The organism is Thioalkalivibrio sp. AKL19, from assembly GCF_000420165.1.
Taxonomy (GTDB): domain Bacteria; phylum Pseudomonadota; class Gammaproteobacteria; order Ectothiorhodospirales; family Ectothiorhodospiraceae; genus Thioalkalivibrio.
Genome location: NZ_ATUK01000012.1, coordinates 114197 through 226716 on the forward strand (window position 1 = coordinate 114197; position 112520 = coordinate 226716).

The 112520-nt window shown below is 66.0% G+C and carries 111 protein-coding genes and 8 tRNA genes (1 of these 119 cut by a window edge); 34 read left to right on the forward strand and 85 right to left on the reverse strand.

All coding sequences use genetic code 11. The features are described from left to right. The first annotated feature begins 174 nt into the window (after window positions 1–174). The 3 genes from F817_RS0107160 to rpmG all read left to right on the forward strand — a co-directional run bounded on the left by F817_RS0107160 (window position 175) and on the right by rpmG (window position 2465). The gene (locus F817_RS0107160; RefSeq protein ID WP_024327008.1) at window positions 175–1902 is read left to right on the forward strand and encodes a bifunctional diguanylate cyclase/phosphodiesterase; all 1728 of its coding nucleotides are present in this window, start codon (window positions 175–177) and stop codon (window positions 1900–1902) included. A gap of 143 nt (window positions 1903–2045) precedes the next feature. Next, a complete protein-coding gene (gene rpmB, locus F817_RS0107165; protein ID WP_017941409.1) occupies window positions 2046–2282 on the forward strand; it encodes a 50S ribosomal protein L28 in 237 nt (78 codons plus the stop codon). A gap of 12 nt (window positions 2283–2294) precedes the next feature. Continuing rightward, window positions 2295–2465, forward strand: coding sequence for a 50S ribosomal protein L33 (gene rpmG, locus F817_RS0107170; protein WP_017941410.1), 171 nt, complete (start codon window positions 2295–2297; stop codon window positions 2463–2465). 140 nt (window positions 2466–2605) lie between these two features. Here the strand turns inward: rpmG and F817_RS0107175 are convergent, their stop codons facing one another. Then, window positions 2606–2836, reverse strand: a complete 231-nt coding sequence (locus F817_RS0107175) for a hypothetical protein (protein ID WP_024327009.1) — start codon at window positions 2834–2836, stop codon at window positions 2606–2608. Window positions 2837–3155: 319 nt separating this feature from the next. On the opposite strand from F817_RS0107175, the gene F817_RS0107180 reads away from it, so the two are divergent. The 3 genes from F817_RS0107180 to mutM are packed head-to-tail and all read left to right on the forward strand — an operon-like array spanning window position 3156 to window position 6129. Continuing rightward, window positions 3156–4370 carry an EAL and HDOD domain-containing protein gene (locus tag F817_RS0107180; protein WP_024327010.1) on the forward strand — a complete coding sequence of 405 codons (1215 nt, stop codon included), beginning with the start codon at window positions 3156–3158 and terminating at the stop codon, window positions 4368–4370. Between the two features lie 3 nt (window positions 4371–4373). Further along, a complete protein-coding gene (locus F817_RS0107185; protein WP_024327011.1) occupies window positions 4374–5321 on the forward strand; it encodes a hypothetical protein in 948 nt (315 codons plus the stop codon). Then, window positions 5314–6129: a bifunctional DNA-formamidopyrimidine glycosylase/DNA-(apurinic or apyrimidinic site) lyase gene (gene mutM, locus F817_RS0107190; RefSeq protein WP_024327012.1), complete on the forward strand. Its 816-nt coding sequence runs from the start codon at window positions 5314–5316 to the stop codon at window positions 6127–6129. The genes F817_RS0107185 and mutM overlap by 8 nt, the downstream gene beginning before the upstream one ends. A gap of 223 nt (window positions 6130–6352) precedes the next feature. Here mutM and F817_RS0107195 read toward each other — a convergent pair whose 3' ends face one another. Genes F817_RS0107195 through F817_RS0107210 form a run of 4 tightly spaced genes read right to left on the reverse strand, consistent with a single transcriptional unit; the run spans window position 6353 to window position 12519 of the window. After that, complete coding sequence (locus F817_RS0107195; RefSeq protein ID WP_024327013.1) at window positions 6353–7969, reverse strand: ABC transporter ATP-binding protein; 1617 nt, start codon at window positions 7967–7969, stop codon at window positions 6353–6355. Between the two features lie 2 nt (window positions 7970–7971). Next, window positions 7972–9240, reverse strand: coding sequence for an ABC transporter permease (locus tag F817_RS0107200; protein ID WP_024327014.1), 1269 nt, complete (start codon window positions 9238–9240; stop codon window positions 7972–7974). Further along, complete coding sequence (locus F817_RS0107205) at window positions 9233–10612, reverse strand: ABC transporter permease (protein ID WP_024327015.1); 1380 nt, start codon at window positions 10610–10612, stop codon at window positions 9233–9235. Before F817_RS0107205 ends, F817_RS0107200 begins: the two co-directional genes overlap by 8 nt. A gap of 47 nt (window positions 10613–10659) precedes the next feature. Next, window positions 10660–12519, reverse strand: coding sequence for a peptide-binding protein (locus tag F817_RS0107210; protein ID WP_024327016.1), 1860 nt, complete (start codon window positions 12517–12519; stop codon window positions 10660–10662). 263 nt (window positions 12520–12782) lie between these two features. Between F817_RS0107210 and F817_RS0107215 the strand changes: the two genes are divergently transcribed. Further along, entirely contained in the window at window positions 12783–13583 is an 801-nt protein-coding gene (locus F817_RS0107215) for an enoyl-ACP reductase (protein ID WP_024327017.1), read from the forward strand. A gap of 343 nt (window positions 13584–13926) precedes the next feature. Here the strand turns inward: F817_RS0107215 and F817_RS0107220 are convergent, their stop codons facing one another. The 22 genes from F817_RS0107220 to prmB all read right to left on the reverse strand — a co-directional run bounded on the left by F817_RS0107220 (window position 13927) and on the right by prmB (window position 33498). Further along, the gene (locus F817_RS0107220; protein WP_024327018.1) at window positions 13927–15816 is read right to left on the reverse strand and encodes a SurA N-terminal domain-containing protein; all 1890 of its coding nucleotides are present in this window, start codon (window positions 15814–15816) and stop codon (window positions 13927–13929) included. Window positions 15817–16153: 337 nt separating this feature from the next. Further along, window positions 16154–16230: transfer RNA gene (locus F817_RS0107225), tRNA-Asp, on the reverse strand. Window positions 16231–16266: 36 nt separating this feature from the next. Beyond that, window positions 16267–16342 (reverse strand) — tRNA-Val (locus tag F817_RS0107230). Window positions 16343–16353: 11 nt separating this feature from the next. Continuing rightward, entirely contained in the window at window positions 16354–16626 is a 273-nt protein-coding gene (locus F817_RS0107235) for an HU family DNA-binding protein (protein ID WP_017940837.1), read from the reverse strand. Between the two features lie 260 nt (window positions 16627–16886). Beyond that, window positions 16887–19352: an endopeptidase La gene (lon, locus tag F817_RS0107240; protein ID WP_024327019.1), complete on the reverse strand. Its 2466-nt coding sequence runs from the start codon at window positions 19350–19352 to the stop codon at window positions 16887–16889. Window positions 19353–19434: 82 nt separating this feature from the next. Beyond that, window positions 19435–20715 carry an ATP-dependent Clp protease ATP-binding subunit ClpX gene (gene clpX / locus F817_RS0107245; protein ID WP_024327020.1) on the reverse strand — a complete coding sequence of 427 codons (1281 nt, stop codon included), beginning with the start codon at window positions 20713–20715 and terminating at the stop codon, window positions 19435–19437. A gap of 141 nt (window positions 20716–20856) precedes the next feature. Then, window positions 20857–21498: an ATP-dependent Clp endopeptidase proteolytic subunit ClpP gene (gene clpP / locus F817_RS0107250; protein ID WP_024327021.1), complete on the reverse strand. Its 642-nt coding sequence runs from the start codon at window positions 21496–21498 to the stop codon at window positions 20857–20859. Beyond that, window positions 21495–22802 carry a trigger factor gene (gene tig, locus F817_RS0107255; protein WP_024327022.1) on the reverse strand — a complete coding sequence of 436 codons (1308 nt, stop codon included), beginning with the start codon at window positions 22800–22802 and terminating at the stop codon, window positions 21495–21497. The genes clpP and tig overlap by 4 nt, the downstream gene beginning before the upstream one ends. Before the next feature lie 82 nt (window positions 22803–22884). After that, a tRNA-Leu gene (locus F817_RS0107260) sits at window positions 22885–22971 on the reverse strand. Between the two features lie 114 nt (window positions 22972–23085). Then, a tRNA-Lys gene (locus tag F817_RS0107265) sits at window positions 23086–23161 on the reverse strand. Between the two features lie 140 nt (window positions 23162–23301). Then, the gene (locus tag F817_RS0107270; RefSeq protein WP_042799110.1) at window positions 23302–24570 is read right to left on the reverse strand and encodes a YeeE/YedE family protein; all 1269 of its coding nucleotides are present in this window, start codon (window positions 24568–24570) and stop codon (window positions 23302–23304) included. Between the two features lie 149 nt (window positions 24571–24719). Beyond that, window positions 24720–25406, reverse strand: a complete 687-nt coding sequence (queC, locus tag F817_RS0107275) for a 7-cyano-7-deazaguanine synthase QueC (RefSeq protein ID WP_024327024.1) — start codon at window positions 25404–25406, stop codon at window positions 24720–24722. Between the two features lies 1 nt (window position 25407). Further along, window positions 25408–26103 (reverse strand): 7-carboxy-7-deazaguanine synthase QueE, encoded by a 696-nt coding sequence (gene queE / locus F817_RS0107280; protein ID WP_024327025.1) that lies wholly within the window; start codon window positions 26101–26103, stop codon window positions 25408–25410. After that, window positions 26100–26945, reverse strand: coding sequence for a tol-pal system protein YbgF (gene ybgF, locus F817_RS0107285; protein WP_042799111.1), 846 nt, complete (start codon window positions 26943–26945; stop codon window positions 26100–26102). The genes queE and ybgF overlap by 4 nt, the downstream gene beginning before the upstream one ends. 15 nt (window positions 26946–26960) lie before the next feature. Further along, the gene (pal, locus tag F817_RS0107290; RefSeq protein WP_024327027.1) at window positions 26961–27515 is read right to left on the reverse strand and encodes a peptidoglycan-associated lipoprotein Pal; all 555 of its coding nucleotides are present in this window, start codon (window positions 27513–27515) and stop codon (window positions 26961–26963) included. 45 nt (window positions 27516–27560) lie between these two features. After that, window positions 27561–28847 (reverse strand): Tol-Pal system beta propeller repeat protein TolB, encoded by a 1287-nt coding sequence (tolB, locus tag F817_RS0107295; RefSeq protein ID WP_029681058.1) that lies wholly within the window; start codon window positions 28845–28847, stop codon window positions 27561–27563. Between the two features lie 34 nt (window positions 28848–28881). Further along, window positions 28882–29895 (reverse strand): cell envelope integrity protein TolA, encoded by a 1014-nt coding sequence (gene tolA, locus F817_RS0107300; RefSeq protein WP_024327029.1) that lies wholly within the window; start codon window positions 29893–29895, stop codon window positions 28882–28884. A gap of 11 nt (window positions 29896–29906) precedes the next feature. Beyond that, window positions 29907–30359, reverse strand: coding sequence for a protein TolR (gene tolR, locus F817_RS0107305; RefSeq protein WP_024327030.1), 453 nt, complete (start codon window positions 30357–30359; stop codon window positions 29907–29909). A gap of 3 nt (window positions 30360–30362) precedes the next feature. Next, on the reverse strand, window positions 30363–31037 hold the full coding sequence (gene tolQ, locus F817_RS0107310) for a protein TolQ (protein WP_017940850.1): 675 nt from the start codon (window positions 31035–31037) through the stop codon (window positions 30363–30365). 32 nt (window positions 31038–31069) lie between these two features. Next, entirely contained in the window at window positions 31070–31489 is a 420-nt protein-coding gene (gene ybgC, locus F817_RS0107315; RefSeq protein WP_024327031.1) for a tol-pal system-associated acyl-CoA thioesterase, read from the reverse strand. Then, window positions 31486–32529, reverse strand: a complete 1044-nt coding sequence (ruvB, locus tag F817_RS0107320) for a Holliday junction branch migration DNA helicase RuvB (RefSeq protein WP_024327032.1) — start codon at window positions 32527–32529, stop codon at window positions 31486–31488. Before ruvB ends, ybgC begins: the two co-directional genes overlap by 4 nt. 75 nt (window positions 32530–32604) lie before the next feature. After that, window positions 32605–33498: a 50S ribosomal protein L3 N(5)-glutamine methyltransferase gene (gene prmB / locus F817_RS0107325; RefSeq protein WP_024327033.1), complete on the reverse strand. Its 894-nt coding sequence runs from the start codon at window positions 33496–33498 to the stop codon at window positions 32605–32607. Between the two features lie 78 nt (window positions 33499–33576). On the opposite strand from prmB, the gene asd reads away from it, so the two are divergent. Beyond that, the gene (asd, locus tag F817_RS0107330; protein ID WP_024327034.1) at window positions 33577–34431 is read left to right on the forward strand and encodes an archaetidylserine decarboxylase; all 855 of its coding nucleotides are present in this window, start codon (window positions 33577–33579) and stop codon (window positions 34429–34431) included. 213 nt (window positions 34432–34644) lie between these two features. Here asd and F817_RS0107335 read toward each other — a convergent pair whose 3' ends face one another. Together F817_RS0107335 and recQ are read right to left on the reverse strand one after the other, a co-directional pair. After that, window positions 34645–35400 carry a DUF3581 family protein gene (locus F817_RS0107335; protein WP_024327035.1) on the reverse strand — a complete coding sequence of 252 codons (756 nt, stop codon included), beginning with the start codon at window positions 35398–35400 and terminating at the stop codon, window positions 34645–34647. A 43-nt stretch (window positions 35401–35443) separates the two neighbouring features. Beyond that, a complete protein-coding gene (gene recQ / locus F817_RS0107340) occupies window positions 35444–37333 on the reverse strand; it encodes a DNA helicase RecQ (RefSeq protein ID WP_024327036.1) in 1890 nt (629 codons plus the stop codon). A 168-nt stretch (window positions 37334–37501) separates the two neighbouring features. On the opposite strand from recQ, the gene F817_RS0107345 reads away from it, so the two are divergent. The 3 genes from F817_RS0107345 (at window position 37502) to F817_RS0107355 (ending at window position 40966) form a co-directional block, all read left to right on the forward strand. Next, the gene (locus F817_RS0107345; protein WP_024327037.1) at window positions 37502–37963 is read left to right on the forward strand and encodes a c-type cytochrome; all 462 of its coding nucleotides are present in this window, start codon (window positions 37502–37504) and stop codon (window positions 37961–37963) included. 5 nt (window positions 37964–37968) lie between these two features. Beyond that, window positions 37969–38967, forward strand: coding sequence for an SgcJ/EcaC family oxidoreductase (locus F817_RS0107350; RefSeq protein WP_024327038.1), 999 nt, complete (start codon window positions 37969–37971; stop codon window positions 38965–38967). 172 nt (window positions 38968–39139) lie between these two features. Continuing rightward, on the forward strand, window positions 39140–40966 hold the full coding sequence (locus F817_RS0107355; protein ID WP_024327039.1) for an ABC transporter ATP-binding protein/permease: 1827 nt from the start codon (window positions 39140–39142) through the stop codon (window positions 40964–40966). Window positions 40967–41168: 202 nt separating this feature from the next. Here the strand turns inward: F817_RS0107355 and arfB are convergent, their stop codons facing one another. From arfB to F817_RS0107440, 17 genes are all read right to left on the reverse strand, one after another. Continuing rightward, on the reverse strand, window positions 41169–41585 hold the full coding sequence (gene arfB, locus F817_RS0107360) for an alternative ribosome rescue aminoacyl-tRNA hydrolase ArfB (protein WP_024327040.1): 417 nt from the start codon (window positions 41583–41585) through the stop codon (window positions 41169–41171). Window positions 41586–41592: 7 nt separating this feature from the next. Next, window positions 41593–41907, reverse strand: a complete 315-nt coding sequence (locus F817_RS0107365) for a hypothetical protein (protein WP_024327041.1) — start codon at window positions 41905–41907, stop codon at window positions 41593–41595. A 392-nt stretch (window positions 41908–42299) separates the two neighbouring features. Further along, window positions 42300–43892: a peptide chain release factor 3 gene (locus F817_RS0107370; protein ID WP_024327042.1), complete on the reverse strand. Its 1593-nt coding sequence runs from the start codon at window positions 43890–43892 to the stop codon at window positions 42300–42302. 151 nt (window positions 43893–44043) lie between these two features. Further along, the gene (locus tag F817_RS0107375; protein WP_042799112.1) at window positions 44044–44850 is read right to left on the reverse strand and encodes a tetratricopeptide repeat protein; all 807 of its coding nucleotides are present in this window, start codon (window positions 44848–44850) and stop codon (window positions 44044–44046) included. A 174-nt stretch (window positions 44851–45024) separates the two neighbouring features. Then, window positions 45025–45504 carry a ribosomal protein S18-alanine N-acetyltransferase gene (gene rimI, locus F817_RS0107380; RefSeq protein WP_024327044.1) on the reverse strand — a complete coding sequence of 160 codons (480 nt, stop codon included), beginning with the start codon at window positions 45502–45504 and terminating at the stop codon, window positions 45025–45027. A gap of 107 nt (window positions 45505–45611) precedes the next feature. Further along, window positions 45612–46337, reverse strand: coding sequence for a uracil-DNA glycosylase family protein (locus tag F817_RS0107385; protein WP_024327045.1), 726 nt, complete (start codon window positions 46335–46337; stop codon window positions 45612–45614). A gap of 4 nt (window positions 46338–46341) precedes the next feature. Continuing rightward, window positions 46342–47166 carry a CDP-diacylglycerol--serine O-phosphatidyltransferase gene (gene pssA / locus F817_RS0107390; RefSeq protein WP_024327046.1) on the reverse strand — a complete coding sequence of 275 codons (825 nt, stop codon included), beginning with the start codon at window positions 47164–47166 and terminating at the stop codon, window positions 46342–46344. After that, window positions 47163–47837 (reverse strand): phosphatidylserine decarboxylase, encoded by a 675-nt coding sequence (locus F817_RS0107395; RefSeq protein ID WP_024327047.1) that lies wholly within the window; start codon window positions 47835–47837, stop codon window positions 47163–47165. The genes pssA and F817_RS0107395 overlap by 4 nt, the downstream gene beginning before the upstream one ends. 61 nt (window positions 47838–47898) lie before the next feature. After that, window positions 47899–48915, reverse strand: a complete 1017-nt coding sequence (ilvC, locus tag F817_RS0107400; protein WP_024327048.1) for a ketol-acid reductoisomerase — start codon at window positions 48913–48915, stop codon at window positions 47899–47901. Window positions 48916–48982: 67 nt separating this feature from the next. Then, window positions 48983–49477: an acetolactate synthase small subunit gene (gene ilvN, locus F817_RS0107405; RefSeq protein WP_024327049.1), complete on the reverse strand. Its 495-nt coding sequence runs from the start codon at window positions 49475–49477 to the stop codon at window positions 48983–48985. Window positions 49478–49499: 22 nt separating this feature from the next. Beyond that, complete coding sequence (gene ilvB, locus F817_RS0107410; protein WP_024327050.1) at window positions 49500–51218, reverse strand: biosynthetic-type acetolactate synthase large subunit; 1719 nt, start codon at window positions 51216–51218, stop codon at window positions 49500–49502. A gap of 164 nt (window positions 51219–51382) precedes the next feature. Next, window positions 51383–52972, reverse strand: a complete 1590-nt coding sequence (locus F817_RS0107415) for a DNA mismatch repair protein MutS (RefSeq protein ID WP_024327051.1) — start codon at window positions 52970–52972, stop codon at window positions 51383–51385. A 135-nt stretch (window positions 52973–53107) separates the two neighbouring features. Next, window positions 53108–54277 carry an aldo/keto reductase gene (locus F817_RS0107420; protein ID WP_024327052.1) on the reverse strand — a complete coding sequence of 390 codons (1170 nt, stop codon included), beginning with the start codon at window positions 54275–54277 and terminating at the stop codon, window positions 53108–53110. Window positions 54278–54540: 263 nt separating this feature from the next. Continuing rightward, window positions 54541–55434 carry a PEP-CTERM sorting domain-containing protein gene (locus tag F817_RS0107425; protein WP_024327053.1) on the reverse strand — a complete coding sequence of 298 codons (894 nt, stop codon included), beginning with the start codon at window positions 55432–55434 and terminating at the stop codon, window positions 54541–54543. A gap of 267 nt (window positions 55435–55701) precedes the next feature. Then, window positions 55702–56919 (reverse strand): acetoin utilization protein AcuC, encoded by a 1218-nt coding sequence (locus tag F817_RS0107430; protein ID WP_024327054.1) that lies wholly within the window; start codon window positions 56917–56919, stop codon window positions 55702–55704. Then, a complete protein-coding gene (locus F817_RS0107435; RefSeq protein WP_024327055.1) occupies window positions 56916–59471 on the reverse strand; it encodes a nitric oxide reductase activation protein NorD in 2556 nt (851 codons plus the stop codon). The genes F817_RS0107430 and F817_RS0107435 overlap by 4 nt, the downstream gene beginning before the upstream one ends. Next, window positions 59468–60328, reverse strand: a complete 861-nt coding sequence (locus tag F817_RS0107440; RefSeq protein ID WP_024327056.1) for a CbbQ/NirQ/NorQ/GpvN family protein — start codon at window positions 60326–60328, stop codon at window positions 59468–59470. Before F817_RS0107440 ends, F817_RS0107435 begins: the two co-directional genes overlap by 4 nt. A 220-nt stretch (window positions 60329–60548) precedes the next feature. Between F817_RS0107440 and F817_RS0107445 the strand changes: the two genes are divergently transcribed. The 3 genes from F817_RS0107445 (at window position 60549) to F817_RS0107455 (ending at window position 63467) form a co-directional block, all read left to right on the forward strand. Continuing rightward, entirely contained in the window at window positions 60549–60866 is a 318-nt protein-coding gene (locus F817_RS0107445) for a hypothetical protein (protein WP_024327057.1), read from the forward strand. 286 nt (window positions 60867–61152) lie between these two features. Further along, window positions 61153–62790: a GAF domain-containing protein gene (locus F817_RS0107450; protein ID WP_024327058.1), complete on the forward strand. Its 1638-nt coding sequence runs from the start codon at window positions 61153–61155 to the stop codon at window positions 62788–62790. After that, window positions 62787–63467 (forward strand): response regulator, encoded by a 681-nt coding sequence (locus tag F817_RS0107455; protein ID WP_024327059.1) that lies wholly within the window; start codon window positions 62787–62789, stop codon window positions 63465–63467. Before F817_RS0107450 ends, F817_RS0107455 begins: the two co-directional genes overlap by 4 nt. A gap of 7 nt (window positions 63468–63474) precedes the next feature. Here F817_RS0107455 and F817_RS0107460 read toward each other — a convergent pair whose 3' ends face one another. The 4 genes from F817_RS0107460 to F817_RS0107475 are packed head-to-tail and all read right to left on the reverse strand — an operon-like array spanning window position 63475 to window position 66147. After that, on the reverse strand, window positions 63475–63819 hold the full coding sequence (locus tag F817_RS0107460; RefSeq protein ID WP_051132332.1) for a S24 family peptidase: 345 nt from the start codon (window positions 63817–63819) through the stop codon (window positions 63475–63477). A 56-nt stretch (window positions 63820–63875) separates the two neighbouring features. Beyond that, a complete protein-coding gene (cysG, locus tag F817_RS0107465) occupies window positions 63876–65348 on the reverse strand; it encodes a siroheme synthase CysG (protein ID WP_024327061.1) in 1473 nt (490 codons plus the stop codon). Window positions 65349–65369: 21 nt separating this feature from the next. Then, window positions 65370–65642, reverse strand: a complete 273-nt coding sequence (locus F817_RS0107470; protein WP_024327062.1) for a glutaredoxin domain-containing protein — start codon at window positions 65640–65642, stop codon at window positions 65370–65372. Window positions 65643–65682: 40 nt separating this feature from the next. Continuing rightward, the gene (locus F817_RS0107475; protein WP_024327063.1) at window positions 65683–66147 is read right to left on the reverse strand and encodes a tetratricopeptide repeat protein; all 465 of its coding nucleotides are present in this window, start codon (window positions 66145–66147) and stop codon (window positions 65683–65685) included. A 289-nt stretch (window positions 66148–66436) separates the two neighbouring features. Between F817_RS0107475 and F817_RS0107480 the strand changes: the two genes are divergently transcribed. Beyond that, on the forward strand, window positions 66437–67558 hold the full coding sequence (locus F817_RS0107480; protein WP_024327064.1) for an anthranilate phosphoribosyltransferase: 1122 nt from the start codon (window positions 66437–66439) through the stop codon (window positions 67556–67558). 60 nt (window positions 67559–67618) lie between these two features. After that, window positions 67619–67819 carry a hypothetical protein gene (locus F817_RS0107485; RefSeq protein ID WP_024327065.1) on the forward strand — a complete coding sequence of 67 codons (201 nt, stop codon included), beginning with the start codon at window positions 67619–67621 and terminating at the stop codon, window positions 67817–67819. A 340-nt stretch (window positions 67820–68159) separates the two neighbouring features. On the opposite strand, the gene F817_RS0107490 is transcribed toward F817_RS0107485, so the two are convergent. The 6 genes from F817_RS0107490 to F817_RS0107515 form a co-directional block, all read right to left on the reverse strand. Beyond that, entirely contained in the window at window positions 68160–68768 is a 609-nt protein-coding gene (locus F817_RS0107490; RefSeq protein WP_024327066.1) for a hypothetical protein, read from the reverse strand. Continuing rightward, window positions 68765–69559 (reverse strand): DUF3050 domain-containing protein, encoded by a 795-nt coding sequence (locus F817_RS0107495; RefSeq protein WP_024327067.1) that lies wholly within the window; start codon window positions 69557–69559, stop codon window positions 68765–68767. The genes F817_RS0107490 and F817_RS0107495 overlap by 4 nt, the downstream gene beginning before the upstream one ends. Before the next feature lie 61 nt (window positions 69560–69620). Continuing rightward, entirely contained in the window at window positions 69621–69824 is a 204-nt protein-coding gene (locus F817_RS0107500; RefSeq protein WP_024327068.1) for a hypothetical protein, read from the reverse strand. A gap of 106 nt (window positions 69825–69930) precedes the next feature. After that, window positions 69931–70620: a type I-MYXAN CRISPR-associated protein Cas6/Cmx6 gene (gene cas6 / locus F817_RS0107505; RefSeq protein WP_024327069.1), complete on the reverse strand. Its 690-nt coding sequence runs from the start codon at window positions 70618–70620 to the stop codon at window positions 69931–69933. Between the two features lie 4 nt (window positions 70621–70624). Further along, window positions 70625–70819 carry a hypothetical protein gene (locus F817_RS0107510; protein WP_024327070.1) on the reverse strand — a complete coding sequence of 65 codons (195 nt, stop codon included), beginning with the start codon at window positions 70817–70819 and terminating at the stop codon, window positions 70625–70627. A 23-nt stretch (window positions 70820–70842) separates the two neighbouring features. Beyond that, a complete protein-coding gene (locus F817_RS0107515) occupies window positions 70843–71760 on the reverse strand; it encodes a TauD/TfdA family dioxygenase (RefSeq protein WP_024327071.1) in 918 nt (305 codons plus the stop codon). A gap of 415 nt (window positions 71761–72175) precedes the next feature. Here F817_RS0107515 and dsrA point away from each other — a divergent pair, with 415 nt between their 5' ends. The 14 genes from dsrA (at window position 72176) to F817_RS0107585 (ending at window position 85014) form a co-directional block, all read left to right on the forward strand. After that, a complete protein-coding gene (gene dsrA, locus F817_RS0107520; protein WP_024327072.1) occupies window positions 72176–73453 on the forward strand; it encodes a dissimilatory-type sulfite reductase subunit alpha in 1278 nt (425 codons plus the stop codon). Between the two features lie 56 nt (window positions 73454–73509). After that, window positions 73510–74589: a dissimilatory-type sulfite reductase subunit beta gene (gene dsrB / locus F817_RS0107525; RefSeq protein WP_024327073.1), complete on the forward strand. Its 1080-nt coding sequence runs from the start codon at window positions 73510–73512 to the stop codon at window positions 74587–74589. Between the two features lie 70 nt (window positions 74590–74659). Next, window positions 74660–75052, forward strand: coding sequence for a sulfurtransferase complex subunit TusD (tusD, locus tag F817_RS0107530; protein ID WP_024327074.1), 393 nt, complete (start codon window positions 74660–74662; stop codon window positions 75050–75052). An 83-nt stretch (window positions 75053–75135) separates the two neighbouring features. Continuing rightward, the gene (tusC, locus tag F817_RS0107535; protein ID WP_024327075.1) at window positions 75136–75528 is read left to right on the forward strand and encodes a sulfurtransferase complex subunit TusC; all 393 of its coding nucleotides are present in this window, start codon (window positions 75136–75138) and stop codon (window positions 75526–75528) included. Window positions 75529–75556: 28 nt separating this feature from the next. Continuing rightward, entirely contained in the window at window positions 75557–75859 is a 303-nt protein-coding gene (gene tusB, locus F817_RS0107540; protein ID WP_024327076.1) for a sulfurtransferase complex subunit TusB, read from the forward strand. 47 nt (window positions 75860–75906) lie between these two features. Further along, window positions 75907–76239, forward strand: coding sequence for a TusE/DsrC/DsvC family sulfur relay protein (locus F817_RS0107545; RefSeq protein ID WP_024327077.1), 333 nt, complete (start codon window positions 75907–75909; stop codon window positions 76237–76239). Window positions 76240–76439: 200 nt separating this feature from the next. Continuing rightward, on the forward strand, window positions 76440–77228 hold the full coding sequence (locus F817_RS0107550; protein WP_024327078.1) for a respiratory nitrate reductase subunit gamma: 789 nt from the start codon (window positions 76440–76442) through the stop codon (window positions 77226–77228). Between the two features lie 4 nt (window positions 77229–77232). Then, a complete protein-coding gene (gene dsrK, locus F817_RS0107555; RefSeq protein ID WP_024327079.1) occupies window positions 77233–78732 on the forward strand; it encodes a sulfate reduction electron transfer complex DsrMKJOP subunit DsrK in 1500 nt (499 codons plus the stop codon). Between the two features lie 40 nt (window positions 78733–78772). Continuing rightward, window positions 78773–80719: an NAD(P)-binding protein gene (locus tag F817_RS0107560; protein WP_024327080.1), complete on the forward strand. Its 1947-nt coding sequence runs from the start codon at window positions 78773–78775 to the stop codon at window positions 80717–80719. A 2-nt stretch (window positions 80720–80721) separates the two neighbouring features. Then, window positions 80722–81222, forward strand: coding sequence for a hypothetical protein (locus tag F817_RS0107565; RefSeq protein WP_024327081.1), 501 nt, complete (start codon window positions 80722–80724; stop codon window positions 81220–81222). After that, window positions 81219–81950 (forward strand): sulfate reduction electron transfer complex DsrMKJOP subunit DsrO, encoded by a 732-nt coding sequence (gene dsrO, locus F817_RS0107570; protein WP_024327082.1) that lies wholly within the window; start codon window positions 81219–81221, stop codon window positions 81948–81950. The genes F817_RS0107565 and dsrO overlap by 4 nt, the downstream gene beginning before the upstream one ends. A gap of 10 nt (window positions 81951–81960) precedes the next feature. Beyond that, window positions 81961–83214: an NrfD/PsrC family molybdoenzyme membrane anchor subunit gene (gene nrfD, locus F817_RS0107575; RefSeq protein WP_042799113.1), complete on the forward strand. Its 1254-nt coding sequence runs from the start codon at window positions 81961–81963 to the stop codon at window positions 83212–83214. A 19-nt stretch (window positions 83215–83233) separates the two neighbouring features. Further along, window positions 83234–84646, forward strand: a complete 1413-nt coding sequence (locus F817_RS0107580; RefSeq protein ID WP_024327084.1) for a cobyrinate a,c-diamide synthase — start codon at window positions 83234–83236, stop codon at window positions 84644–84646. A 14-nt stretch (window positions 84647–84660) separates the two neighbouring features. Next, on the forward strand, window positions 84661–85014 hold the full coding sequence (locus F817_RS0107585) for an iron-sulfur cluster assembly accessory protein (protein ID WP_024327085.1): 354 nt from the start codon (window positions 84661–84663) through the stop codon (window positions 85012–85014). 30 nt (window positions 85015–85044) lie between these two features. Here the strand turns inward: F817_RS0107585 and F817_RS0107590 are convergent, their stop codons facing one another. The 24 genes from F817_RS0107590 to F817_RS0107705 all read right to left on the reverse strand — a co-directional run bounded on the left by F817_RS0107590 (window position 85045) and on the right by F817_RS0107705 (window position 107030). Further along, on the reverse strand, window positions 85045–86124 hold the full coding sequence (locus F817_RS0107590) for an Sfum_1244 family protein (protein ID WP_024327086.1): 1080 nt from the start codon (window positions 86122–86124) through the stop codon (window positions 85045–85047). Window positions 86125–86531: 407 nt separating this feature from the next. After that, the gene (locus F817_RS0107595) at window positions 86532–87401 is read right to left on the reverse strand and encodes a glycine betaine ABC transporter substrate-binding protein (RefSeq protein WP_024327087.1); all 870 of its coding nucleotides are present in this window, start codon (window positions 87399–87401) and stop codon (window positions 86532–86534) included. 50 nt (window positions 87402–87451) lie between these two features. Then, the gene (locus F817_RS0107600) at window positions 87452–88294 is read right to left on the reverse strand and encodes a proline/glycine betaine ABC transporter permease (RefSeq protein WP_024327088.1); all 843 of its coding nucleotides are present in this window, start codon (window positions 88292–88294) and stop codon (window positions 87452–87454) included. A 1-nt stretch (window position 88295) separates the two neighbouring features. Then, a complete protein-coding gene (proV, locus tag F817_RS0107605) occupies window positions 88296–89501 on the reverse strand; it encodes a glycine betaine/L-proline ABC transporter ATP-binding protein ProV (protein WP_024327089.1) in 1206 nt (401 codons plus the stop codon). 52 nt (window positions 89502–89553) lie between these two features. Beyond that, on the reverse strand, window positions 89554–89937 hold the full coding sequence (locus F817_RS0107610) for a hypothetical protein (RefSeq protein ID WP_024327090.1): 384 nt from the start codon (window positions 89935–89937) through the stop codon (window positions 89554–89556). A gap of 45 nt (window positions 89938–89982) precedes the next feature. Continuing rightward, on the reverse strand, window positions 89983–91026 hold the full coding sequence (locus F817_RS0107615) for a lipoate--protein ligase family protein (RefSeq protein ID WP_024327091.1): 1044 nt from the start codon (window positions 91024–91026) through the stop codon (window positions 89983–89985). 3 nt (window positions 91027–91029) lie between these two features. Beyond that, entirely contained in the window at window positions 91030–91458 is a 429-nt protein-coding gene (locus F817_RS0107620; RefSeq protein ID WP_024327092.1) for a hypothetical protein, read from the reverse strand. Window positions 91459–91612: 154 nt separating this feature from the next. Then, window positions 91613–92569, reverse strand: coding sequence for a hypothetical protein (locus F817_RS0107625; protein ID WP_024327093.1), 957 nt, complete (start codon window positions 92567–92569; stop codon window positions 91613–91615). Between the two features lie 205 nt (window positions 92570–92774). Next, window positions 92775–94049 (reverse strand): OmpP1/FadL family transporter, encoded by a 1275-nt coding sequence (locus F817_RS0107630; RefSeq protein WP_024327094.1) that lies wholly within the window; start codon window positions 94047–94049, stop codon window positions 92775–92777. Window positions 94050–94333: 284 nt separating this feature from the next. Continuing rightward, window positions 94334–95506 carry a radical SAM protein gene (locus F817_RS0107635; RefSeq protein WP_019571180.1) on the reverse strand — a complete coding sequence of 391 codons (1173 nt, stop codon included), beginning with the start codon at window positions 95504–95506 and terminating at the stop codon, window positions 94334–94336. A gap of 54 nt (window positions 95507–95560) precedes the next feature. Then, a complete protein-coding gene (locus F817_RS0107640; RefSeq protein ID WP_024327095.1) occupies window positions 95561–96643 on the reverse strand; it encodes an NAD(P)/FAD-dependent oxidoreductase in 1083 nt (360 codons plus the stop codon). Window positions 96644–96665: 22 nt separating this feature from the next. Continuing rightward, window positions 96666–97760, reverse strand: a complete 1095-nt coding sequence (locus F817_RS0107645; RefSeq protein ID WP_024327096.1) for a biotin/lipoate A/B protein ligase family protein — start codon at window positions 97758–97760, stop codon at window positions 96666–96668. Then, window positions 97753–98934: a radical SAM protein gene (locus F817_RS0107650; protein WP_024327097.1), complete on the reverse strand. Its 1182-nt coding sequence runs from the start codon at window positions 98932–98934 to the stop codon at window positions 97753–97755. The genes F817_RS0107645 and F817_RS0107650 overlap by 8 nt, the downstream gene beginning before the upstream one ends. A 105-nt stretch (window positions 98935–99039) precedes the next feature. Beyond that, window positions 99040–99477: a glycine cleavage system protein H gene (locus F817_RS0107655; protein WP_081644468.1), complete on the reverse strand. Its 438-nt coding sequence runs from the start codon at window positions 99475–99477 to the stop codon at window positions 99040–99042. 36 nt (window positions 99478–99513) lie between these two features. Beyond that, window positions 99514–99921: a DsrE family protein gene (locus F817_RS0107660; RefSeq protein WP_024327099.1), complete on the reverse strand. Its 408-nt coding sequence runs from the start codon at window positions 99919–99921 to the stop codon at window positions 99514–99516. Between the two features lie 8 nt (window positions 99922–99929). After that, a complete protein-coding gene (locus tag F817_RS0107665) occupies window positions 99930–100376 on the reverse strand; it encodes a glycine cleavage system protein H (protein ID WP_018867548.1) in 447 nt (148 codons plus the stop codon). A gap of 110 nt (window positions 100377–100486) precedes the next feature. Beyond that, window positions 100487–101398 carry a CoB--CoM heterodisulfide reductase iron-sulfur subunit B family protein gene (locus F817_RS0107670; RefSeq protein ID WP_024327100.1) on the reverse strand — a complete coding sequence of 304 codons (912 nt, stop codon included), beginning with the start codon at window positions 101396–101398 and terminating at the stop codon, window positions 100487–100489. After that, on the reverse strand, window positions 101391–102107 hold the full coding sequence (locus tag F817_RS0107675; protein WP_024327101.1) for a 4Fe-4S dicluster domain-containing protein: 717 nt from the start codon (window positions 102105–102107) through the stop codon (window positions 101391–101393). The genes F817_RS0107670 and F817_RS0107675 overlap by 8 nt, the downstream gene beginning before the upstream one ends. A 49-nt stretch (window positions 102108–102156) precedes the next feature. After that, window positions 102157–102993, reverse strand: coding sequence for a hypothetical protein (locus F817_RS0107680; protein WP_024327102.1), 837 nt, complete (start codon window positions 102991–102993; stop codon window positions 102157–102159). Then, window positions 102968–103996 carry an FAD-dependent oxidoreductase gene (locus F817_RS0107685; RefSeq protein WP_024327103.1) on the reverse strand — a complete coding sequence of 343 codons (1029 nt, stop codon included), beginning with the start codon at window positions 103994–103996 and terminating at the stop codon, window positions 102968–102970. The genes F817_RS0107680 and F817_RS0107685 overlap by 26 nt, the downstream gene beginning before the upstream one ends. Window positions 103997–104019: 23 nt before the next feature. Continuing rightward, window positions 104020–105426: a heterodisulfide reductase-related iron-sulfur binding cluster gene (locus F817_RS0107690; protein WP_024327104.1), complete on the reverse strand. Its 1407-nt coding sequence runs from the start codon at window positions 105424–105426 to the stop codon at window positions 104020–104022. 43 nt (window positions 105427–105469) lie between these two features. Further along, a complete protein-coding gene (locus tag F817_RS0107695) occupies window positions 105470–106144 on the reverse strand; it encodes a 4Fe-4S dicluster domain-containing protein (RefSeq protein ID WP_017941141.1) in 675 nt (224 codons plus the stop codon). 188 nt (window positions 106145–106332) lie between these two features. Then, window positions 106333–106563, reverse strand: coding sequence for a sulfurtransferase TusA family protein (locus tag F817_RS0107700; protein ID WP_017941140.1), 231 nt, complete (start codon window positions 106561–106563; stop codon window positions 106333–106335). Window positions 106564–106700: 137 nt separating this feature from the next. After that, complete coding sequence (locus F817_RS0107705) at window positions 106701–107030, reverse strand: rhodanese-like domain-containing protein (RefSeq protein ID WP_024327105.1); 330 nt, start codon at window positions 107028–107030, stop codon at window positions 106701–106703. A gap of 194 nt (window positions 107031–107224) precedes the next feature. Between F817_RS0107705 and F817_RS0107710 the strand changes: the two genes are divergently transcribed. The 3 genes from F817_RS0107710 (at window position 107225) to soxB (ending at window position 110996) form a co-directional block, all read left to right on the forward strand. Next, window positions 107225–107578: a hypothetical protein gene (locus tag F817_RS0107710; RefSeq protein WP_051132334.1), complete on the forward strand. Its 354-nt coding sequence runs from the start codon at window positions 107225–107227 to the stop codon at window positions 107576–107578. 55 nt (window positions 107579–107633) lie between these two features. After that, the gene (locus F817_RS0107715) at window positions 107634–109076 is read left to right on the forward strand and encodes a M48 family metalloprotease (protein WP_024327107.1); all 1443 of its coding nucleotides are present in this window, start codon (window positions 107634–107636) and stop codon (window positions 109074–109076) included. Window positions 109077–109187: 111 nt separating this feature from the next. Beyond that, the gene (gene soxB, locus F817_RS0107720) at window positions 109188–110996 is read left to right on the forward strand and encodes a thiosulfohydrolase SoxB (RefSeq protein WP_024327108.1); all 1809 of its coding nucleotides are present in this window, start codon (window positions 109188–109190) and stop codon (window positions 110994–110996) included. A gap of 128 nt (window positions 110997–111124) precedes the next feature. Here the strand turns inward: soxB and F817_RS0107725 are convergent, their stop codons facing one another. The 5 genes from F817_RS0107725 to F817_RS0107745 all read right to left on the reverse strand — a co-directional run bounded on the left by F817_RS0107725 (window position 111125) and on the right by F817_RS0107745 (window position 112199). Continuing rightward, on the reverse strand, window positions 111125–111580 hold the full coding sequence (locus F817_RS0107725; protein WP_231369397.1) for an RT0821/Lpp0805 family surface protein: 456 nt from the start codon (window positions 111578–111580) through the stop codon (window positions 111125–111127). Between the two features lie 188 nt (window positions 111581–111768). Beyond that, window positions 111769–111844 (reverse strand) — tRNA-Lys (locus F817_RS0107730). Window positions 111845–111862: 18 nt separating this feature from the next. Further along, window positions 111863–111938 (reverse strand) — tRNA-His (locus F817_RS0107735). A 40-nt stretch (window positions 111939–111978) separates the two neighbouring features. Next, window positions 111979–112055: transfer RNA gene (locus F817_RS0107740), tRNA-Arg, on the reverse strand. A 67-nt stretch (window positions 112056–112122) separates the two neighbouring features. Continuing rightward, window positions 112123–112199, reverse strand: a tRNA-Pro gene (locus F817_RS0107745). A gap of 172 nt (window positions 112200–112371) precedes the next feature. Between F817_RS0107745 and F817_RS0107750 the strand changes: the two genes are divergently transcribed. Then, window positions 112372–112520, forward strand: the beginning of a protein-coding gene (locus F817_RS0107750) for a GGDEF domain-containing protein (RefSeq protein WP_024327110.1). The gene runs 727 nt beyond the window's last position; only the first 149 of its 876 coding nucleotides appear in the window; it begins with the start codon at window positions 112372–112374; its stop codon lies off the right edge, out of view.

A 112520-nucleotide genomic window follows, 5' to 3' on the forward strand; every position in this document is an offset into this window, starting at 1 on the left:
CCGATAAAGTGGAAATCCGTTCGAACGGGGATGCTACCAAGCCCCCGCGACCGGCAACAGCAACCCCGCACCGCCGCGCGAACCATCCGGCACCCTTGCAAGGACCATTCGAGCACGGACGCCGCAAGGTCCGTAAGCGTCCTCAAGGCAACGGCACAAACCAAGGAAACCGGTATGCCGCAGTCCCCGTACGATGCCTGGTCGCATGCACGCTCACGGGGAATCCCCCGACACTGGCGCCTCGCCGGGGGTGCCAGTGCCGTGGTATTGATGGCCCTGGTCGCCCTGCTGGTCTACCAGACCGGCGGCACGTCCACCGCCTATCTCAACTTCATCCTGATCCCGGTGCTGTTCGGGGCCGCCCTCTTCGGCCTGTGGGGCGGCCTGGCCTTCGGGCTCCTGGCAGGTCTGGTCCTGGGCCCCCTGATGCCCCTGGACACCGCCGCCGGGCTTGCCCAACCCACCCTGAGCTGGCTCACGCGCGCGGGCATCTATGTGGTCCTCGGCGGGTTCTCCGGCTGGCTGTTCGACACCCTGCGCCGGCACTCCAGCCGCCTCCTGGAGCAGGCCTACCACAGCCCGGCAACCGGCCTGCCGAACCGCGAATCGCTGGAACAGTACGTTCGCCAGCTGATGCAGCGTGCGGACCACCCGGAGGCCAGCGCGACCCGCGTGTTCGTGATCAGCCTGCAGATGGACAACTACCCGGACACCATCGGCGCGCTGGGCTTCGCCGCCGAACGCCCCCTGCTGCGCGCCATCACCGAGCGTCTGCAGGCGGTGGCCGCACCCGCCGGTGCCACGCTGTTCCACGTCCATGACGACCACTTCGCACTGATCCTGCCGCACCGCAGCCGCAAGGCCGCCCTGGCGGTCACGCGCAGCGCGATCGACAGCCTGCAGGACCCGTTCGAGGTCCTGGACATCCCGGTCTATCTCGGCGCCCACGCGGGCGTGTCGTCCTTTCCCTTCCATGAACAGGACGAACCGACCCGCCTGCTCACCAAGGCCTGGATGGCGATGCACGAGGCCAGCCACTCCGGCCGCCGTTATCGTAGCTACAACCGGCACAGCGACGACCACGGCCTGGACACGGTGGAACTGCTGGGCCAGCTACAGAGCGCGCTCTACGACGGCCAGCTGCACCTGCACTACCAGCCCAAGGTCGAGCTCGAAAACGGGCGCGTGATGGGTCTCGAGGCCCTGCTGCGCTGGGAGCATCCCAGCCGCGGGCGCGTCGCACCCGGCCAGTTCATCCCGCCCGCCGAACGCACCGGGCTGATCCACGCCCTCACCGACCGGGTCCTCGACCTGGCCCTGGCCGACATCACCCGGCTTCGCGCGCAGGGCCTGGAAATGCCGGTCAGCGTGAACATATCGGCCCGCAACTTCCTGGATCCGCTCTTTGCCGAGCACGTACTGGAAAAGGTCCATGCCTCCGGCCTGCCGCCCTGCGCGGTGGAACTCGAATTCACCGAGACCGCCGTGATGGCCGACCCCGACGAGGTGATCCGCGCACTGAGGCGCCTTACCGGGGCAGGCCTGGAACTCGCCATCGACGACTTTGGCACCGGCTACTCGTCGCTCGCCTATCTCAAGCGCATGCCCGTCACCACCCTCAAGATCGACCAGGCCTTCGTGCGTCAGATGCTGGAGCACCCGATCGACGCCCAGATCACCCGCGCCAGCATCAGCCTGGCACGGGATCTGGGCCTGAACGTCGTCGCGGAAGGCGCGGAGGACACGGCCACCCTGGAGCGCCTCCGCGAATACGGGTGCGACGCGGCCCAGGGTTACGGCATCGCCCACCCAATGCCGCTCGAGGCCATGCTGGACTGGGCGCATGCTCGGGGGACCGTATCGGGCCGCTGCCGGGACCTTCACCGCGGGACCCACGACTGATAGCGACAGGCCCGGAAGAGCGCATGCCCCGCTTTCTCCGGCCGCCGCCCCCGGGGTTTTCCACCCGGCGTCCCTTGCGCCGCCCCCGGTGCTGCGCTATAGTCCGCCGTCTTTCTGGTAGACCCAAATTCCGGAGTCCCCCGATGGCCCGAGTATGTCAGGTGACCGGCAAGCGCCCGGCGACCGGTAACAACGTTTCGCACGCCCACCGCAAGACGCGGCGGCGCTTCCTGCCCAATCTGCACTCCCACCGTTTCTGGGTGGAGAGCGAGAACCGTTTCGTACGCCTGCGCGTCAGCAGCAAGGGCATGCGCATTATCGACAAGCGCGGCATCGACGCGGTCCTGGCGGACTGCCGTGCCCGCGGTGAAAAGGTCTAAGGAGGCTTCACGATGGCTGCCAAGTCCGCACGCGACAAGATCCGCCTGGTGTCCTCCGCCGGCACCGGCCACTTCTACACCACATCAAAGAACAAGCGGAACATGCCCGAGAAGATGGAGATCAAGAAGTTTGATCCCGTCGTCCGCAAGCACGTGATGTACAAGGAAGCCAAGATCAAGTAATCGCGCCCGTCGGCACGATTGCCTGACGACAGGCAAAGAAAGGCCCGGCCCGCTGACGCGGTGCCGGGCCTTTTTTGTGTCGTTTCCGCGAACGGGCACGGGTGCATCCAGAGAGACACCCGCGCCCGCTATGCCCGTGCTCAAACCGGATCCGGCTGACCGCCCTCCCCGGGGTTCGCGTTGCCCGCGGCCGCCGTTTCCGCCCAGCGCGTCATCACGCGCCCCCAACGATGGGCCGTCGCCGGGTCCAGTTCAATCTTGGTATAACGCCCGCCATCGCGGATAATAATCCGCAGTAGCGGAACCCCCGAGTCGTGCAGGATCTGGCGCAACTCCACGACCTCGCCAAATGGCGCATCAATCGAATCCATGGTGCGTTTGTTCCTCCCGAGCCGGCCTGCCGCACGCAGTCGTGGCCGCCCATCCGTTTTGACCAAGGGAAACACTGAATAATGGACACGCTCGCGTTGGTACCCCAGGTTTTCCGAGACCAGGCGCGGCGTGCAGCGGGTGGTGGTTTCACCCGCCCGCTCGTAGTTGATGCGGGGCGCAACGCCGAATCCGCGACCCCGGGGCACCAACCCCTCAACCCGCTTTACGCAGGCTATGCACGGACCCGACCGCCCGTTGTTGATGGAAACGGGCGTGCGCGCGAGCGTGTACATTAATCAGTATTTCCCTGGCGCAAGCATGCAACCAATTTTTGTCGGCCGGCAACCCATCTTCGACGATCAGGACAACCTGGTCGGCTTCGAACTCCTCTTTCGTGCCGGCCACCTGGAGACCGCCTCGGTCACCGACGGCGACCGGGCCACCTCCGACCTGCTGCGCAGCGCCTTCATCGACATCGGACTGGACCACCTGGTCGGCGAACACCTGGCCTTCGTCAACCTGACCCGCGGGTTTCTCGAGCACGAGGTCATTACCAGCCTCCCACCGGAACGGGTGGTGCTGGAGATTCTCGAGGATGTCGAGATCGATGCCGAGGTCATCGCCGCGGTCCGCCGCCTGAAGCACCGGGGCTTTCGCATTGCACTGGATGACTACCAGTTCCAGGAGAGCCACGCCGAACTGGTCGAGCTTGCGGACCTGGTCAAGCTGGACGTGCTCACCCTGGGCCGCGAGCGCCTGGAACAGGAGGTCCACACGCTGCGCGACTTCGGCGTGGAGCTGCTGGCCGAGAAGGTCGAGTCCCCGGAGGACTACGCCCATTGCCAGCACCTCGGCTTCAGCCTGTTCCAGGGGTTCCATCTGTCCTTCCCCCACGTGATCGAAGGCCAGCGCCTGGAGAGCCTCGAGCTCGCCCTGTTGCGGCTGCTGAAGGCCCTGCAGGCGCCCGACCCCGAACCGGCAGAACTGGAGGAACTGATCGCCGCCGAACCGGGGCTGTCGATCCAGCTGCTACGCATCGCCAACAGTCCGGCCTACCGTGGCCGGGGCGCGACCGACTCCCTGTACGACGCGATCCTGCACCTGGGACAGGGACGCATCAAGCGCCTCGCGATGCTGATGGTATTGCACGGCTCCAGCGGACCGACCCAGGGGCTCGAGCAGGTCATGATCCGTGCCCGCATGGGCATGCTGATGGCCCGCGCCCTGGGCCTGCCACCGGAGGAATGCGAACGCTATTTCACCCTTGGCATGCTCTCCGGGATGGATCGCGTGCTGGGGGTGCCACTCCGGAGGATCCTGGGCGAGCTGCACCTCTCCAGCGATATGGAGCGGGCCCTGCTGGAGGGTGCCGGCCCACTGGCACCGCTGCTGGCGACCATCGACGCCTTCGAGGGCCCGGTCACTCCGCCGGACCCCGCCCATACCCCCGTGCCCGCGCCGGTCTCCAGCCGCCTCTATCTGGAGGCCGTGCGCTGGACCGAGGATCTGCTCGCGTCACTGGAAGAGGAATAGGCGATGACCCTCACCCTGCGCAGCCAGCTCATGCCGGAAGCCGCCACGGGCCCCGACTCGGGGTTGCGCATACGCTTGCGCGATCCGGCGGGGGTCGAAGCCGGCCGCGGAGCCCTGGAGGTACATCCCGGCCTGCGGGCCCTGCCCCCGGACGCCTATGCCGAGTACTGGACGGCCCGCGGAACGCCGCAGGCGAGCCAAGAGGGGCCCCTGCGCCTGCTGGAATACGACGAGGTCCTGTTCGCGAGCTGGGTCGGGCCGGACCACGATCTTCGGACACAGACGGAAGCGGCCTACCGCGCCCTGCTTGCCGCCTGCCGCACACGCGGCTTCCAGCACCCGGCCCGCATCTGGAACTTCTTCGGCAACATCCACGCGGAGGAGAACGGCATTGAACGCTACCAGGCATTCTGCATGGGCCGGGCCGACGCCCTGGAGGCCCTGGAGATCCCGCAGGCAGGCATGCCCGCGGCAACCGCGATCGGCAGCGACCAACGTGCACTGGTCATCTACCTGATCGCCACGCGGACCCCGGCCGAGCCCATCGAAAACCCCCGGCAGGTCAGCGCCTATCACTACCCGGAACGCTACAGCCCGAAGAGCCCGACCTTCGCCCGAGCCACCCGCCTGGCGACGAACGACGGCCCGCTGATCCTGCTCTCCGGAACCGCCAGCATTGTCGGCCACGAGAGCCGGCATCCCGACGATGTCGTCGCCCAGGCGCGCGAGACCCTCGCCAACCTCCAGGCGCTGCATGACACCGCCGGGCGCGAGCTGCCCCGACCATCGTGGCTGCGGGTCTACCTGCGCCACCCGGAGCATCGACCCCGGGTCGCCGCCGTGCTGGCCGAACACTACAACGCGGCTCACCCGGGCCCCACGGTGCAATGGGTGCGCGGCGACATCTGTCGCCAGGAGCTGCTGCTGGAGATCGAGGGCGTGCATGCCTGAACTGCCAGAGGTCGAGACCACCCGGCGCGGCCTCGCACCCCTTCTGGCGGGACGCCGCATCACGGCCTTCGAGATCCGCGACCCGCGCCTGCGTTGGCCGGTGCCGGGCGAGCTGGCCCGGCAACTGGCCGGCGCCCGCGTGCGTGGCCTCGTCCGGCGCGCGAAATACCTGCTGCTGGAGACCGACCGCGCGGGCCTGCTACTGCACCTGGGGATGTCCGGCAGCCTGCGCCACTGCACGCCGGAGATCCCGCTGCGCCGGCACGACCATCTGATCCTGCACCTCGACAACGGCTACCAGATCCGGCTGCATGATCCGCGCCGCTTCGGCTGCTGCCTGCCACTCCCACCCGACGGCACCCCCCATCCGTTGCTCGCGGGACTGGGGCCGGAACCGCTGGACTCCGCGTTCGACGGCGACTACCTGTTCCGGCGCAGCCGGGGCCGGCGCAGCCCGGTCAAGGCCTTCGTCATGGACCAGGCCATCGTGGTTGGGGTCGGCAATATCTACGCCACCGAGGCCCTGTTCCTCGCCGGGATCCGCCCGGGGCGCGCGGCCGGCCGGGTCACCCGCGCCGAGTACCAGCGCCTGGCGCTGCACATCAAGGCGGTGCTGGCCGAGGCCATCGAACAGGGCGGGACCACCCTGCGTGACTTTCTGCGCGAGGACGGCACCCACGGCTATTTCCGCCAGTCCCTGCGGGTGTACGGCCGCGCCGGAGAGCCCTGCCCTGTATGCGGCGGTGTCCTGCGCACCCGCCGCATCGGCCAGCGCGCCAGCAGTTACTGCCCCACCTGCCAGAAATAGCTCCCGCTCGGGGTGCCGCAAGGCTTTTTGTTCACCACAGAGGGCACGGAGGACACAGAGAAATTCGATAGCGGGACGGAAGGCTGGCGCGGCTCCGGGCCTACGCAAGTGGCTCACGCCCGCCCCCCGAAAGGGGACGCTGACCAGGATTCATTCCGGATCCGTGACTGATTTTCTCTGTGCACTCTGTGCCCTCTGTGGTTCATCCAGAAGGCGGCCTGGTTCAGAGATAGCGCGACACGCGCGGCACGGCGTCCAGCAGATGGCGAGTGTAGTCGGCCTGCGGACTGGCCAGCACCTCGGCGGTGGCGCCGATCTCCTCCATGCGCCCGTCGTGCATCACCAGCATGCGGTCGGAGAAGTACTCGACCACGCCCATGTCGTGGGTGATGAAGATCATCGCCAGACGCCGCTCCGCGCGCAGCCGAGCGAGGATCTGCAGCACCTCGGCCTGGACGGACACGTCGAGCGCGCTGGTGACCTCGTCGCAGATGATCACGTCCGGGTCCAGCACCAGGGCCCGCGCGATGGCGATGCGCTGGCGCTGGCCGCCGGAGAACTCGTGCGGATAACGCCACAGGGTATCTTCCGGCAACGCCACCTGGTCCAGCACCCGGCCGGCCAGGGCGATGCGCTCGTCCTGACTCGCGCCGATCCCGTGCACCGCCATCGGCTCGGTCAGAAGGGTGAGCACGTTCAGGCGCGGGTTCAGCGACGAGGCCGGATCCTGGAACACCACCTGCAGGTGGCGTCGCAGCCGGCGTAGCGGCTTGCGCGGCATGCGGGTCAGCGACTCGCCGCGGTAGCGGATCTCGCCACCGGTGGGCTCGACCAGACGCAGGAGGGCCCGACCCAGCGTGGTCTTGCCGCAGCCGGACTCGCCTACCACCGCCAGCACTTCGCCGTTCTCCAGTTCGAAACTGACGTCGTCCACCGCCCGTACCACATCCACCTGACGGCGCATCAGTCCCTTCAACACCGGGAAGTGCACCTGCAGGGCGGACACCTGCAGCAGCGCTTCGCGCCCCGCGCCCGGCACCGGCGGCAGCGGCGGCAGGTTCTCCGGCAGGGCCTGGATCAGCTTGCGGGTATAGGCATCCTGCGGGTCGCGCAGCAGCGGCAGGCATTCCCCCTGCTCCACCAGGCGCCCCTTGCGCATCACCGCCACGCGGTCGGCCACCGAGGCGACCACCCCGAAGTCGTGGGTGATCAGCAGCACGGCCATGCCGTTCTTCTCGCGCAGGTGGTCGATCAGCTTCAGGATCTCGGCCTGGATGGTCACGTCCAGCGCGGTCGTCGGCTCGTCCGCGATCAGCAGATCCGGCTCGGCGACCAGGGCCATCGCGATCATCACCCGCTGGCGCTGGCCGCCGGAGAGCTTGTGCGGATACTCGTCGCGGCGCTGCTCGGGGTTCGGCAGCTGCACCTCGCTCAGGACCTCGAGGGTGCGCGCGGCGCGCTGTTCCGGGCTCATCTGCGGGCGGTGCAGGCGCAGCACCTCCTCGATCTGGTCGCCCACGGTGAGCACCGGGTTCAGCGAGGTCATCGGCTCCTGAAAGATCATGCCGACACGGTCGCCGCGCACGTGCTGCATCGCCGTGGACGGCAGCCCGAGCAATTCCTGTCGGCCTTGGCGCCCGGCCAGCCAGACCTCTCCAGTGGGGCGCTCGAAGCCGGCATCCAGCAGGCGCATGATAGCCAGCGCGGTGATCGACTTGCCGGAACCCGACTCCCCGACCAGGGCGAACAGCTCGCCCGCGCGGATGGCAAAGCTCGCATCCTCCACCAGTGGCTCGTCGCTGTCGCGGTGGCGGATCTGCAGGTTGCGCACCTCCAGCATGCTCAGCGCACCCCGCCACTGGTGGCACCGGCGGCGCCGGCGGCCGGACGGGCCCCGGCATCGCGATTGGCGGTGCGCGCCGCCGAGCGGGCGTGCGGGTCCACCGCGTCGCGCAGGGCCTCTCCGATCAGGTTGTAGGCGAACACGGTGAGGAAGATCGCCCCGCCGGGGAAGGCCGCCATCCACCAGTTGAAGGTGGAGCTTTGCACGGCCTGGTTCAGCATCTGGCCCCAGGAGGGGTCATCGACCAGGCCGAGGCCGAGGAACGAGAGCGTGGCCTCGGCGAGGATCGCGGAGGCCACCCCGAAACTGGCGGCGACCAGGATCGGCGCAATCCCGTTCGGCAGCATATGCCGGAACAGGATCGACGGCAGCGACAGGCCCGATGCGATCGCCCCCTGCACGAAGTCCTGCTGGCGCAGGCGCAGGAACTCCGCGCGCACGTAGCGCGCATAGCCCGACCATGATGTCAGACCGATGATCAGCATCATCAGATACAGCGAGCGGCCGAAGAAAGCGACGAAGGTCAGCAACAGGAACAGCGTCGGGATGGCCTCGAAGATCTCCACCAGGCGCATCCCGATGATGTCCACGATGCCCGAGAAATAGCCCATCAACCCGCCCAGGATCACCCCGATCCCCAGCGCGATTCCGGTCGCGATGAAGCCGATGGACAGCGCAATCCGCGAGGCATGGATCATGCGCGAGAGCACGTCGGCACCGGTATCGTCGGTACCGAACCAGTGCACCCGTTCGAGGGACTCGCGCGGGGCCTCCAGGCCCGTATCGGCGTAGTCGCGCAGGTAGTCGCGCGGTGAGTACGGGATCGGCGCGCGGATCACCGTCTGGTACTCGCCCATCCGCTCGGCCTCGCGGTACTGCTCGTGGACCACCAGTGATGGCGGCGAGACCGTCTGCCAGGCCACCACCGCCAGTACCGCGCCGAGCACCGCCCACAGGCCGAAGCGTCGCCATGGCCGGCCGGGTAGCCACCAGAAGACCAGCGCGAGCACCAGCATGCCGAACAGGGTCACGTCGGCCGCCGTCAGGTAGCGCAGAAACGGCATGGACCACGCGCCGTCGGCGGTCTGCAGCAGCAGCGGGTGGGACGTCGCGAGTACCGGCGCGAGGATCGCCACCAGCGTCAGCAGCGCGATCCACCCGATCCCCAGGCGCGCGCCCCAGCGCAGCAGGACCTCGCCCACCACGCGCCGTACCCAGGAACGACTGCGGCGCTCCCCGGTTTCCGGATTGGATCGGGCCTCAGTCATAGTTCACCCGCGGGTCGACGATGGCATAGGCAAGATCGGCCAGCAGGTAGCCAACCAGGGTCAGCATGCCGGAGATCAGGGTGATCGACAGCACCAGCTCGCGGTCGCGCGTCTGCACGGCCTCCACCGCCAGCTTGCCCATGCCGTCGATGGAAAAGATCGCCTCCACGATGACCGAGCCCGCCAGCAGCGAGGGCAGCAAGGTGGCCGACACGGTGATCAGCGGCAGCAGGGAATTGCGGAACACGTGGCGCCACAGCACGTCGTGCTCGGCCACCCCCTTGGCGCGCGCCGTGCGCGCGTAATCCGAGGTCAGGTTCTCCAGCACCGCCGAGCGCGACAGCTTGGCCAGGAATGCCAGCCCGCCGTAGGACAGGCACAGCACCGGCAGCACCAGGTGCCAGGCCCGGTCCAGCAGGAAGCCCGGCACCATGCTGCCCGGTGCCAGGCCCAGCGCCAGCGCCAGCCCGGCACCCAGCCCCAGCGTGCCTAGGTAGAAGCCGCGCAGGACACCCCAGTCGCTGTGCGCCATCAGCCAGCCGACCGCGGCCCCGACGATCACGGCCACCGCCGTACTGACCGTCCCGGCCACCGCCAGGTCGCGGAACATCAGCCAGCCACAGAGCGCCCCGAGCACGGCGCCCAGCCCGCCGCGAATCCGGGCCGGCAGGGTACGGGCGAGGTAGATCCCCAGGGCCACCCCCAGAAACGGCAGGATCAGCAGCAACGGCAGCGCCCAGACCACCTCCACCGTGGGCAGGAAGGTCATGTCCAGCGCCGCGCGCTGGCTGAGCCCCCCGGTGGGGAACCACTGCCAGAACTGGTCGGAGGCAAAAAAGCCGATCAGCAGCACCCCCGCCAGCATGGTCGGCACCGACCACAGGGCCAGCAGCACGACGCCCGATTGTGAATCGAAGGCCTGGCCATGCTGGGTGGCCGCGCGCACCCCCACGGCGACGGCCACGATATAGATCAGGGGGATGGACAGCACGTTCAGCAACAGCGTGATCGGGAGGCGCTCCGCGATCAGGTCGATCACCGGTCGGCCGTAGCGGAAACTGGTCCCCAGGTTGGGGGCCTTGAGGTGCGGCCAGCCGGTCAGCGAGCCATCCTCGTCCTGGGCAAAGCCGACCGGCGAGATGTTGTTCAGCCAGCGCCCGAACTGCACCGGTGCCGGCTGATCCAGGCCATAGAGGCGGTTGTAGTACTCCTCCATCGCCTTCTGCGCCTGTGGCTCCAGGCCCTGCCCCTCCACCAGCGTGAGGGCGCTGATACCGCCGGGTGCGGCGGCCATCACTGCGAACACCACCACGGTGATGCCGAACAGGGTCGGGACCATCAGGATCATCCGGCGCAGGATGTAGGTCAGCATCGCGCGCGCCGGGTTCCTGTCGCTTCAGCTGCCATGCGCATCGCCGGCTACTGCCCGTAGCGCTGCAGTTCGAACGGGACGAAGATCTCCAGCGGCACCGCGCCAAGATTGAGCCCCAGCGCCGTCTGCTCCAGGTTCTGGATACGCCGGTCGATGAAGGCCAGGGTCTGGCGGCGCATCAGGAACGTGTACGGCTGATCCTCGTGCAGGATGCGCTCGGCCTCGCGCCACAACTCCATGCGCGCGGGCTCGTCGACCTCGCCGCGTGCCGCCTCGATCACGGAGTCCATTTCTGGGTTCTCGTAATGGATAAAGTTGTCACCACCGGAGACGGTCTGGCTGGAGTGGAACATCTGGTAGATGTCCACCTCCACGCCGCTGGTCCAGCCCAGCGTGATGGCATCGAAGTCCTGGCGACTGAGCTGCTCCAGCATCACCGACCACTCGGTCGGCTGCGGCTTCATCTCGACCCCGGCACGGGCGTAGAGGTCGCGCAGGAACAGCGCGATGCGACGGGTGTCCTCGTTGTCCTGGAAGTAGGTCAGTTCGAAGGAAAACGGCTCGCCGTCCTCGTTGACCAGCACGCCATCGCGGTTGCGCTCGCGGTAACCGGCCTCGGCCAGAAGCTCCAGGGCACGCTCGACGTCGTACGGGATCGGATCGAGATCCGGATTGTGCTGCTCGCTGCGCGGGGAGAACGGGGAGATCGCGCGCTCGGCATACCCCAGCATGACCTCCTCGATCAGCCGGTCGACGTCGGTCAGGTAGCTCATCGCCTTGCGCACACGCGGGTCGGCGAAGCGCGTCGGTTCCCCATCGCGGCGCTGGTTCCACGCGATGTAGGAATAACCAGCGGTGGGGCTCATGTACTCGTGGGTGTCCGCGCGCTCGCGCAGGGCCTCGTCGTCGCGCAGCCGGGCATATTCGCGCGGGCGCGCCCCGTAGACGTCGATATCGCGGTTGCGGAAGGTGGTCAGACGCGCACTGTCGTTCTGGATCACGCGCCACACCAGGCGGTCCAGCGGCGGCTCCACCGGCCCCCAGTAGCGCGGGTTGCGCTCCAGCTCGATGCGGCCGGCGTCCGGGGTCCACCCGGTCGGGTCCTCGAGGCGGTACGGCCCGGAGCCGAGCAGGATGCCGCGCGACTCGTTGAAGGTCTCGGGCTCCTGCAGGTAGCGCTCGTAGAAGTGCTTCGGCAGCACGTCGAGGCCACCGGCCACTCGCATGGCGTCGAAGTACGGCTCCTCGAAGGTGAACCGGACCGTGCGCTCGTCCAGCGCCTCGACCGCCTCGACCTTTTCCAGGAAGGCACGCGCCCGTGGGACCGCGATGGCGTCGGTCATCAGGAAATCAAAGGTGAACTCGATGTCCGCGGCCGTCAGCGGCTCCCCGTCGGAGAACTGCGGGCCAGAACGCAGGCGAAAGGTCAGCTCCGTGCCGGTGTCGTCGAACTCCCAGGACTCGGCCAGCAAGCCCTGCCACTCCAGCGTCTCCGGGTCGCGCACCACCAGCGACTCGAGCACGTAATTCTGCACCTCGGACGCGTAGGCATCGGAGGAGACATACGGTGTAATGGTCGCCAGCCCGGTACCAAAGGCCTGCACCAGCCAGTCGCCCTCGGCATAGTCCTCCCGCTCGGCGGCCCGGGCCGCGCGGCGGAAGGCCGACGGCACCTCGTCCACCCGCGGGGCCCGATCCGCCTCCATCCCGGCAAAGCGCCCGGAGGCGAGATCCGATTCCAGCCCCTGCAGGCTGCGCCGCAGCGCCCGCAGGTCCCGGGCCTGCTCGCTCATGGTGTTCTGCATGGAGGCCATGCGCTGCCACTGGCGGTCGATCTGGACCATCACCAGCAACAGCAGGATGCCCAGCACGATCAGGGTCACGATCCAACCGAAATGACGACTCACAGGGCCTCCGGATTGTTGCGGTGGCGGTCCGGCCGTCCCGTTTCCGGAACCCCGGCCGGGCGGTCACGGGGACCGCGGGTATCAGGCAGACACCGGCACTATAGCAAGCCAATTGCTCCGGCTCATCGGGTGCTGGCCGCACTTGCGGCACATCGGTATGATCCGAAGACAGTCGCGTCCGCCGCCGGTTCCGCCCGCGGTCGGACGCCGTCGAGACGACCCGCCCGGGTGCGTCGGCACGGATCTGAGCCAAGGAGTTTCAAATGGGTTTTCTGAAAGGCAAGCGCGCACTCATCGTCGGCGTTGCCAGCAACCGTTCCATCGCCTACGGCATTGCCGCGGCCATGCATCGCGAGGGCGCCGAACTCGCCTTCACCTATCAGAACGAGCGCCTGCGCGATCGCGTCGAAAAGCTGGTCGCGGATTTCGATTCCGACATCCTCGTGCCCTGTAACGTCGAGGACGATCGCGAGATCGAACAGGTCTTCGAACACCTGGACAACTACTGGGACGGGATCGACATCCTGGTCCACTCGGTGGCCTTCGCACCCAAGGAACAGCTGGAGGGCGACTTTCTCGACAACATGACCCGCGACGGCTTCCGCGTCGCGCATGACGTCAGCTCCTACAGCCTCGCGGCCCTGGCCAAGGCCGGACGCGGCATGATGAAGGATCGCGACGCCTCCATCCTCACCCTCAGCTACCTGGGCGCCGAGCGCTCCATGCCCAACTACAATGTGATGGGCCTGGCCAAGGCGAGCCTGGAGGCCAACGTGCGCTACCTGGCCTACACCCTGGGGCCGGAGAGCACCCGCGTGAACGCAATCTCCGCCGGCCCGATCCGCACCCTCGCGGCCTCCGGCATCGGCGACTTCAAGCGCATCCTGGACCACGTCGAGGCCAACGCCCCGCTGCGGCGCAACGTGACCACCGAGCAGGTCGGCAACGCCGGCGCCTTCCTCTGCTCCGATCTCGCGGCCGGGATCACCGGCGAGGTGATGTACGTCGACTCCGGGTACAACACGGTCGGCCTGGGCGCGGCCGAGATCGGGCTCGACAAGTAGCGCGCCTGCTTCCAGCCGTTTGGTCGCCGCTTCAGGCGGCAGACATGAAAAAGCCCGGCCCGCGTGAGCGGCGCCGGGCTTTTTCATGTCTGCGGGCTTCAAGCCTGTCTCGCCCAAACAATTCCGCTCGGCATTAGCGGCCGCAAGGCAAGGGCGTTGAACCACAGAGTGCACAGGGGACACGGAGAATTCGCAAGGACTGCATAGCGCGAAAGGATTCCGCGAAACAGGACAAACGTATCGTACCCCGCGCCCCGTCCGGTCAATCACGACCGTCTTTCTCCGTGGACTCCGTGTCCTCCATGGTGCTACATCCCTTGGCCTTTAAAAACACCGATTCAGGCTAGTCGAGCGCCTCCGGGAAGCGCTTGATGTCCGCCTGTTCTTCCAGCCAGGCCAGATAGGCCCGGAACTCCGCACTCCCGTAGGCATTGCCAATCTGGTCACGCGCCTGCTGGCGCGCCGCGGCATCGACCGTGTCCTCGCCCATGCGCACCTCTTCCAGCACGGTTACGGCGAAGTCGCCATCCCCGATCCGGGCGCCCGCGATCTCGACCGCGTCCTCGCCCGGTGCCGGCAGGCGGAACAGGTGATCCTGCAACCCGGTCGGCAGCTCGGTTGCGCGTTCGCGCGTGACTTCGACCGAGCGGCTCCATTCGCCGTTTTCCTGCACTTCCGCAGTCCAGTCATCGGCCGCGCGCAGACGCTCGATCAAGGCCTCGCCCGCCTCCCGGGCCGCGTCGGCCGCCGCCTGGCGCTGCAGGCGTTCGCGAATCTCGTCCTCTACCTCGGCCAGCGGGCGCACCTCCGACGGCTCGTGTTCGTCGATACGCAGGATCACGGTCGATCCGTCCTGCAGGTCGATCGCTTCGCTGTTATTGCCATCCTCCAGCACCCGCGGATCAAAGGCCGCATTGCGGATCGCGCGATGCCGGGCGATGCCATCCCCGGACCCGCGGGAGAACCAGTCACTGGCCTGGATCTCCAGGCCGGTGGCGTCGGCCGCGGGTTCCAGACTGTCCGGGAACTCGATTGCCAGCGCCATCAGGTCGTCGAGGGCATCGATCTGCATCTGTTCGGCGGTGCGATCGCGCAAATCCTGCTCGACCTCGTCGCGGACCTCCTCGAACGGCTGTGGCTGCGCCTCCTGGATGGAGGTGACCTCGAGGATGAACCACCCGCGATCGGTCCGCACCGGCTGGCTGATCAAGTCCTGCGGCAGGGTAAAGATCACCGTTTCAAGGGTGGAGTCCAGATCCCCGCGGGCGATCTCGCCCAGGCGCCCGCCGCGGTCGGCCGTCAGGCTGTCCTCGGAATATTCCTCGGCCAGGTCGGCGAAGTCCTCGCCGGCCTCGAGGCGTTCGCGCAGTTCCCGGATGCGCGCCTCGCCGTCTTCGTCCGTGTCCTGGATGCGGATCTGGCGAACCTCGCGCAGCTCCGGCTCCTCGTAGCGGCTGCGATTCACCCGATAGTGCTCCCGCACCTGGTCTTCAGTGACCTCGACCCCCGCCTCCAGGCCCTCCGGATCCAGACGCAGATACCGCACGCGCACGCGCTCGGTGGTGGTGAACTCGTCCGGATTGGCGTCGTAGTACTCCCGGATGGCGTCATCGTCGACCACATCCGGCCGATCGAAGTCATCCGCGGAGACGATCGTCCAGCTGGCGACCCGGGTCTGGTTGCGCAGGCGACTGTAGTCCTCCACCAGGGCTTCCGGCACCACGCCGGTCGCCTGGATCCCGCGCTGGATCTGCGACATGACGATGCTGCGTGCAATGTCCTGCTCGAAGTCCGCCGGACTGATGCGCTGGGCACTCAGCAGCTGGCTGTAGCGTTCGCGGCTGAAACGCCCCTCCTCCTGGAACACCGGCATCCCGCGGATCTCGCGCAGCACGCTGTCTCCCGCGGCCTTGAACCCGGCGGAATCGGCGGCCTGGCGCAGGAGCTCCTGGCGGATCAGGGTCTCCATGGCCTGCAGCCGGATCCCCTGCTCGTCCAGCACGTCATCCGGAATCTCGCCGCCGAACATGCGCGCCATCTCGTCACGCTGGGCACGCGCCTCCTGGTGCACGTCGCGTACCGCGATATCGGTGCCGTTTACCTCGGCGGCCACCAACGGCCCGGCGCCGCCGAAGTACTCGCCCAGGCCCCACAGGGCGAAGGGGATGGTGATCAGGCCAATGATCACATAGGCGAGCCAGCCGCTCGCCCGGTCACGAATCGCTTGCAACATGATGGTCTCTGCTCACTCCGCCGTGGAGAGGGAATCGGGAATCAACCGCCGATGGTAGCAGGCACGCCCGCGCGCGTCTGCGCTTGCGGGTTCACCACCAAGCACACGACGCCCCGACGAAGGCCAAAGGCGATTCACAAGAAGACGGGAAGACAGGAAGGGTGCTGACGGGGGGTGCGAATGACTCTGCGCGGCGGGTCAGACCAGGAGTTCTCCGCGAATCCCTCTCCCAACAGCAAGAAACTTCCCGTCTTCCTATCTTCCTGTGAATCGCCCTTGCCCTGCTTCGTGGTAGCCAAAAAAGAAAAAGGCGCCACAAGGGCGCCTTTTTCGGAGATGGCGGAGCGGACGGGACTCGAACCCGCGACCCCCGGCGTGACAGGCCGGTATTCTAACCAGCTGAACTACCGCTCCGTGTTGGTGCAGCGCAACCAGGGTCAGGGTTGCACTTGGTGGGTGCTGACGGGTTCGAACCGCCGACATTCGCCTTGTAAGGGCGACGCTCTACCAACTGAGCTAAGCACCCGATAAAGCGCGCTAGTTTACTCGATCCTTGAGCGCTTTACCAGCCTTGAACGAAGGCGTTTTCGAGGCGGCGATCTGGATGGTCTGACCGGTACGCGGGTTACGGCCGGTGCGGGCTTCACGCTCGCGCACCAGGAAGGTACCGAAGCCCACGAGGGAGACCTGGTCACCCTTCGCGAGCGTATCGCCGACAACACTTACCATGGCATCCACGATCCGGCCGGCCTGGGCCTTGGGGACATCGGCTTCCGCCGCGATCGCGTCGATCAGTTCGGATTTATTCATGAAGCGCTTCCTTATCTCAGTGGTGACTCAGGCTTTCTGCCGGACGGGGCCTAGCTTACACCAGCCGGGGGCCTTTTCTCCATGGCCCCGCGACTGCCCTCGGCACGAAATCAGATGATGCGCATGGGGTTATAGCAAGCCCCCCGAAAACGAGTCAAACAGCTCCCCGGCCCGAGCTCCGGACGAATGTGAACCGGCACACAAAAAAATGCGGACGCCGATGAATCCGGCGTCCGCGGTTTGGTCCCGATTACAGGGGCTTAGTGATGCCGGACCCGCCGGCGACCGGATTCCTTGGCCGGCTTGACCACTTCCTCGACCTTCTCCGGGGTCTCGCCCGCCTTGCCCTCCGGCATGTGGGTCAGCGCCACCTCCAGCACCTCGTCGATCCAGCGTACCGGGCGAATATCGAGCTTCTGCTTGATGTTCTTCGGGATGTCGACCAGGTCCTTCTCGTTTTCCTCGGGGATGAGGACCGTGCGAATCCCGCCGCGATGGGCCGCCAGCAGCTTTTCCTTCAATCCGCCGATCGGCAGGACCTGGCCGCGCAGGGTGATCTCGCCGGTCATGGCGACATCCGCACGGACCGGGATCCCCGTAAGCGCCGAGACGATCGCCGTGCACATGCCGATGCCCGCGGACGGCCCGTCCTTGGGCGTGGCGCCCTCCGGCACGTGGATGTGCAGGTCCTTTTTCTCGTGGAAGTTTTCTTCCAGGCCCAGGGCCTCGGCACGCGAACGCACCACGGTCAGGGCGGCATGGATGGACTCCTGCATCACGTCCCCGAGCTTGCCGGTCTGTTGGGTCTTGCCCTTGCCCGGAACCACGCTGGCCTCGATGGTCAGAAGTTCGCCGCCCACCTCGGTCCAGGCCAGGCCAGTGACCTGCCCGATCTGGTCGTTCTCCTCGGCCAGGCCGAAACGGAAGCGGCGCACGCCCAGGTACTTCTCCAGCGTCTTCGGCGTGACCGACGTAGTCCGCGCCCGCTCCTTCTCGCTGGCCAGCAGGCGTTGCTTGGCCACCTTGCGGCAGACCTTGGCGATCTCGCGTTCCAGCGAACGCACACCGGCCTCGCGGGTGTAGTAGCGCACCATATCGCGCACCGCGGCATCGGAGATCTGGATCTCCGCCGCCTTCAGGCCGTTCGCCTTGATCTGCTTTTCGAGCAGGTAGTTGTGCGCGATGTTGACCTTCTCGTCCTCGGTGTAGCCGGACAAGCGGATGACTTCCATGCGGTCAAGCAGCGGCCCGGGGATGTGCATGCTGTTGGCCGTGGCCACGAACATCACGTCGGACAGGTCGAAGTCGACCTCCAGGTAGTGGTCGCTGAAGGTATGATTCTGTTCCGGATCCAGCACTTCGAGCATGGCCGAGGCCGGGTCGCCGCGGAAGTCCATCGCCATCTTGTCGATCTCGTCCAGCAGGAACAGGGGGTTGCGCACACCCACCTTGGCCAGGTTCTGGATGATCTTGCCCGGCAGCGACCCGATGTAGGTGCGGCGATGGCCGCGGATCTCGGCCTCGTCACGCACCCCGCCCAGTGCCATGCGCATGAACTTGCGATTGGTCGCGCGCGCGATGGACTGCCCCAGCGAGGTCTTGCCCACCCCGGGCGGACCCACCAGGCAGAGGATCGGGCCCTTCAGCTTGCGCACGCGGGACTGCACCGCGAGGTACTCGAGGATGCGTTCCTTGACCTCTTCCAGGCCGTAGTGGTCCTCGTTGAGGATCTTCTCGGCGCGCGCCAGATCCTTGCTGACCCGGGTCTTCTTCTTCCACGGGACGTTGACCAGCCAGTCGATGTAGCTGCGCACGACGGTGGCCTCGGCCGACATCGGCGACATCATCTTCAGCTTGTTCAGCTCTGCGGTGGCCTTCTTCTTGGCCTCCTCCGGCATCCCGGCCTTCTCGATCTTCTCGGCCAGGTCTTCCTGCTCGTTCGGCGCGTCCTCGAGATCCCCCAGCTCCTTCTGAATGGCCTTCATCTGCTCATTCAGGTAGTACTCGCGCTGGGACTTCTCCATCTGCTGCTTGACGCGGCCGCGGATCTTCTTCTCGATCTGCAGCACGTCCATCTCGCCCTCGATCCGGGCGACCAGATGCTCCAGGCGTTCGCGCACGTTGGCGATCTCGAGGACCTGTTGCTTCTCCTCGAGCTTCAGCGACATGTGCGCGGCGATGGTGTCGGCCAGGCGCGAGGTGTCGTCGATCCCGGCCAGCGAGGTCAGGATCTCCGGAGGGACCTTCTTGTTCAGCTTGATGTACTGCTCGAACTGGTTCAGCGCGGAACGTCCGAGGACCTCGAGTTCCTTGTCCTCGGTATCGTATTCCTCGTCGATCAGCCGGATATCGGAGACAAAGTAGTCCTCCTCCTTCTCGGCGTCACCGGTGGTGGAGACATCCATCACGCGGGCGCGCTGGGCCCCCTCGACCAACACCTTGATGGTGCCGTCGGGAAGGCGCAGCAACTGAAGGATATTGCCAAGGGTGCCGATCTCGTGCAGGTCGCCGGCCTCGGGCTCGTCGACCTCCGCGCTCTTCTGCGCGACCAGCAGGACCTGCTTGTTCTCGGCCATGGCCGAATCCAGCGCGCGGATCGACTTCTCGCGACCCACGAACAGCGGGATAACCATGTGCGGATAGACCACGACATCGCGCAGCGGCAGCACCGCAACGCGCTTGACGGGGGAGTCCACCTCGTTCTGGGAGGAGTGGGTATCGGTCATGTTGCCCCCTCAGGGCTGGACGAATGTACAGGAGGAAGTGGGGGCGGCGGCGCCCATTTCAAGGGCGCCGCAGCACTTCCGCTCAGGAATCCGCGGCAGCCTGCTTCTTGGCAAACGAGTCGTTCTCGTAGACCAGGTACGGCTCGGCATCGCCGCGGATCACCGCCTCGTCGATCACCACCTTGCTGACCCCTTCCATGGACGGCAGTTCGTACATGGTGTCGAGGAGGATATTCTCCATGATGGTGCGCAGGCCGCGGGCCCCGGTCTTGCGCTCCATCGCCTTGTGCGCAATCGCGGACAGGGCGTCGTCGCGGAACTCCAGCTCCACGCCTTCCATCTCGAACAGGCGGGCATACTGCTTGACCAGGGCATTCTTCGGCTGGGTCAGGATGGTAATCAGGGCGTCCTCGTCCAGCTCGTCCAGCGTCGCTTGTACCGGCAGGCGTCCGACAAACTCGGGGATCAGGCCGTAACGCACCAGGTCATCCGCCTCCAGCTGCTTGAGCCACTGGCCGCCGGATTTGGCCGCCTCGGTGGTGCGCAGTTCGGCGCCAAAGCCGATACCGCCCTTCTCGGCCCGCTGCTGGATGACCTTCTCCAGCCCGGAGAACGCCCCGCCACAGATGAACAGGATGTTGCTGGTGTCCACCTGCAGGAATTCCTGTTGCGGATGCTTGCGCCCGCCCTGCGGCGGCACCGAGGCGGTGGTGCCCTCGATCAGCTTCAGCAGCGCCTGCTGCACGCCCTCGCCCGAGACGTCACGGGTGATGGACGGGTTGTCCGACTTGCGCGAGACCTTGTCGATCTCGTCGATGTAGACGATACCGTTCTCGGCCTTTTCCACATCGTAGTCGCACTTCTGCAGCAGCTTCTGGATGATGTTCTCGACATCCTCGCCCACGTAGCCGGCCTCGGTCAGCGTGGTGGCATCGGCGATGGTGAACGGGACATTCAGCACCCGCGCCAGCGTCTCGGCCAGCAGCGTCTTGCCGGAGCCGGTGGGGCCGATCAGCATGATGTTCGACTTGGACAGCTCGACTTCGTCCTTGCCGGCCCTTGCCTGCAGGCGCTTGTAGTGGTTGTACACCGCGACCGAAAGGATCTTCTTGGCGGAGTTCTGGCCAATCACGTAGTCGTCGAGGATCGCGCGGATCTCGTGCGGGGTAGGCAGGGAGTCGCGCTCGGTATGGCCGGCCTCCTGCATCTCCTCGCGGATGATGTCGTTGCACAGCTCGACGCACTCGTCGCAGATAAAGACGGATGGCCCGGCGATCAGCTTGCGCACCTCGTGCTGACTCTTCCCGCAGAAAGAACAGTACAGGAGCTTGCCGTCGGCGGAGGGGGTGGTTTCGTCGCTCATCCGTTTGCCTCGGTTGCGATTTCAGTGTCCTTCAAAACATGCCCCGTTTGCCTGCGAGTTGCAAACGAGCCAAGCAGAAGTCCGGTATTGAGGCCCCGCCCCGGAGCCGAGCTCCGGGGCGCGGTTGTGAACGGCGCGGACTCAGTCGTCCGCGGAGTCGCGGTGGGTCAGGACGTGGTCGACCAAGCCGTATTCCTTCGCATCGGTCGCGGTCATGAAGCGGTCGCGGTCGGTGTCCTGCTCGATCTTCTCGATCGGCTGTCCGGTGTGGTGGGCCAGCACGCGGTTCAGTTCGTCACGGATCTTCAGGATCTCGCGGGCGTGGATGTCGATATCGGAGGCCTGACCCTGGAAGCCACCCAGCGGCTGGTGGATCATCACCCGCGAATGCGGCAGCGTATGGCGCTTGCCGGGGGCCCCGCCCGCCAGCAGGACGGCACCCATGCTGGCCGCCTGGCCCACGCACAGCGTGCTGACCTCGGGCTTGATGAACTGCATGGTGTCGTAGATCGCCATGCCGGCGGTCACCGCGCCACCCGGGGAGTTGATGTACAGGCTGATCTCCTTGTCGGGGTTCTCCGATTCGAGGAACAGTAACTGGGCCACGATCACGTTGGCCATGTAGTCCTCGACCGGACCCACACAGAAGATGACCCGGTCCTTCAGCAGGCGGGAGTAGATGTCGTAGGCGCGTTCGCCGCGGGCGGTCTGTTCGACCACCATCGGGACCAGATTCAGGCCCTGGGCATGCTGCGCGCCCTGGTCGGCCATGTCGTGGCTCATTCAGTCGACTCCTTGTTCGGATTCATCACGTCCTGGAAGCTGGTTTCCTTCTCGGTGACCTTGCCCTGCTCGACCACCCAGTCGACCACCTGATCTTCCAGCACCAGTGACTCCAGGTTGCTCTTGGCCTGGGGATTGGAGCGGTAGTACTGCTTCACCTCTTCCGGGTCCTCGTAGGTCGCGGCCATCTCCTCGAGATCGCGCTCGACCCGCTCGGCGTCCACCTCGAAGCCCTTCTGGTCGATGATGGCGCGCAGCGCCAGGCCCAGACGGACGCGGCGCTTCGCCTCGTCCTCGAACAGGCTGTCGGGGAGCGGCTGGGTCTGCTGGGCGCCACCGAAGCGCTTCTCGGCCTCCTCGCGAAGACGATTGATCTCCGACTTCACCAGGGCCTCCGGCAGGTCGAAGTCGTGCTTGTCGACCACGGCCTCCAGCACCTGCTGCTTGACCCGACCCTTCAGGGCCTGACGCAGCTCCCGTTCCATGTTGGACCGCACATCGGCGCGAAGTTTCTCCACCGAGCCGTCCTCGATGCCGAATTTCTTCGCAAACTCCTCGTCGACCTCCGGCAGCTTGGGCCCCTCGACCTTCTTGATGGTCAGCGCAAACTGCGCGGTCTGGCCCTTCAGGTTCTCGGCCGGGTAGTCATCGGGGAAGGTGACGTCGATGGTCGGCTCCTCGCCGGCCTTCACACCCTTGAGCTGCTTCTCGAAGTCCTCGATCAGTCGCCCGGCGCCGACTTCGATCTGGAAGTCCTCGGCCTTGCCGCCCTCGAACTCCTCGCCGTTCAGGCTGCCAACGAAGTCCAGGGTCACCCGATCGCCCTTCTTGGCCTTGCGCTTGACCTCCGCCCACTCCTTGTTCTGTTCGCGCAGGGAGTCGATCACACGGTCGATGTCCTCGTCCCCGACCTCGGCCACCGGGCGCTCGATCTCGACATCGGAGAAATCCGCTACTTGCACGTCCGGGAACACCTGGAAGCTGGCGGTGAACTCGATCGCGTCGTCACCTTCCAGATTGGTCGGCTCGATGCTCGGGTTGCCGGCCGGCTCCAGGCCCTCCTGCTGGACCGCCTCGCGGTAGCTTTCCTGCAGGACCTCGCTCAGCACCTCCTGGTAAACCCCGCTGCCATAGCGCTGGCGCACGACCTTCAGCGGGACCTTGCCCGGGCGGAAACCGTCCAGCTTGACCCGCTTGGCCAGGGACTTCAGGCGATTGTCGACTTCGGTGTCGACCCGCTCGGAGGGGACCTGGATGGTCATCTTGCGTTCCAGGTTGCCGGTGGCTTCAACAGAAACTTGCATGGAGGGCCTCGTCATAGTTCGGATATCGGTCATCCCTGCCGATCGCAGTGGTAACCTTCTTGGCTTTTCGAAATGCGGACAGTGGTGCGAAAGGAGAGACTCGAACTCTCACGGGTTTTACCCCACTGGGACCTAAACCCAGCGCGTCTACCAGTTCCGCCACTTTCGCGATCGTATAGAAAACTCTTGCGCAACGGCTGCGCATTCTAGCGTGTTCCCCGCCCACAAACACAAAAGGCCCGCATGAACGGGCCCATGTGCCGGCGCGGGGACCGGAGAATAATGGTGGGTCGTGTAGGATTCGAACCTACGACCAATTGGTTAAAAGCCAACTGCTCTACCAACTGAGCTAACGACCCTTTTTCGGTTCGGCCCGGAGCGAACACCTGGATCGCCCTGGCCGTTGCAAAGTCGAAGGCCCGGGATCGCCGGGCCTCCAGTGCCGCGTAGTTTACGGCGCGACGGGGAAAACGCAAGACGCGCCCCCGTCGCTATGCCATCAGATGGCTTCCAGCTTGCGCATGCCACCCGGCAGCAGCTTCATGTCCACCAGCGAGGTGATCAGCGCCTTGCCGAAGCTGGCTTCGTCTTCGTAGACCATCTTGTAGTACTGGATCTTCATGGTCAGCGCCGCCCCGAAGACGATCATGATGAACGTCAGGAAGCCGCCCAGGGCCAGCGTGGAGATGCCGGTGATGCCCTGACCGATGGTGCAGCCCATCGCCAGCACGCCGCCGAAACCCATCAGGATCGCGCCGACAAAGTGGTTGACGAAGTCGCGCACCGAGGCGAACCACTCGAAGCGGAACGCGCGGGTGACCAGGGCCCAGAAGAAGGAACCCAGGATCACGCCGGCCAGCGCCATCACGCCGAAGTAGAGCACGGTGTTGTCAAGCCCGGTCGACACGTAGCGCAGGCTCTGCCCCATCGGGTTGATGAAGGTGAACGACTGGTTGGCCCAGGGGGCGCTCTCGGACGGACGTTCACCCGCGTCGGCATCCGCCACGAAGTCCCAGTCGGACACGTAGGCCTGCGGGGTATAGGTGTCCATTCCGTCATCGATCTGGATGTTGCTGGTCAGCCACCAGGCGCCCAGCACCATCAGGCCGATCACCAGACCGCCCAGGATGTTGTCGAAGCTCTTGCGGAAGTCCGCAGCCTTGAAGATCAGGGCCAGCAGCAGCACGCCGATCACCAGGCCCAGCACCAGGCGCGCGGTCAGACCGTTCTCTTCACCGGCGACCAGCGTACCCAGGTCCTGGCCCGCCGGGGTGGAGATGGCCAGCGCGGTGGTCCAGTCCATGAACAGCAGGGAGTACAGGGTGTCGGAGGTGCCCGGGAAGGGGCGCACCATGAAGTACGCGATGATCGCGATCACGATCAGCACCATCAGCGACTTGATGTTGCCGCCGCCGACGCGCACCAGGGTCTTGTTACCGCACCCCGAGGCATAGGTCATGCCGATCCCGAACAGGAAGCCACCGAGGGCATGCTCGACCCACTGGAACTCGCTCATACGGTAGTTCGGGAAGGAACCGTCGGCGCTCAACACACCGAAGAACTCGAGGATGGCCACGCCGAGCATGGCCACGGCGATCGCCAGCAGCCAGGAGCGCATGCGCCCAGTATCGCCCATGTTCACCCAGTCGGAGACGGCGCCCATGGTGCAGAAGTTGGTCTTGTTCGCCACGGCCCCCATGATGAAGGCGAGGATGAACGCCCCACCGAGGAACGCCATCGCGGCGGCTGAAAAACTGGAGAATTCCATCACGTATCCTCTCGATGAAAGATTTCAGGGCAGGCCTGCACCCACGGGGTGCGCAGCATACATCGGACGCTAGACGAGATCGAGCCCGTTTTCATTCCGGCCCCGGCAAGTCACCGGGAACGAGCATTCCGCCCGGGGCTGCCGGTGGATCAGCCGGTGGTATAGCGGGTCGGATCCGGGACCCCGGCGGCGGCAAAACCCTCGCGGCGAATGCGACAACTGTCGCAGCGACCGCAGGCGCGCCCTTCGGTATCGGCCTGGTAGCAGCTGACCGTCCGGCTGTAGTCCACCCCGAGGTCACTGCCCGCGCGGATGATCTCGGCCTTGGACAGGTGCATCAACGGCGCGCGGACCTCCCAGGGTGTGCCCTCCACCCCGCTGCGGGTCGCCACCCGGGCCAGATCGCGGAAGGCCTCGATGAAAGCCGGGCGGCAGTCCGGGTAGCCGGAGTAGTCCACCGCGTTGGCTCCGACGTACAACAGCCGCGCGTCCAGGGTCTCGGCCAGCCCCAGCGCCAGCGCCAGGAACACCGTGTTGCGCGCCGGCACGTAGGTCACCGGGATACCCGCGGTCGGGGCCGTGGGCACGTCGATCGCGGCGTCCGTCAGCGCGGAACCGCCGATGGCGTTCAGATCCACGGCCACTACGCGGTGATCGGTTACCCCCTGGTCGGCCGCGACCCATCGCGCGGCCTCCAGCTCGGTGCGGTGGCGCTGACCGTAGTCAATCGACAGGGCATGGCACTGCAGACCCTCGGCCCGGGCCATGGCCAGGCACGTCGCCGAGTCGAGCCCGCCCGAGAGCAGCACCACCGCCTTCTCCACGTGTTCACTCACATCAGCGCCCTGGCTGGTCGCCCCAGAGGAGCTTGTGCAACTGGACCTGAAAGCGCACCGGGACACGTTCGGACACGATCCAGTCGGCCAGGGTGCGCGGCTCCAGCTCGCCATACACCGGCGAGAACAGGACCTCGACCTCCGGGTCCAGCCCCAGGCGGTCCAGCTCGGCCCGGGCCCAGTCGAAATCCTCGCGCCCGGCCAGTACGAACTTCAGCTGGTCGCCGGCCTTCAGCCGGGGGATGTTTCCGGTCTGGTTGCGCGCGGCCTCCTGCGAGCCCGGCGCCTTCCAGTCCATCACGATGGCCACCCGGGGGTCGACGCCGGCAATGTTCATCGCCCCGCTAGTCTCCAGCGATACCGCAAACCCGGCCTCGCACAGCGCCTCCAGCAGCACCAGGCAGCCCGGCTGCGCCAGCGGCTCGCCGCCGGTCACGCAGACATGCCGGACCCCGGCACGCCCGACCCAGTCGAGGATGGTCGACAGCATCAGTGCCTCGCCACCCTCGAAGGCGTATTCGCTGTCGCACCAGCGACAGCGCAGCGGGCAGCCGGTCAGACGCACGAAGGCGGTGGGCCAGCCCACCTGCGCCGCCTCCCCCTGCAGGGAGACGAACATCTCGCTGATCCGGAGCCGCACCGAGGCCGGGTCGACCACCCCGGCGCCACGGGCATCACGCAACTCAGCGGTGGTCATTGGGCCCGGTCGATCCGCTGCAAGCGTTCGCGGGCCAGGCGGTCCAGGGTGGTGCCGCCGTAGTCGGCGCGCACCGCCTCCAGCGCCTCGCGGGCCGCGTCGAAGTTCTCCAGCTCGTAGTGGGCGTAACCAATCTTGAGCAGGGCATCGCCGCTCTTGTCGCTTTCGGGGAAATCCTCGCGCAGCCGCTCGAAATCCTCGAGCGCCGCCTCGAACTCACCGCTGGCGTACTTCGCCTCGGCCAGCCAGTACCAGGCGTTGGCGGTGAAGCTGCCGTCGGGGTAGTCCTCGATGAACCGTTCCAGCTTGCGCATCGCGGTGGTGTAGTCGCCGGCCATCAGGTCATCGAATGCTGACTGATAGGCGGCTTGCTCGTCCGCCTCCGGCAGGTCCAGTTCGACAACCTCCTCGCGCGGAGCCGCATCCGGCACCGCGGCCCCACCCTCGACGGCGGCAACACGCTCGTCCAGGTGGCGGAACTGGTCGCGCTGGCGGGTACTGAGGCGGTTCACCTCGTGGCGCAGGGTCTCCATCTCGCCACGCAGCTCGCGCAGATCCCGGTTCAGAGACTCGGAGACCTGCAGCAACTCGTTCATCGCGCTGGAGTCCAGGACCCGCTCGATACGCTCCAGACGGCGGTCCAGCTGGCGGATCTGCGACTGGGTCGCGAACACCGTGTCGTCCTGGGCCCCGGCCGTTCCCGGCATCAGGGCCAGCGGGGCAAGGAGAAGGCTCACGGCCAGCAGGGTGGCCGCAGGGAGAATGCCCGGGCGTCCCGGGCACCGAAACAGAAATGCCCCCGAGGGGGCATCTCCGCAGGACTTGTCGAACTGTGCTCGCATCTGGCTTCCCGTCGCTTAGCGCCGGGATTCGTAGACCAGCTCGACCCGGCGGTTCTTGGCCCAGGCCTCCTCGTTCTGCTGGAAGGCCACCGGCATCTCTTCACCATAACTGATGACCTCGAGCTGGTCATCCGAGGCACCGTTGAGGTTCAGTACCCGCCGGACCGACTGTGCACGGCGTTCGCCCAGGGCCAGGTTGTACTCGCGTGTACCGCGCTCGTCGGTATGACCTTCCAGGCGCATCCGGGCCCCCGGATTCTGCGACAGATAGGCCGCGTGGGCCTCGAGCATCGGCATGAACTCGGACTTCACCTCGTCGCGATCGAAGTCGAAGTACACCAGGCGCTCGGCCAGCGGGCTGTCCGGATCGTCCAGGGCCGCGGCGTCGAATTCGCGGTCCCGTCCCAGGGCGCGGGCCTCGGCCGCCTCGCGTTCGGCGCGCTCCTGTTCGGCAGCGGCCTCGCGCTCCGCGGCGCGCTCGGCATCCTCGGCATCACGGGTCGGCGTGGCACAGGCCGACAGGGCCGCGATCACCACGGCGGCAAGGGTCAGGCGAAAGACTTTGTTCATGGCGTTCATTTCCTCGAGAGAAGGTGACAGTCAAAGCGTCCAAAATCAGTTCAGGGGCGACCAGGCGGGCTCGCGCACCTCGCCTTCGCGGGCGGCCAGCCTCTGGTGCACCTGGCCGTCGCGGCTGACCGAGCCAAGCACGCCTCGTCCCCCATCCGTCATGGCATACAGGATCATGCTGCCATTGGGGGCGAAGCTTGGCGATTCTGCATCGCGTCCGTCCGTGAGGCGCGTCACACGGCGATCATCCAGATCGAGACGGGCCAGCTGAAATCCGCCATCCCCCCCGTGTACGTACACCAGCGAACGTCCGTCCGGGGAGATCGTGGCCGCCGCCGCATAACCACTCTCGAAGGTGAGCCGGCGCGCACTGCCGCCCGCGGCCGGTTGGGCATAGATCTGCGGTGCGCCCGCCCGGTCGGAGGTGAAATAGATCGTCTCGCCGTCGGGCGACCAGACGGGCTCGGTCTCGATTGCGCTGGAGCGGGTGACCTGGCGCAGGTCGCCGGAGTCCAGGTCCATCACGTAGATGTTCGGCGAGCCGTCGCGCGACAGGCTCAGCGCCAGCTGGCGGCCGTCCGGGGACCAGGCCGGGGCGCTGTTGATGCCGGAAAAACTCGCAATGCGGCTGCGCTCGCCGGTCTCCACGTTCTGGCGGAAGACCTCGGAGCGGCGGTTCTCGAACGAGACGTACGCCAGTTCGCGACCGTCCGGGGACCACTCCGGCGACATGATCGGATCCTCGGAGCGGAACAGGGTGCGCGGGTTGGCCCCGTCGGAGTCCGCGACCTCCAGACGAAATTCGCGCGAGTCGTTCCGGCGTTCGACGCTCACGAAGGCAATGCGCGCGCTGAAGGCCCCCGGGTCACCGGTAATCTGCTCGTAGACGATGTCCGACACGCGATGCGCCCCGCGCCGGAGCATATCCGCCGGGACCGGGATGCGCCAGCCACCCAGGCGCTCCTCCGCGAGCACGTCGAACACGTGGAACTCTACGATCACGTTGTCGCCGTCCGGACGCTTGGAGCCCACCACCAGGTACTCCATCCCGGCGTCGGCCCACGGCTGGGCGATGAAATCGGCCGGACCCGAGGGCGCCCGTGGCAGCCCGTCACGCTCGACCTCGAACAGCCCGCTGCGGATCAGGTTTGTCGCCAGGATCCGGCTGACGTCCTCGTCCGGGCGCCCTTCGCCTTCCCAGGCGAACGGGGCGACGGCCACCGGAATGGCCCCCGTGACGCCCTCGGTCACCGTCACTTCCAGCACCGCATGGGCCTGGGCCGACCACAGCAGCGCCAGCCCCAGCAACATCGCGTGAATCATTCGTCGCATGGTGTTCCTCGTAGCCCGGTTGGTGTCCGGGCGATCAGTCCGGCTCAAAGCGGATGCGCACCCCGCCACGCACGGCATCCGCATCCGGCGGGCGCGGCAGCGAGGACAGCCGGTCCATCGTCTGCCGGACCGACTCGCAGAAGGCGGCCCCGCCGGAGCAGCTCTCGATGTCGAAATTGATGATACGCCCGGTCTCGTTGACACGCACGAGAACAATGGCACGATCCGAGGCATCCAGACCCGACGGCTGGCGCCAGCGTCGCTGCACCACCGACTGCACCTGGGCACGCCATTCGTTCAGCTCCCGGTCCAGTCGGGCCTGACGCTCCGCGGCCTCGCGCCGGGCCTGCGCCTCGGCCATGCGCTCCTGTTCGCGCTCCATCGCCTCGCGCCGTCGCTGTTCCTCCAGCTCGCGTTCCTGCTCGGCACGACGCTCCGCCTCTTCGCGTTCCCGGCGCTCGGCCTCCTCGCGTTCGCGCCGTTCCGCCTCTTCCCGGGCCTGGCGTTCCGCCTCCTCGCGTTCCCGGCGTTCCGCCTCCTCGCGCTCGCGCGCCTCCTCGGCCTCGCGTCGGGCCTGTTCCGCGGCCTCGCGTTCCTGGCGGATGCGCTCGCGTTCCGCCTCGGCCTCCTCGCGTGCCCGACGGCGCTCTTCCTCCGCCTCCCGGCGGGCCTGCTCGGCCTCTTCCAGGGCCTGCTGCCGGGCGCGCTCCTGCTCCTCGCGGCGGCGCTGCTCCTCGGCCTGGCGGCGCTCTTCCTCGCGCCGGGCCTGTTCCTCGGCGCGGCGGCGTTCCTCTTCGGCGCGCAGCTGCTCGGCAATCTGCTCCTGCTCGGCGACTTCGCGCTGGTGTTCGATGCGATCGAAGGTCTCGGCATCCACCGCGACCGCGTCGATCACCTCGATATCCTCCTGCACCGCGATCTCGACAGCGGCACGGGTGGAGGTCGGCGAGACGAGGCTGACATTCAGCAACAACGCCGCGAACAACACGCCATGCAGAAGCAGGACGAGGACCAGGCTCAAGGGATGACGGCGCAGGAGCTCGAACACGGCGGGGCGGCTCAGTCCTGGTTGTCGCGCGGCGGCTCGGTGATCAGCCCGACCCGGCCGCCTCCGGCACGCTGCAGGGCAACCATGGCATCGATCACGCGGCCGTAGTCCACGTTGCGGTCGCCGCGCACGAAGGTCTGGGTGCCCGGATTCTCGGCGAGGAACTCGCGCACGATCTCGGTCATCTCCTGCGGCGCCAGCGGCTCGTTCACATAGGGCCCCTGGTTCAGGCTCATGGCCCCGGACGCATCCACCGTGACCACCAGCGGCTCGGCTGCGGATGGGTCCTCGTCCATGGCCTCGGCATCGGCCTCCGGCAGATCGACCTCCACGCCCTGCTGCAGCATGGGTGCGGTGATCATGAAGATGATCAGCAGGACCAGCATCACGTCGATAAACGGCACGACGTTGATCTGCGACATGGGCCGCCGCAGGCGGCGGCTGTTACGACGCGACTCGGCCATGGCTCAGGCCGGCGCCCCGGCGGCGCCCTCGGCCGGCTTGCCCGCGCCCTGGCGGTTCAGCAGGGCCACGAACTCGTCGCTGAAGTTCTCCAGCCGGACCGCCACACGATCGACGTCCCCCGCAAAGCGGTTGTAGGCGATCACCGCCGGGATGGCCGCGAACAACCCGAGCGCGGTGGCGATCAGTGCCTCGGCGATCCCCGGTGCAACCATCGCCAGCGTGGCCTGCTGCACCCCGGACAGCCCGAGAAAGGCGTGCATGATGCCCCACACCGTCCCGAACAGACCGATGTACGGGCTGGTCGAGCCGACCGTCGCCAAGAACTGCAGGTAGCGTTCCATCTCGTCGGTCTCGCGCGCGATGGCCACCCGCATCGCGCGGTGGGCGGGCTCGCCCGGCGTCATGCCGTGCTGCCGGGCGCGCAGGAACTCCTTGAAGCCGGAGGAGAACACATGCTCCATGCCGGACATCTCGGCCTTGCGGCGCACCCCCTCGTACAGGTGCGACAGGTCCGCACCCGACCAGAAACGCTCCTCGAACTCGTCACTGGCGCGCTGCGCCGCGTTCAGCGAGCGGGCCTTGATGATAATGACCAGCCAGGAGAGTACCGAGGCGATCACCAGGATCACCATGACCAACTGCACGATCAGACTGGCGTCCATGATCAGCTGGTACATCGAAAAGTCGACTGTCACTTGTCCATCTCCCGTTATGCCCTTGTTCCGTCCGCCGCACGCATCGCGCGCGCCACTTCATCGGGGATCGCCACCGGCGCCTGCCGGGCCACGTCGACGCAGGCAATGGCGACCTCGCCGGTTGCCAGCGCCGTCGCCTCGCGCTGCACCACCTGCTCGAACTCTATGCTGGCGCGGCGCATGCGCTGCACCTGACAGGTGACCGTCAGGGCCTCGTTGAAGTGCGCGGGGCGCTGCATCTCCACAGCCAGACGCCGGACGGCGAACACAATTCCATATTCGGCCCGCAGCCGGTCCTGCTCAAAGCCCAGGGCACGCAGCCATTCGGTCCGCGCGCGCTCCATGAACTTCAGGTAATTGGCGTGGTAGACCACGCCACCGGCGTCAGTATCCTCGTAGTACACCCGCACCGGCCATTCGAACGTCGCGGTCATGGCTGGCGCGAACCCTCCGCCGCGGGCACCAGAAGATCGCCCTCGTCCATCCGGGTCAGCCCGAACATCGCCAGCGTGCGCCGGGTCGCCTGGCGCCCGCGCGGGGTGCGCTGCAGGTAGCCCTGCTGGATCAGGAAGGGCTCGACCACATCCTCCAGCGTGCCGCGGTCCTCGTTCATCGCCGTGGCCAGGCTCTCGACCCCGACCGGGCCGCCGTCGAACTTCTCCACCAGCACCTCCAGCAGGCGACGGTCCTGGGCATCCAGGCCCGAGGCGTCGATCGCCAGCAGGTCCAGCGCCTGCGCGGCCACCTCGTGTGTCACCACGCCGTCGGCCCGCACCTGGGCGAAATCCCGCACCCGCCGCAGCAGGCGATTGGCCAGGCGCGGCGTGCCACGGCCCCGCCGCGCGATCTCCGCCGCGCCCTCGGCCTCGATCCCCACGCCCAGCAGCCCGGCCGCGCGATCCACAATATGCGCGAGATCGGTGACAGTGTAATGATCGAGGCGCTGCACGATACCGAACCGGTCACGTAACGGGGCCGAGAGCAGCCCCGCGCGGGTGGTCGCGCCCACCAGCGTAAACGGCGGTAGATCCACCTTGATCGACCGCGCCGCCGGGCCCTCGCCGATCACGATGTCCAGCTGGCCATCTTCCAGCGCCGGGTACAGGATCTCCTCCACCACGGTTGGCAGGCGATGGATCTCGTCGACGAACAGCACATCGCGCGGCTCCAGCGCCGTCAGGATGGCGGCGAGATCGCCGGCACGCTCCAGCACCGGACCGGAGGTCTGGCGCAGGCCCACGCCCAGCTCGTTGGCCACGATGTGCGCGAGGGTGGTCTTGCCCAGCCCCGGCGGGCCGGCGACCAGGGTGTGATCCAGGGCCTCGTCGCGCCGGCGGGCGGCCTCGATGAACAGCCCCAACTGCTCGACCACGCGGGGCTGGCCGGTGTAGTCCGCGAGCCGCTTCGGGCGCAGGCTGACTTCCGCCCGCTCTTCCTCGGACCGACTCTGCATATCCACCAGACGTGATTCCATAGCCTCGCAGTATGCATCGCCACCGGTGCCGTTTACAGGGCCATGCGGCAGGTTTTCGAACGTCGCCTCGAGGCCTCAGGCACCGGGCAGGTCGCGGGCGTGGACCAGGAACACCCCGTGCCCGCCGGCCTCGAACTCCAGCCAGATCAACGGCAGGTCCGGGAAGGCCGCCTCCACCGCGGCCTGACTGTTGCCGACCTCGACAATCAGCACGCCGTCCTCGGTCAGGTGCCCGCGGGCGCCGACCAGGATGCGCCGCACGACATCCAGGCCGTCGCCGCCGGCGGCCAGCCCCAGCGCCGGCTCGTGGCGGTACTCGTCCGGCAGCGCCGCCATGTCCCCGGCATCGACGTACGGGGGGTTGGACACGATTAGCTCGTAACGATCCCCCGGCTCCAGCCCGTCGAACACGTCGGACTGCAGCGTGCGCACCTGGTCGCCCACCTGGTGGCGCTCGATGTTGATCCGTGCCACGGCCAGCGCATCCGTGGAAACATCCGCCAGGTCCACCTGCGCCTGCGGCAGGGCCAGCGCCATCGCGATCCCGATGCACCCGCCCCCCGTGCACAGGTCCAGCGCGCGGGTCACGGCATCGGGGTCGACCCAGGGCTCGAAGCCCGCGGCAATCAGTTCCGCCAGCGGCGAGCGTGGCACCAGCACCCGTTCGTCGACATAGAACGGCAAGCCGGCGAACCAGGCCTCGCGGGTCAGGTAGGCGGCGGGCTTGCGGGTCGCGACACGCTCGCGCAGCACCGCCACCACGCGCGTGCGCTCGGCCTCGCTCAGACGCGAATCCCACCACGACTCGGGCATGTCCAGCGGCAGATGCAGGGTATGCAGCACCAGCCAGGCGGCCTCGTCGAAGGCATTGTCGGTGCCATGCCCGAAGCTCAGGCCGGCCCCGCGAAACTGGCTGGCGCCGAAGCGAATGAAGTCGCGCAGGGTGCGCAATCCGGTGGTCGAATCCATGCCCGGTCTTTCCGTTGCGTGCGAGGGCGGTCATCATACCGCCTCGGCCTGTACGCCACCCACCCCACCGGACACCACATGAGCAAGATCGACCCCTGGCTGGCGCGCCTGTCGCACCTGCTGCCCCAACACGCCCTTTCGCGCGTCGTGCACCGGCTGGCGCGCATCCAGTCGCCGCGGCTGCAACCGCTGCTACGCGCCTTCGTGCGCCGCTTCGGCCTGAACATGAACGAGGCCGCCGAGCCGGACCTGGCCGCCTACCCCAGCTTCAACGCCCTGTTCACCCGCGCCCTGCGCGACGACGCACGGCCGCTGGAGGGGGACGCGAATACCCTGGTCAGTCCGGCCGATTCCCGTGTCAGCGCCGCCGGGCGCATCGAGGCCGGACAGATCTTCCAGGCCAAGGGGCATCACTACACGGTCCGGGAACTGCTGGGCGGGGAAGACGAGCTCGCGGAGGCCTTCCGTCACGGGCACTTCGTGACCCTGTACCTGTCACCGCGCCACTACCACCGACTGCACATGCCGCTGGCGGGCACCCTGACCCACATGATCCACGTGCCGGGGCGGCTGTTCTCGGTGTCGCCGCGCATCGTGCGTCACGTGCCGCGGCTGTACGCCCGAAACGAACGGGTTATCGCCTTTTTCGACACCCCGGTGGGGCCGATGGCCATGGCGCTGATCGGTGCCCAGAACGTCGGCTCCATCGAGACCGTATGGGCCGGCGAGGTTACCCCGCCGCAGGGTCGCGAGATCAGCGTGAGCGAGTATCCCGACCGCGACATTACCCTGGAGCGAGGGGTGGAGATGGGACGCTTCAACCTGGGCTCGTCGGTCGTGCTGCTGCTGCCCGACCACCCGCTGAAGCTCGCCGACCACCTGACGCCCGAGACCGAAGTCCAGGTCCGCTCCGCACTCGGTCAGTTCTACTGACTTGATTCACCACGAAGCCCACAAAGGGATGCAAGGGCGTTTCACAGGAAGATAGGAAGTTCGGAAGGTTTTCGGGCTGGACGCCCGGGTTACCCGGGGGTGATCGGTTCACACCATCTTCCGGGTTATTCCCGCCGCCGTGTAACTGCAACTTCCCGTCTTCCCATCTTCCTGTAAAAGCCCTTGAACTGGCTTTCGGGACGGGCGGGGAATTCAGGCGTGGGCGCGGGTCCCGGCGGGCTGGTTGTAGTAGGCGGCCTTCCAGCTTTCGTAGTCGGCGACGAGGCGCTCGACGTCCGCGGCATCGAACGCGCGCAGCCCGCTCAGCACCAGGTGCTTGCTGCCGTCGGCAACCACCGACTGATCGATCACCAGCTCGTAGTCCAGGCGGATCTCGCCACGCTTGCCGTTGACCGTCATCACCGCATCCTTCAGGCGCGGCTCCGGCACCCCGGCGCTGGCCGCCAGCGGCTCGGGCAGGCGAAAGCCCATGCGCTCGTACATCACCAGTGGGCGCTTCGGATTGACCATCACGCCGTGTTCCTCCATCAGCGGCACCAGCACGTGCGGGAAATTCTGCCCGGAAAAGCCGACATAGCTGCGGATCAGCGACTCGATCGCATTGGGCTCGTCGATCACCGGCCCGGAGCGTTCCACCTCGATCACGCTCTTGCCGCCTTCGTCGGTGATGGCGAAGGCCTCGCCCGGGTTGTCCGGGAACACCAGCGGCACGTTGCCGCCCACCATGCCGGTAAAGCGGAAGTGCATGTTGGCGCTGGCGCCGTAGGTGTCCAGCACCAGGGCGAACAGGAGATCGCCCGGGACACAGAAGCGCCGGTTGTCGGCGTCGTGGATGGGATTAAAATCGCCGGCGAGCGTCTTGGCAAAGTCGCTCCCCTGCTCCGGGGTCACGACCAGCTGACCGTCGCGAAGGCGGTAGAAATCCTCAAGGAAGCTTTTGTCGGTCACGCGGTCTCCCCGAAATTGTCCTGCTGCATGGTTTTTCGCACCACTATAGCCCGAAATGTCCCTCGATGGCCTTGATAAAGGCATCGCCGTAGCGTTCCAGCTTGTGCTGCCCGACACCGGAGATCCCGGCCATCTCGTCGCGGGTGCGCGGGGCCGCGGCCACCATCTCCAGCAACGTGGCATCACTGAAGATCACGTAGGGCGGCACGCCCTGATCCCGCGCCAGCTCGGTACGCAGACCCCGCAGCACCTCCCAAAGGGAGCGATCCTCGGTGTCCATCGCCGCGACGCTGCGGGCCGTATCGCGACGCGCCGGGCTGGCGCTACGCGCCCCCTTCTCCGGACGCGCAACCTCCTCGCGCAGGTGAATCCCCTCCTCTCCGCGCAACACCGGGCGACAGGCCGGATCCAGTTTTAGTCCGCCGTAGCCCTCTTCATCCAGGCGCAGCAGCCCGCGCGCCAGGAGTTGGCGGACCACGCCGCGCCACTGCGCCTTGTCAAGTTCCTTGCCAATGCCGAAGGTGCTCAGGCGATCGTGACCCAGGCGGGTCAGGCGCTCGCTGGCGGAACCGCGCAGCACGTCGATCACATGCCCGGCGCCGAAGCGCTCGCCGGTGCGATAGATGCAGGACAGGAGCTTTTGCACCGGCACGCTGGCATCCCAGGTCGCCGGTGGCTCCAGGCAGTTATCGCAGGCCCCGCAGGGTTCCGGCATGTGCTCGTCGAAGTATCCCAGCAGGGCCTGGCGCCGGCAGCTGGTGATCTCGCAGAACCCGAGCATCGCCTCCAGCTTCTGCTGCTCAATGCGCTGGCGCTCGGCGCCAGCCTGCGAGCCCTCCAGCATCTGGCGCAAGGTCACGACATCCTGCAGCCCGTAGACCATCCAGGCATTCGCCGGCAGGCCGTCACGGCCGGCGCGGCCGGTCTCCTGGTAGTAGCCCTCCAGACTCTTCGGCAGGTTCAGGTGGGCAACGAAGCGCACGTTCGGCTTGTCGATGCCCATGCCGAAGGCGATGGTGGCGACCATCACCACCCCCTCCTCGCGCAGGAAGCGGGTCTGGTTCGTCGCACGCGTGGCCGCCGGCAGCCCGGCGTGATAAGGGAGCGCGGTAACGCCCTGCTCCGCCAGCCACTCGGCCACCGCCTCGACCTTCTTGCGCGACAGGCAGTAGACGATCCCCGCCTCGCCGGCGTGTTCCTCGCGGATAAAGCGCAGCAGACGATCGCGGGCGGAACCTCCCCGGCCGCCGTCCGCCTGGGCGATGCGGTAGCGGATATTGGGCCGGTCGAAGGAACTGACGAAGGCCCGCGCCTGATCGAGGCACAGCCGTTCGCGGATCTCCTGACGGGTCGGGCCGTCGGCGGTCGCGGTCAGGGCCAGACGCGGCACCTGCGGGAAACGCTCGGCCAGTACCGCCAGTTGACTGTATTCGGGGCGGAAGTCATGCCCCCACTGCGAGACACAGTGCGCCTCGTCGATCGCGAACAGGGCGAGATCGACGCCTTCGAGGCGTTCCAGCATGCCCGGGGCAAACAGCCGCTCCGGCGACATGTACAGCAGGTCCAGTTCGCCGGCGTGCAGGGCCGCCAGCACGGAACGCGCCTCGTCCGCCTTCTGGCCGGAGTCCAGGCTGGCCGCGGCCACCCCGTTCTGGCGCAGGGCGGCCACCTGATCCTGCATCAGCGCGATCAGCGGCGAAATCACGATGCCGCAGCCGGATCGTGCCAGCGCCGGGATCTGGTAGCAAAGCGACTTGCCGCCGCCGGTGGGCATCAGCACCACCGCGTCGCCGCCCACGGTCACATGCTCGACGATCGCCTGCTGCTGGCCGCGAAATTCCGTATAACCGAAGGTCTCGCGCAGGATCTCCAGTAGCGCCGCCGCCGGAGCGCTTCCCTGCGCTTCTCCAGCTGCAAGACCCGAGGGTTCCAATGGACGTACTCCAGACAGGAAGACAAGCGACGAAGACTGCCGAATGCCCGCCACCGCTGCAAGCCGCCGGCACAACAATCGCCCCGCACACTCCGCCGCCCCACGCATTCCCCCGCGGATAACCGCCGCGTTAAACTCCATCCTGGATCCCGCTTCCCAGGACGACCGATGCCGACATCCGCCCGCCTCCTGCCCATTGCCTGCCTGGCCCTGTTCGCACTGACCGCCTGCTCCGAAGCCCCGGCCCCGGACACCGGGGACCCGGCCGATCAGGCCACCAGCGACGAATCGAACGCGGCATCCGGTTCCACGGCCCAGCTCGACTACAGCCTGCCGCCGGAGGACTTCGCCGCTGCCCCCGAAGCCGGGCGCTCGCTGTTCCGGTCCAACTGCATGGAGTGCCACGGCGAGGATGCCCGCGGCACCGACCAGGGGCCGCCGCTGATCCACCGCATCTACGAGCCCTCGCACCACCCGGACATCACCTTCCATCGCGCGGTGGCCCTGGGCGTGCACCAGCATCACTGGGAGTTCGGCGACATGCCGCCGGTGGCGGGCGTCACCGGCGAGGAGACCGCCCACATCATCGCCTGGATCCGCCAGGAACAGCGCGCCGTCGGCATCGACTGAACTCGATGCCCTCCAACCGCGAGGCCGCAATCCGCCAGGTCGTTGGCGCGTACCTCGACGCCTGGCTGCGTGAGCGCGACCTCGCACGCGTACTCCGGTGGCACGCACCACAGGTCAGTGGCTTCGGAACGGGGGGCGACGAAGCGGCCTTCACGCCCGAGGACGTGGAGCGCGTCGTCGGACGCGACATCGAACAGGTCCCGGAACCCTTCGACTACGAGGTACACCGCGAAGACGTCCGCCTCGTCACGGATGAGGTCGCCCTGGTGATGCTGGTATTCGACATGCTGCTCGACACCCGCGGACAACGGGTGCGACTGAACGGGCTTCGAGCCAGCCTCTTGCTGCACCGAACCGACGACGGCTGGCGCCTGGAACACCTGCACGGTTCCTTCCCCGCGAGCGTCCACGATGCCGACGAACCGTACCCGGTCAAGGAGCTGGAGGAACGCGCGCATGTGCTCGAACGCCTGGTCCGGGAGCGAACACACTCCCTGGAGGCGGCCCAGAGACGCCTGGAACGTCTCGCCACCACCGACCCGCTGACGGGCCTGCACAACCGCATGAAGGCGAGCGAGGTACTGGCCGACGAAATCCGGCGGGCCGAACGTCACGGGGGCCTGCTTGGCGCGATCATGATGGATCTGGACCACTTCAAGCCGATCAACGACACCCTGGGGCATGGTCGCGGCGATGCCGTGCTCACCGAGGTCGGTCGCCTGATCGCCGCGCGCATCCGCGAAACCGACCGGGCCGCCCGCTGGGGTGGCGAGGAATTCCTCATCCTGTGCCCGCAGGGCGATGTCGTGGCCACGAGCCAACTGGCCGAGGATCTGCGCCGCACCCTTGAGGCCACCGACTTCGAGACCGGGCACGCGCTGACCGCCAGCTTCGGCGTGGCCCAGCTGAACCCGGGCGAGAGCGCGGAGGCCCTGGTCGATCGCGCCGACCGCGCCCTGTACGCTGCCAAGAATGCCGGGCGCAACCAGGTACAGGGCTCGTGAACTCAATCCGGCGCCTGCGGGTCGACCTGGAACAGAGCCGGGGCGACGGTTACCGCATCCACCGCTGGCCTTCCGCGAACGCCGGGGTGGAGCCGCTACCGAACGCGCGCCCATGTGCGAATTCCGCCGCGCCTCTCTAAAGTAAGCGACCTACCCAGCCCCGGACTCCCCCATGCGCGGTCATTCCAGCGTGCACGATGCGCCCGACGAGGCGATCAACTGGCGCATCGTTCGCTCCCTGTTCCCTTATCTCGCGGAATTCCGCGGGCGGCTGTTCCTCGCCCTCGGTCTGATGGGCCTGGCCAAGCTCGCGACCGTGCTGGTCCCGCTGGCACTGAAGTACATCGTCGACCACTTCGAGGATTCCGGCACCGACGCGCTGGTGACAGTACCGGTGGCACTGGTGGTGGCCTACGGCCTGTTGCGCTTTGGCGGCACCCTGTTCGGGGAACTGCGCGACGCGGTCTTCGTGCGGGTGGCCGAACGCGCAATGCGGCGGGCGGCCCTGCGCGTGTTCGAACATCTGCATCGGCTGGAGCTGAGCTTTCATCTGGCGCGCGAGACCGGCGGCCTGGCGCGGGACATCGAGCGCGGCACCAGCGGTATCAGCTTTCTGCTGCGCTTCATGGTGTTCAACATCCTGCCGACGATCATCGAGATCGCGATGGTCGCGGTCATCCTGCTGATCGCGGTGGGCCCGGTATTCACCCTGACGGTGCTCATCGCGGTGGCGGCCTACATCGCCTGGTCGGTGTGGATTACCGAGTGGCGCACCCGCTTCGTGCGCGAGGCCAACCAGCGCGACAACGAGTCCAACACCCGCGCGATCGACAGCCTGCTGAACTACGAGACGGTCAAGTACTTCGGCAACGAGGGCTTCGAGGCCCGACGCTACGACGAAGGCCTGGCCACCTGGGAACAGGCGCGAACGAAAAACGTGCTGTCGCTGGTGCTGTTGAACTCCGGTCAGGCCCTGATCATCGCCGCCGCGATCACGGTGATGATGTTGCTGGCCGCCAGCCGCGTGGCCTCGGGGCAGATGTCGCTGGGCGACCTGGTCATGGTCAACGCCTACATGATCCAGCTGTTCATGCCGCTGAACTTCCTCGGCTTCGTCTATCGCGAGATCCGCCAGTCGCTGGCCAACATCGAGCGCCTGTTCGGGCTGCTGGAAAAACCCGTGCAGGTCGAGGACCGGCCGGACGCACCGGATCTCGAGGTCACCGGCGGGCATGTGCGCTTCGAACAGGTCGCCTTCCACTACCAGCCGGAACGGCCGATCCTCGCGGACGTCTCGCTCGAGATCCCCGCCGGGCACAAGCTCGCGGTGGTCGGGCCCAGCGGGGCCGGCAAGTCCACGCTCGCGCGTTTGCTGTTCCGCTTCTTTGATGTGACCGACGGGCGCATCACCATCGACGGACAGGACATCCGCGAGGTGACCCAGCAGAGCCTGCGCCGCGCGATCGGCGTGGTCCCGCAGGACACTGTCCTGTTCAACTCCAGCATTCGCTACAACATCGCCTACGGCGACCCGGAAGCGTCCGAAGAGGCGATCTTGCGCGCGGTCCACCTGGCGCACCTGGACGACTTCATCGAGCGCCTGCCCGACGGTCTGGACACGGTGGTCGGCGAACGCGGGCTCAAGGTCTCCGGCGGCGAGAAGCAACGCATCGCCATCGCCCGCATGCTGTTGAAGGACCCGCCGATCCTGGTATTCGACGAGGCCACATCGTCACTGGACTCGGGCTCGGAGAAGGCCATCCTGCAGGCCCTGAACGAGGTCTCGGCGCGGCGCACCACGCTGGTGATCGCGCATCGCCTGTCGACCGTGAAGGACGCCGAACAGATCGTGGTGCTGGACCAGGGCCGCATGGTCGAACGCGGCACCCATCGCGAACTCCTCGCCGCGGGCGGCGCCTACGCCCGCCTCTGGCAACACCAGCAGGAACACGAACCGACGATCACCGACCCGGACCCAACGCCGGGGCCCAAGTCTTGATTCACTCCGAAGCGCACGCAGCAGGACCAGGTCAACAGCAATTCACAGGAAGATGAGAAGGCTGGAAGAAAAAATAATTGGATAAAAGTGCGTGAAATCGCCCGCGATTCGCTCGAGCGCCAGCTGTTCTTCCAATCTTCCCGTCTTCCTGTACGCTTTTCGCTCTTGCCCTGGGCCCTTTGCTTGCGCCTCGGGGTGCCAATCAGTCGGGGTCGACGCGGCCGCGCAGGGCCTTCTTGCGGCCACGCTGGGTCTTGCCCTCCAGGCGACGCAGCTTCGAGGCGCGCGTCGGGCGCGTCGGCTTGCGCGCCTTGATCGGGCGGCCGGCCTCGCGCAACAGCTCCGCCAGGCGCTCCAGTGCGTCCTCGCGGTTGGCCTCCTGCGTACGGTATTGCTGCGCCTTGATGACGATCACGCCGTCCTTGCTGATGCGCTGGTCGCGGCGGCGCAGCAGGCGCTCCTTGTAGACATCGGGCAGACCGGAGGCGCGGATATCGAAGCGCAGGTGAATGGCCGAGGCGACCTTGTTCACGTTCTGCCCGCCGGCCCCCTGGGCACGGATCGGGGTCAGCTCGATCTCCTGCTCGGGGACGCTGACGCTGTTGGAGATTTGCAGCATCGCGGGATCAGCGAAACTCGCCGTCGCGGATCCGGCCGTCCTCGTCCAGTTCGGCGAAGAACCGGCTGTTATCGGTGCGGTATTCCTGGGTCACGATGTCGCCGGGCAGCACCAGCATCACGTCGGGGTAGACGCGGCGGAACTCCTCGGGCGACGGGCGGCTCTCGATGAAATGCAGAAACGGATTCATTTGCTCCACCGTGCCCGGGCGCGGCTCGGGCCCATCCGCCTGGGTTTCAGCCTTGTACGCCGAACAGGCACCTACGCCCATCGCCAGCACTACAACGACTAGGGCCGGGGTCCATCGGAAATTCAACGCCATGCAAACCTCCTGCGCAGGCAAGATGCAACGTCATTGCGAGGCACCGAAGGCGCCGCAGCAACCTCCAGAAGCTCGCACCCCAGCTAGATCCGATGGCCCACGGGAAAAGCGTAGCGCGCGACCTCCATCGCCGGCCATCCGCCATCGCGCCAAGTGCGACACCGCCCAACACCCCCGTCATTGCGAGCGCAGCGAAGCAATCTCCAGACGCCCCCGACGCGCCGGGACAGGGCAGCACTGCGGTGGACCCTGATACCGATTACTCGCTTCTCTCGCCCTTCGGGCCGGCCTTCGGCCGTTCAACACAGCTTCGCTGCTTTTGTTCTTCGTCGCGTCACTCCTCGCAGTGACGCGATAAAGGCAGTCCTGGGCACAGGGCCGGGCTGCGGACGTTACTCCGTCGGCTGGCCGTGCTCGCGGGTCGCCTCGAAGCGGATCTCCGGCCACTTCTCCTGCGCCATCTGCAGGTTGACCCGGGTCGGGGCGATATAGACCAGATCACCGCCGTGGTCGATGGCCAGGTTCGCGGCCGCCTTCTCCTTGAACTCCTCGAGCTTCTTCGCATCATCGCATTCGACCCAGCGGGCGGTCTGGACGTTCACGTTCTCGAACTGCGCCTCCACCTTGTACTCGGTGCGCAGGCGCTCGGCGACCACGTCGAACTGCAGCACGCCGACCGCGCCCAGGATCAGGTCGTTGTTGGTCAGCGGGCGGTAGAGCTGAGTCGCGCCCTCCTCGCACAGCTCCTGCAGCCCCTTGGCGAGCTGCTTCATCTTCAGCGGGTCCTTCAATTGCGCGCGGCGGAACAGCTCCGGGGCGAAGTTTGGCACGCCGGTGAAGGTCAGGTCCTCGCCCTGGGTAAACGTATCCCCGATGCGGATGGTGCCGTGGTTGTGGATGCCGATGATGTCGCCGGGATAGGCGGTTTCCACATGCTCGCGGTCGGAGGCCAGGAAGGTCAGCGCGTCCGGGATCTTCACATCGCGCCCGATGCGCACGTGGCGCAGCTTGGCACCCTTGTCGAAGGTGCCCGAGCAGATGCGCATGAACGCGATGCGGTCGCGGTGGTTCGGGTCCATGTTCGCCTGGATCTTGAACACGAAGCCGGTGAACTTCTCCTCGGTCGGCTCTACCTTGCGCGAGTGGGTCGGGCGCGGCAACGGGCCCGGAGCATACTCGACGAAGTCGTCCAGCAGCTCCTCGATCCCGAAGTTGTTGATCGCCGAGCCGAAGAACACCGGAGTCTGCTCGCCGCGGAGATAGGCCTCGGCATCGAACTCGTGCGAGGCGCCCTGCACCAGCTCCAGCTCCTCGCGCAGCTCCTGCGCCTGGTCCCCGAGCACCTCATCCAGGCGCGGGTTGTCCAGACCCTCGATAATCTCGCCGGTGGACTTCTTGCCGCCCTGTTCCGGGTCGTACAGGTGCACCGCATCGCGGCGGATGTGGTAGACGCCGCGAAAGCGCTTGCCGGACCCGATCGGCCAGGTGACCGGAGCACACTCGATCTTCAGCACCTCCTCGACCTCGTCCAGCAGCTCGATCGGGTCGCGGCCCTCGCGGTCCATCTTGTTCACGAAGGTCATGATCGGCGTATCGCGCAGCCGGCAGACCTCCATCAGCTTGATGGTCCGTTCCTCGACACCCTTGGCGGCGTCGATCACCATCAGCGCGGAGTCCACTGCGGTCAGCGTGCGATAGGTGTCCTCGGAGAAGTCCGCGTGTCCCGGGGTGTCCAGCAGGTTCACCATGCGGCCCTTGTACGGGTACTGCATGACGGAAGAGGTGACCGAGATGCCACGCGATTTCTCCATCTCCATCCAGTCGGAGGTGGCATGGCGCGACGACTTGCGCCCCTTGACCGTGCCGGCGAGCTGGATCGCGCCGCCGTACAGCAGGAGCTTTTCGGTCATGGTGGTCTTGCCGGCGTCCGGGTGCGAGATGATCGCGAAGGTCCGGCGGCGGCGGGTTTCCTCGATAAAGGACATGAATGCGGGCCACTTGAAACAGCCCGCAAGTTTAACGCGAAACCGGGGGTTCGGTTCAGCTTGATGGGCCCCGGGTGCGGATCCACCATCGGATACGAAAACGGCCCCGGAAGCCGGGGCCGTCATCTGCGGAAAAGCGGATGCCGTCCGTTCAGCGCGCGGAGGCGGCCTGGATCGCGGCGTTCTGCTCCTCGAAACGGCCCTGGGCGGTCACCAGGTCACGATTGTTCATGCGGGACTCGAGGCTGGCGATACGCTCCTCGTCCTGGGCCAGGCTGTACCAGACGTGGGCCTGGACCAGGTCGCGCTCGACCCCGCGCCCGTTCTGGTGCAGGCGGCCCAGTCCGATCTGCGCATGACGGTAGCCCTGCTCCGCCGCGGCGGTGTACCAGCGGGCGGCAGCCGCCGCATCACGCGTCGTGCCCTGGCCGTTCTCGTGCAGCAGCCCGACGTAATACTGCGCGGCGGGCAGGCCCTGGTCGGCCGCCTTCACAAGCCATTCGAGCCCGGCGGCCGGGTCCTGCTCGCCATTGGCGAGGTGGCTCCCCAACCAGTACTGGGCGTCGGCGTGACCCAGCTCGGCAGCGCGCGTGTAGTGCTCGCGGCTGCGTTCGGCGTCCGCCGGGGCGCCCTTGCCGGTGGCAAAGAGGTAGCCCAGATAGTAGTGCGCCGCGGCATGATCCGCATCAGCGGCACGCGCGAACCACCGCACGGCCTGGTCATGATCCACCGCCGTGCCACGACCGGAGTAGTTGGCCATGCCCACGTCGAACATCGCGGCGGTATCCCCCTTTTGTGCGTTGCTCTCGCGGATCTCGTACCAGACCTCCAGCAGCTCCTGCTGGCGCTCCACCTCGTCGTAGCCGAAGGCTTGCTGGGCCTGCACGGCGCCAGCGGAAAACACCAGCGGGAGGGCCAGGGGGAGCGAAACGAACATTGCACGCAGGGATCGGGACATGGGTTACCTCATCCGGTGTCGGGGCGTATACCGTTCTTGATCATAGACCCGGGGGTAGGTGGCGACAACGCCAGGATCGCAGGACGAGAACCGGTGCCGGCAAAACGTCGGAGAATCCCGGAAACGGGAGCGCAACCTGTGACCGGGTTCACGCCGCGCGCGGTAACCCGGGGTTCAGGCGCCGGCCGGGGCGGCGCAGCGACGCGTGAGCACCCAGGCATCCTCGCGGCCGCTGGGGAGCGGGTAGTACCGGGGCCGCGTGCCAATATGCTCGAAGCCCTCGGAGCGGTAGAGCTGGACCGCGGCCACGTTGGACGGGCGCACCTCGAGGAAGAGCGCCTCGGCATCCTGATCGCAGACATAATCGAACAGGCGCCGGACCATGAACCGGCCCAGCCCGTTCCCCTGCCAGCGCCGGTCCACCGTCAGGTTGAGCAGATGGGCCTCTCCGGCCGCGACGGTCAGCACGCTGTGCCCCACCTGGCGCCCGTCGACCTCCAGGACCCAGCAGTCATAGCCCACCCGGATGCAGTCCTCGAAGATGCGGGCGGTCCACGGGTAGTCATAGGCCTCGCGCTCCACGCGCATCACGCCCTCCACATCGGCCGGCTGCATGCGGCGCAACTCGGGCTGGACGCGGGGTTCGGCACTCATGACAAGGGCTTCTCCGGCAGCGGTGAATGAACAGGGCGTGATGATGCCTCGTGGATTCGGAGCCCGGCGATACCGCCCGGGTTCCCATTTCCATAACGCTTGTATGGCTATGCCAGACAGGACCGAGCGCGCTGCAGGTCCTGCCAGGCGCGCGCCTTGTCGCCCGGCTTCCGCAGCAGGTAGGCCGGATGGTAGGTCGCGACCAGTGGCACCCCCTGATAGCGATGCTCGGACCCGCGCAGGCGCCCCAGGGGCTCTTCCGATTCCAACAGGCTCTGGGCTGCGATTCGCCCCAGGGCGACGATGACCTCCGGCTGGATCAATGCGATCTGGCGGTCGAGATAGCCCCGGCACGCCGCCGACTCCTCCGGCTTCGGATCGCGGTTCCCGGGCGGCCGGCACTTCAGCACATTGGCGATGAAGACGTCGTGGTGGCGGTCAAGGCCCAGCGCCAGAAGCATGTTGTCCAGCAATTGTCCCGCCCGTCCGACGAAGGGCTCGCCGCGTCGGTCCTCCTCCGCGCCCGGGGCCTCGCCGATGAACAGCCAGCGGGCACGGCGGTCGCCCACCCCGAACACGGTCTGCGTGCGTTCACGGGCCAGTTCGGTGCAGGCCTGGCAGCCGCGTACGCGCGCCTCCAGAGCCTCCCAGTCCAGGGTCTCGACGGCGCTGTCCTGCGCCCCGCTGCCGACCTCCGGCGCGGCGGCGGGAACGCCGGCGGCCGACACTTCGGCACCAGGCGGCCCGATCCCCGTTGCGGACGTGTCACGCGACCGCCAGACCGGGATGCCCATGTCCGCGAGGATGCGGCGCTGGCGCACCGACAGCAACACGTGGCTACTCCCCCGAGGGCGCCCGGCGACGATGCCGGCGCCAGCGCTCCAGTGTCAGCAACGGTCCGGACAGGGCATAGATGACGAAGGCCGCCAGCAGGACCTTGGGCGGATCCAGGGCCAGCAGCATCAGGGCCAGCACCACCCCGACAATCGCCAGGAAAGGCACCCGATGCTTGAAGTCCATATCCTTGAAACTGAAGTAGGTCAGGTTACTGACCATCGCCGCGCCCGAGAGCACGGTGACCACCAGGATACCAATCACATAGGGGTCGGCCAGCTCCGCCGGGATGCCCCAGTCCTCCAGCACCCAGACCATACCCACCAGGATCGCGGCGCTGGCCGGGCTCGGCAGGCCCTGGAAAAAGCGCTTGTCGCTGACCGCGAGGCGGCTGTTGAAACGCGCCAGGCGCAGGGCCGCGGCGGTGGCAAAGAAGAAGGCCGCGACCCAGCCAAAGTTGCCCAGGTCGTGCAGTTGCCAGAGATAGACAATCAGTGCCGGCGCGACGCCGAATGACACCAGGTCCGAGAGCGAGTCGTACTGCGCGCCGAACTCGCTCTGGGTGTCGGTCATGCGCGCGACGCGGCCGTCCAGGGTGTCCAGCACCATGGCCACGAAGATCGCGATGGCGGCGGTGATGTATTCGCCGTTGATCGCGGAGACGATGGCGAAGAACCCCGAGAACAACACCCCTGTGGTGAACAGGTTGGGCAGCAGGTACACGCCGCGCCGGCGCCTGCGATGCGGCGGCTGGTCGTCGGCGACGGTATCCTCGCCCTCGATGTAGTCCGGCTCCACCGGCCGGTCCCCTTCGTCCCCAGCGCTCATCGCAGCATCTCCACGCTCCCCTCGCCGTCCACGGTGGCTTCGGACTCCGGGAGCCCGCCCAGCAGGGCGGAACCACCCAGCACCCGCTGGCCCGGCTCGACCATCACCTGCGAACCGGCCGGCAGCCACACCTCGAAGGTACCACCAAAGCCGGCGAACCCCATGCGCTTGCCGCGTCCGAGACGGTTGCCCGGGACGTTGTTCTGCATGCGGATCATGCGCGGCCAGTGATCGACACTGAGCGACAGCGTCAGCCGCGTGCCCTCGTCGGTCTCCAGCGCATAGGCCAGGCGGCCCTCGAGCTGGGCGTCCGGCGGCTCATCGGTCTCCTTGCCGGGCCAGACCCGCTCGCGGATCTCGGCCTCCTGCGGGGCATGCACGTTGTACTCGCCCAGCCGCCGCTGACGCAGGCGGATGCAGATCGCCGGCTTGTTCGTGAAGGGATCCCGCGTGTCGGTAATCGCCTCGATGGTGCCATCGGCCGGGGCGATTACACCCAGGGCGGGTGCCGGAGCCTTGCGCCGAAGATCGCGGAACAGCGCCATGAGCGACACGGTGACGATCACCATGAACAGGCCCAGCTCCGCCTCCCCGACCAGCAAGGTGATGACCGCCATCCAGGCAGCGATAATCACGAACAGACGGCCTTCGGGGGCTAACGGAAACAGCATCGCACGCTCGGCGGGGAATAAGGGCCGTGGCGGACGGGATCGCCCGCCACGAGGAGTCGGATCAGTTGCGGGACTTATCGACCAGCTGGTTGGCCTTGATCCACGGCATCATGGAGCGCAGGCGTTCGCCGACCTGCTCGATCTCGTGGGCGGCGTTCAGGCGACGGTTGGCGGTCATCGACGGATAGTTCATCGCGCCTTCCAGGATGAACTGCTTGGCGTATTCGCCGTTCTGGATGTTGCGCAGCGCCTCGCGCATGGCCCAGCGCGACTCTTCGTTGATCACCTTCGGGCCGGTCACGTACTCGCCGTACTCGGCATTGTTGGAGATCGAGTAGTTCATGTTGGCGATGCCGCCCTCGTACATGAGATCCACGATCAGCTTGAGCTCGTGCAGGCACTCGAAGTAGGCCATCTCCGGGGCGTAGCCGGCCTCGGTCAGGGTCTCGAAGCCAGCCTTGACCAGCTCCACGGCCCCGCCGCAGAGCACGGCCTGCTCGCCGAACAGGTCGGTTTCGGTCTCGTCCTTGAAGGTCGTCTCGATGATGCCGGTGCGCCCGCCACCGATCGCCGACGCGTAGGACATGGCGATGTCGCGGGCCTTGCCGGAGGCGTCCTGCTGGATCGCGATCAGGTCGGGGATGCCGCCGCCGCGCACGAACTCGGAGCGCACGGTGTGGCCCGGGGCCTTGGGCGCGATCATGATCACGTCCAGGTCCTGGCGCGGCTCGATCTGGTTGTAGTGGATCGCGAAGCCATGGGCGAAGGCCAGGGTCGCGCCCTGCTTCAGGTTCGGTTCCAGCACGTCGCGGTACAGGGCGGCCTGGTATTCGTCCGGGGCCAGCACCATGATCAGGTCGGCGCCGGCGGTCGCGGCGTCGACATCGGCGACCTTGAGGCCGGCCTCTTCGGCCTTCGCGCGGGAGCCGGAGCCCTCGCGCAGACCCACGGTCACGTCCACGCCGGAATCCTTCAGGTTGTTCGCATGGGCGTGGCCCTGCGAGCCGTAGCCGATGATGGCCACCTTCATGCCCTTGATGATGGAGAGATCGGCGTCTTTGTCGTAATAGAGATTCATCGCAATTTCCTTGATATCGGGCAAACAAACGGGTTCGCCCCCGGAAACCGGGGCCGGACCCGGGAATTCAGATTTGCAGGCTGACCTCGCCCCGGGCGATGCCCATCACGCCGGAGCGCACGACCTCCAGCACCGGGAACGGCTGCAATGCCTCGAGGAAGGCATCCAGCTTGGAACCCTCGCCGGTGATTTCGATCACGTAGGTGTCGTGGGTCACGTCGATGATCCGGCCGCGGAAGATATCGGCCAGGCGCTTGGCCTCCTCGCGGTCGGCGGCCTCCGGCACGCGCACCTTGACCAGGGCCATCTCGCGCTCGATGTGCGGATAGGCGGTCATGTCGAGCAGCTTGATCACGTCGATCAGCTTGTTCAGCTGCTTGGTGATCTGCTCGACGATCTCGTCGGAACCGCTGGTGACGATGGTCATGCGCGACAGCGACGGGTCGTCGGTGGGCGCGACGGTCAGCGACTCGATGTTGTAGCCACGCGCGGAGAACAGCCCGGCCACCCGCGAGAGGGCACCGGCTTCGTTTTCCAGCAGGACACTGATGATATGACGCATACGGCTCTTCCCTGTACCCGGCTCAGACCAGGATCATTTCGTTCTGGCCGGCACCGGCCGGGATCATCGGATAGACGTTCTCGGACTGGTCGGTGATGAAGTCCAGGAAGACCAGGCGCTCCTTCTGCGCCAGGGCCTCCTTGATCGCACCCTCGACGTCCCCGGGCTGGGTAACCTGGATACCGACGTGGCCATAGGCCTCGGCCAGCTTCACGAAGTCCGGCAGGGCGTCCATGTAGGACATGGCGTAGCGGCCCTGATAGAAGAACTCCTGCCACTGCCGGACCATGCCCAGGTAGCGGTTGTTCAGGTTCAGGATCTTCAGCGGCAGCTGGTACTGAAAGCAGGTGGACAGCTCCTGGATGCACATCTGGATGCTGGCCTCGCCGGTGATGCAGCCCACTGTCGCGTCCGGATGCGCGAACTGCACGCCCATCGCGAACGGCAGACCCACACCCATCGTGCCCAGGCCGCCGGAGTTGATCCAGCGATTGGGCTTGTCGAAGCGATAGAACTGCGCCGCCCACATCTGGTGCTGACCGACATCGGAGGTCACGTAGGCATCGCCCTCGGTCAACTCCCAGAACTTCTGCACCACGTACTGCGGCTTGATCAGCTCGGAGGTCTGGTCGTATTTCAGGCAATCCTGCGCCTGCCATTCCTCGATCTGCTTCCACCAGGTGGCCAGGGCCTCGGCGTCCGGCTTGCCGCCGTTCTCGTTGAGCCCCTTGATCAGCTCGCGCAGTACCGGCTCCACCTCGCCGACGATCGGCACGTCAACCTTCACGTTCTTGGAGATGGAGGACGGGTCGACATCCACGTGCACGATCTTCGCATGCGGGCAGAATTTCTCGATGTTGCCGGTCACGCGGTCGTCGAAGCGCGCGCCGATGGCGATCAGGACGTCCGCGTGGTGCATGGCCATGTTGGCCTCATAGGTGCCGTGCATGCCCAGCATGCCGAGGTACTGCTTGTCCGACGCCGGATAGCCGCCCAGCCCCATCAGGGTGTTGGTGATCGGATAGCCCAGCTTGCGCGTGAACTCGGTCAGCGCCTCGGAGCCCCGCCCCAGGATCACGCCGCCACCGGTGTAGATCATCGGCTGCTTCGCCGACAGGATCAGGTCCACCGCCTTGCGGATCTGCCCGGTATGCCCCTTCGTGGTCGGGTTGTAGGAGCGCATGTGGATGCTCTCCGGGTACTCGAACTCGCAGCTGTCGGCGGTCACGTCCTTCGGGATGTCCACCACCACCGGGCCGGGGCGGCCGGTGGTCGCCACGTAGAAGGCCTTCTTGATCGTGGTCGCCAGATCCTTCACGTCCTTGACCAGGAAGTTGTGCTTCACGCAGGGGCGCGTGATCCCCACGGTATCCACTTCCTGGAAGGCGTCGTTGCCGATCAGGCTGGTCGGCACCTGGCCGGTGAACACCACCAGCGGCACCGAATCCATGTAGGCGTCGGCAATGCCCGTGATCGCGTTGGTCGCGCCGGGGCCGGAAGTCACCAGCGCCACGCCGGGCTTGTCGGAGGATTTCGCGTAGCCCTCGGCGGCGTGCACCGCGCCCTGCTCGTGACGGACCAGTACGTGGGAGACCTTGTCCTGCCGGTACAGCGCATCATAGATGTGCAGTACCGCGCCGCCGGGGTAGCCGAATACGACGTCGACACCCTCGGCCTGCAGGCTGCGGCAGAAGATTTCGGCGCCGGTGATGGCGGTGGAGGAACTTGCGGTCTCGGACATGATGGTCGACTTCCTTACCGGGGGCTTGTGCACGATCGTCAGGCGATCACGCACCACGAATCAAAATAGCCCACCATCCTAATATGAAATCGCCCCCATTTCACGCCATGACGCGCGGAATCGGTGCGATTCGCACGCCCGGATGGGGCAACAGCAATGGGCTGCTAGGTCGAGTCGGCGTCGGCCCCGGCCTGCGCGGTGGGCAGCTCGGCGAAGTGCTCGCGGGCCCGCGCCACCAGCTGCGGCGGCAGGCCGTTCTTCTCGGCGATGGTGAGGCCGAAGGAGACCCCTGGCTCCCCGATCAGTAACCGGTAGGTGGGCGACAGGGTCTCGGCGTCGAACTGCATCGAGGCGTTGACGATACCCGCATGCTGCGCCGCGTAGTCCTTCAGCGGTGCCAGATGGGTATTCACGATCCCGCGCGTGCCGCGCGCGCGCAGCTCGTCGAGCATCGCCATCGCCAGGGCGGCGCCCTCGTCCGGGTCGGTCCCCGTGCCCAGTTCATCCAACAGGATCAGGCTCTCGGGGCCGGCGTTGTCGAGGATGCGTTTGAGGACCTCGACGTGCCCGGCAAAGGTCGACAGGTGGTGGAACAGGCTCTGGTTGTCGCCCACGTCCACCATCACCTGGTCGAAACGCCCGATGCGGCAATCCTGCTCGGCCGGGATATGCAGCCCGCACCAGGCCATGGTAACCAGCAGGCCCAGGGTCTTCAGCGCGACCGTCTTGCCGCCGGTGTTCGGGCCGGTAATCAGCAACAGCGGCTGCCCGCCGTCCAGCCGGATCGACAGCGGCACCGGCTGCGGGCCACTGCCTTCGGCGAACTGCAACAGCAGCAGCGGGTGGTAGGCCTCGATCAACTCCACGCCGGCCTCCGCCTCCAGCGTCGGGGCATGGGCATTCATCTGTGCCGAAAGCTGCGCGGCGGCCGAGGCCAAGTCGATCCAGGTCAGCGCGGTCAGCATCAGCTCCAGCGGCTCGCCATACTGGCGCACCACATCGGTCAACTCGCGCAACAGGCGCTGCTGCTCGGTATTGATCTGGTTATTGACCGTATCCAGCTGGTTGTTCAGCGGCACCGCCTCGATCGGCTCCACGATCTGGTCGCGCCCCCCCATCGCGGTGCCCCGGCGCACACCCTTGACCGCGCCGGCCGCATCGCCGCGCAGCACCATCACCGCGCGCTCCTGGTGCCACTGCACCTTCAGCGCATCCTCGCCCTTCTGTGCGAGATCGGAGTCCGCCAGGCGCTTTTTCACCACCGCCTCGACCTCGTCGCGCAGCCGCCCGCGCTGTGCGAAGGCCTCGACCAGCGCGGCGCTGGCATCCTCGCGCAACGACCCGCCGGGGTTCAGGCAGGCGGCCAGGCGTTCTTCCAGTGCCTCGGGGGGATACAGCTTGTTCAGGTCCGCCGGGTAGATCTCCGGGGTATCGGCAAGCTGGTCCGCCAGCTCGCGGGCATGGCGCATGATGGTCTGCAGGTTGTGCAGCGCCTGCACCGGCAGCGCCGCGCCGGGGTTGGCCGCCTGGCGCAGCGCCGCGCGCACGTCCGGCAACTGCCCCAGCCGCGGCAGCGTGCCGGCATCCAGGCGCTGGCGCGCGACGGTCACCGCCTTCTGCAGCGCGCGCGCGGCATCCAGGTTCGGCGCGGGCTCGAGCCCGCGCGCGGCATCCGCGCCGTAGGGCGTGGCGGTCAGGCGTTCCAGCAGGCGCTGGATCGCGGGGAACTCGAGGGCCTTCAGATCAACCTGCATGACATACCCTTGTGTATGAAATCTCCACCACCGCAGAGGCTCCGGAACCCTTGTAGGCGCCGGCTTGCCGGCGAAGCCCCTGCCAAAGTCGGACGCGGGCAGGGGCTTCGCGTGCAAGCACGCTCCTACAAGGCGTTATTCCTCCTCCGCCTTCTTGAACATGCCGAGATAGGCCTTCTTGTCCATCATCGGCTCGCGCATCACCGCCAGCATGTCGTCCAGGTGCTCCGGCGTGCTCATGCCGACCAGCGAGGTACCCAGCCCCGGCGTGGAGCGGTTGAACTGCAACGCGCGCTGCGCCGGGTTGGGCAGGCTCGCCAGTTGCTGCTCGACTACCTCCACCGACTGCTTCGCCAGATGCCCCTTCAGCATGGAATGCGAGGCGATCATGTACACCTCCAGCTGGTGCGCGGCCTGCAGCGGGCTGGCCACATTGCCCTGCCCGGTCGCGGTGTTGAAGCGGGTAAAACCCTCCAGCATCACCTGGTTGAATGGCAGCATGGCGATCTTGAAGTGATGCCGCGCATGGTCGTCGCCGGTCACCGTCTGCGCGGCGCGTTCGGCCAGGCCCTGCATGGAGGTGAGCGACTGGAACACCGCCGCGTCGGTCTCCTCGCGGAAGCCCTCGAAGGTGGAGATGCCGTAGGTCCGGATCTTCTTTTCGCGCGCCGCCCGCTCCAGCATCTCGAACACCGGTTCCAGCTTGCGGTTGGTCGGCTCCTTGCCGATCTCATGGATATGCACCTCGGGCTGGTCAATGATGAAGGCATCCAGCGTCTCCACCCCCATCAGCGAGCGCGACAACTCCATCTGGTAGTGGATGTACTCCGGCGTCAGCAGGTGTGCGCCCTTGGCCAGATCGTCCTTCGTGCCCATGCCCTGGGCCTCGATCTCGCGCTGGAACCAGGCCTCCATGTCCTCCGGTGGCCCGCCGCGCAGGGTCAGGAACCCGCCCTTGGAGATCAGGAACATCGCCTCGCGCGGGACCCCGGCCTCCAGCGCTGTGCGCACGCCCGCGCCCACCGCGGCCAGCGACCGGCCGTAGCGATAGTGCGCGCCGGTATCCACCACGTTGACGCCCTCGGCCAGGCCACGCGCAACGATAGCGGAGATCTGCGCGTCGACCTCCGCGTTGGCTGCTCCGCCAAAGGTGCCGATCCCCAGGCTCGACAGACGCATCTTCGCGCGCGAGAACTCGCTGTAGTGCCCCTCGGCGGCCTTGCCCTCCGACACGAACTGCTCCGCATAGCGGCGCGTCGCCTTGGCGTTGGCGTATCCGGGTATCAGTTTCTGCACGGGCTCCATGCGTCTCCTCGTTCAGTCGCGGGTCGAACGTGCCGGGTCCGTTGCCCCGGGAAGCTTGCGAATGCTACGTCAGCGGACGGGATTTGCGAAAACCCGTAACGCGAGCGGGCAACTAGGGAAACACTGATCCATGTACACACTCGCGTTGGCACCCCTGGTTCCCGGGCGGCGGGACAACCAAACGTAAAGCGCCGCGCCCCGGCGGATACCGGGGCGCGGCGCTTTGGCGCCCGCAGGCGGACGGAGCAAAAAGGTGGCGGGGACTACCGGACCAGGGCCTGACGCCGCGTGCGGCGGAAGGCGATCAGCACCACCAGACCGATCCCCAGCAGCCAGAGCGAGCCCGGCAGCGGAACCTGAACGGTCGTCGTGGTGAACCGGCCGCTCAGGTAGAGTTCCTCGAAGCCGTTGTTCAGGTCATCCATGAAGAAATCGATCCCGAACAGGTAGCCCGCTCCGGAAAACTGGCTGAGGTCCATGGTCGGGGCAAACACGATGTAGTCGAGCTTGCCACTGCCCTTGTTGGCATCCGCCTCGTACACCTCGCCCGACTCGCCAACGACTTCCACCTCGCCGGGCGAAAGCACCGGGCCGCCATTGCCGTCGTCAAAGATCCAGCGGGCCACGCGTTCCCCCGTGACGGGGTCGTAGATGTAGACCTCGGCCTGGACCCACAGATCGGGGGCTCGCCCTTGCTGGTTGTGATCGAAGATGAAGGTGGGAATCGTGGCCCCCGGGTTGATCGCATCCAGGTACGCCAGCAGGTTGTCCACCAGTACGGGCCCGTTGGCCTGCGTACCCATGCCCCAGACGCCGGTGAAATCCGACGCGCCACCCCCCGGGAACGGCATGGGGTCCTCGAAGTCGAAGCTGCCTCCCGGCCCGGTGCCCAGGTTGTCCGCGCCGCCGGCCCCGGTCCCCACGATCACGTCCAGCGTCCCGGTGCCCTGCCCGGTATAGTCGGCCTGGGACAGGAAGCCCCACTGGTTCAGCAGGGACCCGGAATAGGAATAGAAGTCGTTGTACTGAAGCGCGACCGGGATCCCGTCGTAAGTCTCGTCAACATCCGGAAGCTCGATGATCGCCGCGTTCGCGACCGACCCCGCAAGCATCAAACCCGCCAGTACCGCTATTGGACTTCCCCATCCCTTGCGCATCACTCACCTCCCGATCCCGGCCTCTCGGCCACACTGGGCGTCTTTCGCCCTCTTGAACTCCTTTCAAGCAAGACCTGCGCCAAAGCCGGAAAGGCCTTGGTTTCGCGGGATATTTGGATGGGCCATTTCACAACCGGTGGGCGACATGTAAAGAATTCCGACGATAGGCCGCGTAACCGCGCCCATTCGCGCAGGAAATCTTTACATGCGTTCAGGGCTGATGCCGGCCGCAGGCCGGGCACCATCGGGCGAAGGTCCGACCAGCGGCTAGCCGCGCAACAACGGATGGGTCCGGAACAGCCGCTCCAGGCGTTCCTCGAGTTCCGGGCGCACGGGCCCCGAGCGGTCGGCGTCGAGGCGGGAGGCGAACAGGTTGTCGTACCAGTCCTCTTCCTCGTCCATGTCCCAGTCGACTTCGCGCAGCAGGGCCTGGCCGGCCGCGGGGATCCCGGCGGGGAGTTCGCGACCGGTCAGCAGGGCCCAGACGCCGGTCCAGCAGCGGGCGAGCGCGAGGGGGTGATAGCCGCCACCGCCGAGGACCAGCAGCTTCGGCGTGCCATCCGCATGGCGCGGGCTGGTCTCGATCACGTCGTCGATGCAGGCGAGGAAGCACTGGGTGGAGATGCCGAACTTGCCGAGCGGATCCGGCAGCAGGGCATCCGTGCCGGCCTGGACGACGATCACGTCCGGCCGCCAGCGATCAAGCACCGCGTCCCAGACCCGGGTGAAGGCGGCGCGGAATTCGCTGTCGTTGGTCTCCTTCGGCAGCGGGACATTCACGGCGTTGCCGAGCGGACCCGTGTCCTCGATGCGGCCGCCCTCGAAGGGGTAGCCGTATTCGGTGTCCATGTGCAGGGAGACGGTGAGGACATCCGGGTCATCGATGAACGCGGCCTCGACGCCGTCGCCATGGTGGGCATCGATGTCGAGATAGAGCACACGCTGACCGGCCTGGCGCAGGCGCAGGATCGCGAGCGCGGGGTCGTTGAAGTAGCAGAATCCGCGGGCCTGGTCGGGGGCGGCGTGGTGCATGCCGCCGGCCGGGTTGAAGGCCATCTGCCCGCCCAGCACGACCTCGGCGCCCTGGATGGAGCCGAAGGTGGCAGTGGCCGGGGTGGCGAAGAAGCCGGCGAAGAACGGGTTTTCGAAGTTGCCGATGTTGTGGCGGTCGCGGTAGCGCTGGAAGACCTTGCCCAGCGCCTCGGCGCGCTGCATCGCGGAGACATACTCGCGGGTGTGGAACCATTCGAGCTCGGCCGGCTGCGCACGGCGCGTGACGGCCATCTCCCCGGGGGTGATCGCGTCATAGGCCTCGATCAGGTCAATGGTCAACGAGACGCGCGGGATACCCAGTGGGTGATTGTCACCGTAGCTGTGCCCGCGATAGCGCGGCGCATGCAGCAGGGTCGCGTGGCGCCGGGCCGGAGCGCACTCCGACCCCGGGGCCGTGGCGTCCTGATCGATGGCTTCGGGGGTGGCATTCACTGGCGCAGCCTCAGGTAGATCTCGGGCAGACGGCGCGGCAGCTCGTCCACGTGGTCGATGATGGTGTAGTGCCCGGGGCCGAAGATGGCCGGCAGGTACTCGGAGCCGGACGGGTCCAGGGTGATGCAGAAGGGGTGAATACCGGCATCCACCGCCTCCTTCATCGCCATGCGCGTGTCCTCGTGCAGGTAGCGCTGGTCGCCGCCGTCGTCATAGTCGGCCGGACGGCCGTCGGACAGGATCAGCAACAGGCGGCGCTGGCTGGAGTTGCGCCTGAACGCCTCCAGCGAATGGCGGATCCCCGCGCCCATGCGCGAAGCCAGGCGCCCGGACACCCCGGCGATGCGCCCGCGCACGGTGTCGTTGAGATCCTCGTTGAAGTCCTTCAGCCAGTAGTAGTTGACCTGGTCGCGCTGCTTGGAGGCGAAGCCGGCGATCGCGTAGGGATCGCCGACCTTCTCGATGGCCTCGGCGAACAGCATCATCCCCTCGCGCACGCGGTCGACAATCTTGCCCTGCCCGCCCGGGTGACGCGCCATGATGGAGGTGGACATGTCCGCCAGCATCAGCACCGAGGTGTCGCGGTGCTGCACCGCCCGGCGGCGGTAGATGAAGGCCTTGGGCGAGAGCCCGGCCTTCTTGTCGGCGATGTAGTCGATCACCGCCTCGGTATCCAGTTCGTCACCGTCCAGCTGCTTGCGCTGCGGCGCCAGGCGCATCGGACGCTGCATCTCCAGACCGCGGGTCAGGCGCTTCAGGGTATCGGCATTCTCGGACAGGATGGTCGCGGCCCGCTCCGGATCCTCGTCATCGAACACGCGCTCGTAGAGGTTCACCCACTCGGAGATGTAGCGCTGCTCGCGGTAGTCCCATTCGGGATACGGGATCCCGTCCTTCTTTGGGGTGTAGGGTGCGGCGCGCTTGGCCACCTGGGCCGGCTGCGGAATGCCGGTGCCGATGCGCCCGCCGGTGCCGGAGGTCTCCTGCTGCGGGGTCTGGATATCCGCGTCCGGGTCCTTCTGTGCCTGCTCCGGGGCCTGCTGCGGCTGTTCTTCCTGCTTTTGGTGTTCGAGCTTGTGCTCGTCGTGCGCCTCGTGGTCGCGGAAGTCGGCCAGGCTGCCGTCGCGCTTTCTCTGCGGGTAGACCGGCAGCGACTGGTTCAGCGACAGCCCCGGCAGATAGGCCTCGGCACGCTCCTCGATCGTGATCTCCGGGAAGGCATCGTCGGCGAACAGTTCCTCGCCCACGGACCACGCAGTGACGATATCGGCGTCCGGCTCCAGCATCCGCGCCAGGCGCGGGTCCTGGGGTTCGCCGCGCAGCAGGGCCTCGTGGGCGCGCAGGGCGAAGTCGTAGTAGATGCCGGCCGCACCCTCCGGACGCTCGTGGGCCCGGGCAAGCTCCACCAGGCGCGACAGGAAATTCGGGATGCGCGGGGCCAGGCGCGCGTTTACGCGGAGATCCTCGGCCAGGTCGAACAGCACCTGGAAGCTGAACATGCGCGCCTCGAATTGAGCGAACAACGGGCGCCAGGTGATGCGCGACTTGTCGTCCAGCGGGGGATGTTCGGCGCCGGCGCGCTCGAACAGCCGCTCGACGTCGGGTTGCGCGTAGGTATCAAAGGCTAGATGCGCGGCCGCGTGCTGGGTGGCGACGATCGCCTCCTCGCGCGAATCCATCACCGCCGGCATGAACAGGCGGCGCCCGTCGGTCTCGAGCATCGGGCGACCCTCGCCCGGCTTCCAGCTGGAATCGGCCAGCGGGATGTCGGCATCCAGCCAGGCCATCAGCACCAGGCGCAGGAAGCGCCCGTTCATGCGCGGGCGAAAGCCCGGCAGTGCCTCCAGCAGGAGCTTCAGGCTCTCGTCGCTCTCCAGGCGGAAATAGGCCTCGCCACGCGAACGCCCGGCCTTCAGCAGGTCCGCCCCACGCCGCGCCCAGGAAAGCAGCCCCGCGTCACCGACCAGGTTGCGGGCGATCGGGGCGCCCTCAAGGTAGGCGTCCAGGGTCAGGCCGCGTTCGTCGAACAGCGTCTCGGCCGGTTCGATCAGCGCGCGCAGGCCCTCGATGCCGCGCCCGCCGGAGAGCTTCTCGAAGTCGGTCTCGAAATAGGCCCGGGCATCCGGAAGGCTGCGCGCGCACCAGCGCAGGCCGATCTCGGCCCATTCGCGCTCGCCGGCCTCGCCCCACGCCGCATACACCCGGTCAGCCTGGGCCATGAAGCCTTCCAGGGCGTAGTTGGAGTTCACCCACTCCTGGAAGCGCGCGGCCTGCTCCAGCCACAGCTCCACCGTCTGCATGTGTTCGGCAAGCCGGGCCGAATGGCGCATGAAGCTCTTGCCGGACTCGCGGTCATGGAAGAACAGGTCCCGCGCGGTCTCGATCCAGCGCCGCGCGACGGTGGCGCCGAACGGACGGATCGCCGGCAGGGCCTCCTTCGTATCGCGGTGCGCGACGAAGCTGATGTCCTCCAGGTGCTGGAGGATCTCCTCGATCTCGACGAGTTCTTCTGCCTCCGGTTTCGCGCCGTCGTTGGTCGCGGGGTCGCTCACGCCGCTTGGGACTCGGGGAAGTGGGCGTCGAAGATCTCTTCCAGCGCCTGGATCAGCTCGGGGTCGTCGGTGATCGGGGCGATCATCGCGGCGCGGCAGGCCACCCGCGGGCTCAAGCCCGCCTGCATCAACTCGCCGGCGTAGGCCAGCGCACGGGTGGAGGTGGCCTCTTCCAGGCCGTGATCCTTCAGGGCGCGCGCCTTGCGCCCGGCGGCCACCAGCTTCTCCACGCGATCGGCGTCCAGACCGCCGGATTCCTTGGCAACGATCTCGCGTTCGACGTCCTCCGCCGGGTAGTCGAAGTGGATGCCGACGAAGCGCTGCTTGGTGGAGGGCTTCAGATCCTTCAGTACGGTCTGGTAACCCGGGTTGTAGGAGATCACCAGCATGAAGTCTTCGTGCGCGTCGATGATCTGCGACTTCTTGTCCAGCGGGAGCTGGCGGCGGTGGTCGGTCAGCGGGTGGATGACCACGGTGGTGTCGGTGCGCGCCTCGACGATCTCGTCGAGGTAGCAGATCGCACCCTCCTTGACCGAACGCGTCAACGGGCCGTCCTGCCAGACGGTCTCCTCGCCTTCCAGCAGGAAGCGGCCGACCAGGTCGGAGCTGGTCAGGTCCTCGTGGCAGGACACGGTCACCAGCGGCTGGCCAATGGTGTGGGCCACATGCTCCAGGAACCGGGTCTTGCCGCAGCCCGTCGGCCCCTTGAGCATCACCGGCAGGCGCTTGGAGTAGGCGGCCTGAAAGATCTCGATCTCGTCGCCCTGGGGCTTGTAGAACGGGGCGTCGCCCGCGTCCCCTGGCTTTTCGATGACGTCGCGTTCCACACCGCGGATGCGGTTGATCAGGTTCTTCATGGGATCTCCGGGCAGGGACTGGTGTATGCGCGGGTGTAGCGTTACCCTCCAGCGCGCTGGGCGGGCGGCCAATCGTGTTCGCGCAGGCTTTGTTGTATCATTTGCTGTTTATATTCTATCGAACCTGCGCACTTGCATGAACCAAATGCCCCACCACTGCGGGGTTGGGCTTGCGAAGGCGCCCGTCACTCGGATTCAGCGCTTCAATAGAGGACCCGGTATGAAACTTGTCAAGCTCGTCAAGCTGAACAACCTGCAGTACAACCCGAACCGCGACCCGGAGGTGTACCGCCGTCCGGTCAACGAGGAGTTCCGGGTTCAGGCCGTCCTGAACGGGTCCGGCACCGCCCAGTGCAAGTTCTCGGTGGAAGGCGAGACCCTGTGCGAGGGCAGCGTGTCCCTGCCGGGAACGTTCGACTGCAAGTTCAGCTATGACACCGCCGGCACCCGCATTGGTGACCTGGTGATCGAGGGCAACGGCGAGACCTTCCACGAGAAGATCCGCATCGACGTGCTGGAGCACGCCTGGATCGGCTGACCCCGCTTCGGTCGCGCGCCGCGCGCGGACCTGCCCCGAAAGCGAAGCAAAGGCCCCGCCCCGCGGGGCCTTTTTGCGTTTATGGCGTCGACATTGCCACCTCCGCCCTTCATTGCCCGCCCGCTGCGACAACCCCCTCAACCTTCCCGGGAAACTTGACAATCCAGATTTCTTGAACCCGAAAGTTGCTCTCCGCAAAAAAGGGGGCCATATTAGTAGGGGTAATCGGGAGGCCGATGCCTCCCCCGCAACTGCGGGCCTCTCCCCGCGGGAGGCGTGGATTGCCATGAAACACCAACTGCCCCCTTTAAGCCGCTCGGCCCTGGGTGCGTGGCTCATTCGCCCGAACAAGGACTGGCGCCACAAGACCAGTCGACGGGTCGCCCTCCCTTTGGTCCTGCTTCTCGTTGTGATCGGGACCCCGGTCGCCATTGCCCTGGCTCTGAACCTGTGGATGCCGGGCACCGGTGGCAACGCAGCACAACTCCAGTTGGCCGTGCTGGTGGTCGGATTGCTCGTGACCCTCGCCCTGCCGTTGCTCGCCTATCGCTACCTGGTCAAACCGCTGTTTCACCTGCGCCACTGGGCACAGCGGGTGCGCGGCGGAAACCTGGCGGCGCGTATCCCGACCCCGCAGCGCGGGGAATTCGGTGAACTGGCCCACGACGTGAACCGCCTCACCGAACAGCTCGAGCGCCTGACCCGCGACATGCGCGAGGAAGTCCACACCCAGACCGAACGCCTGGAACAGAAATCGCGCACTCTGGAAATCCTGTACGAGGTCGCCAGCAGCATCAATACCTCGCGGGACCTCGACGACCTGCTGACCCGCTTCCTCGAGCACACCAAGGCGACCCTGGGCGCGCAGGCGGCCACCGCTCGGCTGGTCACACCCGACGGTCAGATGCGCCTGGTCGCCAACCTGGGCTTTCAACCCAATCATCAACGCTGCCAACCCCTGCTTCCGCTCGGCCAGTGCCTGTGCGGTCATGTCGCGGATGGCGGTGACCTCGGCCAAAAGGACGACGTGAGCTGCTGCGGGCAGGCCGAGCATGGCAGCCAGACCGGCGACGACCCCTTGTCGATGATGGCCGTACCCCTGCAACACCAGGGGCGCACACTGGGGGTATACAGCCTTTTCTTCAGCCAATGTCCGGAGGCCCTGTCGGATGACATGCGCGGGCTCCTCAACAGCATCGGCCAGCACCTGGGCATGGCGATCGAGAAATCGCGTCTGGAAGAACAGGCGCGACGGGTCGGCATCATGGAGGAACGCGCGCGCATGTCCCACGAGCTGCACGACTCGCTGGCGCAGACACTCGCCAGCCTGCGCTTCCGGGTGGGTGCCCTGAACGAATCCCTGCCGGACGACAGCCCTCCCGAGCTGTGCAGGGAGGCGGGCGCCCTCTGGAGCAGTCTTGAGCAGGCCAACCAGGAACTGCGCGAGCTGATCCGTCACTTTCGCGCCCCGCCGGTCAGCCACCAGGGCCTGGATATCGACATCGATCAGTTGATCACCCGTTTCCGCGAGGAGACCGGGGTGAGCGCCTTCATGCAGAAGGAATGGAGCCCGAAAAGGCTGCCGGAAGAGGTGGAAACCGAGGTGCTGCGCATCGTGCAGGAGGCGCTTTGCAACATCCGCAAGCATGCCGATGCACAGCACGTACGCGTGTTGCTGCGCAACGACCACCGCAACGAGTTCCTGGTGATGATCGAGGACGACGGCTGTGGCACGGACCTGCAGTCGGGCACCACCAGCGAAAGCGAACACATCGGCCTCAGCGTGATGGAGAAACGTGCGGCGCGCCTGGGCGCGACCATCCGCATCGAGAGCGAACCCGGGGAGGGTACGCGCGTCAGCCTGAGCTTCCAGCACCCGAAACCCCAGGTGGTGCAGTTCGAGCCGCGCAAGGCGTTACCATGACGCAGCACGTCCTGCTAATCGACGACCACGCACTGTTCCGCGAGGGCCTGCAGGAGCTGCTGACCCGACGCGGCATCGAGAAGGTGAGCGCCGCCGGCGACGGCGAGGCCGGCATCGAACTGGCGACGCGCCTGCAACCCGACATCATCCTTCTTGATATCCGCATGCCCGGGATGAACGGCCTTGAGGTCCTGCGCCGGCTGCGCCAGGCGGACCTGAACATGCCCGTGGTCATGCTGACCACCAGCAACGAAGAGAACGACCTAGTGGAGTGCCTGCGCAACGGCGCCCAGGGTTACCTGCTGAAGGACATGGATCCGGGCGACCTGATCAGCGCGCTGATGGACATCCTGAAGGGGCAGACGGTAGTCGCGCCGCACCTCGCTCAACTGCTGGCCAGGGTCGTGCAGGGTCACCCCGGGGAGACTAGCGAGGCCAACCCCTTCGACCGGCTCACCCCGCGCGAAAACGAGATCCTGGGCCTGCTGGCCGAGGGCCAGAGCAACAAGGTGATCGCGCAGAACCTGGGCATCTCCGACGGCACCGTGAAACTGCACGTGAAGGCGATTCTGCGCAAGCTGGGCCTGCACTCGCGAGTAGAAGCCGCAGTGCTCGCGGTGCAGCATGGCCTGCGGCGCGCAGTCCCCGCGGGCGACACCACAGGCGGGGGCTACTGAGGGACCTTCAGGCGTAGTGCTTGTGCTGCGCGCGCCGGCGCCCGGCACGCTGCACCACCACGCCGATGACCGCCTGCAGGCCCGGGATCTCCAGACGGCGCTGGTCCTCCTGCAGGGCCTGCAGGTAGTGTCGACCCTCCTCCATCAGCAGCTGGCGCAGCAGGTATTCGCCATCGTGTTCGGCGATCACGAAGCTGCCATGCTCCACCACGCCCGACGGGTCCACGATCACGATCACCCCATGCGCGAACTCCGGCGCCATGCTGTCGCCCAGGACGCGCAGGGCGAACGGCTCGGAGTTGGCACAGCCCCCGCCCATTCCGGCATCCTCGGGTCGATTCGGTATCGCCATTTCGGGTCTCCTCGTGGTCCCGATTCAGGGCCCTGGTGCAGTGCGCGCACTCAACACTAGCCGGCGTGGTCGGCCACGTCCGCCGGCACCGGGGTCTCCACCGCGCCCCCCGAGGCAAACAGGCTTCCGGTGGTGGGCGGGGCATTCGGCCGGAACCACTGCAGGCGCTGGTGCAGGGACACGACATTGCCGACGATGATCAGGGTCGGCGGCTGGACCTGCTCGGCCTCGACAATGCCGGGCAGGGTCTGCAGATCCCCCACCAGTACCCGCTGATTCTGGGTCGTGCCCTGTTGCACCAGCGCCGCCGGGGTGCTCGTGGGCATGCCATGGGCGACCAGCTCGCGACAGATGATCGGCAGCCCGGACAACCCCATGTAGAACACCACGGTCTGGCGCGGCTGCGCCAGCATGTCCCAGTTGAGATTGATGGTGCCGTCCTGCAGATGGCCCGTTGCGAACACCAGGGCCTGGGCATGATCGCGATGGGTCAGCGGGATGCCGGCGAAAGAGGCACAGCCGGCCGCGGCGGTGATGCCGGGCACCAGCTGGAACGGGATACCGTGCTGCATCAGGCGATCCACCTCCTCGCCGCCGCGTCCGAAGATAAACGGGTCCCCACCCTTCAGGCGCAGCACTCGCTTGCCCTCCTTCGCCAGGCGGATCAGCAGGTCGTTGATATCACCCTGTTCCAGCGTGTGATGATTGCGCTTCTTGCCGGCGTAGATCTTCTCGGCATCGCGCCGCACGAGCTCCAGAATGGCCGGCGACACCAGATTGTCGTACACCACCACGTCGGCCAGCTGCATCAGACGCAGCGCACGGAAGGTCAGCAGATCCGGGTCCCCGGGCCCGGCCCCGACCAGGAATACCTCGCCGCCGGTGTCGCGTTCGTCCAGCCCGGCGTCCAGGGCCGTGTCCAGGGCATCCTTCGCCGCCTGTTCACGGCCAGACAGGAACAACTCCATCACCGGACCTTCCAGCACCCGTTCCCAGAAACGCCGCCGCAGCTCGGTGTCCGGCATGCACTTCTTGGCACGCGCGCGGAAGCCTTCCACCAGCGTCGCCAGGCGCCCATAAGAGGCGGGGATCAGGCTTTCGATCCGGGAGCGCAGCAAGCGCGCGAGGACCGGCGAGGCACCACCGGTGGAGATCGCGATCTGCAGCGGCGACCGGTCCACCATCGACGGCGTGATAAAGCTGCACAGAGCCGGCTGGTCCACCACGTTCACCGGGATACAGCGCTGCTGGCAGCACTCCGAGACCTGGCGATTGGTCTGCTGGTCATCGGTGGCGGCGACCACCAGCACGCGCCCGTCGATGTCGTCTTCGCGGAAACCGCGCTCGGCATGCTCGATAGCGCCACTCGCCTTCAGCACCGCGAGCTCCGGGCACAGCTCCGGCGAGACCACGGTGATCCGGCCCTCCGCCTTGCGCAGCAGGGTGATCTTGCGCGCGGCGACCACGCCCCCCCCCACCACCAGGCAGGAGCGGTCCTTGATGCGCATGAATATCGGGAAAAAGTCCATCCGTGCTGCCCCCCTGTCTAGTCAGGCGTTGCCGGCCCGCGGTCCCAGATCCTCGAGTTCGCCTTCCATGTCCAGCTCCACCAGCTCCTCGAATCCCCCTACGTGGCGCTCGCCGAAGTAGACCTGCGGGACCTCCTCGCAGCCGGTAACCCGGTTCAGCTCGGCGATCGACTCCGGGGTATCCGTGATCTCGATCTTCTCCAGCTGCTCCGCCAGTCCCCGCCGCGTCAGCAACCGCTCGGCACGCTCGCAGTAGGGGCAGCCTTCCCGGTAGTACATCCGAATGGCCGTCATCGTCGAACCTCGTGGTTGCGGGACCCCGGAGCGACATCCATCAGCTGTCAGACAGGCCCATCTCGTCGGCATCGAAACCCGCGCGGGAATACCAGTAGCGGGCCGCGTCGGGGTCGCGCTCCACCCCGCTCCCCTGGGCGTACATCATCGCCAGGGTAGTCTGGGAACCGGCCAGTCCCTGATTGGCGGCCTGCTCCATCCAGTGAATCGCCTGCGCGGAATCCTGCTCCACGCATTCCCCCTCCAGGAACATGAAACCGAGACCGTGCTGGGCGAGGGGATCGCCCTGCTCGGCGGCCGCGCGCATCCACTTGACCGCCGCGCCCGGATTGGGAACGCCGGTCAGGCCAATCTGATGCATGATCGCGACCCGGTACTGGGCCTGGGCGTTGCCGGCCTCGGCCAGTGGCATCAGCAGCTGCATCGCGCGCGAGAAATGTTTGGCTTCAAACGCGGCAATGCCGCTTTGAAGGCTCATCGCTTCGTCTTCTTCGGCATGCGTCATGGGTGCGGGCACTCGCTGGGTCGGATGTGCGGCGGTGGGCGCCGGATAGCGCGATCCCGGGCGGAACGGGCGTCGCGAACGGCGCGAACCCACCGATCGGCTCGTCTCGCATGATCGCGCAATCCCCAAGCGCCCGGAACCCTCTCGATAGGGGTATATGCCGGTTACCGGGGCACCGCTATGCTCGTTCGCAGCAGGGTGCCAGACGCCGGGGCCTGGTAGCGGGCGGCGCTGCGCCCCGGCCTCCTGGCCCCGCCAACCCGATCCAGGCCCCTCGACAGGTTGAAGCATGCCCGAAACCGCGAACGTCTCCCTCGAACCCAAAGCCGTGATGCGCGGCTGCATCCAGAAGGTCGCGACCGGCCCCGAGATGAGCAAGGACCTCTCGCGCGAGGAGGCCCGCGCGGGCATGCAGGCGATCCTGGACGGCCAGGTGGACCCGGTACAGGCGGCAGTATTCCTGATCGCGCTGCGCATGAAGCGCGAGACCCTGGAGGAATGCGAGGGCGTGTTGCAGGCGATCCGCGATCACGCGACCACCGCAATCGCAGAGGTCGAACACCTGGTGGATATCGCCGACCCCTACGACGGCTATATCCGCGGGCTGCCAGCCGGTGCATTCCTGCCAGCGGTGCTGGCAGCTTGCGGGCAACCGGCCGTGTGTCACGGGGTCGAGGCGATTGGGCCAAAATACGGTGCCACCCCGCGGATGATCCTGCGCGAGGCCGGGGTGGATACCGATCTGGCACCGGACGCGGCCGCGGCCCGGATTGCCCGCGCGGACACCGGCTGGGCGTATGTCGACATGGCCGCGTTCTGCCCCGGACTGCACGCGCTGACCGGTCTGCGCAACCTGATGATCAAGCGCAACTGCCTGACCACGGTGGAGAACCTGATCGGACCGATCCGCGCGCGCGAGCGCACCGACATCATGGTTGGTTACGTGCACAAGGCCTACCCCCCGATTTACGCCCACCTGGCACGCTTCTCCGGGTTCGCTTCGGGGCTCGTCGTGCGCGGCGTGGAGGGGGGCGTGATCCCCTCGCTGCAACAGCCCGGCAAGATGTTCATCTACCGCGACGGCGGCCCCGAACAGGAACACCCACTGGATCCGACCAGCGTCGGCATCCAGGCCGACACCCGAGCGGTACCGCTGCCCGCGGAGATCGCGCCGAAAAAGGTGGACGGCAAGGCGCAGGGCGATGCCGACGGACACGCGGTCGCGCGCGAGGCCGCGCGCGCGGGCCTTGCGGCACTGCGCGGCGAGCCCGGCCCGATGCGCGACAGCCTGGTCTACGCCGGCGCGATCTGCCTGCACCATCTGGGCCGGGAAGCGGATCCGGAAAGCGCCGCTCGGCGCGTGCGCCAGGTACTCGACGACCAGTCCGCCCTGGCCCGTTTCACGGGGTAACCCCCACCGCTGGCCGCGCCTCGACCGCGCGGCCGCCACTGCTCGACAGGAGGAGAAACCATGGACAAGCAGACCTACTACGAGGCCACCAAGAAGATGGAAAGCCTCGGCGTGGAGCCCGACTACATCATCGGCTGGCAGACCGGCTTCCTGCGCAGCCCGAAGGTGGAGGCCCAGCGCATAACCCCGCCATACGAGGCCGGTTACAACGATGGCCTGGAAGGCAAGACCGACAGCCACGGAAGCTGGGCCAAGCAGTAGCCACCCGGGGCGAGGCGACTCGCCCCGTCCATCCAGGGAAACACTGATCCATGTACACACTCGCGTTGGCACCCCAGGTTTTCCGAGACAAGGCGCGTCGTGCAACAGGTAGTGGTTCTACCTATTGCACGACGCAGGATCGGGGAACCTGGGGTGCCGACCCCACAAACCATTGAAAGCAGAGGCTCGGCCGCGCGCTGTTATCAATAACGGGCGCGCGCACGGCGTTGCGGTTCCCTTATGCAGAATGACTGCACGGCAGTCACCGCGCCTTGTTCGCACGCAAAAGCAACTCGAGCGCGAGTGTGTACATGGATCAGTGTTTCCCTAGCGGCACCCTTCAGGAGCGGTCGGGACTGGCCGGCTGCACTGTCGGGAGCAGCGATTCCAGGGCCGAGTCAAAGGCCTCGACCGCTTCCGGGCCGTCAATCGCCATCACCTGGTCGATCGCCCACTGCCGGTTGCCCGGTCCAAGGGCCTCGCTGATCCGCGCGGCGAATGAGCGCCACAGGCTGAAACCGGGGCCTTCCTCCGCGCTGTAGCGACACTCGGCGTACTCGTCGCTGCGTGCGTTCACCTTGTCGACAAACGCCTCGCGTACGCCGTCCACCGGTGCCGGCACCCGGTCGGGACCGGCCTTCAACTCGGCCAGGTTCTCCTCCAGCAGCCCGGCCAGGCGCAACGCCATCCCGGTCACGAAGCGGATCCGTTCTTCCTGCGAAAAGCGCTCGCTGACCCGACGATCGGCCAGGTGCAGCAGAAAGATCACGAATTCCTGAATCAGCTCCAGGCGTTGATCCTGGGTACGCGTCTCGAAGTCCTCGTTTTCCAGGTTGAGCACCCCGTTACAGGCGGCCCGCCAGGCGTTCGAGGCCGCCGCACTGGCGATATCCTCCAGACTGCGCGGACGCTCGCCCTGCGTCCAGCGATTGCGCAGGCGCAGGCTCATCCCGGCAGCCCCAGGCGCGCGCATACGCCGTCCCACAGATCCAGGCGATCCTGGATCGCGGCCCGCGCCGCCTCCTGCGCCTCGGCGATCTTCGCCGGGTCGTCGCCGCACAGCGCCTCGACCAGCCGCAGCGAAAGCGGCCCGTGAAAGTCCTCGTCGAGATGGATGTGGCGTTGCAGGTAGAAATGGAACATCGGCGCGGCGGGGACATCGATCTGCATGCGCGCAAGGAACTGGCGGAACATCCCCGGGATCACGTGCTCGCGGCCCAGGGCCAGCGCAGCGGCAACCTCGTGCGGACGCCCGCGCTCGATGCGCTCGAAGGTCCGCCGTACGAAGCGCGCCGAGGGCTCCGGCGCAATCCCCGCATCCAGCGCCGCATCGATCCCCCGGGTCGTGGCCAGGGCGACGAACCGGCGCGCCGGCGCCGGGTCCGCGCCGACCTCGGCCATGGCCGCGCAATACAACTCGAAATGGCTCAGAAAGCGATCCTGGCCGTCGGGTCCGGGGATGCGGTCCGACTCCTCCTCCAGTACCAGTTCGTTGATGAAGCGGCACACCCCGGCGTCCGGCCCCGGACCCCAGGGCCAGCGCACCGGAGCCACCTGCTGCTGGAGATACTTGATCAGGGACATGAAGTCCCAGACCGGATAGACGTGACTTTCCATGAACCCATGCAGGTCATGCAGATCACGCAGACCATAGACTGGGTGACGGTCCAGCTCGGCCTGCAACGGGGCGAGCGCGGCCCAGTCGGGTTGCGGGTGTTGTCGAACGGCCGCCTGAGTCATGGACATCTCGCGGGCCCGTCACGCTCGCGGGACGCGAGCGTGCGAATGAATCCGTGTTTCCCTAGCGGTGGGAACCCTTCTCTGCGTGCGCCATGTCGACCAGGTCCATCGCGACGTCGCGAAATTCCTGGCGGTAGTTGTGCAGGGGGTGTCCATCCTCCGCGAGGTAATACTCCTCCGGGGTCACGCCATGGGCATGCTCGTATTCGATGAATTTCCTCTGCATCTCCAGCAGCTTCTTGATCTTTTCCTGTTTGTCGCTCATCTCGCAACCTCCATCCGGACATTTGGCAAGGGTCCAATCGCAATATAGCACCGGCATCCGGCACCGCTTACCCCCCTTAAGAGGTAGGGGCGCGCGACCCTCGCCACTACATCATCCCCGGCGCCGAATGCACCGGCGCAACATCCTTGTGGCCGTTGAACAGTCCGCAACCCATCAATCGGCCCGGCCCCAGGCCCTCGTGCTGCAACCGCAGCGAGGCGGCAGGGTCCAGGTCGGCCACCAGCAGGCGGCGAGTGAACAGCGCGCCGTCCGGGGTGTGCAGTTCGTGGCTGCGCCCGCACAACAGTTTCGACACCGGCACATCCAGGGCGCGCAGGTCCTCCGCCACCTCGCGGAGAAAGGCGGTTTCGTCCTGGTCCGCCCGCGCCACCACATAGCGCGCCATCAGTGCCGGCTGGGCCCGCAGGGGCAATACCGAGAGCGCCCCGAGTTCCAGCGCCACCGACCCCAGATCCAGGCGCTGCCCTTCGAGGTGCCGCACGTCGTCCAGGCGCGCCCGGGGCAGCCGCAAGCGCAACCGGGCACGCCGCGACAGCGGCATGGAACCGGCACCGGACTGATCCGGGCGGGTCCAGCCATTGCCGGACTCGGCGCCGTGGATCAGATGGATGCCGGCATGGACCTCGTCGCGCAGCCAGGGCAGCGCGGCGCAGACCACGCACGACAGGCCGTGCGCGTGATCCAGCGGCAGCTCGCGGCACTGCACACGGAACGCGACATCCACCATGTGGTCGGCCTGCATCGAGGCCCCGCCGGGGGTGTCGTCCCAGAACATGGCGCTAGTCCAGCGGAGAGGTGAAGGCCGCCTCGAGCCGGTCTTCCCAGTCGGGCGGGGTATCCGGAAACGGCGGTTTCACGTCCGAACTCAGAAAATGCTCGCCCTCGCGGGCATGCTGGCGCACTCGCTCCAGCAACGCCTCGAACGACTGCAACTGGTCCTGCTCACGCATCAACAACTCGCTCAACCACAACATGCCGGTCTCCTCGGGTCAGTGGTTCAGGTGCCGGGTACGCGCTGCGGAAAACGCGCCCGGTAGAGCAGGCGTCGGCGCCCGGTAGCGCCTGGATCGTCAGTGAACCCGGTGCGCGCATGCAGCACGTTATTGCAGATCACGCCCTCGCCCGGGGCCAGGCGATGGCGCAGCACCCCCGGGCCCTCCTCGGTCAGGATCTCGCGGATGCGCTGGGCGGCCGCGCGGGTTACCGGTTCGTCGCGCCACTCGATACTGCGGGTGCGCGCGGTGTAGCGCATGTGCAGATGCCCGGACCCCGGGTCCACGCTGAACACCGGGCCGGTCGATACGGCGCGCAGGGTCACGCCATCTTCCACGTTGGCGGGAATGGTCAGGGCGCGCGAGTCGCTCAGTGCCTCGATCCAGTCGGGATTCTCGTCGCGCAGACGGATGTACAGCAGCTCCGGGTCAAGGAACAGATTCTCGCCGCCCTCCCGGGCATCGGCGACGCAGTGCAGCAACATCGCGCGGATGCGCCGTTCCGGTGGGTTGTAGTAGCCGTCGCAGTGCCAGCTCAGCGGGCGATCGGTATACGGAACATACCCCGCCCGACGGCCCGCGCCGCAGACCTGCAATGCGCTGATGCCATCCTCGTCGGCGCATTCGTGCGGGTCCGGCCGGTCGAATCCCAAGGCACTGCAGAGGTCCGCAAAGCCACGCCGGTCCAGCTCGCGGGCGGACGGGTCACAGCGGTAGAAGGCGAGGTTGTGACAGCGGATGCGTTCGCGCAGCGCCGCCAGCTCTCCCGCCGTAGGTCGCGCCGCGTCGGTCAGCGGCACATAAAGGGCGTCGGGCGTGGGCATGCCACGCCCCAGGCGGGCGGCGCGCCAGGCGTGCCACGCGTCGCCGGCCTGCAGATCGAACGGCGAGGTCGCCGCTGTCTCCCGGGCAATGGCATTCATCGGTCCACTGTCTCCGCCCCTGGCCGCACACATGCATTGAAGATTTCCAGTGTAGTGCGGCCCCGCCGACCCACAACACTCCTTTCGGGGTAGCCCCGGAAACCGCCCGGAGCGCATTGGCACAGGTATTTCCATCCTCCGACGCCCGCCCCCGCGGGCACCCGAGGCCCTTGCCCCTATACCCACGGGGATATACCCCCCTCCCCCCATACACCCCAACAGCAGGATGTCCAGTGCCTTTGCGCCGGCCTAAAGTCTCCAGAAGAAGGACGGGGCCTGCGCCCACTGAAAGCGTCGGCATCCCGAAAAAAGACCTCGGACAGGGATCGGTGCTGGATCTGGTAACGGCCACTGGTGTGGATTGCGTTCCCGGCACGTGACCCCAACGCACGCGACACCCTGCTAGGAGATTGTCATGGCCAAGAATCATCACCCCACTCCCATGCTCGACGAACTCGAGAACGGCCCCTGGCCGAGCTTCATCTCGGGCATCAAGAGCCTGCGGGACAAGCACCCCGACGACCGCATCCAGGGCATCAGCAATGACCTGCTGGGCCAGCTCGAGCATTCCTACGAGACCCGCAAGGGCTACTGGAAGGGCGGCACGGTATCGGTATTCGGCTATGGCTCCGGGATCATCCCGCGCTTCTCGGAAGTCGGCAACGCATTCCCGAATTCCAAGGAATTCCACACGGTGCGCGTCCAGCCGCCGGCCGGCAATTTCTACACCACCGACATGCTGCGCAAGCTCGCGAACTCCTGGGAAAAGTACGGCTCCGGCCTGGTGACGTTCCACGGCCAGACCGGCAACGCGATGTTCATCGGGGTGAATACCGAGAACACCCAGAAGTTCTTCGACGAGATCAATGAATACGGTTTCGATCTCGGCGGTGCCGGCCCCTGCGTGCGTACCGGTATGTCCTGCGTGGGCGCAGCGCGTTGCGAACAGTCCTGCGCCAACGAGCAGCGCATTCACCGCACCCTGCTGAACCGGTTCACCGACGACGTCCACCGCCCGTCGCTGCCGTACAAGTTCAAGTTCAAGGTATCCGGCTGCCCGAACGACTGCGTGAACGCGATCGAGCGTTCCGACTTCGCGGTAATCGGCACCTGGCGCGACGCGATGAAGATCGACCAGGCCAAGGTGAAGGAATTCATCCAGGAGAAGGGACGCGCCGAGGTCATCGACAACGTCACCACGCGTTGCCCGACCCGCTGCATGACCCTGCATGACGACGACACCCTGGAAGTCGACGACAAGAACTGCGTGCGCTGCATGCACTGCCTGAACGTGATGCACACCGCCCTGTCGCCGGGTGACGACCGCGGCGTCAGCATCCTGCTGGGCGGCAAGCGCACCCTGAAGATTGGCGACCTGATGGGCACCGTAATCGTGCCGTTCATGAAGCTGGACACCGACGAGGATTACGCCCAGCTCACCGAGCTGGCCGAGAACATCATCGATTTCTGGGCCGAGAACGGTCTGGAGCACGAGCGTTGCGGCGAAATGATCGAACGCATCGGCTTGATGAATTTCCTGAAGGAACTGGGCATCGACGCCGATCCGAACATGATCAACCACCCGCGCCAGAGCTCCTACGTCCGTCTCGACGGCTTCGACGAGGCTGCGGAAGAGCACCTGCGTCGCAAGATGGAACAACGGCAGCAGGCGACGGCGACAGCCAGCCACTAGGCCGGCAGCGTCCCCCGACTCGTCTCCCGAAATCGCTAGCAAGGCTGGAGCAGAACATGGCACAGGCACAGGAAATGCGTTCCCCCATCGAGTCCGGGTGTCCGGACGGATTCCAGTACATGCATCCGGTGATGCGCCGGAACTTCGGCATGTGGGATCACCATGCCCACCCCGCACCGGGTGTGCTGTATCACGAGTCCGAGTCGGGCGAAGGCATATGGACGGTCCGCGCCGGGACCCAGCGCATCCTCGACGTCTTCACCCTGCGCAAGCTGTGCGACATCGGTGACCAGTACGGCGACGGCTACGTGCGCTTCACCACCCGTTCCAACATCGAGTACATGGTGGATGCCGAGGCCAAGGTCGCGCCGCTGGTCAAGGCGCTGGAAGACGCCGGCTTCGTGGTCGGCGGCACCCAGAACTCGATCGCCATGATCTCGCACACCCAGGGCTGGCTGCATTGCGACATCCCGGGCACCGACGCCTCGGGCGTGGTCAAGGCGATGATGGACGAACTGATCGACGAGTTCCGCAATACCAACATGCCCAACCGCGTGCACATGACCACCTCCTGCTGCCAGATCAACTGCGGCGGGCAGGGCGACATCGCGATCAACGTGCAGCACACCAAACCGCCGAAGATCAACCACGACCTGGTCGCGAACGTCTGCGAGCGTCCCTCGGTCGTCGCGCGCTGCCCGGTCGCGGCGATCCGTCCGGCAGTGGTCAACGGCAAGCCGTCGCTGGAAGTCGACGAGCAGAAGTGCATGTGCTGCGGCGCTTGCTTCCCGCCCTGCCCGCCGATGCAGATCAACGATCCGGAACATACCAAGCTGTCGATCTGGGTCGGGGGCAATCACTCGAACGCGCGCGGCAAGCCAACCTTCCAGAAGCTGGTCGCGTCCGGCATCCCCAACAACCCGCCGCGCTGGCCCGAGGCCACCGCGATCGTCAAGCGCATCCTCAAGACCTACCAGGAAGACGGCAAGGACTGGGAGCGCATGAACGACTGGATCGAGCGCATCGGCTGGCCGGAGTTCTTCAGCAAGACGGGACTGCCGTTCACCCGCTATCACGTGGACAACTGGCGCGGGGCACGCAACAGCCTGAACGCGTCGACTCACATCCGCCAGTAGCGGACGGCATGACCACGACCGGGGCCCCGTGCGGGGCCCTTTTCCCGCCGGACAACACAAAGGGCAACGCATGAAATACGCGATCCTGGTCAACGAAGGTCCGTATCAGCACCAGGCGTCCGATACCGCCTACCAGTTCTGCAAGGCCGCGATCGAACGCGGACACGAAGTCTTTCGCGCCTTTTTCTATCACGACGGCGTGCATAACGGCTCGCGCTTTCCGATCCCGCCCCAGGATGATCGCAACATCGGGGTGCAGTGGTCCGAGCTTGCCGAGGCCCACAACATCGACCTGGTGGTGTGCATCGCCGCCGCGCAGCGCCGCGGCATCCTGGACGAGGGCGAGGCCAAACGCCAGGGCAAGGACGGCGACAACATTGCCCCCGGGTTCCGTATTTCCGGTCTCGGACAACTGATCGAGGCCGGGATCCAGTGCGACCGGGTTCTGGTGTTTGGCGACTGATCGTCACCCCGGCCCCGGTGTGGCGCCTGCCCGGCACACGAGCCGAAGTGCCCAACCCAACCGACTGAAAAAGGTGCGTAACGATGTCCGAGCCTTGGGAAGATGAAGGCCCTGGTGAAATCAAAAAGTTCTTGTACGTCAACCGGAAGTCGCCGTACGGAACCATTTATGCGCTCGAATCCCTGGAGGTGGTGCTGATCGCCGCCGCGTTCGAGCAGGACGTCAGCATGGTGTTCATGGATGACGGCGTGTACCAGATCAAGAAGGGACAGGACACCCAGCAGATCGGCATGAAGAACTTCTCGCCGACCTATCGCGCGCTGGAGGGCTACGACGTGGAAAAGCTCTATGTCGAGGCCGAGTCGCTCGCCGAGCGCGGGCTGTCCGAGGACGACCTGCTGGTCCCGGTGGAGGTGATGTCGCGTGATGCGATCGCCCGCCTGATGGACGAGCAGGACGTGATCCTGAGCTTCTGAATCCTGAGCCTCTAGGAGACTCCCAAGCATGCTGCATACCGTGAACAAGTCGCCCTTCGAGCGGAACACCCTCGCCTCCTGCCTGGGCCATGCCCTGCCGGACTCGGCCATCCTGCTGATCGAGGATGGCGTGCTGGCCGCGGTACAGGGGACCGCCCGCGAAGCCGAGATGCGCAAGGCCCTGGAGACTTATTCGGTGTCCGTTCTCGGCCCCGACCTGCTCGCCCGGGGATTAAGCCCGGATCAGGTCATTCCCGGCATCGACGTCGTCGACTATGGCGGCTTCGTCGAACTCACCGAAAACCACGACAAGGTACAGGCCTGGCTCTGACGCCCGGCCACCCGGCCCTGTCACCGCTCAACCACTGGAGGAATCCCATGCCCATCGAAGTCAACGGCAAGAGCTACGAAACCGACGAGGAAGGCTACCTGGCCAACCTGAGCGACTGGAACGAGGACCTGGCCAATGCCATGGCCCAGGCCGACGGCGCGGAGCTGGACAGCAACCATTGGGAAGTCATCAATTTCCTGCGCGAATACTACGACGAGTACCAGATTGCCCCGGCGGTGCGCGTACTGACCAAGGCGATCGGCAAGAAGCTCGGCCCGGACAAGGGCAACAGCAAGTACCTCTACGAGCTGTTCCCCTATGGCCCGGCCAAGCAGGCGTGCAAATACGCCGGCCTGCCGAAGCCGACCGGCTGCGTCTGAAAGCCCGCCTTCGCGGGGGGTAGACACCCTGCGAAGGCGGCAGGCCTCCGAGTGGCTCTCGTGGGGTCCTGATACCGGTTCCGTCCTGTTGGACGGGGCATTGCACCACGCCGCCCCCAGGCGCCCCGTCGGGCCATCCGGGGAGAATTCGTCGGGTGCCCGGACGGTCGGGCCCCGGTTGCTGACTGGAGGATACGTCGTTGACCTTCGCATCCATCGTCTTTGCCGTGCTGTTCTACGGAGCGACCGCGGTCCTGCTGATTGGAGTGGGCCTGCGGGTTGCGCGTTATGCGCGCACCCCGGCCCCGCTGAAGATCCCGACCACACCAGCGCCGACGTCGCGCGGCGGGGTGATTGGCCGGATGGCTTCCGAAGTCGTGTTCTTCCACAGCCTGTTCAAAGCCAACAAGTGGATCTGGATCCTCGCCTGGGTCTTCCACGTCGCGCTGCTGCTGGTGCTACTGCGCCATCTGCGCTATTTCATCGATCCGGTCTGGGAATGGGTCGTCCTGATTCAGCCGTTCGGCGTGTACGCGGGATTCGCCATGCTGGCCGGTCTGATCGGCCTGTGGATCCGGCGCATCTTCGTGCAACGCATTCGCTACATCTCCGCGCCGTCCGATCACCTGATGCTGGGCCTGCTGATCGCGATCGCTGCCAGCGGGCTGGCGATGAAATACCTCTGGCACGTCGACGTAACCGCGGTGAAGGTGTTCTTTGTCGGATTGATGCGCTTCGAGATTCACCCGCTCCCGACCGAACCACTGCTGCTGCTCCATCTGGCCCTGGTCGTGGCACTGATGATCGTGTTCCCGTTCAGCAAGCTGCTGCATGCCCCGGGGGTGTTCTTCAGCCCGACCCGCAACCAGGCCGACAACCCACGCGAACAGCGCCACACGAGCTGGGCCGCGCGCGTGGAACACACCGGTGCCGCGGCCGCCCCCGCCAATCGTGGCGGCCCCGTACCCAACGCCCGTTCCGAGGACTGACGCGATGGCCGACTTCGAGACTCCGGAGGTCAAGGAATACCTGGACATGCCCGAGCTGAAGCCCGGGGCGATGTCGCACAGCAAGCCGTTCGTATCGCGCGACGAGTTCCAGGGACCGCTGGGCTTCCCCGGCGAACTGGTCGACGACTGGCAGAACGTCGCGCTGGCCAAGCTGGCCGAACTGCTGAACACGAATCGCGGCCTGAAAGTGTTCATGGACTCCTGCGTCAAGTGCGGCGCCTGCACCGACAAGTGCCACTACTTCCTCGGCACCTCCGACCCCCGCAACATGCCAGTGGCGCGCCAGGATCTGTTGCGCAATGTCTATCGCCGGTATTTCACCTGGCCGGGCCGACTGTTCCCGAAACTGGTCGGCGCGCAGGACCTGACCGAGGACGTCCTCGACCAGTGGTACAGCTACTTCCACCAGTGCTCGGAATGCCGGCGCTGCTCGGTGTACTGCCCGTACGGCATCGACACCGCCGAGATCACCATGGCCGCCCGCGAGGTCATGAACGCGGTCGGAAAGGGCCAGAAATACAGCAACGAGATCATCGGCAAGGTCTTCAAGATCGGCAACAACCTGGGCCTGCCACAACCCGCGTTGCTGGACACCCTCGAGGGCCTGGAGGAAGAGGTCAAGGAGGACACCGGGGTCGACGTGCGCTACCCGCTGGACGAGAAGGGTGCGGACGTACTGCTGGTCACCCCGTCGGCCGACTTCTTCGCCGAACCGCACGTGGACGGCCTGATCGGCTACGGCAAGGTCTTTCACCAGGCCGGTATCTCCTGGACGCTGTCCTCGCATGCCTCGGAGGCCGCCAATTTCGGCCTGTTTATCGGCTCCCAGGAAAACATGCGCAAGATCGCCATGCGGGTGCGCGAAGCCGCGGAGGAGCTCGGCGTGAAACGCATCGTGTTCGGTGAATGCGGGCATGCCTGGCGGGTTGCCTACAGCTTCCTGAACACCCTCGCCGGCCCGTTCGATTTCCTCGATCCGCGCTACCCGGTGCCCCAGCACATCTGCGAGGTGACCCACGAGCTGATCCAGCGCGGCGCGCTGACCCTGGACAAGAGCGCGAACGACCATCGCCGCGTCACCTTCCACGATTCCTGCAACGTGGCTCGCGCCTCGCGCATGGGCAACACCCCGGGCGGGCAGTTCACCATTCCGCGCGAGATCATCCAGGCGGTCTGCAACCACTACTACGACATGCCACCGGACACCATTGGCGAGGCCACTTTCTGTTGCGGAGGTGGCGGCGGACTGCTGACCGACGACCTGATGGAACTGCGCGTCAAGGGCGCGCTGCCGCGCATGCAGGCGCTGCGCCAGGTGGTCGAGCAGGAGGGCGTTACCCATCTGGCCGCGATCTGCGCGATCTGCAAGAGCCAGTTCGCCAAGGTCCTGCCCTACTACGGTTTCGAAATGGACCAGATCGTAAGCGTGCACCAACTCGTCAGCGACGCGATCGTCCTGGAGCCAGCCAGGCAAAACACTTAAAGCGCCCGGCCTCGGCCCCGCGTTGACCAGGAGAACAGTAATGGCCACCACCAGTGACGAAATGAAACTGACCTTCCGCATGTTCAAGGATGGCGATAGCAAGCGGCGCCAATGGAAGGCTGCGATCTTCGAGGCCGACCACTCGCACAAGTGCCCGGTCTACGTGCACCGCACCCCACCATGCCAGGGCTCCTGCCCGTCCGGCGAGGACATCCGCGGCTGGTTGCAGATCGTGCGCGGGATCGAAAAGCCGCCGCAGGACATGAGTTGGCAGGAATACGCGTTCCGCCGTTCCACCGATGCCAACCCGTTCCCGTCGGTGATGGGCCGGGTCTGCCCCGCACCCTGCGAATCCGGCTGCAACCGCAACGAAGTGGAAGAGTTCGTCGGCATCAACTCGGTGGAGCAGTACATCGGCGATACCGCTTTCCAGGAGAACTTCACCTTCGACCCCCCGCCGCCGCTGTCGGGCAAGCGCGTGGCAATCATCGGTGGAGGCCCCGGCGGACTGTCGGCCGCCTATCACCTGCGCCGTCGCGGGCATGCCTCAACCATCTTCGATGACCACGAGGAACTGGGCGGGATGATGATGTATGGCATCCCCGAATATCGCGTACCGCGCGACATGCTGCGCCACGAGATGAACCGCGTGCTCGCACTGGGCGACATCGACGTACGCCTGAAGACGCGGGTCGGGCGTGACGTCAGCATGGAGGATGTGGAGAAGGAATTCGACGCCGTGGTCTGGGCGGTCGGCTGCCAGACCGGGCGTAAACTCCCGGTACCGGGCGGAGAAGCCCCCAACTGCATCACCGGCGTCGATTTCCTCGAGGCCTTCAACACCGGCCGCATCAAGGTCCTGACCACCGACCGCATCGTCTGCGTCGGCGGCGGTGACACCTCGATCGACGTGGTGTCGGTGGCGCGGCGTCTCGGCCGTATCGAGGCCGAGAACGTGACCGACCGACCCGAGGACATGATCCACGGTTATGTCGCGCACGACAGCGCGATCAGTGCAATGCGCACCGGCGCCGATGTGACCCTGACCTCGCTGTTCCCGAAGGAACAGATGACCGCCGCCGAGCACGAAGTGCACGACGCCCTGCACGAGGGCGTGACCATCCTCGACGGGGTCCTGCCGGTCGAGGTCATCCTTGACGACACCGGCCGCGCGACCGGACTCAAGATGGCCAAGTGCGAGTTCGTGGACAACACACCCAAGCCGGTGGAAGGCACGGAATTTACGCTCCAGGCCGACCTGATCGTCTCCGCCATCGGCCAGGGAGGCGATCTCGAGGGGCTCGAGGCGCTGGACAACGGCCGCGGCTTCATCGACAACGACAAGTTCTACCAGGTGCCGGGCAAGGAAGGCCATTTCGTGATCGGCGACATCATCCGCCCGCACCTGCTCACCACCGCGATCGGGCACGGCGCGATTGCCGCGGACAGCATCGACCACTATCTGCAACACCAGGAGCCGATCAAACGCCCGCGCGTGGACGTGCATCACTTCAACTTGCTGAACAAGCTGCAGGAGTCCGGTCTGGAGCCGGAGCGCTATTCCGGCGAGCAGACCCGCGGCACCTCCGATGCCCGCTTCGCGGTGCACAACTACGAGGATCGCTCCAGCCACGAGATTATCTCCCACGACAAGCTGTTCAAGGGCCACTTCGCCTATACGCCGCGCATTCTGCGGCCAGAGCACGGACCGGGTGCGGAGGAGGTGATCGGGCATTTCGCCGAGCGCATGGACGGCCTGACCGAAGAGCAGGCACAGGCCGAGGCGGAACGCTGCATGAGCTGCGGCATGTGCTTCGAATGCGACAACTGCGTGATCTACTGCCCGCAGACGGCCGTCTACCGTGTGGCCAAGGGCGAAAAGGCGACCGGGCGCTATGTGGGCACCGATTATGCCAAGTGCATCGGCTGCCATATCTGCGCCGATGTCTGCCCGACCGGCTATATCGACATGGCCATGGGTGAGTAACCATGCTTCGCGGCAACTTCTCCGGGCGCACCGCCTGGCGTTGGCTGATGCTCGGCGCCCTGCCCCTGCTGTTCCTGGCCGGCTGCGGCGGCAGCGTGGAACCGCCGCCGATGATGGAGGCGCGCGGCGACCAGTGCGTCGAACCCCTGGACGTGATCCGCAAGGATCACGGCAAGCTGCTGATGCACGAACGTGACGACGCGGTGATCCGTGCGGTGCGGAACCCTGACCACAGCTTTGTCGGCTGCATCGACTGCCACGTCGCCACCGAGGCACGCCATACCCAGCCGGAGACCCACTTCTGCGCCAGCTGCCACAGCTTCAACGCGGTGCGCATGGACTGCTTCGAGTGCCATCGGGACCGGCCGGAAGCCGAACACCTGCACACGCTGAACCCGCATGCGCCGGGGGTGGACTTCGCCTGGGCCCCGAACCACCGGGGCTTGGCCGCGAGCCTCGCGGAGGTCGACCTGCTCCCGCCGCCGGAGGCCCCGAAACCATGAGCCAGAAGACCAGCGCCCCCATCTCTCGCCGCCAGTTCATCACCGGCGCCGCCGCGGCGGTGGCCAGCGTCACCATCGCGCCGGGCGTGTTCCTGATGCGCCCGGCCGATGCCGGGACCGCCGAGGGCGTCCGCTGGGGCCTGCTGATCGACAGCAACCGTTGCGGCGACTGCAATGCCTGCGTCACCGCCTGTCACGAGGAGAACGGCGTACGCGGGATGGATCGGCCGCGCACCGACGCCCAGTGGATCCGCAAGGTCGAGCTGCGCGATCCCGACACCGGCCACAGCCATTCCCTGCCAGTCATGTGCCAGCACTGCGAACACCCGCCCTGCGAGGATGTCTGCCCGACCGGCGCCTCGTTCCGGCGCGCGGACGGCATCGTGCTGGTCAACAAGCACACCTGTATCGGCTGTCGCTACTGCATGCTGGCCTGCCCCTACAAGGCCCGCTCGTTCATTCACGAAACCCTGACCGACCAGGCCGCGCACGCCCCGCGCGGCAAGGGCACGGTGGAGAGCTGCACGCTTTGCGTGCATCGCATCGACCGCGGTGAACGCACCACCGCCTGCGTCGAGGCCTGCCACGACAAGGGCAATGGCGCGATGCTCTTCGGGGATCTCAACGACCCCGACTCCGCGATCTCCCGCGAACTTGCAGAACACGGCGGCACCGCGATCCGGGCGGACCTGGGCCTGAACCCCGGCGTGCGCTACCAGGGCATCTGACATCCGAGGCATGAGCACTATGACAGCGAAACCCCAGTTTCGGGCGCTCGACGGGCGCAGCGGCGGCTATTACGGACTGCTGGGCATCCTGGTCGTCGTGATCGGGCTCGGGCTGCTGGCGGCCGTGCTGAAATCCGCGCACGGACATTACATCACCGGGATGGACAACCAGATCGTCTGGGGCCTGCCGCACGTGTTCGCGATCTTCCTGATCGTGGCGGCCTCCGGGGCGCTGAACGTGGCCTCGATTGCCTCGGTGTTCGGCCGCACCATCTACAAGCCGCTGGCTCCGCTGTCGGGGCTGCTCGCGGTGGCCCTGCTGGTGGGTGGTCTGGCGATCCTGGTGCTGGATCTGGGCCGGCCGGATCGGCTGGTGGTGGCGATGACCCACTACAACTTCAAGTCGATCTTTGCCTGGAACATCTTCCTGTACACCGGCTTCATCGCGATCGTGCTGGTGTACCTGTGGTTCCTGATGGAACGTCGCATGAACCGCTATGCCCCGACGACCGGGATGCTGGCGTTTGTCTGGCGCCTGATCCTGACCACCGGTACCGGTGCGATCTTCGGCTTCCTGGTCGCCCGCGAGGCCTACGACGCCGCGATCCTCGCACCGCTGTTCATCGCCATGTCATTCGCCTTCGGCCTCGCGGTGTTCCTGCTCGTCACCCTGGCGGCCTACCAATGGAGCGAGCGCCCGCTGGGCGACCTGATCCTGCGCCGTCTGAAGAATCTCCTGGGGGTGTTTGTCGCCGTGGTGCTGTATTTCGTCGCGGTCTATCACCTGACCAACCTGTACGCGACCCGCCTGCATGGCGTGGAGACCTTCCTGCTTCTCGAAGGCGGGATCTACCCTGCGCTGTTCTGGGTCGGGCAGATCCTGCTGGGCAGCCTGCTGCCACTGGCACTGCTGTTCCATCCGGTATGGAGCCGCGCGCGCAAGGTGATCGCCACTGCCAGTGCCCTCGTCATCCTGGGTGGCCTGGCCCAGCTCTACGTCATCATCATCGGCGGACAGGCCTACCCGTTGGACATGTTCCCGGGTTTCGAGGTCAGCAGCAGCTTCTACGATGGCGTGGTCGTACCCTACACCCCAACCCTGGTCGAGTTCCTGCTCGGCCTGGGCGGGGTCGGCCTGGCGCTGTTCCTGGTCGTGGTAGCGATCAAGTTCCTGCATTTCCTCCCGGTCAGCCTGGCCGATCACAAGGTCGACCCGCATCACGCCTCCCGCACCGACACCGTTACCGCGTCGGCCGAAACATGACCCGGACGCGCGCCTGACCATGGCACACCTGCTGCTCGCGGCCGCGCACAAATCCTCCGGCAAGACGACGCTCGCCACCGCGCTGTGCGCGGCCCTGACGGACCGCGGCCTGACGGTCCAGCCATTCAAGAAGGGGCCCGACTACATCGACCCGCTGTGGCTGGGCCGGGCGGCCGGCCGTGCCTGCGTGAACCTGGACTTTCACACCCAGGAGCCGGAGGAGATCCGCGCCCTGGCCGCACATTGCAGCCAGGGCGCCGACCTGTGTCTGACCGAGGCGAACAAGGGTTTGTTTGACGGCGTCGACCCCGAGGGCAGCGACTGCAATGCGGCGCTGGCGAGGCTGCTCGACCTGCCGGTGGTGCTGGTGATCGACTGCCGCGGCATGACCCGCGGCATCGCGCCGCTGTTGCTGGGATACCAGGCATTCGACCCGGAAACCCGGATCGCCGGGATCATCCTCAACCGCATCGGTGGGGCTCGCCACGAGTCGAAATTGCGCATGGCCGTGGAGCGCTATACCGACCTCCCGGTGCTGGGTGCCGTGCACGAGAACCCGTCCCTGCGAATCTCCGAGCGTCACCTGGGGCTCATCCCCAGTAACGAGCTGAGCGGCGCCGACCAGCAGATCCGGCGGATGGCCTCGGCCATCGCCACTCAGGTGGATCTGGATGCGCTGATCCAGATTGCCTCCGGGGCAGGTCCGGTGCCGGTCACCTCCGCGCCCCGCCCGCAACCCGCCAGCACGCCGGTGCGCATCGCGGTCGCGCGCGACGCGGCGTTCGGCTTCTACTACTCCACCGATCTGGACGCTCTCGAAGCGGCCGGGGCCGAACTGCGGTTTTTCGATACCCTGCGCGATACCGCCCTCCCCGCGGCCGATGCCTTGTTGATCGGGGGTGGCTTCCCGGAGACCCAGCTCGAGGCCCTGTCCGCGAACGCGCCCATGCGCCAGGCCATCCACGCGGCGATCGAGGGCGGGATGCCGGCCTACGCCGAATGCGGGGGGCTGATGTACCTAAGCCGCTCGATCCGCTGGCACGGCCGGCAACACCCGATGGTCGCCGCGATCCCTGCTGACTGCGTGATGCACGAGCGCCCCCAGGGGAGGGGGTATGTCTATCTGTGCGAGACCGGGGCCGGCCTGTGGCCACGCCTGCCCGATACGCCGAGCGGACGCCCACTACCCGCCCACGAGTTCCATTACTCCGCCCTGGAGGCAATGGATCCCGATACGTTCTATGCCTACGAAATCCAGCGCGGTCGCGGGGTGGACGGGCGCCACGACGGGATTCTGTATCGCAACCTGCTGGCCACTTACAGCCACCAGCGGCACACTCGCTGCAACCCCTGGGCGAGCCGCTTCGTGGCCTTCATTCGCCAGCACCTGCACGAACGCACGCGCGAGACGGCCACTGCCAGCGCGCCCTGAATCTGGAGTCGAACATGCTCAGCCTTACCCCGGACGCCGCCACACAGATCAAGCAGTCCGCCCGCGAGAGCCAAATGGAACACACCGCATTGCGGATCGCGGCTCAGCGCAAGTCGGACGGCGCGATCGAATACGGCATGGGCTTCGACGACACGGGGCGCGAAGACGACTTGACCTTCAAGAGCGAAGGCGTGTGGCTCGTCGTCGATCCCTTGTGCGTCGATCTCCTGAAGAACGCGGTGCTGGACTACGTCGAATATGAACCCGGGCAGTATCGCTTCATTTTCCTGAACCCGAACGACCCGCATTACAGCCCGCCGGCCGGCAACAGCGCAGCCCCGCCGGCCGCCCCCGGCCAACAGCCGTAACACGGAAGGCGCCCGCGATTCAGCTCCGGGTCAGGTCAGCGCAGGGTGTAGCGCCGGGAGCTGGGCGTCGGCGGTTGGCCAGTGTTCCGGGGCCTCGGCGAGCAGGCGCCGGGCGGTCGCCAGCCAGTGCTCGCGGGCCGGCACGACCAGTCGCCTGATCGGCTCCGACGAGCCTTTGCGCACCGCGTCCTCGTAGGCCTCTCGCAATTGCGGAAACAGCGCCGCGCGCATGCCACCAAGGTTGGCAAAGTAGAAGTGCAACGGCCCGGTGGTCGGGCTGGACAACAGGGCCGGCAGGGTCACGAGCATATCCGCCAGGTGATCGCGCACCGCTCGCAGCACGCGTTCCGAACGGGTGCCCAGCACCTCGGCCATGCACTCCTGCCAGTCGGGACCGAGGAAATCCCCGGCCAGGACCTCCCCCACCTCGTGCCAGACCGCCGCCTCCAGTTCACCGTCGACCACGCGCTCGAACGCAGGATCCCGATCCGGGTCGTGACCATAGGCGCGCAGCGCGCGCCCCATGCCGTCCTCCGGCTGGCCACGGAACTGCCAGGCCTCGGCCGCCTCGAGCACCATCCGACGCACCGATTCACGGCGCACGAAGATCCGCCCCTCGCGCGACATCGCCGGTGGGGCGACGAGATCGCGTGCCAGCTCGTCACCCACGACGTGGATACGGTAACCGTCAAAATCCTCGCACTGCTCCAGCTGCCCGAGGAAAAATACCGGCCGGCCACCGCGTCCGTAACCGGCCCCGTAGGCCAACCCATGAGCCGCCAGTCGCTGGTTGATCGCGTCCTCGTCGAACGGGTCGTACGCGACGTCGTCCAGCATCAGGGGTTCCAGCTCCACGTCCTCGAGTTCCTGCCAGCGCTGCTCGCGCGCGACCACCCAATCTCCGACCGCCTGACGATCAAGCGCGGCGTTCGGGGCCAGACCCTGCTCCCACCGGTAGAACTCACGCATCTCCAGCAGGTAGATGCACAACGTGGCATTGCCGGCGTACTGCGCATCGGCGATATCGCAGTTGCGCTGTACGCCGGCCGCCAACTGGCGGAGCTCGGGGGTAAGCGAGGAACAGGATTGCGCGTGCTGGACATCGGCCATCGGGATCTCGTCTCCACTTGGGAAGCACTGAAAAAGCCGGCCAGGCTTTCCGGTACAAGCGGCGGCGCAAATACAGTTGCGCGGCTTGGTTGGGAACCACCACCTCTGGTGGTCGGTTCCGGAGGTACGCCCCGACCTTCCGGGGGCACTCGCTCGATCATCGACTTCCTTGCATGGGGACCCCGTCCAGTCCTTGCGCAGGGAGCCTTGGCGTGGCGAAACCACCCGTAACTGCGATTCCGCCTCCCTGTCTGGAGAATAGTCGACGCACCCCCGGGTAACCATCCAACCCCACAGCCCATGCAACAAAAAAGACCCTGCCAAGGCAGGGTCCTGATGACGGAAACATCGATTGAAGGCGCTTCCCGGGAACACGTCCGTGTGCCCCGTCGCCCGGGCCAGTGGCCTCAGTCAATCACGCCGCTTACCCAGTAGTTCACGTATTGCGGGTGATCGTTGATGAAGCGCTCCACGGCGTCGTCATAGGAGTTCTCCTGAGCAAAGAACATCGCGTCCTCCAGGGTTTCGAGGTCGATATGCATGCGCGAGATCATCATCGCCACGTCGTGATAGTCCTCCGCGAAACCCTCGCGCGCCAGGGCATGGATGCGCTCGAAACTCCCCAGGGCCCCTTCCGGGTCTTCCAGGTAGCGCAGGTCGTAGGCGCCGAATTTCCAGTGCGGGCTCCAGCCGGTCACCACGATCCACTCGTCGCGACGGATCGCACGCTCCAGCGCGGAGGTCATGCCGGCACCGGAGGAGATCTGCAGGTCATAGCCATCCAGGCCGTAGGTCTCGATGGCCTCTTCGGAGAGCCGGGTCAGGCCTGCGCCGGGGTCGATCCCGGTAATGCGGCCATCCAGCCGATCGCGGACCGAGTCCTTCTTCAGATCCTCGATGGAACCGAGCTCGTCCTCGGGGATATAGTCCGGTACAACCCAGCCGAGACGGGCATTGCCGTACAGCGGGCCCAGATTCACCACGTCCTGCCCCACGCGATCCATATAGTCGGCGTGGGTACCCGGCAGCCAGGCCATCAGCATCATGTCGATGTCACCGGAGGCCAGGCCCTGATACTGCGGGGCGATGTCGGTCTGGATCAGTTCGACCGAATAGCCCATCTCGTCCTCGATGACGCGTTCGGCCAGCTTGGTCACGAACTCGGCGTCGGACCACGCGGTCCAGCCAATCTGGATGTCGGCGGCCTGGGCCGTGGAGAGGCCCATGGAGGCGGCCAGCACACCGCCCAGCAGGGTTGAAGTCAGTGTCTTGTTCATCGTGCTACTCCTTCCTTCGAGTGAAACGGATAGCGCGACACGAGGGCCGGTCAACGGCTCGCCTTGCGCCGCAGTCCTACGCTCTGGGTGATCCGGTCGAGCAGGATGGCGAGGATCACGACCCCCAGGCCGCCCTCGAACCCCAGCCCGACATCGAGCCGCTGGATACCGGTGAGCACGGTGTTGCCAAGCCCGCCAGCACCGATCATCGACGCGATCACCACCATGGAGAGTGCCAGCATGATGGTCTGGTTAATGCCCGCCATGATCGACGGCATCGCCAGAGGTAACTGAATCTTGGTCAGAAGCTGGCGCCGATTGCAACCGAAGGCCAGCCCGGCCTCGATCTGCTCGCGATTCACCTGGCGGATGCCGAGGTTGGTCAGGCGCACGACCGGCGGCATGCAGAAGACCACCGTGGCGATCGCACCCGGCACCGTACCCAGGCCGAAGAAGATCGCCGCCGGGATCAGGTAGACAAACGGCGGCATGGTCTGCATCAGGTCCAGCACCGGACGGACCGAGGCCTCGACCCAGTCACTGCGCGCCATCGCGACCCCCACCGGCATGCCGACCGCCAGCGCCACGGCGGTGGCCGCCAGCACCAGCGACAGGGTCTTGATCGTGGGCTCCCACAGATCCATCCCGAGGATCAGGCCCAGCGCGACGATGGCGAAGATGCCGAAGCGCCAGCTGACCCGCCACCAGCTGAGTCCCACCAGGGCCAGCACCAGCAGCCAGGCCGGGATCGCCAGCAGCGCGCCCTCGAAGGAGTTGGTCAAGAGCCCGAGGAACCAGGCGATGCCGTCCAGGGCCGGTTCCAGGTTGTCGAGGATCCAGTCAACTGCAGCCTCGATCCAGTCGCCGACGGGGATGTTGATGCGCCCTTCCATGTCAGTGATCTCCGTTCGAGACAGCCGCCGTCCGGCTGCGGTCCAGGGCCTCGACCAGGCGCGGAAGGGTCACCAGGCCGCGGAATCGTCCATCCGCATCGACCACGGGGATGGGCACCGGGCTCTTCGCGGCCCGCCCCGGCAGGTCCGCCAGCGCCATATCTTCGGCGACCGGCTCCACCTCGACGGCGACCTCGCTCGCGGGTCGGTCCACGGTCAACTCGCCCAGGCGCTTGGCCTGGACGACGGAGCGGAATCGACCGCCGGCATCGACGATCACTGCCTCGTTACCCGGGACGTGGGCAATGCGGTTGCGCGCCTCGCCGGCCGTGGTGTCGGCATCCAGCACCGGAATGTTCTCGCTGTCCATGATGTCACAGGCCTGGAACACCTGGGTGATGTCCACCCCGTGGAAAAACGAGCGCACGTACTCGTTGGCCGGGTCTACGATGATCTCTTTGGGCGTCCCGACCTGCACCACCTCGCCCCCCTGCATGATGGCGATGCGATCGCCGATACGGATCGCCTCGTCCAGGTCGTGGGAGATGAAGACGACGGTACGTCGGTGTTCGCGTTGCAGGTCCAGGAGCCGGTCCTGCATCTCGGTGCGGATCAGCGGGTCCAGTGCCGAGAACGCCTCGTCCATCAGCATGATCGAGGGGTCGGTAGCCAGCGCCCGCGCCAGACCCACGCGCTGCTGCATCCCGCCGGAGAGCTCGTCGGGATAGCTGCGTGCATGGGCCTTGAGACCGACCTGATCGAGCGCCTCCAGCGCCCGCTGGCGGCGGCGGGCGCGGCCGACGCCGGCGATCTCCAGGCCCAGTGCGGCATTGTCGATCACGGTCTTGTGCGGCATCAGGGCGAAGGACTGGAACACCATGGCCATGTCCTCGCTACGCAGCCGGATCAGCTCGCGCTGGCTCATCTGCGTGACATTGCGTCCGCGGACCTCCACGGTGCCGGCGGTCGGCTCGATCAGCCGGTTGAGCAGGCGCACCAGGGTCGACTTGCCGGACCCGGAAAGGCCCATCACCACGAAGATCTCGCCCTCGGCGATGTCCAGGTTGCAGTCCTTCACGCCCACGGTATTGCCGGTGCGCTCGAAGATGGTGTCCTTGTCCAGTCCGTCCTCGATGAGCCGCAGGCCCTCCTGCGGATTCGGGCCGAAGACCTTGTACAGCTCGCGCACCCGGATAATGGGTTCCATGCCTCGATCTCCCTGCAGCGCTACGTCCGGCCCTCGGGCCGGACCGGACCCGTTACCAGTCGTACTGGCGGATGAACTCGGGCAGCTTGTCGATCATGTCGTCACGCCCGAAGAAGCGGTCGGCGCGCGCCAGGCGCATCTCGTCCTGGATGTCCTGATCACCGCCGAAACAGAATACCGGAAGGTTGATCTGGTATTCCATGCGCAGCATCCGTATCACGTCCAGGGGATCGAAGGCCTCGATCTCGTCCAGATCCAGCAGCAGGAAACGGTACAGCAGCACTTCGTTCCACGGCCCGAGTTCATCCAGGTCGGTTACCCGGTGCAACTGCCAGTCCTCCGGCAACTGGGCCTGCAGGCGCTCGGTCAGCGCGGCATCCTGAGTCATCAGGATCAGGCGCTTCTCGAGGCGGCGTTCGATCGTCGGTTCGGACATGCGACTTCTCCGGCGTTCGCGGTCGTGGGGCGCGGAACGAGCGGCTCAGGCCGCCGAGATCCCGCGATAAAGCCCGTCAATACGGGCACTGATCTCGTCCACCATGCGGGCCTCGAGCTGGCCGTTCAAGCGCGAACGCACGCGCAGGCGTTCCGGGGACTCACCGATCAGGCGCGCCTCGAGGATCGCGGTCGTCGCGGGGTCCTCGCACCAGATGCGCGCGATGTGCGAGCCCTGCACATGGAGCCGCAGGCGACCACAGGCGCCGCGGGTTTCGAACACGTGGTTGTCGCGATTCACGCGGATGCCGTCGCGCACGGACGGCGAACCCTGCCCGTCGGCCAGGTCCTCCAGCTCCTCGCGTCCGGCAGCCAGCCACTGGTCAAGCGTGCCTGGATCCGGCTCGACCGTCCGCACCGGAACGCCGAAGCGGCGTTCCAGCACCGCCCGCAGCGCCGACTCCACCTGCGCGGATCCCGGGGGTTGCGGGCACTGGCGGGCGCAGTCGGTCATGCCGGTCTCCAGGGCCGGGCGCAGCCAGTCACGGTAGCCCTCGCTGGGAGCGTGCACGCAGGCCAGGAAGCGCTCGACCGGGAAATACCGCAGAAAGCTCGCTCCGAAGACGCAGCCCTCGTCGAGCGTCGCCGCGCCGGTGCCCATGATCTTGCGCCCCTGCACCCAGACATCCTGCCCGCGAGCCTCCACCCCCTCGAGCCCGAGCTCGCGCAGGACATCCATCGCGATCCCGAGGCCCATAGCGAACAGGTGGCGATGGCCACGCGCGAGGACATGGCGCGGCTGGATCAGGAAGAAGCAGGCCTGGTCGGCATCCACCCAGACAGAGCCGCCTCCCAGAGGGCGGCGGACCACCGGGACACCCTGCTCGACGCAGGCCGCCAGATCCAGATCGGTCGCCGCATCCTGACTGGCCCCGACCGAGATGTGCGGCTCTCGCGCATGCGTCCACAGGACACGCGGCGGTGCATCGGGCGTGGTGGATGCCGCCAGGCCGGTATACAGCGCATGGAGTTCTTCGGCGGACCGGGCCCCGGCGTCGATCCACTCCGGGGTTACCGTCGATGCGACCAAATGTCAGCCCTCGGTCTTGCCCTGTCCGGCACCGGAGTCGTCTGGCTTCTCCTCCTGGCCGGGCTGATAGAAGTAGCGAAAATAGAAGTCACTGCGCGAGAGGTCCTCGTACAGCTTGGCGCGCTCCTCGACCCCGCTGCGCATAATCTCGACCATGGCCATGGCCTGCTCGCCATCGATGATGTGGATACCACCGGTCAACTCCTGGTCGGTGTCGAGGAAGTGCGCGGCCAGTTCCTCCGGCTCCTGGATGTAGACCAGGAACGACTTGCACTCGGGGTCCTCCAGATCCAGGGGCTGCATCACGATCTTGCCCAGCCAGGCCAGACGCGCCACCTGGTTGAACTGGTGGATATCGAGCTTCTTGCCTTTCTTGTACTTGTTGAGTTCGTTGCGGATCTCGCCAATATTGGCGATCTTCATCGATTTCATGGATGTGCATCCTGCCGCGAGTGTTGCGGGAGCATAAAACAACTGCGTGCCCGGGCCGTAAAAAAACCCCGGCAGACCGGGGTTCTTGAGTGGGGCACGCGGGAATTCCGCCGCCCCTCGCGCCGTTCCATGGCGCGTACGGATTATAGCGGGGTTACCACTCGAACCCGCTGTCTTCCGGTTCTTCAAAGCCGGCGACTTCTTTCAGGGTCTCCTCCAGGGCGCCGGGCGAGCTGCGCAGGCGCATGAAGCTGTTGTCCCCCAGCATCCGCAGATCCGGGAAGTGCAGCGCCTTGCGGAAACGCATGTGCAGCGCCTCCACTTCGCCCCCGCGGACCAGGATCTCGATCGGCACCGTCGCGGTATGGCGGAACTCGCCCACGTCCACGATGCCGAGCTGGTGCAGGTCGGCGGAGTCCTGGTCGGCCCCGTCCGCCTCGCGCACGGCCACGCCGATCACGGTGACGTCCTGCCCCGGGATGTCCACCCGGTAGACCTCGCTGACCCCGGAGACGCGGGATGCGAGATTGCCATCCAGCTCGCTCAGCGCCGCCCGCCTGGAGCCATGACTGGCCAGCTCGTACGGCGCATCAAAGCGCTCCATGCCGAAGGTATAGCGGTAGCGATTCAGGTCGCGTTCGCTCATCCCGTCCTCGGAACCGAACTCGCGCTCGGCACCCAGGGTACTGGCCAGACGGCTGGCGACGCCCGTTACCGGACGGTCCAGACGATAGGCGTGACGGAAATACTCCAGGTTGTTGTAGCTCACCTGCAGCTCGCCATCGACCGCCGTCACGGCCACCCGGATCGGGGCGATATACCCGCCGCGCTCCTCGGATCCGGCGACGGACAGCAGGTCATCGTGGGTGACCACGACCACATGACGGTCATTACTGACGGGGTATTCACCCAGGAACCGAAAGTCGGCTCCCTCCAGGCGTTCCCGCACACTGGCGGCCTCGGCGGAGACATCCGTCCCCGAGTCGGTGTAGGCCAGCACGAACGGACGGTAATTGTCCGCCGCCACGGTCTGGCTCGCCGCGAACAGCGCAATGGCCGCGACCATGCCGACGGCGCGGACACTCCCGCGCAAGGCGTGGATTGCTCGCATGGCATCCTCCTTTGAATTCTCTAATAAGTTCGAGCGGAACGCTCGGCAGGAAAAAGGGCCCGGAACGCACCCCCCGGTGCGTCACGAACTTCAGAATCACCCGCCTTCCCTGGCGGATCCGGCCTTCCCCTCAAGGCCGGTGCACCCTCCCGGGCACACGACACCGAAGCCCGCGGCGGTCAGGCGACCGCCCCGGGCCTCCCGATCAGAACCGGTACGCGTACCCGATCTCGAGCTCGTACTGCTTCATCTCGATCGTGCCCAGTGTCCCCTGCTGGTCAATGGGCCCGGTCACATCGTTGCTCGGGGCATACATGGCCGCAAAGCTCAGCTCGGAGTTGGCACCAATCCCCTTGGTGAACCCCATGGTCAGATGGTCCTTCATGACAGCCGGCGCCAGGATGTTCAGACCAACGTCACGGGAGCCAATTGGGTTCTGACCACGGTTGTAACCAACGCGCCAGGTCCAGTCATTACCCGCCTCGAACTGGGCACCAATCTTGAAGATATTGATATCACTCCAGCCAAATCCAGGTCCGTTGTCAGAACCAAAGGGTGCCTGATTCGTACTGGGGTTCGAAACGGCCGCTACGTCCGTATAGTTGATGCGCTGGTAATCGGCCATCACCGTAATGCTGGGCGTGACGTCCACAGAAACCCCCAGACCATAGGTTGACGGAATATCGAAACTACCACCCTCGGCGAAAAGCCCTGAATAGTCGTCGAAATCACCGTTCCGGATCTTGGAGCGGTAGCTTGCGCCGAGTCGAACGCCCTCGGCCACTTCGGCCTGCATGCCGATTTGAGCACCGTAACCCCACGTGGTGTCGGTCGCCCCGCCCGTGAAGAAGCTATCGGCATTGGTCGTGCCGCGCTGATCGAAAAGCACGCCTTTGGCGCTAAAGCGCTGATAGCTGATGATCGGACTGAATCCGACGCTCACGCGCCCATCAGCAAATTTCTGGGCGTAGGTCGGGATGATCGCCAACTGCTCCAGGTCCACCCCCGCCGAACCGTTACAGAAGAGACCATCACCGCTCGCATCTTCAGGAAGCTGATTCGGATCACACGTGGGGTTCGGGAAAGCGGGGTAGTTGGTATTCATCCCTCCGTTACCCAGCAGGGCAATACCCCAGGATCGGTCCTCGTCGATCTGCTGGACATAACCAACGGACGGAATGAAGAAGTTTTCGCTATCGGAATCGACCGTCCCCATACCCTCGATGGTTACGGAACGTTCGGGACGGAAGTAGGCGAGGGAGCCGTCGATGCGGGTTTCCATGCCGGCGATGCCGGCGGGGTTGATGCCCGGGGCGTAGGAATCCTGGGAGATCGCCATGCCGACGCCCCCCATGCCCTTGGCCTTGGTGCCGTAACCGTGGGCGAAGTAGCCGTTGGTGGCGTGGGCGACGCCGGCGGAGCCCATGGTCAGGCCGACCGCGATCGTCACCAGGCTGCGGCGAATGATGCGTGCTTCCATTTTGTATCTCCTTTGGTGGTCTTCTTGTTGTCTTGTACGAACACCCCGGTTACGCGCGGCCCCCTTGTAATGCCGCCGGTCCGGTCTTGATGGTGTTCCCACGGCCCGCGCCACGGTGACCGACCGTGTTGCGGGTTTTCCGGCAGGTGTGTTCAAGGGCACTCGGGCGAATGGCCTTGATAACCCTGCTCGAAACCTGAATATTCAAAAAAACTTATTGATCCCCTGACGTGCGAAAGCCCCGGGGGTGCCGGGGCTTTCGCTGGATACTACCACTATCGTTTTCAGGCTGTCTTCTCGTCTTCTGTCTCGTCGGCGTCGAAGTCGAAGGTGCCGACATCCTCCCCGGCCATTTGCCGCTGGACGAACCCGACATCGGTCGAGTTGAGAGCAAACGGGAAGGACAGGATGTCCGTCGGGCTGGAATCGCCATACGGGCGGTTGCAGGCCGAGACCTCCTCGTCCGACTTGCCGGGGCAGCCGGAGGTCTGGAACGGCTTGCCGGAGGCGATCAGTTCCTCGACCTCGGACTGCGGCAGACCGAAGTCCACCACCTGGCCATCATTGTTGAACTTCATGTCGTCGATACGGCCACCGGCGTAGTCGATCACGAAGCGGCCCAGCTGCACGCGGCGCCACTGGTCGCGCGGGACCGGGTTCCAGTCTTCCATCAGCGAGCCCTCTTCCGGGAAGAAGGCGAACATGTGGTTGTGGCCGCCCAGGTCGCGGATACGCTGGCAGACCTGCAGGATCTCTTCCTCGGTCTCGCCCATGCCGCAGATCAGGTGCGCGCCGAACTTTTCCGGCCCGAAGATCTCGGCGGCCCACTCGATGGACTGCCAGTACTTGTCCCAGGTGTGCGGGCTCTCCACCGACTTGCCGCGGGTGCGCTCGAAGATCTCCGGGGTCACCGCGTCCAGCGCGACGGTGAAGATGTCCGCGCCCTTGTCGCGCAGGAGCTGGAGGTCTTCATAGCTCATGGTGGTCGGATTGGACAGGATCGACACCGGGATATGGTTGACCTCGGCGACCCAGCGCTCCAGCAGCTCGACGGTGTCGGCGTCGGAGTTCGGGTGGGTGATCATGGAGATGCACATGCGCTCGAACTGGCCGGCATCGGCATGGTTCTTCACGCGCTCGATCACCTCGTCGTACTTGGCGGTGGGCCAGTCGACGCGGATGAAGTTGCGGTCGGCGTAGTCGCGCGATTCCTCGCGGTGGCGGGCCAGGCCGCAGTAGGAACAGTTGGCGCGGCAGCCTTCCGGGTAGGTCACCAGGAGGTTCAGGCAGTGCGTGCAGGACGTGCGATGCATGGTGCCCGGCACCAGGCCCAGCGTGATCGCGGCCGCGGTGGACATCTGCACGTACTCCGGCGAACGCATGTCCGGGGTCTTGATGTGATAGTCGGGCCGGTAAAAGTTGATCGGCGCGACCATCTCCTCTGCACTTGCACTCATGGAATTCCTCCAGCGTTGTCTCGGGGATGCCAGGCATCCGTCGACCGGGTCCGATTACGCGGCCCGGTCACCATCGTTGAAATACTCGGAAAATGCAATCCATCCGCGGCGCTGGGTGGCATCTTCCTGCGCCCGCGGGGTCCGCCAGTGTTCGTTGAGAAAGGCGCGTCGCTCGCAGGCCCGGCCCAGCGCCGGTCCGTACTGGTCGCGCATCTCCTCGTCGTAGTCGGCGAAGGCCTCGTCGTCGCCTTCGAGGTGGCCGATCGCGGCCTCTCCCGCGGCCTCACCCGACACCACCGCGGCGGCGATGCCCGCCCCGGTAATCGGGTGTGTCAGGCCGGCGGCATCGCCGACGAACAGCACGTCCCCCGCTACCAGGGAGTCGCGCAGCCCACCGACCGGGATCGCCCCGCCGGTGCGGTAGCGGATCTCTTCGCCTAGCAGGCCCTGCTCTACGAGCTGGGCATGCAGCGACTCCAGCGGGGCCTTCAGATCACCGGCGATCCGCTTGTCGGCACCCAGGCCGAGGTTGGCCCACTCGCCCTTGGGGAAGAGCCAGGCATAGCCGCCGGGGTAATCGTCGGAGAGCCAGACGTCGGTGGCGGTATAGGCCTTTTTCAGCGGCACGGTGTACTGGCGCGTCTGCACCGTGGGCAGAGACTCCAGGCCGAGCGATTCGGCAACCGGAGAATGCGGACCGTCGGCGGCAATCAGCACGCGATAGCCGACCTCCTGCTCCGCCCCCTGATGCTTCACCCGGGCGACGTGACGCTCGGCATCCACCGCCATCAGCGGCGTGGAGGTGACCAGCTGCGCCCCGTTCGCCTCGGCCGCGCGGATGATGGCGCGGTCGAACTCGCCGCGATCCACCATCAACCCGGGGAAGTCGGAATGCTCCACGGCCCCGGAGGGCAGGAAGCTCTGCATGGAATCGATGCGCTGCAGCAGAACGCCCTCCGGCTTCGCATAGGCGCCCATCGGGTTGGGGATAAACTCGGCGCACTGCACTGGCTCGCCAAACGCCTTGTTGCGCTCAACCGCCAGCACCGACAGCCCGGCAGCGGCACACACACGCGCGGCGGAGGCCCCGCCGGGCCCCAGCCCCACCACCAGGACATCGACCCTGGACGGCAGCATCAGCGAAGACCCCCGGCGCGGCTCACTGCGCGGCCGCCGGGTCGACCTCGGCCTGTGCCAGGGCCGACTGGATGGCGGCGATGAAGTCATCCACCGTCAGCTGTAGCATCTCGACATCCCGCTCGGCGAAAAAGGCGCGGACGCGATCCTCCATCTCGGCCTGCGGGGTATCGCGCAGGGCGGCTTCCAGATCCGCGATGGTACGCGCCGGCTTGACGAAGATATCCCCGGTAATCCAGAGCTGCTTGAGGCGCTTGCGCTCGGGATCCAGCGCCGCGCCCACGCGCATCAGGCCACCGTCGGACTTGAAGATGCTCTCGAACATCGGCGCATCGGTCGCCGGGCGGTTGCGCTGGTACACCCACTCCTCGGTATCGATCTCGGCCAGGGCCTCGTCGAAGGCGCGACGCTCTTCCGGCAGCAGATCGGCGGCCTCGGTGCGCACGCCGAACTCCTCGGCGAAGGCACGTGCGATGGCATCCTTCACCACGTCCAGGGCGGGCATGTCGTCCAGCAGCGTGGCCAGGTTCACCACGCGGTCGCGGGCGGATTCGATCGCCTTGTTGGAGAGCTTCTCGGCCGGGATGCGCAGGATGCGCAGCATGTCCTCGACATCGAACTCGATCAGCAGCGTGCCCTGGTACATGACCGACTCGCCATCGAAAGCGCCGCCGGTACCGGAGATCTTCCGGCCATCCACCTCGATATCGTTCCGGGGACGGAACTGCGCGTCCACACCGAGCGAGCGCATGCCGGCCGCCGCGGCATTGCAGATGCGCGCGGCGATCTTTCCCATGTCCGCCGTGCCGAGGAAGCGCTTGTCCAGGTACAGCTCCCAGCCCAGCTGCGTGGCATCGAAATAGATCGCGCCACCGCCGGTAATCCGGCGCTGGATCGCGATCCCGTTCGCCTTGCAGTACTCGGTATTGATTTCCTGGTCGACGTTCTGGTGGAAGCCCACCAGCGCGCAGGGCTCGAACTGCAGGAACCGCAGGGTGTGTGGAGAAACGCCTTCCTGGTGGCATTCCAGCAGCGAGCGGTTGAAGGCCATGTTCTCCGCAGCCGGGCGCAGCCCGGTATCGAGGATGCGCAGAAGCCCTTGATCGCGTTCAGGCATGGCAGCCACCCCCGGCCGCAATCTCGCCGCCTTCGGTCACGATGCGGATCCCGCCAAGGCCCTGGCGCGCCTTGCGCTCCTGCTCGCGGCGACGAGCCTCCTCGGCCACGATAGTGTCGAGGTCCAGCTCCACGCCGCTGCCCGCACCGGCATCCTCGGCCATCACCTCGTCGCCCACCGCGATGGAGCAGCAGGCGGGCGTGACCCGGACCTTCTTGCCCAGGCGCGCAGCGAGTTCCACCACACCCTCGGCCGGGTGTGCGATACCGGACAGGCCGGCCATCACGGCGTAGCTGTCGATCTGGCTCTTGGCCTCTCCCGGCGGACGGGCGCAGCCCAGCAACAGCGAGGTGTCGCCCAGACGTTCGCGGGCATCGTGGAAGAAGCGACCGACCGCGTGCACGTCGGGGGTTTCGAACGGCCGGCTGGCCGGGGCGTAGAACGGCATCACCACCACCAGCACCACTGCATCCGGCAGATGCCGCGCCAGCATCTCCAGCGCGTTCCACTCACCCAGGAGCTTGCCGTAATGCAGGCCGATCACGATATGCGGGACGACCTTCATGTTGGTGTTCACCAGGCTCTCGAGGGTGCGCTCGAAGTCGTCGACACTGCGGCGGAGGTGATAGACCTGCGTGATCGTGTCCTGGGCACCGATCACGTCCATCATGGCGGCGTCGATCCCCGCCTGTTCCATGGACAACGCGATATCGTCGTCGACCAGCGCGGTGTGCATCGCGATGCGAAACTCGGGGAATTCGTCCTTGATGCGGCGGATGGTCGAGTAGTACGGGTCGTACTCGACCTCGTTGCGATGGTTGGAGCCACCGGTCAGGAGCATGCCCTGAGCGCCGGACTCGATCACGCCATTCACCTGGCGCCAGAGATCCTCCGGGGTGCGGACGGGGATCATCGGTTCCAGGATCTTGGCCTTGCAGTGATCGCAGGCCAGCTTGCAGTCGCCGCCGGTGATCGACATCGCCGGCCAGGCACTCTTGCCACAATCGGCAATTTCGCTGGACTGGTAGGACTTGAACGTCGGGGTGTAGAAATGTACCGAACCCGGGTCCTCTGCGTGTCGCAGGCTATGCTGGAGGTCATTAACCAGCGACGGATCGACAGGGACATCCTCGAGGGGCTCTACCCGCTGGATGACATCGTTCCAGCTCGTCATGGGCATTCTCCGGGTCGGCGAATTTCTTGAAGGTTTTACTCGGGTATTACCGAAAAAAAGGGGCCGCCGACCTCGAGGGAACGGCGGCCCGGACCGGAAACGGGATCAGCAGCCGCCGAAACCGTCCGCTTCCATCTTGGCCTCGAAGGCCGACAGGGCGTCGGAGCCGGTCTTCAGATCACCGATTTCGCCATCCCAGTCTTCCGGCTTGAGCTTGATCAGCCAGCCTTCGCCGTAGGGATCTTCGTTGATCAGGCCCGGGTTCGCCGCAACCTTGTCGTTGGTCTCGGTGACTTCACCGGTGACCGGGGTCTTCGCCGGGCCCACCCACTTGCCGGATTCAACGGTGGTGCAGGACTTGTCCTTCTTGACCGTCTTGCCGACCTTCTTCGGGGTGTAGGACACGATCGTGCCCGCCAGCGAACAGGCGTAGGAAGTCAGGCCGACCGTCGCGGTACCGTCGCTTTCCTTGCGCACCCAAACGTTGTTTTCAACGTTGTACATCAGATCTTCCGGAATATCACAACCCCGAACTGCACCCATGTCTTCCTCCAGGAATATTCAAATAAAGCGGGAAAATTAAAACGTTATCGTTTTATCACTACGTAGTATCAGGTCGGCTAGTTCGCTCGCCCGATTCACTTCATCGACGGCGTCGATGAGATCCAAAGACGCGTCGATTCTATACCCCGGCAGCGCGGGCTGGCAAACGTGCAGGCGCACTCCGGCGCGTTTTGCGTCCTGGATAAAATCCTTGATCAGCTTGCCGTCTTCCATGGCCCGCAAGTCGTCCGCGACACCCTTCTCCATCAGCCGCACACCTTCCATCGTAAAGAAGATGTACACGTCCACATCCATGGACGCCATGACGGAACCGAGATAGAACGGCGTGGCACAGCGCCCCGGCGTCGACGGGCCCGAGGTCATGATGATCACGACCAGCTGCTCGTCGTTGTCCAGGTAATAGTCGTCGTCGAGATCCGCCATGGTATCGCTCACCGAAGTTTGCGCTGGCACTGGATGTCGTCATCCTTGGCCCGCTTGCAGTAGCCTTCCTCGGCCTTGTCGCCGGTCAGGAATTCTTCCAGCGCGGCCTCCACGCCGTTGGTCGGCTCCACACGGGCAATCCAGGCGTTGTAAGGGTCGGAGTTCAACAGCACTGGGTTCTCCAGAACCTCGTCGTTCCCCTCGACAATCTTGCAATCGATAAAGTTGGGAATAGGTCCCGCCCACTTCCCGCTTTCGATCGTTGCGACTGGCTTGCCCGGCGGCCGGCGCGTACCCGGACGGCGAACCCGCACGTGGATAATCTTGCCCGCAATGGTCTGCGACAGGTCCGTCATGCCCACCGTGAGCGTGTCGTCGTCCTCACGGCGCAGCCAGATCTGGAACTCGTCGTCGTAGAACAGTTCAGGGTGAAACTCGCAGCCGTTGCAATCCATGTTTCGCCTCGTTCCCGGGACCGAGCGGGCCCGTGCCTCCACAAAAAACGGGCGCCTGGCGCCCGTCTTCTGAACTCATCGATGGGCCATGCTGGGCATGGATCCGGGGGTCAGATGACCCCCTTCTCCTTCAGCAGGCCAATCGAGTCACTCACGTTCTCGTGAATGCCCAGCTTGCGTGGGGACAGCCCCATGGCCAGACCCAGCAGCTGAGTGAAGTACAGCACCTTCACGTCGGTCTTGATGCCGAACTCGGTCTCGGCACGCACCTGGTGCATCTCCAGACCGGAGTGGCAGGTCGGGCATTCGGTGGCGATCACTTCTGCCCCGGAATCTTCCGCCGACTGCAGGAGATTCAGCACCAGCTGGGTCGAGGTGTCCGAATCCGACAGGGTATGCGCGCCGCCACAGCAGGAGGTCTTCAGCGGGTAGTCCACATTCACCGCGCCCGCGGCACCCAGAAGGTCGTCCATGAAATGCGGCTGGTAGCTGGAGTCCGAGCCCGGACCGTTGTCCTTCTCGGGGAAGATCTGCCGCGGCCGCGTGTACATGCAGCCGTAGTAGTTCGCGATCTTGATCCCGTTGAGGCTCTTGGTCATCTTCTGCTTGATGCCTTCCGGCCCCAGCTCTTCCATCAGCCACTCGAGCAGATGAAGAGTCCGCACGTCACCGCTGTAGACCGGATCATCGGACTTGCGCGCCAGATCCTGGACGGTGTTCATCGCGTCCTCGGAGGTGGCGGTCTCGTATTCGGCCTTCTTCAGGTTGTGGTAGCAACCATTGCAGGGGGCCATCACGGTGTCCATGCCCATCTGCTCGGAGGCGATCGCCATGTTCCGTGCGGAGAGGTAGGTTTGCAGCATGGGGTGAACGTTCTTCACCTCCATCGCGCCGCAGCAGTTCCAGTCGCGCAGGTTCTCCATCTCGAGCCCCAGCGCCTTGACCAGCACGCGGGTGGAGCGGTCGTACGGGCCACCGGACCCCTCAAGCGCGCAACCCGGATAGTAAGCAACCTTAGCCATGAGCGGCCTCCTTCTGTTCGCGCACGTAGTTCTTCAGCACGTCCCCGGTCTTGCCCCAGGACTTGGTGCGCGGCGTGTGAATCGTGTTGAAGCCCATCGTCATAAGGTGCTTCACCGGCAGGTGCTTCATCATCCGGAACACGAACACCTTCAGCCACTCCTGAAGAAGGGGCTGACCGGTCTTCTTGAAGAAGTTCTGCATGACCTTGCCGTCTTCGATGCGGCCGGTCTTGTAGATCTGATCGGCGAACTCTTCGTCAAAGTGCGTGGACGGGGCCTTCTCGGTGATCCCTTCGTCTTCCATCCAGTGCGCCAGCGCCTTCATCACGCCTTCCGGCTTCACGTCCTTCGGGCAGATGTTGGTGCACTTGTTGCAGGACACGCACTGCCAGATGATGTCCTTGTCCTTGACCAGCTCTTCCTTCATGCCGAGGCGGGTCAGGTAGATCCAGTAACGCGGATTGAACTGCACGTTCTGCGCATACATCGTGCAGGAGTTGGTGCAGGACCCGCACTGCCAGCAGCGGTGAACGTTCTCCGCACCCGTGTAGGTCTGGATCTTCGCCTCGAAATCGTCGTCGTAATCGCGGACCGTGCGCGGGGCGATCATGGTGTTCCAGTGCCCGGACACATCCACCCCGTCGACCACCAGCTCGTCGTGCTGCTGGAGTCGTTCGTCCTCGATTAGTGCCTTTTCATGTATTGCCATGACGTCTCTCCGAAAACCTGGGTTGCCAGGCTCAAGTTCGTTCCGTTATTCAATGCAGCGACGCATCGGTTCCTTTCAGGCGACCTTCCGGGGAATCGATCCCCAGCATCTTCACGGCCAGTTCCAGTGGGTCCTGCTTGGCGCCGAACTGGTTGTCGATCATCCCCAGACTCATCGAGAGGGCCCGGGCGTAATCCGAGTAGGCCTGCACCCAGACCAGATCCGTCACGAACGGCAGGTCGCGGTAGAAGCCTTCCTCGGCGAGTGCATCGTAGAACCAGCGCCTGGCTCCCTCGATGGCCCCGACCGACTCCCCTATGGGGATGGAGCGGAGCGTGTCATTCCCGCGGATGAACTCCCGCAACGCGCCCGTGGTGGTTGACGTATCCCAGACCCAGCGACAGACCAGCGGAACCGCTTCCGGATCCGCGAAATGCAGGATCTCGGCACCGAAGTCCCAGATCGCCCTGCGCAGTTTCTTGTCATCCGCGGCCAGATCCGCAAAGACCGCCAGACGTTCGTTGACATCCACATCCGGCCGAACAAGGCCGCGCATGCCGTCGACCAGCGCCCCCTGGCGTTCCGCCATCAGCGAGCCAAGCTTGCGTCGAACCGAAAAGACCAGCCCGCCGAGCGCGCGAACATCTTCGGCATCAATCTCGTCGCCCTTGGCCACAATCGCCGCGAACACCTCGTGCTTGGACCGCAACGCCTCGATGAATGTCTCCAGACCGTCGACCCCGCCTGCCTCGGCGATGGCCTCTCTCAGACTCGAGAGCTTGGACCCGAGGATCTCCTTGTCAAAGGTGACCTCAAGCGGCTCCGGGGCGAGCCCCGAAGCCGCTTCGTCGCTTACAACCTCAGCCGGCTTTCTGAACCAGCGCATGCAGATCCGCTACCGCGCGGCCACCCGCGGCGGCACCCTGGGCGATCGAATCGTCGATCGTCTCGGGACCGTAGGCCGCACCGCAGGAGTAAACCCCCTTGCGGGTGGTGCCACAGGTGTTGGTGTACTGCTCGGCCTTTTCGATAAAGCCGTGCTTTTCGAGGCCCACACCGAAGACTTGGGAGATCTCGGGATTGTCGGCGTTCGGATCCATACCAATAGCGTGCACGACGATGTCGAACGGGATGATGATCGGACGCTTGACCAGGGTGTCTTCACCCTTGACCAGCAAACGACCGTCTCCCGAGGCGGTCACTTCCGCGATACGCGCCTTGACGAACTTGGTTTTGAACTCTTCCTGGGACTTCCAGTAGAACTTGTCTTCGTACAGGCCGAAGGTGCGGATGTCCATGTAGTAGATGAACACGTCGGTCTCGGGCGAGATCTCCTTGATCTCCATCGCCAGGTTGGCGGAGACGGTGCAGCAGATCTTCGAGCACCACTCGCGGCCGATCTGACGGTCACGGGAACCGACGCACAGCAGGATGCACACCCGCTCCGGCACACGGCCGTCGGACGGGCAGGCGATCTTGCCGCTGGCCACCATCTGTTCCATCTGGGTGGTGGTCAGGACGTCTTCGTAGGTCCCGAAGCCCCACTCCGGCTTGTTGATGGAGTCGAAATGGGTGAAGCCGGTTGCCAGGACCACGGCGCCCGCCTGGACGGATTCGCCGTTGGTCAGCGTGGCGGTGAAGTTACCCGCCTCCCCTTCCAGCTTCTCGACTTTGGCACTCTTGTGCACGGTCGAGTTGGCGTCGTCTTCCACGCGCTTGACCATGCGGCCAATCGCGTCCTTGGCCCACTCGCCGGAGGGCACCAGCTTGGCGTAGCCCGACAGAATCGGCGCGCCCCCCAGGACGTCTTCCTTCTCGACGACCACGGCCTTGTAGCCGGCCGAGTTGACATTCGCGGCGGCGGCCAGCCCGGCCGGCCCGCCACCCACTACTAGAACGGTATCTTGCTGCATCAGACCTTGCCCCCGTAAGCGAGTTCAGGATTGTAGAGGTATTCGATATTCCCGGCTTCGACTTCCTTCAGGTACTCCTGGAAGGTCTTCTTGGCCTCGGACCAGGACATGCCCATCTTCTCGACCAGATCCTCGCAGGGCGACGCGTGCCACTGCAGCTGGACGATCTTGAACGGGTCCGCGCCGCAGGCCAGGGCCGCGAACTGGACTTCCGCCATGATCGGAATCTGGAAGTTCTGGTTGTGGGCCTTGCCGATCCACTGGTTCTTGTCCATCGTCGTGACACAGCCGGTATCGTTGGCCAGCATCACGTCGGCGTTGGCTTCCTCGCGGGCCACACGGATCTTGCGATCCATCGTGAACGAGCGAGTGAATTCACGCTCGGAGATGATGTGACGGAAGCCGAAGCCGCAGCAGTCGTACCACGTGGAGTAGTCGATCACCTGCGCACCCAGGGCCTGGGCGGTCGAGGTGATGATCGCGGTACGGTTGCCGCCCAGCACGGACGGATCGTACACCGCGTCTTCGTGGACCATCTTGTAGTAATGGCAGGCCACGTGGGCGGTGGTACGGATGTTGGAGACGTCGATGGTCTGCAGCTCGGAGGCGATGCGGTTGCGCATCACGTGCACCCACTCGGAGTAGTGGATGATCTCTTCCGGGATGACCAGCTTGCCGTCGACCAGGCGCCCCAGCTTGCCGAGGATCTTGGTGACCTTCTCGCGCAGCTCGGCGGACTCGACCAGATACTTGCGGATCTCCTTGTAGTTGCCGAAGGAGGTGCCGCAATGCACCAGCGGGAAGAAATGACCCAGCTCGTGGCCGTGCTGCTTGCCGGAGACGTACGCCTGGTGGAAGTTGCGCAGGAATACGGCGGCGAGCGACTCGACGTTCCCGATACCGGAGCCGTGGTAGTTCCAGGCGGTGCAGGAGGTCTGGTCGGTCTCGTCCAGGTAGTCCTTGCCCGGCTCGAAGCCGAACTTGTTCATGAACCACAGCAGCGAGGTCGGGTAGCCCGGGATGTTGCCGCACTGGCCACAGGACTTGTGATGCCACAGCTGCTTGGTCGGGACCTTCTTTTCCCAGCCGAACAGGGTGTTCACCGTGGCTGGCTCGTGCTCATCCCCGATGCGATGGATGATGATCTGACCGTCCTTTTCGAGCTCGTACATGTGCTCGCGGACGTCGTCCATGCGGTCGCCGAGGTCGATGGTGCGGCGGTCGACGTGCTTGCGCACCCAGTCGGTGGCCTTGACCGCGTCTTCCTTCGACAGGTCGGTCGACTGGAAGAACGAGCCGTGACCGGCAATGCCCTGGCCGTCGGTGTTGTGGTAGCCGGGCTTCATGGTGCCGGCACCGGCACCTTCACCATTCTGGTTGTGGTTGCCTGGGGTCTGTTCACTCATAACGCTTCTCCTGATGTCTTGGATGCGGGAACGGGCCGACGGGTTATTCGTCGTCTTCCTCTTCCTGCTCCTCGAGCCAGTCTTCGTAGTCCTCGCGCTTCTCGTCGATGAAGTCCTCGATCACGTCGAAGAGGTTCTCGTCCATCAGCTCGAGGGACTTCAGAACCCCGGTCATTTCCCAGATGGTGTACATCTCGACCGAGGTCTTCAGCGACACTTCCCAGGCGGTCTCGACCGTCTGCAGCGTCTTCACCGGAATCGCCTTGCGCAGGATGCGCAGGTCGCCTTCCACCTTCTGGATGTTGGGACCCCAGTCGGGGAAGTGATCGGGCTGGATCATGTCGGGCGACAACTGGTTGCCCGTGGTGATCAGCTTGAGCATGACGCGGCCGAACGGACGGAGGACGTCCTTGGCGGACTGCATCTCGTGCTTGATAGCCACTTCGCGCATGATCGCGACCAGGCCACCGGGGGAGTTCTTGAACGGGCAGCGCGCCGCACAGGTCATGCACTGGGCGCAGGCCCAGATCTTTTCCTGCATCGCGTCGTAGATCTGCTCGACGTTTTCGGTCCAGAGCAGCTGGACGATCTCGCGCGGCGAGTAATCGTAGAACTGGGCGGACGGGCACGTGGCCGTGCAGATCCCGCAGTTCAGGCAGCCGTTGAGCTCGTGGTCGTAGCGAAAATCTCCGCGAATGTCGTCGAAGATTTGCTGCATCTCAGCGTATGTCGCCATATCTCACACCTCTTCGCTTTAGGCGATGCAGGTTTCTTGTGAACCTTGCGCAGCCAGCCTAGACCTCGTCCAGGCACCAATCCAGTTACCGCATGGCAACCATCGTTATTCAGGATTCGGGGCGGCCAACCCTTGCGGATTGCCGCCCCGAATCAAGCGTTTGAAACGCTTCAGGCTTTCTTCACGAGGAAGTAGAACTTGCCGCCTTCTTCCTTGTGTTCCATCAGCTCATTGCCGGTCTGCTTGGCGAACGCCTGGAAGTCCTTCACGGCGCCCGGGTCGGTGGCGATGATGTGCAGAACCTGACCGGCATCCATCGCGGCGAGCGCCTTCTTGGCGCGCAGGATGGGCAGCGGGCAGTTCAGGCCGGAAGCATCGAGTTCTTGGTCAAAGTTGGCCATCGTTTCTCTCCTTTGAGTGCGTTTTATCAGTCGGGTACTGCAGTCCGAATCGGGCCCTGAACGCGACAGCCACGACCGAACGGTTACCTGCCGAATTCCCCCTTATAGGCGAAACGGCATCGGAATACAACCGAATTCTAATCCGGGCTTACCACCGGTTTGCCCGTCTGCGCCCAGCCCACGATGCCGCCGCGCAGGTTGTTTGCAGTCTCCACACCCTGCTGGGCAAGGAAGGCACAGGCCTGGGCGGACCGTGCCCCGCTCTGGCAGTAAATCACCAGGGGCGTATCGTCGCCGGTGAACTCGTCCTTGCGCATCGGCAAGGTCGCCAGCGGGATTAACTCGGCGCCCGGAATGACACCGCGACCGGTCTCGCCCGGCGAACGCACGTCGAGCAGGCGGAATGTCTTGCCCTCGTTCCGCCACTGTTCCAGCTCGTCCGGGGTGATCTCGGCAAATCCGTACACGCTGCGCTCCGGGTCATCTCGTGAAAACCGAACTCTCGCGGCAACCACCGCCCTTGGCAGGGGCTGACTCGGTAGAGTGGGCGCGGAGCATAGCGAAACCCGCCACAAATGCAAACAAGACCGACCCACGGGAGGTGGATGGTCGCCCGCGGGGAAAACTTTTGCTATCGTCGCCCCCGCTTAAGGAAACGCTGATGCATAATGATCAGCTTCACTGCTTCGCGGAGGATATCCCGGTGGACAAGAGCGAATTCCAGGTGGACGGCCACTACGCCGTCACGCTGAAAGACGAGAACGGCAAGCTGCGCCCCGCCAACATCTATGTGCACGACATGCAGGACGACTACATGATCGCGCGCCGGACCTCCGGTGGCGACGTCGGACTGCTGTTCAAGATGAGCTATGACGACGTGGTCAAGATCGTTCGCACCCACAAGGTGCTGGACCGCAAGAAGTTCATGGTGCCCGAGGCGATGCTGAAGCCGAAGCTGTGGGAAACCCGTGACAGCATGCGCACCTATTCGTCGGCTCCGGGGCTTGGCAAGTAACCACGCCCCCCGGCATGACCGCATGAGGGGGCCGGCGCCCGTCGGCCCCCGCGGCATGCATTCCGTTTTCCATTTCCTGCTCGCGGCCCTTCTGGCACTCGCGAGCCTGGCGGCGACGCCGACCCATGCAAGCGGTGTATCCCTGCCCGATCTCGGCGAGGCTTCCGGGGGCGTACTGACGCCGGCGGAGGAGCGCGAACTCGGGCGCTCGCTGTTGCGCGAGGTTCGCCGTACAGCGCCCCTGGTCACGGACCCCGAAGTCGTCTTCTACGTCGATTCCCTGGGACGCCAGCTACTGGCCAACGCACCCAGCGCGGACGGACCGTTCTACTTCCTGACCATCGACAACGACCAGGTCAACGCCTTCGCGATGCCCGGCGGCATCATCGGCATCCATGCCGGACTGATGCTCGAGGTCCGTGACGAGGCGGAGCTCGCGGCCGTCATGGCACACGAGATCGCCCACGTGACCCAACGCCACCTCGCACGCATGTTCGCGCGTGGGCGCGACATCAACTTCACCACCGGTCTGGCGATCCTGGCCGGCATCCTTGCCTCGGCGGTGGACCCCACCCTGGGCTCGGCCGTCATCACCGGCGGCGTGGCCGGCGGTATCCAGCAACAGATCAACTTCACCCGCGCCAACGAGGCCGAGGCCGACCGCGCCGGGATGCAGATCCTGCAGGGCACCGGATTCGACCCGCACGCGATGGCGGATTTCTTCGAACGCCTGCAGGAGCTCTCGCGCGGCGTCGGCGACCAGGTGCCGGAATACCTGCGCACCCACCCCGTGACCCTCGACCGCATCACCGACGCCCGCAACCGGGCCAGCCAGATGGCCGCCACCGACACCCGTGACCGCGGCCCCGAATTCGAATGGATGCAGGCGCGAATGCAGGCGCTGAAGGACCCGCGGCGCACCCTGGAACGCATCCGTGCGACCGACTCCCCCTCTCCTCCACGGCGCTATGGCGCGGCCGTCGCCCATCTTGAACGGGGCGAGCCCGGGCGCGCGCGCGAACAGCTCGAGCGCATCGACGCCGCGGACGCACCCGGCCTTACCCTCGAACTCGCGTTCACCGCACTGCTGCGCGAGGAAGGCGACCACGAAGAGGCGCTCGACCGGCTACAGGATCTGGATGCGGTGTACCCCGGCCACCCGGTGATCCGTGAGCGGCTGGCCCGCGTCCACCGCGACATCGGGCAGCCCGACCGCGCCATTCGCATCCTGTCCGACATGATCCGCCAGGAAACCGCGCCCAACCCGGAGCTCCTGCGCCTGCAGGCCGACATCGCCGACGCCGCCGGGTATATTGCAATCAGTCGGGAAGCCATGGCCGAATACTTCTTTCACCGCGCCCAGTACGAAGAGGCGGTCCGGCAATTCGAGGCTGCCATGGATGCCTCGGACGCCAGCGAACGCGACCGCCAGCGTATCGAGGACAAACGCGATTCGGCCCGCGAGACCGCACGCGAGGCCCGCGAGGGGCGCCGATAGCCGAACACCCGATGGGAATGTTCCCGCCGGGCGGCTCGTCTATCCAGCGGCATATCACCACCGCTATCCATTCATCAACGACCAACCCGGAATAGAGAGGTAGGATTCCTCATGCACATCTCACGCCGAGAATTCATGCAGTTGCTGGCCGCCGCCAGCGCCGCCGGTTTCCCCCTGGGCACCGCCGCCTGCAGCAACAACAAGGGCGGCACCGCGGGTGATCCATACGACACCCTGGATCGCTTCGGCAACGTGCACCTGCTGCACTACACCGACTGCCACGCCCAGCTGAAACCGGTCTACTTCCGCGAACCGAACATGAACCTCGGCGTGGCCAATATGCGCAACCGGCCACCGCACATCGTGGGCGAGCACTTCCTGAAGCACTACGACATCGATCGCAACAGCATTTACGCGCACGCCTACACCAACCTGAACTTCATGGAAGCGGCCGAACAGTACGGTCGTGTCGGTGGCTTTGCGCATCTGAAGACCCTGGTCAACAAGCTGCGCGACTCCCGTCCGAACGCGCTGCTTCTGGACGGCGGCGACACCTGGGGCGGCGGCTCCGGCTCCGCGCTGTGGACCAACGCACAGGACATGGTCGACGCCCAGAAGCTGCTGGGCATCGACATCATGACCGGCCACTGGGAATTCACCTACGGCGCCGACCGCGTGGAAGAGGTCGTGAACGGCGACTTCGCCGATGCCGGCATCGACTTTGTCGCCCAGAACGTGCGCGACGTCGACTGGGGTGACCGCATCTTCAAGCCCTACGTGATCCGCGAGATGAACGGCGTGAACGTCGCGGTGGTGGGCCAGGCCTTCCCCTACACCCCGATCGCCAACCCGCGCTGGATGGTCGAGCAATGGTCCTTCGGCATCCGTCCGGACGACATGCAGGAGACCGTCAACGACGCGCGCGCCGAGGGTGCCGAGATCGTCGTCGCCCTGTCGCACAACGGCATGGACGTCGACATCAAGATGGCCGGCATGGTCGAAGGCCTGGACGCCATCATGGGCGGCCATACGCACGACGCCGTCCCGCAGCCCCTGCCAGTGGAGCGCCCCGATGGCGGGACCTGCCTGGTCACCAATGCCGGCTCGAATGCCAAGTTCGTCGGTGTGCTGGACTTCGACTTCCGCGACGGCGCAATCAAGGACTGGGAGTACCGCCTGGTCCCGGTGTTCTCCGAGATGCTGCGAGAAGACCCAGGCATGGCGACCTTCATCCACAACATGCGCAACAGCGAGGTTACCTGGAAGGGCGAGACCTTCAACATGGAGGACAAGCTGTCCGAGGAACTGGCCGTCACCGACGACCTGCTCTACCGCCGGGGCAACTTCAACGGCACCTTCGACCAGCTAATCTGCGATGGCCTGATCGAATACAACGATGCCCAGATCTCCTTCTCCCCGGGTTTCCGCTGGGGCACCACGGTGCTGCCGGGCATGCCGATCACCTTCGAGCACGTGATGGACCAGACGGGCCTGACCTACCCGGAGATGACCCGCAACACCTTCACCGGGGCCCAGATCAAGGACATCCTGGAAGACGTGGCGGACAACCTCTACAACGCCGACCCGTTCTATCAACAGGGTGGCGACATGGTCCGCGTCGGCGGCCTGAAGTACGCCATCGATCCGACCGCCGAGATCGGCAACCGCATCTCCGAAATGGAGCTGGACGGCCGGAAGCTGGACGCCGACAAGGAATACGTCGTTGCCGGCTGGGCCAGCGTCCAGCAGAGCGTGCCCGGTGGCGTCGGGGTCGACATCTGGGAAGGCGTCGCCGACTACCTGCGCAGCCAGGATGGAAACGTGCGCATCAGCGACCTCAACGAACCGAAGATCAAGGGCATCGGCGAGGACAACCTCGGCTATGTCCCGACCACCGAGGACATGTACCGCAGGTCCTGATCGGTTCGCACCCCCCCTTCCGGGGGCAACCCCGGAACGAGAAAGCCCCGCTCATGCGGGGCTTTTTTGTGGCCGTCTTCCGGGTGACCCGCCTCCGGACAGGCCGCCCGGTGCCCCAGGGGTTCTATCTAAACATCCACCCAGCGCCCGCTGGCATCACGGCAGGCAGTGCCGTTAATCGTTTCGGGGTAGCCGTCCATGGTGGCCTGCACCTGGTACTCGCGGCAGTCCTGCCCCGACGAACGATAGGTCCGGGTCGGCGTGGCCTGGTACTGATGCCCGGTATTCGGGTTGCGCCAGGTCGAACTCTGGCGATCCGGGACCGTCTCCAGCGTACGCGACACGCGCATCCGGTCCACGTCATCCATGCTCCGCCCCACCGAACCGCCAACCGCCGCACCCGCCAGGGTCCCGGCAATAATCGCCGCAGTACGCCCGCGCCCGCCCCCGATCTGACTACCGATAACACCGCCGGCCGCACCGCCGATCAGGGCCCCGGTCTGCTGCTTGCTCACCGTCTGGCACCCCGCCAGCAGGGTCACGGAAACCACCAGAAACAGTATCGTCAGAATCCTGCGTGTCACCTTTCTAGCCTCCCGACGGCACGAACCGCCCTGATCCTCAACACGCAGACAGACTACGCCCACGCATCTGAATGGAAGGTGAAAGCATCGACCACATCACGGCGCACGTTCGCGCCAGACACAGCAATAGGGGCCCGCCCGCGCCAGCAGCGCTTTGCGAGAAACAAGAGAAAGAGAAGCAAAAGAAATGGTGGGCCGTGTAGGAATCGAACCTACAACCAATGGATTAAGAGTCCACTGCTCTACCAATTGAGCTAACGGCCCCCTGAACAAAAAAGGGGGTGGGGTGACCGATGGGACTCGAACCCACGACAACCGGAGTCACAATCCGGGACTCTACCAACTGAGCTACGGTCACCACCGTGTCACTGTACAGCTACTTGCGCGAAGGGCGGCCCTGGCGCGCCCGGCAGGACTCGAACCTGCAACCGTCGGCTTAGAAGGCCGATGCTCTATCCGGTTGAGCTACGAGCGCGTTACCGCCGAGCATTGAGGCCATGGCGCCTGATCCGAGCCTGCCGGAAAACCGTGCCCGGGAGCCATGGTCGGGGTAGAGGGATTCGAACCCCCGACATCCTGCTCCCAAAGCAGGCGCGCTACCAGACTGCGCTATACCCCGTCGAGCCGTCCCCGCTAAAGGGCCTACACAGCGAGCGCAGGATGGTAGCCCTCGCCGGGGCTACAGGTCAAGATGGACCACGAAATTTCGACCGCGATCCGTCCCCTCGAACCGCGTCTCGTGATACCGTCGGCATGGAACGTTCGCAAGGTAGCGACGCAAGGGGGGACGGATGCTCAACTGGGTAGCCAGTACGGCCATCGTGCTGGGGGCGGCTGGCCTCCTCTACGCCCAGTGGAAGCTCGCCCAGCTGCTGCGCGAGCTCCCGGAGAGCCGCGTCCGCACCGGCTGGAAGCTGATGACCTTCCTGGTTCCGTTGTT

Excerpts from the sequence above, each read along its gene's own strand:
- F817_RS0107160 (WP_024327008.1), top strand. The coding sequence starts at position 175 with ATGCCGCAGTCCCCGTACGATGCCTGGTCGCATGCACGCTCACGGGGA.
- rpmB (WP_017941409.1), top strand. The coding sequence starts at position 2,046 with ATGGCCCGAGTATGTCAGGTGACCGGCAAGCGCCCGGCGACCGGTAAC.
- rpmG (WP_017941410.1), top strand. The coding sequence starts at position 2,295 with ATGGCTGCCAAGTCCGCACGCGACAAGATCCGCCTGGTGTCCTCCGCC.
- F817_RS0107175 (WP_024327009.1), bottom strand. The coding sequence starts at position 2,836 with ATGGATTCGATTGATGCGCCATTTGGCGAGGTCGTGGAGTTGCGCCAG.
- F817_RS0107180 (WP_024327010.1), top strand. The coding sequence starts at position 3,156 with ATGCAACCAATTTTTGTCGGCCGGCAACCCATCTTCGACGATCAGGAC.
- F817_RS0107185 (WP_024327011.1), top strand. The coding sequence starts at position 4,374 with ATGACCCTCACCCTGCGCAGCCAGCTCATGCCGGAAGCCGCCACGGGC.
- mutM (WP_024327012.1), top strand. The coding sequence starts at position 5,314 with ATGCCTGAACTGCCAGAGGTCGAGACCACCCGGCGCGGCCTCGCACCC.
- F817_RS0107195 (WP_024327013.1), bottom strand. The coding sequence starts at position 7,969 with ATGCTGGAGGTGCGCAACCTGCAGATCCGCCACCGCGACAGCGACGAG.
- F817_RS0107200 (WP_024327014.1), bottom strand. The coding sequence starts at position 9,240 with ATGACTGAGGCCCGATCCAATCCGGAAACCGGGGAGCGCCGCAGTCGT.
- F817_RS0107205 (WP_024327015.1), bottom strand. The coding sequence starts at position 10,612 with ATGCTGACCTACATCCTGCGCCGGATGATCCTGATGGTCCCGACCCTG.
- F817_RS0107215 (WP_024327017.1), top strand. The coding sequence starts at position 12,783 with ATGGGTTTTCTGAAAGGCAAGCGCGCACTCATCGTCGGCGTTGCCAGC.
- F817_RS0107220 (WP_024327018.1), bottom strand. The coding sequence starts at position 15,816 with ATGTTGCAAGCGATTCGTGACCGGGCGAGCGGCTGGCTCGCCTATGTG.
- F817_RS0107235 (WP_017940837.1), bottom strand. The coding sequence starts at position 16,626 with ATGAATAAATCCGAACTGATCGACGCGATCGCGGCGGAAGCCGATGTC.
- lon (WP_024327019.1), bottom strand. The coding sequence starts at position 19,352 with ATGACCGATACCCACTCCTCCCAGAACGAGGTGGACTCCCCCGTCAAG.
- clpX (WP_024327020.1), bottom strand. The coding sequence starts at position 20,715 with ATGAGCGACGAAACCACCCCCTCCGCCGACGGCAAGCTCCTGTACTGT.
- clpP (WP_024327021.1), bottom strand. The coding sequence starts at position 21,498 with ATGAGCCACGACATGGCCGACCAGGGCGCGCAGCATGCCCAGGGCCTG.
- tig (WP_024327022.1), bottom strand. The coding sequence starts at position 22,802 with ATGCAAGTTTCTGTTGAAGCCACCGGCAACCTGGAACGCAAGATGACC.
- F817_RS0107270 (WP_042799110.1), bottom strand. The coding sequence starts at position 24,570 with ATGGAATTCTCCAGTTTTTCAGCCGCCGCGATGGCGTTCCTCGGTGGG.
- queE (WP_024327025.1), bottom strand. The coding sequence starts at position 26,103 with ATGACCACCGCTGAGTTGCGTGATGCCCGTGGCGCCGGGGTGGTCGAC.
- ybgF (WP_042799111.1), bottom strand. The coding sequence starts at position 26,945 with ATGCGAGCACAGTTCGACAAGTCCTGCGGAGATGCCCCCTCGGGGGCA.
- pal (WP_024327027.1), bottom strand. The coding sequence starts at position 27,515 with ATGAACAAAGTCTTTCGCCTGACCCTTGCCGCCGTGGTGATCGCGGCC.
- tolB (WP_029681058.1), bottom strand. The coding sequence starts at position 28,847 with ATGCGACGAATGATTCACGCGATGTTGCTGGGGCTGGCGCTGCTGTGG.
- tolR (WP_024327030.1), bottom strand. The coding sequence starts at position 30,359 with ATGGCCGAGTCGCGTCGTAACAGCCGCCGCCTGCGGCGGCCCATGTCG.
- tolQ (WP_017940850.1), bottom strand. The coding sequence starts at position 31,037 with ATGTACCAGCTGATCATGGACGCCAGTCTGATCGTGCAGTTGGTCATG.
- ybgC (WP_024327031.1), bottom strand. The coding sequence starts at position 31,489 with ATGACCGCGACGTTCGAATGGCCGGTGCGGGTGTACTACGAGGATACT.
- ruvB (WP_024327032.1), bottom strand. The coding sequence starts at position 32,529 with ATGGAATCACGTCTGGTGGATATGCAGAGTCGGTCCGAGGAAGAGCGG.
- prmB (WP_024327033.1), bottom strand. The coding sequence starts at position 33,498 with ATGGATTCGACCACCGGATTGCGCACCCTGCGCGACTTCATTCGCTTC.
- asd (WP_024327034.1), top strand. The coding sequence starts at position 33,577 with ATGAGCAAGATCGACCCCTGGCTGGCGCGCCTGTCGCACCTGCTGCCC.
- F817_RS0107345 (WP_024327037.1), top strand. The coding sequence starts at position 37,502 with ATGCCGACATCCGCCCGCCTCCTGCCCATTGCCTGCCTGGCCCTGTTC.
- F817_RS0107350 (WP_024327038.1), top strand. The coding sequence starts at position 37,969 with ATGCCCTCCAACCGCGAGGCCGCAATCCGCCAGGTCGTTGGCGCGTAC.
- F817_RS0107355 (WP_024327039.1), top strand. The coding sequence starts at position 39,140 with ATGCGCGGTCATTCCAGCGTGCACGATGCGCCCGACGAGGCGATCAAC.
- arfB (WP_024327040.1), bottom strand. The coding sequence starts at position 41,585 with ATGCTGCAAATCTCCAACAGCGTCAGCGTCCCCGAGCAGGAGATCGAG.
- F817_RS0107365 (WP_024327041.1), bottom strand. The coding sequence starts at position 41,907 with ATGGCGTTGAATTTCCGATGGACCCCGGCCCTAGTCGTTGTAGTGCTG.
- F817_RS0107370 (WP_024327042.1), bottom strand. The coding sequence starts at position 43,892 with ATGTCCTTTATCGAGGAAACCCGCCGCCGCCGGACCTTCGCGATCATC.
- F817_RS0107375 (WP_042799112.1), bottom strand. The coding sequence starts at position 44,850 with ATGTCCCGATCCCTGCGTGCAATGTTCGTTTCGCTCCCCCTGGCCCTC.
- rimI (WP_024327044.1), bottom strand. The coding sequence starts at position 45,504 with ATGAGTGCCGAACCCCGCGTCCAGCCCGAGTTGCGCCGCATGCAGCCG.
- pssA (WP_024327046.1), bottom strand. The coding sequence starts at position 47,166 with ATGAGCGCTGGGGACGAAGGGGACCGGCCGGTGGAGCCGGACTACATC.
- F817_RS0107395 (WP_024327047.1), bottom strand. The coding sequence starts at position 47,837 with ATGCTGTTTCCGTTAGCCCCCGAAGGCCGTCTGTTCGTGATTATCGCT.
- ilvC (WP_024327048.1), bottom strand. The coding sequence starts at position 48,915 with ATGAATCTCTATTACGACAAAGACGCCGATCTCTCCATCATCAAGGGC.
- ilvN (WP_024327049.1), bottom strand. The coding sequence starts at position 49,477 with ATGCGTCATATCATCAGTGTCCTGCTGGAAAACGAAGCCGGTGCCCTC.
- ilvB (WP_024327050.1), bottom strand. The coding sequence starts at position 51,218 with ATGTCCGAGACCGCAAGTTCCTCCACCGCCATCACCGGCGCCGAAATC.
- F817_RS0107415 (WP_024327051.1), bottom strand. The coding sequence starts at position 52,972 with ATGCAGGTTGATCTGAAGGCCCTCGAGTTCCCCGCGATCCAGCGCCTG.
- F817_RS0107420 (WP_024327052.1), bottom strand. The coding sequence starts at position 54,277 with ATGGAGCCCGTGCAGAAACTGATACCCGGATACGCCAACGCCAAGGCG.
- F817_RS0107425 (WP_024327053.1), bottom strand. The coding sequence starts at position 55,434 with ATGCGCAAGGGATGGGGAAGTCCAATAGCGGTACTGGCGGGTTTGATG.
- F817_RS0107440 (WP_024327056.1), bottom strand. The coding sequence starts at position 60,328 with ATGAAGAACCTGATCAACCGCATCCGCGGTGTGGAACGCGACGTCATC.
- F817_RS0107445 (WP_024327057.1), top strand. The coding sequence starts at position 60,549 with ATGAAACTTGTCAAGCTCGTCAAGCTGAACAACCTGCAGTACAACCCG.
- F817_RS0107450 (WP_024327058.1), top strand. The coding sequence starts at position 61,153 with ATGAAACACCAACTGCCCCCTTTAAGCCGCTCGGCCCTGGGTGCGTGG.
- F817_RS0107455 (WP_024327059.1), top strand. The coding sequence starts at position 62,787 with ATGACGCAGCACGTCCTGCTAATCGACGACCACGCACTGTTCCGCGAG.
- F817_RS0107460 (WP_051132332.1), bottom strand. The coding sequence starts at position 63,819 with ATGGCGATACCGAATCGACCCGAGGATGCCGGAATGGGCGGGGGCTGT.
- cysG (WP_024327061.1), bottom strand. The coding sequence starts at position 65,348 with ATGGACTTTTTCCCGATATTCATGCGCATCAAGGACCGCTCCTGCCTG.
- F817_RS0107470 (WP_024327062.1), bottom strand. The coding sequence starts at position 65,642 with ATGACGGCCATTCGGATGTACTACCGGGAAGGCTGCCCCTACTGCGAG.
- F817_RS0107475 (WP_024327063.1), bottom strand. The coding sequence starts at position 66,147 with ATGACGCATGCCGAAGAAGACGAAGCGATGAGCCTTCAAAGCGGCATT.
- F817_RS0107480 (WP_024327064.1), top strand. The coding sequence starts at position 66,437 with ATGCCCGAAACCGCGAACGTCTCCCTCGAACCCAAAGCCGTGATGCGC.
- F817_RS0107485 (WP_024327065.1), top strand. The coding sequence starts at position 67,619 with ATGGACAAGCAGACCTACTACGAGGCCACCAAGAAGATGGAAAGCCTC.
- F817_RS0107490 (WP_024327066.1), bottom strand. The coding sequence starts at position 68,768 with ATGAGCCTGCGCCTGCGCAATCGCTGGACGCAGGGCGAGCGTCCGCGC.
- F817_RS0107495 (WP_024327067.1), bottom strand. The coding sequence starts at position 69,559 with ATGACTCAGGCGGCCGTTCGACAACACCCGCAACCCGACTGGGCCGCG.
- F817_RS0107500 (WP_024327068.1), bottom strand. The coding sequence starts at position 69,824 with ATGAGCGACAAACAGGAAAAGATCAAGAAGCTGCTGGAGATGCAGAGG.
- cas6 (WP_024327069.1), bottom strand. The coding sequence starts at position 70,620 with ATGTTCTGGGACGACACCCCCGGCGGGGCCTCGATGCAGGCCGACCAC.
- F817_RS0107510 (WP_024327070.1), bottom strand. The coding sequence starts at position 70,819 with ATGTTGTGGTTGAGCGAGTTGTTGATGCGTGAGCAGGACCAGTTGCAG.
- F817_RS0107515 (WP_024327071.1), bottom strand. The coding sequence starts at position 71,760 with ATGAATGCCATTGCCCGGGAGACAGCGGCGACCTCGCCGTTCGATCTG.
- dsrA (WP_024327072.1), top strand. The coding sequence starts at position 72,176 with ATGGCCAAGAATCATCACCCCACTCCCATGCTCGACGAACTCGAGAAC.
- dsrB (WP_024327073.1), top strand. The coding sequence starts at position 73,510 with ATGGCACAGGCACAGGAAATGCGTTCCCCCATCGAGTCCGGGTGTCCG.
- tusD (WP_024327074.1), top strand. The coding sequence starts at position 74,660 with ATGAAATACGCGATCCTGGTCAACGAAGGTCCGTATCAGCACCAGGCG.
- tusC (WP_024327075.1), top strand. The coding sequence starts at position 75,136 with ATGTCCGAGCCTTGGGAAGATGAAGGCCCTGGTGAAATCAAAAAGTTC.
- tusB (WP_024327076.1), top strand. The coding sequence starts at position 75,557 with ATGCTGCATACCGTGAACAAGTCGCCCTTCGAGCGGAACACCCTCGCC.
- F817_RS0107545 (WP_024327077.1), top strand. The coding sequence starts at position 75,907 with ATGCCCATCGAAGTCAACGGCAAGAGCTACGAAACCGACGAGGAAGGC.
- dsrK (WP_024327079.1), top strand. The coding sequence starts at position 77,233 with ATGGCCGACTTCGAGACTCCGGAGGTCAAGGAATACCTGGACATGCCC.
- F817_RS0107560 (WP_024327080.1), top strand. The coding sequence starts at position 78,773 with ATGGCCACCACCAGTGACGAAATGAAACTGACCTTCCGCATGTTCAAG.
- F817_RS0107565 (WP_024327081.1), top strand. The coding sequence starts at position 80,722 with ATGCTTCGCGGCAACTTCTCCGGGCGCACCGCCTGGCGTTGGCTGATG.
- dsrO (WP_024327082.1), top strand. The coding sequence starts at position 81,219 with ATGAGCCAGAAGACCAGCGCCCCCATCTCTCGCCGCCAGTTCATCACC.
- nrfD (WP_042799113.1), top strand. The coding sequence starts at position 81,961 with ATGAGCACTATGACAGCGAAACCCCAGTTTCGGGCGCTCGACGGGCGC.
- F817_RS0107580 (WP_024327084.1), top strand. The coding sequence starts at position 83,234 with ATGGCACACCTGCTGCTCGCGGCCGCGCACAAATCCTCCGGCAAGACG.
- F817_RS0107585 (WP_024327085.1), top strand. The coding sequence starts at position 84,661 with ATGCTCAGCCTTACCCCGGACGCCGCCACACAGATCAAGCAGTCCGCC.
- F817_RS0107590 (WP_024327086.1), bottom strand. The coding sequence starts at position 86,124 with ATGGCCGATGTCCAGCACGCGCAATCCTGTTCCTCGCTTACCCCCGAG.
- F817_RS0107595 (WP_024327087.1), bottom strand. The coding sequence starts at position 87,401 with ATGAACAAGACACTGACTTCAACCCTGCTGGGCGGTGTGCTGGCCGCC.
- F817_RS0107600 (WP_024327088.1), bottom strand. The coding sequence starts at position 88,294 with ATGGAAGGGCGCATCAACATCCCCGTCGGCGACTGGATCGAGGCTGCA.
- proV (WP_024327089.1), bottom strand. The coding sequence starts at position 89,501 with ATGGAACCCATTATCCGGGTGCGCGAGCTGTACAAGGTCTTCGGCCCG.
- F817_RS0107610 (WP_024327090.1), bottom strand. The coding sequence starts at position 89,937 with ATGTCCGAACCGACGATCGAACGCCGCCTCGAGAAGCGCCTGATCCTG.
- F817_RS0107620 (WP_024327092.1), bottom strand. The coding sequence starts at position 91,458 with ATGAAATCGATGAAGATCGCCAATATTGGCGAGATCCGCAACGAACTC.
- F817_RS0107625 (WP_024327093.1), bottom strand. The coding sequence starts at position 92,569 with ATGCGAGCAATCCACGCCTTGCGCGGGAGTGTCCGCGCCGTCGGCATG.
- F817_RS0107630 (WP_024327094.1), bottom strand. The coding sequence starts at position 94,049 with ATGGAAGCACGCATCATTCGCCGCAGCCTGGTGACGATCGCGGTCGGC.
- F817_RS0107635 (WP_019571180.1), bottom strand. The coding sequence starts at position 95,506 with ATGAGTGCAAGTGCAGAGGAGATGGTCGCGCCGATCAACTTTTACCGG.
- F817_RS0107640 (WP_024327095.1), bottom strand. The coding sequence starts at position 96,643 with ATGCTGCCGTCCAGGGTCGATGTCCTGGTGGTGGGGCTGGGGCCCGGC.
- F817_RS0107645 (WP_024327096.1), bottom strand. The coding sequence starts at position 97,760 with ATGCCTGAACGCGATCAAGGGCTTCTGCGCATCCTCGATACCGGGCTG.
- F817_RS0107650 (WP_024327097.1), bottom strand. The coding sequence starts at position 98,934 with ATGACGAGCTGGAACGATGTCATCCAGCGGGTAGAGCCCCTCGAGGAT.
- F817_RS0107655 (WP_081644468.1), bottom strand. The coding sequence starts at position 99,477 with ATGGGTGCAGTTCGGGGTTGTGATATTCCGGAAGATCTGATGTACAAC.
- F817_RS0107660 (WP_024327099.1), bottom strand. The coding sequence starts at position 99,921 with ATGGCGGATCTCGACGACGACTATTACCTGGACAACGACGAGCAGCTG.
- F817_RS0107665 (WP_018867548.1), bottom strand. The coding sequence starts at position 100,376 with ATGGATTGCAACGGCTGCGAGTTTCACCCTGAACTGTTCTACGACGAC.
- F817_RS0107670 (WP_024327100.1), bottom strand. The coding sequence starts at position 101,398 with ATGGCTAAGGTTGCTTACTATCCGGGTTGCGCGCTTGAGGGGTCCGGT.
- F817_RS0107675 (WP_024327101.1), bottom strand. The coding sequence starts at position 102,107 with ATGGCAATACATGAAAAGGCACTAATCGAGGACGAACGACTCCAGCAG.
- F817_RS0107680 (WP_024327102.1), bottom strand. The coding sequence starts at position 102,993 with ATGCGCTGGTTCAGAAAGCCGGCTGAGGTTGTAAGCGACGAAGCGGCT.
- F817_RS0107690 (WP_024327104.1), bottom strand. The coding sequence starts at position 105,426 with ATGAGTGAACAGACCCCAGGCAACCACAACCAGAATGGTGAAGGTGCC.
- F817_RS0107695 (WP_017941141.1), bottom strand. The coding sequence starts at position 106,144 with ATGCAGCAAATCTTCGACGACATTCGCGGAGATTTTCGCTACGACCAC.
- F817_RS0107700 (WP_017941140.1), bottom strand. The coding sequence starts at position 106,563 with ATGGCCAACTTTGACCAAGAACTCGATGCTTCCGGCCTGAACTGCCCG.
- F817_RS0107710 (WP_051132334.1), top strand. The coding sequence starts at position 107,225 with ATGCATAATGATCAGCTTCACTGCTTCGCGGAGGATATCCCGGTGGAC.
- F817_RS0107715 (WP_024327107.1), top strand. The coding sequence starts at position 107,634 with ATGCATTCCGTTTTCCATTTCCTGCTCGCGGCCCTTCTGGCACTCGCG.
- soxB (WP_024327108.1), top strand. The coding sequence starts at position 109,188 with ATGCACATCTCACGCCGAGAATTCATGCAGTTGCTGGCCGCCGCCAGC.